Origin of the sequence: Halobacteriovorax sp. DA5, assembly GCF_002903145.1 — a bacterium.
Classification (GTDB): Bacteria; Bdellovibrionota; Bacteriovoracia; order Bacteriovoracales; family Bacteriovoracaceae; genus Halobacteriovorax_A.
In genome coordinates this window covers 57,672-173,014 of the sequence record NZ_PPDJ01000009.1, presented here as the reverse complement: position 1 = coordinate 173,014, position 115,343 = coordinate 57,672, and the positions used below count along the sequence as shown (strand labels likewise).

Annotated in this window: 112 protein-coding genes, 3 tRNA genes and 1 pseudogene (2 of these 116 cut by a window edge); 42 read left to right on the top strand and 74 right to left on the bottom strand. The window is 35.9% G+C overall.

The window, feature by feature from the left end; genetic code table 11:
* The 12 genes from C0Z22_RS13385 to C0Z22_RS13330 form a co-directional block, all read right to left on the bottom strand.
* Positions 1-348, bottom strand: partial view of a hypothetical protein gene (locus tag C0Z22_RS13385; protein ID WP_103218877.1) — the 5' portion only. The gene continues 42 nt to the left of window position 1, outside the view; 348 of the gene's 390 nt are visible here — the first part of the coding sequence; its start codon is at positions 346-348; the stop codon falls past the left edge of the window.
* A 127-nt stretch (positions 349-475) separates the two neighbouring features.
* Positions 476-1,315, bottom strand: coding sequence for a hypothetical protein (locus C0Z22_RS13380; protein WP_103218876.1), 840 nt, complete (start codon positions 1,313-1,315; stop codon positions 476-478).
* A complete protein-coding gene (locus tag C0Z22_RS13375; RefSeq protein ID WP_103218875.1) occupies positions 1,257-1,976 on the bottom strand; it encodes a LysM peptidoglycan-binding domain-containing protein in 720 nt (239 codons plus the stop codon). Before C0Z22_RS13375 ends, C0Z22_RS13380 begins: the two co-directional genes overlap by 59 nt.
* Before the next feature lie 48 nt (positions 1,977-2,024).
* Positions 2,025-3,074 carry a hypothetical protein gene (locus C0Z22_RS13370; RefSeq protein WP_103218874.1) on the bottom strand — a complete coding sequence of 350 codons (1,050 nt, stop codon included), beginning with the start codon at positions 3,072-3,074 and terminating at the stop codon, positions 2,025-2,027.
* A 1,112-nt stretch (positions 3,075-4,186) separates the two neighbouring features.
* A tRNA-Leu gene (locus C0Z22_RS13365) sits at positions 4,187-4,270 on the bottom strand.
* An 83-nt stretch (positions 4,271-4,353) separates the two neighbouring features.
* A complete protein-coding gene (locus tag C0Z22_RS13360; protein WP_103218873.1) occupies positions 4,354-6,405 on the bottom strand; it encodes a hypothetical protein in 2,052 nt (683 codons plus the stop codon).
* On the bottom strand, positions 6,406-7,236 hold the full coding sequence (locus C0Z22_RS13355; RefSeq protein ID WP_146037904.1) for a hypothetical protein: 831 nt from the start codon (positions 7,234-7,236) through the stop codon (positions 6,406-6,408).
* A gap of 108 nt (positions 7,237-7,344) precedes the next feature.
* Positions 7,345-8,217 (bottom strand): ABC transporter permease, encoded by an 873-nt coding sequence (locus C0Z22_RS13350; protein WP_103218871.1) that lies wholly within the window; start codon positions 8,215-8,217, stop codon positions 7,345-7,347.
* Positions 8,218-8,225: 8 nt separating this feature from the next.
* Positions 8,226-9,167: an ABC transporter permease gene (locus C0Z22_RS13345; protein ID WP_103218870.1), complete on the bottom strand. Its 942-nt coding sequence runs from the start codon at positions 9,165-9,167 to the stop codon at positions 8,226-8,228.
* Positions 9,168-9,282: 115 nt separating this feature from the next.
* On the bottom strand, positions 9,283-11,046 hold the full coding sequence (locus C0Z22_RS13340; RefSeq protein ID WP_103218869.1) for an ABC transporter substrate-binding protein: 1,764 nt from the start codon (positions 11,044-11,046) through the stop codon (positions 9,283-9,285).
* 106 nt (positions 11,047-11,152) lie between these two features.
* On the bottom strand, positions 11,153-11,662 hold the full coding sequence (locus C0Z22_RS13335; protein ID WP_146037903.1) for a hypothetical protein: 510 nt from the start codon (positions 11,660-11,662) through the stop codon (positions 11,153-11,155).
* 119 nt (positions 11,663-11,781) lie between these two features.
* Positions 11,782-13,647, bottom strand: coding sequence for a tetratricopeptide repeat protein (locus C0Z22_RS13330; protein WP_103218867.1), 1,866 nt, complete (start codon positions 13,645-13,647; stop codon positions 11,782-11,784).
* 491 nt (positions 13,648-14,138) lie between these two features.
* On the opposite strand from C0Z22_RS13330, the gene C0Z22_RS13325 reads away from it, so the two are divergent.
* From C0Z22_RS13325 to C0Z22_RS13300, 6 genes are read left to right on the top strand one after another with little or no spacing between them, the layout of a single operon-like run.
* Positions 14,139-14,528: a polyhydroxyalkanoate synthesis regulator DNA-binding domain-containing protein gene (locus C0Z22_RS13325; RefSeq protein ID WP_103218866.1), complete on the top strand. Its 390-nt coding sequence runs from the start codon at positions 14,139-14,141 to the stop codon at positions 14,526-14,528.
* Positions 14,529-14,573: 45 nt separating this feature from the next.
* Entirely contained in the window at positions 14,574-15,224 is a 651-nt protein-coding gene (locus C0Z22_RS13320) for an outer membrane beta-barrel protein (RefSeq protein WP_103218865.1), read from the top strand.
* The gene (locus C0Z22_RS13315) at positions 15,224-16,036 is read left to right on the top strand and encodes an ArsA-related P-loop ATPase (protein ID WP_103218864.1); all 813 of its coding nucleotides are present in this window, start codon (positions 15,224-15,226) and stop codon (positions 16,034-16,036) included. The genes C0Z22_RS13320 and C0Z22_RS13315 overlap by 1 nt, the downstream gene beginning before the upstream one ends.
* Positions 16,037-16,053: 17 nt before the next feature.
* Complete coding sequence (locus C0Z22_RS13310; RefSeq protein ID WP_103218863.1) at positions 16,054-17,055, top strand: ArsA-related P-loop ATPase; 1,002 nt, start codon at positions 16,054-16,056, stop codon at positions 17,053-17,055.
* Positions 17,052-18,434, top strand: a complete 1,383-nt coding sequence (locus C0Z22_RS13305) for a pyridoxal-phosphate dependent enzyme (protein WP_103218862.1) — start codon at positions 17,052-17,054, stop codon at positions 18,432-18,434. The genes C0Z22_RS13310 and C0Z22_RS13305 overlap by 4 nt, the downstream gene beginning before the upstream one ends.
* Positions 18,434-19,600 carry a PLP-dependent aspartate aminotransferase family protein gene (locus C0Z22_RS13300; protein WP_103218861.1) on the top strand — a complete coding sequence of 389 codons (1,167 nt, stop codon included), beginning with the start codon at positions 18,434-18,436 and terminating at the stop codon, positions 19,598-19,600. Before C0Z22_RS13305 ends, C0Z22_RS13300 begins: the two co-directional genes overlap by 1 nt.
* Here C0Z22_RS13300 and C0Z22_RS13295 read toward each other — a convergent pair.
* Positions 19,597-20,259, bottom strand: a complete 663-nt coding sequence (locus C0Z22_RS13295; RefSeq protein ID WP_103218860.1) for a hypothetical protein — start codon at positions 20,257-20,259, stop codon at positions 19,597-19,599. The two genes, C0Z22_RS13300 and C0Z22_RS13295, sit on opposite strands and share 4 nt — an antisense overlap.
* On the bottom strand, positions 20,240-21,310 hold the full coding sequence (locus C0Z22_RS13290) for a hypothetical protein (protein WP_103218859.1): 1,071 nt from the start codon (positions 21,308-21,310) through the stop codon (positions 20,240-20,242). Before C0Z22_RS13290 ends, C0Z22_RS13295 begins: the two co-directional genes overlap by 20 nt.
* Before the next feature lie 185 nt (positions 21,311-21,495).
* Here C0Z22_RS13290 and C0Z22_RS13285 point away from each other — a divergent pair, with 185 nt between their 5' ends.
* Complete coding sequence (locus C0Z22_RS13285) at positions 21,496-22,308, top strand: HD-GYP domain-containing protein (protein WP_103218858.1); 813 nt, start codon at positions 21,496-21,498, stop codon at positions 22,306-22,308.
* Here the strand turns inward: C0Z22_RS13285 and C0Z22_RS16140 are convergent.
* The 4 genes from C0Z22_RS16140 to C0Z22_RS13265 all read right to left on the bottom strand — a co-directional run bounded on the left by C0Z22_RS16140 (position 22,305) and on the right by C0Z22_RS13265 (position 28,267).
* Entirely contained in the window at positions 22,305-23,786 is a 1,482-nt protein-coding gene (locus tag C0Z22_RS16140) for a hypothetical protein (RefSeq protein ID WP_199177569.1), read from the bottom strand. The genes C0Z22_RS13285 and C0Z22_RS16140 overlap by 4 nt on opposite strands.
* A gap of 93 nt (positions 23,787-23,879) precedes the next feature.
* The gene (locus tag C0Z22_RS13275) at positions 23,880-24,770 is read right to left on the bottom strand and encodes a hypothetical protein (protein WP_103218857.1); all 891 of its coding nucleotides are present in this window, start codon (positions 24,768-24,770) and stop codon (positions 23,880-23,882) included.
* Entirely contained in the window at positions 24,767-25,594 is an 828-nt protein-coding gene (locus C0Z22_RS13270) for a DUF455 family protein (RefSeq protein ID WP_103218856.1), read from the bottom strand. The genes C0Z22_RS13275 and C0Z22_RS13270 overlap by 4 nt, the downstream gene beginning before the upstream one ends.
* 6 nt (positions 25,595-25,600) lie before the next feature.
* Complete coding sequence (locus C0Z22_RS13265; protein ID WP_103218855.1) at positions 25,601-28,267, bottom strand: helicase-related protein; 2,667 nt, start codon at positions 28,265-28,267, stop codon at positions 25,601-25,603.
* A 111-nt stretch (positions 28,268-28,378) separates the two neighbouring features.
* Here C0Z22_RS13265 and C0Z22_RS13260 point away from each other — a divergent pair, with 111 nt between their 5' ends.
* The 3 genes from C0Z22_RS13260 to C0Z22_RS13250 are packed head-to-tail and all read left to right on the top strand — an operon-like array spanning position 28,379 to position 31,693.
* Positions 28,379-29,365, top strand: coding sequence for a nitronate monooxygenase family protein (locus C0Z22_RS13260; RefSeq protein ID WP_199177568.1), 987 nt, complete (start codon positions 28,379-28,381; stop codon positions 29,363-29,365).
* 2 nt (positions 29,366-29,367) lie between these two features.
* Positions 29,368-30,615: an MFS transporter gene (locus C0Z22_RS13255; protein WP_103218854.1), complete on the top strand. Its 1,248-nt coding sequence runs from the start codon at positions 29,368-29,370 to the stop codon at positions 30,613-30,615.
* A 22-nt stretch (positions 30,616-30,637) separates the two neighbouring features.
* Positions 30,638-31,693: a saccharopine dehydrogenase gene (locus tag C0Z22_RS13250; RefSeq protein WP_103218853.1), complete on the top strand. Its 1,056-nt coding sequence runs from the start codon at positions 30,638-30,640 to the stop codon at positions 31,691-31,693.
* Between the two features lie 30 nt (positions 31,694-31,723).
* Here C0Z22_RS13250 and C0Z22_RS13245 read toward each other — a convergent pair whose 3' ends face one another.
* Genes C0Z22_RS13245 through C0Z22_RS13230 form a run of 4 tightly spaced genes read right to left on the bottom strand, consistent with a single transcriptional unit; the run spans position 31,724 to position 36,128 of the window.
* Positions 31,724-33,757, bottom strand: a complete 2,034-nt coding sequence (locus C0Z22_RS13245) for a M3 family metallopeptidase (RefSeq protein ID WP_103218852.1) — start codon at positions 33,755-33,757, stop codon at positions 31,724-31,726.
* 31 nt (positions 33,758-33,788) lie between these two features.
* Positions 33,789-35,006 (bottom strand): Npt1/Npt2 family nucleotide transporter, encoded by a 1,218-nt coding sequence (locus C0Z22_RS13240; RefSeq protein ID WP_103218851.1) that lies wholly within the window; start codon positions 35,004-35,006, stop codon positions 33,789-33,791.
* A complete protein-coding gene (locus tag C0Z22_RS13235; RefSeq protein ID WP_103218850.1) occupies positions 35,006-35,593 on the bottom strand; it encodes a hypothetical protein in 588 nt (195 codons plus the stop codon). The genes C0Z22_RS13240 and C0Z22_RS13235 overlap by 1 nt, the downstream gene beginning before the upstream one ends.
* The gene (locus C0Z22_RS13230; RefSeq protein WP_103218849.1) at positions 35,559-36,128 is read right to left on the bottom strand and encodes a metal-dependent transcriptional regulator; all 570 of its coding nucleotides are present in this window, start codon (positions 36,126-36,128) and stop codon (positions 35,559-35,561) included. The genes C0Z22_RS13235 and C0Z22_RS13230 overlap by 35 nt, the downstream gene beginning before the upstream one ends.
* A 274-nt stretch (positions 36,129-36,402) precedes the next feature.
* Between C0Z22_RS13230 and C0Z22_RS13225 the strand changes: the two genes are divergently transcribed.
* On the top strand, positions 36,403-38,112 hold the full coding sequence (locus C0Z22_RS13225) for a hypothetical protein (protein WP_146037902.1): 1,710 nt from the start codon (positions 36,403-36,405) through the stop codon (positions 38,110-38,112).
* A 16-nt stretch (positions 38,113-38,128) separates the two neighbouring features.
* The gene (locus C0Z22_RS13220; protein WP_103218847.1) at positions 38,129-38,515 is read left to right on the top strand and encodes a thiol-disulfide oxidoreductase DCC family protein; all 387 of its coding nucleotides are present in this window, start codon (positions 38,129-38,131) and stop codon (positions 38,513-38,515) included.
* A 12-nt stretch (positions 38,516-38,527) separates the two neighbouring features.
* On the opposite strand, the gene C0Z22_RS13215 is transcribed toward C0Z22_RS13220, so the two are convergent.
* The 3 genes from C0Z22_RS13215 to ahcY are packed head-to-tail and all read right to left on the bottom strand — an operon-like array spanning position 38,528 to position 41,004.
* The gene (locus C0Z22_RS13215) at positions 38,528-39,208 is read right to left on the bottom strand and encodes a hypothetical protein (RefSeq protein WP_146037901.1); all 681 of its coding nucleotides are present in this window, start codon (positions 39,206-39,208) and stop codon (positions 38,528-38,530) included.
* A gap of 4 nt (positions 39,209-39,212) precedes the next feature.
* A complete protein-coding gene (gene rpiB, locus C0Z22_RS13210; RefSeq protein WP_103218845.1) occupies positions 39,213-39,653 on the bottom strand; it encodes a ribose 5-phosphate isomerase B in 441 nt (146 codons plus the stop codon).
* Positions 39,654-39,708: 55 nt separating this feature from the next.
* On the bottom strand, positions 39,709-41,004 hold the full coding sequence (ahcY, locus tag C0Z22_RS13205) for an adenosylhomocysteinase (protein ID WP_103218844.1): 1,296 nt from the start codon (positions 41,002-41,004) through the stop codon (positions 39,709-39,711).
* A 183-nt stretch (positions 41,005-41,187) separates the two neighbouring features.
* Here ahcY and C0Z22_RS13200 point away from each other — a divergent pair, with 183 nt between their 5' ends.
* Entirely contained in the window at positions 41,188-42,423 is a 1,236-nt protein-coding gene (locus tag C0Z22_RS13200) for a class I SAM-dependent RNA methyltransferase (protein WP_103218843.1), read from the top strand.
* 2 nt (positions 42,424-42,425) lie between these two features.
* Here the strand turns inward: C0Z22_RS13200 and C0Z22_RS13195 are convergent, their stop codons facing one another.
* From C0Z22_RS13195 to C0Z22_RS13185, 3 genes are all read right to left on the bottom strand, one after another.
* Positions 42,426-43,229, bottom strand: coding sequence for a hypothetical protein (locus tag C0Z22_RS13195; protein ID WP_146037900.1), 804 nt, complete (start codon positions 43,227-43,229; stop codon positions 42,426-42,428).
* 39 nt (positions 43,230-43,268) lie between these two features.
* The gene (locus tag C0Z22_RS13190; RefSeq protein ID WP_103218841.1) at positions 43,269-44,993 is read right to left on the bottom strand and encodes an acyl-CoA dehydrogenase; all 1,725 of its coding nucleotides are present in this window, start codon (positions 44,991-44,993) and stop codon (positions 43,269-43,271) included.
* A gap of 167 nt (positions 44,994-45,160) precedes the next feature.
* Positions 45,161-45,916: a hypothetical protein gene (locus C0Z22_RS13185; RefSeq protein ID WP_103218840.1), complete on the bottom strand. Its 756-nt coding sequence runs from the start codon at positions 45,914-45,916 to the stop codon at positions 45,161-45,163.
* 202 nt (positions 45,917-46,118) lie between these two features.
* On the opposite strand from C0Z22_RS13185, the gene gpmI reads away from it, so the two are divergent.
* Genes gpmI through C0Z22_RS13170 form a run of 3 tightly spaced genes read left to right on the top strand, consistent with a single transcriptional unit; the run spans position 46,119 to position 50,246 of the window.
* Positions 46,119-47,642, top strand: coding sequence for a 2,3-bisphosphoglycerate-independent phosphoglycerate mutase (gene gpmI / locus C0Z22_RS13180; RefSeq protein ID WP_103218839.1), 1,524 nt, complete (start codon positions 46,119-46,121; stop codon positions 47,640-47,642).
* Between the two features lie 8 nt (positions 47,643-47,650).
* Positions 47,651-48,658 carry a 6-phosphofructokinase gene (gene pfkA / locus C0Z22_RS13175; protein ID WP_199177567.1) on the top strand — a complete coding sequence of 336 codons (1,008 nt, stop codon included), beginning with the start codon at positions 47,651-47,653 and terminating at the stop codon, positions 48,656-48,658.
* 16 nt (positions 48,659-48,674) lie between these two features.
* Positions 48,675-50,246, top strand: coding sequence for a glycosyltransferase family 39 protein (locus C0Z22_RS13170; protein ID WP_103218838.1), 1,572 nt, complete (start codon positions 48,675-48,677; stop codon positions 50,244-50,246).
* Here the strand turns inward: C0Z22_RS13170 and C0Z22_RS13165 are convergent.
* The 11 genes from C0Z22_RS13165 to C0Z22_RS13115 all read right to left on the bottom strand — a co-directional run bounded on the left by C0Z22_RS13165 (position 50,228) and on the right by C0Z22_RS13115 (position 59,592).
* Complete coding sequence (locus C0Z22_RS13165; protein ID WP_103218837.1) at positions 50,228-50,980, bottom strand: alpha/beta fold hydrolase; 753 nt, start codon at positions 50,978-50,980, stop codon at positions 50,228-50,230. The two genes, C0Z22_RS13170 and C0Z22_RS13165, sit on opposite strands and share 19 nt — an antisense overlap.
* A gap of 3 nt (positions 50,981-50,983) precedes the next feature.
* Positions 50,984-51,940, bottom strand: a complete 957-nt coding sequence (locus tag C0Z22_RS13160) for a DUF2817 domain-containing protein (RefSeq protein ID WP_103218836.1) — start codon at positions 51,938-51,940, stop codon at positions 50,984-50,986.
* Entirely contained in the window at positions 51,941-52,621 is a 681-nt protein-coding gene (locus C0Z22_RS13155; protein ID WP_103218835.1) for a hypothetical protein, read from the bottom strand.
* 53 nt (positions 52,622-52,674) lie between these two features.
* Positions 52,675-53,946, bottom strand: coding sequence for a Y-family DNA polymerase (locus C0Z22_RS13150; RefSeq protein ID WP_103218834.1), 1,272 nt, complete (start codon positions 53,944-53,946; stop codon positions 52,675-52,677).
* A 9-nt stretch (positions 53,947-53,955) separates the two neighbouring features.
* A complete protein-coding gene (locus C0Z22_RS13145; RefSeq protein ID WP_103218833.1) occupies positions 53,956-54,351 on the bottom strand; it encodes a LexA family transcriptional regulator in 396 nt (131 codons plus the stop codon).
* Between the two features lie 78 nt (positions 54,352-54,429).
* A complete protein-coding gene (locus C0Z22_RS13140; RefSeq protein ID WP_103218832.1) occupies positions 54,430-54,945 on the bottom strand; it encodes a hypothetical protein in 516 nt (171 codons plus the stop codon).
* A 46-nt stretch (positions 54,946-54,991) separates the two neighbouring features.
* Positions 54,992-55,477, bottom strand: a complete 486-nt coding sequence (locus C0Z22_RS13135) for a hypothetical protein (RefSeq protein ID WP_103218831.1) — start codon at positions 55,475-55,477, stop codon at positions 54,992-54,994.
* Positions 55,478-55,530: 53 nt separating this feature from the next.
* The gene (locus C0Z22_RS13130; protein WP_103218830.1) at positions 55,531-56,793 is read right to left on the bottom strand and encodes a Glu/Leu/Phe/Val dehydrogenase; all 1,263 of its coding nucleotides are present in this window, start codon (positions 56,791-56,793) and stop codon (positions 55,531-55,533) included.
* Between the two features lie 109 nt (positions 56,794-56,902).
* A complete protein-coding gene (locus C0Z22_RS13125; RefSeq protein ID WP_103218829.1) occupies positions 56,903-57,721 on the bottom strand; it encodes a hypothetical protein in 819 nt (272 codons plus the stop codon).
* Positions 57,722-57,826: 105 nt separating this feature from the next.
* The gene (locus tag C0Z22_RS13120; protein WP_103218828.1) at positions 57,827-58,708 is read right to left on the bottom strand and encodes a ParB/RepB/Spo0J family partition protein; all 882 of its coding nucleotides are present in this window, start codon (positions 58,706-58,708) and stop codon (positions 57,827-57,829) included.
* A gap of 107 nt (positions 58,709-58,815) precedes the next feature.
* Positions 58,816-59,592 carry a ParA family protein gene (locus tag C0Z22_RS13115; RefSeq protein WP_158246927.1) on the bottom strand — a complete coding sequence of 259 codons (777 nt, stop codon included), beginning with the start codon at positions 59,590-59,592 and terminating at the stop codon, positions 58,816-58,818.
* Between the two features lie 209 nt (positions 59,593-59,801).
* On the opposite strand from C0Z22_RS13115, the gene C0Z22_RS13110 reads away from it, so the two are divergent.
* From C0Z22_RS13110 to C0Z22_RS13095, 4 genes are all read left to right on the top strand, one after another.
* Positions 59,802-60,119 carry a rhodanese-like domain-containing protein gene (locus C0Z22_RS13110; RefSeq protein WP_103218826.1) on the top strand — a complete coding sequence of 106 codons (318 nt, stop codon included), beginning with the start codon at positions 59,802-59,804 and terminating at the stop codon, positions 60,117-60,119.
* 28 nt (positions 60,120-60,147) lie between these two features.
* A complete protein-coding gene (gene nadA, locus C0Z22_RS13105; protein WP_103218825.1) occupies positions 60,148-61,254 on the top strand; it encodes a quinolinate synthase NadA in 1,107 nt (368 codons plus the stop codon).
* 36 nt (positions 61,255-61,290) lie between these two features.
* A complete protein-coding gene (locus C0Z22_RS13100) occupies positions 61,291-62,439 on the top strand; it encodes a cysteine desulfurase family protein (RefSeq protein WP_103218824.1) in 1,149 nt (382 codons plus the stop codon).
* 90 nt (positions 62,440-62,529) lie between these two features.
* Complete coding sequence (locus C0Z22_RS13095; protein ID WP_103218823.1) at positions 62,530-63,501, top strand: hypothetical protein; 972 nt, start codon at positions 62,530-62,532, stop codon at positions 63,499-63,501.
* Here the strand turns inward: C0Z22_RS13095 and C0Z22_RS13090 are convergent.
* Together C0Z22_RS13090 and C0Z22_RS13085 are read right to left on the bottom strand one after the other, a co-directional pair.
* Positions 63,496-64,287, bottom strand: a complete 792-nt coding sequence (locus C0Z22_RS13090) for a hypothetical protein (protein ID WP_103218822.1) — start codon at positions 64,285-64,287, stop codon at positions 63,496-63,498. The two genes, C0Z22_RS13095 and C0Z22_RS13090, sit on opposite strands and share 6 nt — an antisense overlap.
* Entirely contained in the window at positions 64,287-65,456 is a 1,170-nt protein-coding gene (locus C0Z22_RS13085; RefSeq protein ID WP_103218821.1) for a hypothetical protein, read from the bottom strand. Before C0Z22_RS13085 ends, C0Z22_RS13090 begins: the two co-directional genes overlap by 1 nt.
* 81 nt (positions 65,457-65,537) lie before the next feature.
* Between C0Z22_RS13085 and C0Z22_RS13080 the strand changes: the two genes are divergently transcribed.
* Positions 65,538-67,736 carry a hypothetical protein gene (locus tag C0Z22_RS13080; protein ID WP_103218820.1) on the top strand — a complete coding sequence of 733 codons (2,199 nt, stop codon included), beginning with the start codon at positions 65,538-65,540 and terminating at the stop codon, positions 67,734-67,736.
* A gap of 14 nt (positions 67,737-67,750) precedes the next feature.
* Entirely contained in the window at positions 67,751-68,836 is a 1,086-nt protein-coding gene (locus tag C0Z22_RS13075; RefSeq protein ID WP_103218819.1) for an RluA family pseudouridine synthase, read from the top strand.
* Here C0Z22_RS13075 and C0Z22_RS13070 read toward each other — a convergent pair.
* Both C0Z22_RS13070 and C0Z22_RS13065 read right to left on the bottom strand, forming a co-directional pair.
* Complete coding sequence (locus tag C0Z22_RS13070) at positions 68,799-69,527, bottom strand: HAD family hydrolase (protein WP_103218818.1); 729 nt, start codon at positions 69,525-69,527, stop codon at positions 68,799-68,801. The two genes, C0Z22_RS13075 and C0Z22_RS13070, sit on opposite strands and share 38 nt — an antisense overlap.
* Positions 69,528-69,597: 70 nt before the next feature.
* Complete coding sequence (locus tag C0Z22_RS13065; protein WP_103218817.1) at positions 69,598-70,200, bottom strand: hypothetical protein; 603 nt, start codon at positions 70,198-70,200, stop codon at positions 69,598-69,600.
* 162 nt (positions 70,201-70,362) lie between these two features.
* Between C0Z22_RS13065 and C0Z22_RS13060 the strand changes: the two genes are divergently transcribed.
* Positions 70,363-70,438, top strand: a tRNA-His gene (locus tag C0Z22_RS13060).
* A gap of 194 nt (positions 70,439-70,632) precedes the next feature.
* Here C0Z22_RS13060 and C0Z22_RS13055 read toward each other — a convergent pair.
* Positions 70,633-72,168, bottom strand: coding sequence for a Fic family protein (locus tag C0Z22_RS13055; RefSeq protein ID WP_103218816.1), 1,536 nt, complete (start codon positions 72,166-72,168; stop codon positions 70,633-70,635).
* A gap of 579 nt (positions 72,169-72,747) precedes the next feature.
* Between C0Z22_RS13055 and C0Z22_RS13050 the strand changes: the two genes are divergently transcribed.
* The 5 genes and pseudogenes from C0Z22_RS13050 to C0Z22_RS16130 all read left to right on the top strand — a co-directional run bounded on the left by C0Z22_RS13050 (position 72,748) and on the right by C0Z22_RS16130 (position 75,832).
* Positions 72,748-73,239, top strand: coding sequence for a hypothetical protein (locus C0Z22_RS13050; RefSeq protein WP_103218815.1), 492 nt, complete (start codon positions 72,748-72,750; stop codon positions 73,237-73,239).
* A gap of 11 nt (positions 73,240-73,250) precedes the next feature.
* A pseudogene (locus C0Z22_RS13045) lies at positions 73,251-73,436 on the top strand (ion channel); the annotation flags it as partial.
* A 244-nt stretch (positions 73,437-73,680) separates the two neighbouring features.
* Positions 73,681-74,241, top strand: coding sequence for a hypothetical protein (locus C0Z22_RS13040; RefSeq protein WP_103218813.1), 561 nt, complete (start codon positions 73,681-73,683; stop codon positions 74,239-74,241).
* Between the two features lie 19 nt (positions 74,242-74,260).
* Positions 74,261-75,277 (top strand): flotillin family protein, encoded by a 1,017-nt coding sequence (locus tag C0Z22_RS16135; protein WP_199177566.1) that lies wholly within the window; start codon positions 74,261-74,263, stop codon positions 75,275-75,277.
* A 39-nt stretch (positions 75,278-75,316) separates the two neighbouring features.
* A complete protein-coding gene (locus C0Z22_RS16130; RefSeq protein ID WP_199177572.1) occupies positions 75,317-75,832 on the top strand; it encodes a flotillin domain-containing protein in 516 nt (171 codons plus the stop codon).
* 58 nt (positions 75,833-75,890) lie between these two features.
* On the opposite strand, the gene C0Z22_RS13030 is transcribed toward C0Z22_RS16130, so the two are convergent.
* From C0Z22_RS13030 to C0Z22_RS13020, 3 genes are all read right to left on the bottom strand, one after another.
* The gene (locus tag C0Z22_RS13030; protein ID WP_103218812.1) at positions 75,891-76,823 is read right to left on the bottom strand and encodes a hypothetical protein; all 933 of its coding nucleotides are present in this window, start codon (positions 76,821-76,823) and stop codon (positions 75,891-75,893) included.
* A gap of 206 nt (positions 76,824-77,029) precedes the next feature.
* Positions 77,030-78,379 carry a hypothetical protein gene (locus C0Z22_RS13025; protein WP_103218811.1) on the bottom strand — a complete coding sequence of 450 codons (1,350 nt, stop codon included), beginning with the start codon at positions 78,377-78,379 and terminating at the stop codon, positions 77,030-77,032.
* 3 nt (positions 78,380-78,382) lie between these two features.
* Positions 78,383-79,777, bottom strand: a complete 1,395-nt coding sequence (locus C0Z22_RS13020; RefSeq protein ID WP_103218810.1) for a hypothetical protein — start codon at positions 79,775-79,777, stop codon at positions 78,383-78,385.
* Between the two features lie 132 nt (positions 79,778-79,909).
* Here C0Z22_RS13020 and C0Z22_RS13015 point away from each other — a divergent pair, with 132 nt between their 5' ends.
* From C0Z22_RS13015 to C0Z22_RS13005, 3 genes are all read left to right on the top strand, one after another.
* On the top strand, positions 79,910-80,284 hold the full coding sequence (locus tag C0Z22_RS13015; protein WP_103218809.1) for a VOC family protein: 375 nt from the start codon (positions 79,910-79,912) through the stop codon (positions 80,282-80,284).
* A 245-nt stretch (positions 80,285-80,529) separates the two neighbouring features.
* Positions 80,530-81,282 carry a hypothetical protein gene (locus tag C0Z22_RS13010; protein WP_103218808.1) on the top strand — a complete coding sequence of 251 codons (753 nt, stop codon included), beginning with the start codon at positions 80,530-80,532 and terminating at the stop codon, positions 81,280-81,282.
* Between the two features lie 10 nt (positions 81,283-81,292).
* Positions 81,293-81,535, top strand: a complete 243-nt coding sequence (locus C0Z22_RS13005; protein WP_103218807.1) for a DUF6868 family protein — start codon at positions 81,293-81,295, stop codon at positions 81,533-81,535.
* A gap of 5 nt (positions 81,536-81,540) precedes the next feature.
* On the opposite strand, the gene C0Z22_RS13000 is transcribed toward C0Z22_RS13005, so the two are convergent.
* From C0Z22_RS13000 to C0Z22_RS12970, 7 genes are all read right to left on the bottom strand, one after another.
* Positions 81,541-82,284: a hypothetical protein gene (locus tag C0Z22_RS13000; RefSeq protein ID WP_103218806.1), complete on the bottom strand. Its 744-nt coding sequence runs from the start codon at positions 82,282-82,284 to the stop codon at positions 81,541-81,543.
* A 44-nt stretch (positions 82,285-82,328) separates the two neighbouring features.
* Positions 82,329-83,246: a spore coat protein U domain-containing protein gene (locus tag C0Z22_RS12995; protein ID WP_103218805.1), complete on the bottom strand. Its 918-nt coding sequence runs from the start codon at positions 83,244-83,246 to the stop codon at positions 82,329-82,331.
* A 1-nt stretch (position 83,247) separates the two neighbouring features.
* Positions 83,248-85,662 (bottom strand): fimbria/pilus outer membrane usher protein, encoded by a 2,415-nt coding sequence (locus C0Z22_RS12990; protein WP_103218804.1) that lies wholly within the window; start codon positions 85,660-85,662, stop codon positions 83,248-83,250.
* Positions 85,652-86,341, bottom strand: a complete 690-nt coding sequence (locus C0Z22_RS12985) for a fimbria/pilus periplasmic chaperone (RefSeq protein ID WP_103218803.1) — start codon at positions 86,339-86,341, stop codon at positions 85,652-85,654. Before C0Z22_RS12985 ends, C0Z22_RS12990 begins: the two co-directional genes overlap by 11 nt.
* 59 nt (positions 86,342-86,400) lie before the next feature.
* A complete protein-coding gene (locus C0Z22_RS12980) occupies positions 86,401-86,640 on the bottom strand; it encodes a hypothetical protein (RefSeq protein ID WP_103218802.1) in 240 nt (79 codons plus the stop codon).
* Between the two features lie 39 nt (positions 86,641-86,679).
* Positions 86,680-87,150: a fimbrial protein gene (locus tag C0Z22_RS12975; RefSeq protein ID WP_103218801.1), complete on the bottom strand. Its 471-nt coding sequence runs from the start codon at positions 87,148-87,150 to the stop codon at positions 86,680-86,682.
* Positions 87,151-87,391: 241 nt separating this feature from the next.
* Positions 87,392-87,589: a DUF1232 domain-containing protein gene (locus C0Z22_RS12970; RefSeq protein WP_103218800.1), complete on the bottom strand. Its 198-nt coding sequence runs from the start codon at positions 87,587-87,589 to the stop codon at positions 87,392-87,394.
* Positions 87,590-87,765: 176 nt separating this feature from the next.
* Between C0Z22_RS12970 and C0Z22_RS12965 the strand changes: the two genes are divergently transcribed.
* The 3 genes from C0Z22_RS12965 (at position 87,766) to C0Z22_RS12955 (ending at position 90,688) form a co-directional block, all read left to right on the top strand.
* Positions 87,766-89,355, top strand: a complete 1,590-nt coding sequence (locus C0Z22_RS12965; RefSeq protein ID WP_103218799.1) for a methyl-accepting chemotaxis protein — start codon at positions 87,766-87,768, stop codon at positions 89,353-89,355.
* 346 nt (positions 89,356-89,701) lie between these two features.
* Positions 89,702-90,046, top strand: coding sequence for a hypothetical protein (locus C0Z22_RS12960; protein ID WP_103218798.1), 345 nt, complete (start codon positions 89,702-89,704; stop codon positions 90,044-90,046).
* A gap of 72 nt (positions 90,047-90,118) precedes the next feature.
* The gene (locus tag C0Z22_RS12955; protein WP_103218797.1) at positions 90,119-90,688 is read left to right on the top strand and encodes a hypothetical protein; all 570 of its coding nucleotides are present in this window, start codon (positions 90,119-90,121) and stop codon (positions 90,686-90,688) included.
* Here C0Z22_RS12955 and C0Z22_RS12950 read toward each other — a convergent pair.
* Both C0Z22_RS12950 and C0Z22_RS12945 read right to left on the bottom strand, forming a co-directional pair.
* Entirely contained in the window at positions 90,670-91,275 is a 606-nt protein-coding gene (locus C0Z22_RS12950) for a hypothetical protein (RefSeq protein WP_103218796.1), read from the bottom strand. The genes C0Z22_RS12955 and C0Z22_RS12950 overlap by 19 nt on opposite strands.
* A complete protein-coding gene (locus C0Z22_RS12945; protein ID WP_103218795.1) occupies positions 91,265-92,059 on the bottom strand; it encodes a biosynthetic peptidoglycan transglycosylase in 795 nt (264 codons plus the stop codon). Before C0Z22_RS12945 ends, C0Z22_RS12950 begins: the two co-directional genes overlap by 11 nt.
* 205 nt (positions 92,060-92,264) lie before the next feature.
* Here C0Z22_RS12945 and C0Z22_RS12940 point away from each other — a divergent pair, with 205 nt between their 5' ends.
* The gene (locus tag C0Z22_RS12940; RefSeq protein ID WP_103218794.1) at positions 92,265-93,107 is read left to right on the top strand and encodes a hypothetical protein; all 843 of its coding nucleotides are present in this window, start codon (positions 92,265-92,267) and stop codon (positions 93,105-93,107) included.
* 16 nt (positions 93,108-93,123) lie between these two features.
* Here the strand turns inward: C0Z22_RS12940 and C0Z22_RS12935 are convergent, their stop codons facing one another.
* Genes C0Z22_RS12935 through dapF form a run of 4 tightly spaced genes read right to left on the bottom strand, consistent with a single transcriptional unit; the run spans position 93,124 to position 95,611 of the window.
* Positions 93,124-93,654 carry a TIGR00730 family Rossman fold protein gene (locus C0Z22_RS12935; RefSeq protein WP_103218793.1) on the bottom strand — a complete coding sequence of 177 codons (531 nt, stop codon included), beginning with the start codon at positions 93,652-93,654 and terminating at the stop codon, positions 93,124-93,126.
* A gap of 1 nt (position 93,655) precedes the next feature.
* Positions 93,656-94,441, bottom strand: coding sequence for a TlyA family RNA methyltransferase (locus tag C0Z22_RS12930; RefSeq protein WP_103218792.1), 786 nt, complete (start codon positions 94,439-94,441; stop codon positions 93,656-93,658).
* Positions 94,441-94,830 (bottom strand): hypothetical protein, encoded by a 390-nt coding sequence (locus C0Z22_RS12925; RefSeq protein ID WP_103218791.1) that lies wholly within the window; start codon positions 94,828-94,830, stop codon positions 94,441-94,443. Before C0Z22_RS12925 ends, C0Z22_RS12930 begins: the two co-directional genes overlap by 1 nt.
* A complete protein-coding gene (dapF, locus tag C0Z22_RS12920; protein ID WP_103218790.1) occupies positions 94,823-95,611 on the bottom strand; it encodes a diaminopimelate epimerase in 789 nt (262 codons plus the stop codon). The genes C0Z22_RS12925 and dapF overlap by 8 nt, the downstream gene beginning before the upstream one ends.
* Before the next feature lie 132 nt (positions 95,612-95,743).
* On the opposite strand from dapF, the gene C0Z22_RS12915 reads away from it, so the two are divergent.
* Positions 95,744-95,820, top strand: a tRNA-Ile gene (locus C0Z22_RS12915).
* A 193-nt stretch (positions 95,821-96,013) separates the two neighbouring features.
* Here the strand turns inward: C0Z22_RS12915 and C0Z22_RS12910 are convergent.
* The 5 genes from C0Z22_RS12910 to C0Z22_RS12885 form a co-directional block, all read right to left on the bottom strand.
* Positions 96,014-96,442, bottom strand: coding sequence for a GNAT family N-acetyltransferase (locus tag C0Z22_RS12910; protein WP_233189731.1), 429 nt, complete (start codon positions 96,440-96,442; stop codon positions 96,014-96,016).
* A gap of 1,264 nt (positions 96,443-97,706) precedes the next feature.
* On the bottom strand, positions 97,707-97,982 hold the full coding sequence (locus C0Z22_RS12905; protein ID WP_103218788.1) for a DUF4242 domain-containing protein: 276 nt from the start codon (positions 97,980-97,982) through the stop codon (positions 97,707-97,709).
* Between the two features lie 463 nt (positions 97,983-98,445).
* Positions 98,446-98,811, bottom strand: a complete 366-nt coding sequence (locus C0Z22_RS12895; protein WP_103218786.1) for a cupin domain-containing protein — start codon at positions 98,809-98,811, stop codon at positions 98,446-98,448.
* Positions 98,812-98,851: 40 nt separating this feature from the next.
* Positions 98,852-99,550 (bottom strand): CPBP family intramembrane glutamic endopeptidase, encoded by a 699-nt coding sequence (locus tag C0Z22_RS12890; RefSeq protein ID WP_103218785.1) that lies wholly within the window; start codon positions 99,548-99,550, stop codon positions 98,852-98,854.
* A 160-nt stretch (positions 99,551-99,710) separates the two neighbouring features.
* Positions 99,711-99,995, bottom strand: a complete 285-nt coding sequence (locus C0Z22_RS12885) for a hypothetical protein (RefSeq protein ID WP_103218784.1) — start codon at positions 99,993-99,995, stop codon at positions 99,711-99,713.
* A 175-nt stretch (positions 99,996-100,170) separates the two neighbouring features.
* Here C0Z22_RS12885 and C0Z22_RS12880 point away from each other — a divergent pair, with 175 nt between their 5' ends.
* Positions 100,171-101,763, top strand: a complete 1,593-nt coding sequence (locus tag C0Z22_RS12880) for a GMC oxidoreductase (RefSeq protein WP_103218783.1) — start codon at positions 100,171-100,173, stop codon at positions 101,761-101,763.
* A 25-nt stretch (positions 101,764-101,788) separates the two neighbouring features.
* On the opposite strand, the gene C0Z22_RS12875 is transcribed toward C0Z22_RS12880, so the two are convergent.
* Complete coding sequence (locus tag C0Z22_RS12875; RefSeq protein ID WP_103218782.1) at positions 101,789-103,333, bottom strand: carbon-nitrogen hydrolase family protein; 1,545 nt, start codon at positions 103,331-103,333, stop codon at positions 101,789-101,791.
* 124 nt (positions 103,334-103,457) lie between these two features.
* On the opposite strand from C0Z22_RS12875, the gene C0Z22_RS12870 reads away from it, so the two are divergent.
* Positions 103,458-104,060, top strand: a complete 603-nt coding sequence (locus C0Z22_RS12870) for a radical SAM protein (RefSeq protein WP_103218781.1) — start codon at positions 103,458-103,460, stop codon at positions 104,058-104,060.
* Here the strand turns inward: C0Z22_RS12870 and C0Z22_RS12865 are convergent.
* Both C0Z22_RS12865 and C0Z22_RS12860 read right to left on the bottom strand, forming a co-directional pair.
* Complete coding sequence (locus C0Z22_RS12865; protein WP_103218780.1) at positions 104,057-105,247, bottom strand: nucleotide sugar dehydrogenase; 1,191 nt, start codon at positions 105,245-105,247, stop codon at positions 104,057-104,059. The two genes, C0Z22_RS12870 and C0Z22_RS12865, sit on opposite strands and share 4 nt — an antisense overlap.
* A gap of 4 nt (positions 105,248-105,251) precedes the next feature.
* A complete protein-coding gene (locus C0Z22_RS12860) occupies positions 105,252-106,805 on the bottom strand; it encodes a tail fiber domain-containing protein (protein WP_103218994.1) in 1,554 nt (517 codons plus the stop codon).
* 117 nt (positions 106,806-106,922) lie between these two features.
* On the opposite strand from C0Z22_RS12860, the gene C0Z22_RS12855 reads away from it, so the two are divergent.
* The 4 genes from C0Z22_RS12855 to C0Z22_RS12840 are packed head-to-tail and all read left to right on the top strand — an operon-like array spanning position 106,923 to position 110,004.
* Complete coding sequence (locus tag C0Z22_RS12855) at positions 106,923-107,882, top strand: NAD(P)-dependent oxidoreductase (RefSeq protein WP_103218779.1); 960 nt, start codon at positions 106,923-106,925, stop codon at positions 107,880-107,882.
* A 19-nt stretch (positions 107,883-107,901) separates the two neighbouring features.
* On the top strand, positions 107,902-108,444 hold the full coding sequence (locus C0Z22_RS12850; RefSeq protein WP_158246925.1) for a polysaccharide deacetylase family protein: 543 nt from the start codon (positions 107,902-107,904) through the stop codon (positions 108,442-108,444).
* Complete coding sequence (locus C0Z22_RS12845; RefSeq protein ID WP_103218777.1) at positions 108,434-109,345, top strand: radical SAM protein; 912 nt, start codon at positions 108,434-108,436, stop codon at positions 109,343-109,345. The genes C0Z22_RS12850 and C0Z22_RS12845 overlap by 11 nt, the downstream gene beginning before the upstream one ends.
* Entirely contained in the window at positions 109,342-110,004 is a 663-nt protein-coding gene (locus C0Z22_RS12840; RefSeq protein WP_103218776.1) for a PIG-L deacetylase family protein, read from the top strand. The genes C0Z22_RS12845 and C0Z22_RS12840 overlap by 4 nt, the downstream gene beginning before the upstream one ends.
* Here C0Z22_RS12840 and C0Z22_RS12835 read toward each other — a convergent pair.
* The 6 genes in view from C0Z22_RS12835 to C0Z22_RS12810 are tightly spaced (at most 5 nt apart) and all read right to left on the bottom strand, a layout consistent with a single transcriptional unit that may run on beyond the window.
* The gene (locus C0Z22_RS12835; protein WP_103218775.1) at positions 109,997-111,070 is read right to left on the bottom strand and encodes a DegT/DnrJ/EryC1/StrS aminotransferase family protein; all 1,074 of its coding nucleotides are present in this window, start codon (positions 111,068-111,070) and stop codon (positions 109,997-109,999) included. The two genes, C0Z22_RS12840 and C0Z22_RS12835, sit on opposite strands and share 8 nt — an antisense overlap.
* Complete coding sequence (locus C0Z22_RS12830; RefSeq protein WP_103218774.1) at positions 111,070-111,747, bottom strand: hypothetical protein; 678 nt, start codon at positions 111,745-111,747, stop codon at positions 111,070-111,072. Before C0Z22_RS12830 ends, C0Z22_RS12835 begins: the two co-directional genes overlap by 1 nt.
* Positions 111,748-112,587: a hypothetical protein gene (locus C0Z22_RS12825; RefSeq protein WP_103218773.1), complete on the bottom strand. Its 840-nt coding sequence runs from the start codon at positions 112,585-112,587 to the stop codon at positions 111,748-111,750.
* Between the two features lie 5 nt (positions 112,588-112,592).
* Entirely contained in the window at positions 112,593-113,687 is a 1,095-nt protein-coding gene (locus tag C0Z22_RS12820; RefSeq protein WP_103218772.1) for a hypothetical protein, read from the bottom strand.
* The gene (locus tag C0Z22_RS12815; RefSeq protein WP_103218771.1) at positions 113,684-114,589 is read right to left on the bottom strand and encodes a radical SAM protein; all 906 of its coding nucleotides are present in this window, start codon (positions 114,587-114,589) and stop codon (positions 113,684-113,686) included. Before C0Z22_RS12815 ends, C0Z22_RS12820 begins: the two co-directional genes overlap by 4 nt.
* Positions 114,589-115,343, bottom strand: partial view of a radical SAM protein gene (locus C0Z22_RS12810; protein ID WP_103218770.1) — the 3' portion only. Its footprint extends 175 nt past the window's final position; only the last 755 of its 930 coding nucleotides appear in the window; its start codon lies off the right edge, out of view; the stop codon is at positions 114,589-114,591. The genes C0Z22_RS12815 and C0Z22_RS12810 overlap by 1 nt, the downstream gene beginning before the upstream one ends.

Genomic DNA, 115,343 nt, shown 5'->3' with positions numbered 1-115,343 from the left:
TTCAAAGTTCTTAAACCAAAGCCTAGCTGAGACTGTTTTTATAATCTCACCAGTTTTCACGTCCTCGATCCCAATAGCAAGATGTGCAATATCATCTGCTATATCGTAACACTCTTCTTTTGTCGTATTCTCAATAATGCGCTTTTCAGTCCACTCTTGAAATACTCTACTCATTTTTATTCTAATTGGTAGATTTTCACCAAAATTTCCCTGAACCATACAAGCAGTACTTAACGGAACTGGCATTGGCTCTGTTGATGAATCAGCGTCAGTTTGATCATTGGCAAAAATACTAAGACTCGCTAGAAGTGCAAATAGACAAAGACTTCCTTTTAACATTTTAGGCATAAATTCCCCCTCTCATAGAATTCAAATATTTCGATATGGGCAAACCTATCAATAACGAGGAGCCTCGACAAACCTACTTCATACAAATTGAGAAAGATTAAGAAAAACTTAACCGCAGTTAACTGTCTTAGAAGTCTGTCATTGGTGAAATGGGGAAAATAATTTCAGACATTTTTGAATACCTAGAGCTACCGCCCCAGTAATCAAGATATTTGTAGCGAAAATAATAACGGCCATCACGCGAACTATGCCAACAAAACTCTGATCGATCGGCCCAAATCTCACGTACCATTTTCTTCTTATCAATATCACGATAAATTTCTATAAAGTACTTCTTTGCAGTTGAGTAACTAGGAAGATCCACTTTGTAACAATTTCTTTTTGAAACAAATTTCATCACATAACTACTCATACTTTTTGGATTACTATTTTCTGGCGCAGTAAGAGAAAAACTTCTTTCACCAAATGATATCAATTGCCCATTTTCGATTTGAGAAACCTTAATGTTATAGATTCCGACAGTGTTTTGTTTAAAGACAAATTGTGAGTTCACAGTCTCTTCTTTTAACACCCTTTGGTTCTCTCTATTAAGAATTTCGATTACATATTTCACGGAGGCACTTGCTTTCTTCGTTGTGCTCCAAGTGAATGTTTCAATAATTAAATCTTTTTGTTGTTTTCGCTCTCCAGTAGTAATTTCAATTTTTTGAACTTCCAATATCTTCGGAATTATTACTGGCTCAACTTCTTCAACTTTTACTTTCTTTGCTACAACTGACTCAGAGGGTGGAGGTGATATACTTTGAACTGTTGTAACGATAACAGATTGCTTTGATTCTATTTCTTTATTTTGAAATATAAAGATCGTAAGAGCAATGAAAGTTCCAACGATCATTATGATAGAACTTCTATTGCTTAATAATTTTTTCAGAACTGATCTCTCTTCTTTTTGGATTTGAAAAATCATACTTCGCTCTTACTGCACGATATTCTTTCTTAACCGTTGCATAATCTTTGTAATATAAAGTGAAGCCTGGAAAAATTAAATCGTAATCATCAATGATCTCTTTATTATTATCCCAAATATTAATCCAGAATCGACTATTACCTTCGTAAACTCCTTGAGAAATTTTCCCAAGGGTATCATCCTTTTTTATAAGGTATGGCTCACCTTCTGGTCTTACATAATTTAAATTTTCAGGAATTCGAGGAACCTTAATTGTTTGCCCAACATACATATCTACTGATCCATTTAAATCCCTAATTTCTTTCCATTTACGAATATCTTTATAAAGATAAAATGCAACTTTCATGGCGGTATCAAACTCTTGAACTTCATATAGGTCATAACTCAGATCAGACGAAGCAGGAGTTCTTGATCCCTTCATTGAAATTTCTTTTTCAATAAGATTACTTTTAGGAATATCTTCATAGATTGTATCAGAGCGAAGAAGTTTAGTTTTTTCACTAACAGTACCTAGATTAAAAACTAGATCATCCTGAGTAAGGACAAGAGTATCATCCTCAATAGACGAATCCTCTTCAGAAACAAATTTGTAAACATCAATTGAACAAGATTGAAAAATAAGATTAATAAATAAAATTGAAATAAGATTGATTTTTTTCACATACACCTCAATACATATTGTCGGTATCAGTAAAAAAAAGTTTAAATTTTATAAAATATAACCAAAACCGAGACCAACCCTTAAAGTTGTAATATTAGAGGGCCCACTCATCCAATGATACTTAATCAAACTATGGGCGAAAAAGTTATTCCCGACGTTTTTAAACAGGTAAAAAAGAATCTTACTACCTGTAAAGCTTTGAGTATTTTCAGCATTTACTAAACTAGAGCTCCTCTCAGATGCTATAGACTGGGAATAACTCAATTTTGCAAAGAGCTTTTGACCAAATAAATTTACAGAGCGAGAAGCTCCAAACGTAGCATATAGGACTTGATTAGTATCAAAGCTTACAAGGTCATTCTTTTTCAGGTTTTCAAGATTGAATGTATTAAATTCTTCGTAATCAAGACCAGCATATAATGAAATAGCAGGTGAATTTAAACGATATGAAAAATAAAGATTTCCTCCAATCTCAGGATCTACATTTATCTTATCATTAGTATAATCATCTATTTCGGCCGTTGTTAGATATGAATAATAAATACTACCTGAAATATTAAAAGGTCTATCCTTTGGATAATAAGATGTACTAAGCCCTAAAGATACAGGTGAGTTCTGTAGAAAGCTCACATCAGCGTAAGCAGGATTATCTTGAGCAAACTTACCATATGAGGCCATATAGAACACAGAAGAGCGAAACGTTCTCTCGCCTAATTGCTCTTTAATCCTTTTCATGCTGTTTTGATCAATCCTCCCTGCTTTATTTAACTGGCGTTGATAAACAGAGAATTTATTATAATCCAATAACTCAACTGAAATATATAATTGCAGAACACTATCTTTTTTAAGCTTCGAAAAATCCACTTCATTAGCTTTCATCGTGCGCTGAACCATTGGGTGCTTTGCACTTACAACAGCATCATCAAGAATAAACCTTTTATAAATCTCAGAGAGTCTCTCACCACTAAAGTTTATTCGATAAGGAAACTTGATAAAATCGACTTTCTTATTTTTAAGTACTTCTTGAAAATCTATTGGCTCTGCACTGACAAAGTTGATGTAAAAGAATGCTAGTAATATGACTTTAATAATTTTCACTTTAATCCAATCGCTACGACAAAATATATTTAATTATAGCAAATGATTGATTTGAAGCAACCGCCTGCAAAAAATATGATTATCAAAGCAAGTAATACGACCAATCCATCTTACGAAGTTGAGAGCAAGATAAAAATAAATTTTAATTAAAGTTGAAAAAAGGCAAAAAAAAAGACCGCTAAAGCGATCTACCACCGCCTGCGGGAAAAGATGCCCAAAGGCATGTTTTCGTGCAGAGTGGAACCTAGGATCGTAGAAAAGAGTAATACGACCAATCCATCTTACGAAGTTGGGGGATTTAAAGTGAGTTAACAAGTTTGCATGGGACCCTCTTTCGCTCCCATCGTGGTCGCTCATCAGGGTTGCACGGCTTCAATTAGCCTATTGCTAATTGCCGCCTGCAAAAAAGGCAAAAAAAAAGACCGCGAAAGCGATCTACCACCGCCTGCGGGAAAAGATGCCCAAAGGCATGTTTTCGTGCAGAGTGGAACCTAGGATCGTAGAAAAGAGTAATACGACCAATCCATCTTACGAAGTTGGGGGATTTAAAGTGAGTTAACAAGTTTGCATGGGACCCTCTTTCGCTCCCATCGTGGTCGCTCATCAGGGTTGCACGGCTTCAATTAGCCTATTGCTAATTGCCGCCTGCAAAAAAGGCAAAAAAAAAGACCGCGAAAGCGATCTACCACCGCCTGCGGGAAAAGATGCCCAAAGGCATGTTTTCGTGCAGAGTGGAACCTAGGATCGTAGAAAAGAGTAATACGACCAATCCATCTTACGAAGTTGGGGGATTTAAAGTGAGTTAACAAGTTTGCATGGGACCCTCTTTCGCTCCCATCGTGGTCGCTCATCAGGGTTGCACGGCTTCAATTAGCCTATTGCTAATTGCCGCCTGCAAAAAAGGCAAAAAAAAAGACCGCGAAAGCGATCTACCACCGCCTGCGGGAAAAGATGCCCAAAGGCATGTTTTCGTGCAGAGTGGAACCTAGGATCGTAGAAAAGAGTAATACGACCAATCCATCTTACGAAGTTGAGAGCAAGATAAAAATAAATTTGAGTTAAAGTTAAAAAAAGGCAAAAAAAAAGACCGCGAAAGCGATCTACCAAAAAGATGGTGCCCAGAAGAGGACTTGAACCTCCACGCCAAAGGCACTAGATCCTAAGTCTAGCGTGTCTACCAATTTCACCATCTGGGCACAATTAAAAATTTTTCAAAAATTTCATTGGTAAGGCGTGAGAATATTTATAAGGGACTTCACTCAATATGGCAAGAAAAAAATTACGCTGCTGATTTATTTTTATTATTAAGCTTTCTCTCTAAGTCTTTAATTTTATTTGAAAGGATTTTGTTTTCCTGATTTATTTTATGATTATCTTTTTTAAGAGAAGAAATTTCTGTTTCCATCTTAGATTTAAGCTTATTTTGTTTATCCATTAGCTTTTCAAGATGGGCTATTTTCTTATTATTTGCACCACCAGCTGCAGCAGCTTTCTTAGCTTTCTCTAATGTTTGAATCTGAGACTGAGCAAACTTAAGTCTTTGCTTGTACATCTTGATCTCAATATTTGCATCTTTAAGTTTTGTCTCAAGATCTTCACCTGTACCAGAAGTATTAGAAGTGTCGCCTTTAAACTTGGCTAACTCTTTTTCTAAGTCTTCTACTTTTAAGATTTCTTCTTTAAGCTTTTGTTGTGCCAGACTAAGCTCTTGCTTATCTTCTGCGGCCGATAGGTTAGCTGCATCAACTTTCTGGCTCATGACCTCTATCGAGTCACCTTTTATTTCTAACTCTTTTGAAAGCTGTTTAACTTTCTCTTCAAGATCCTGAATTGCTCTTTGCTCACCCATTGCTCCAAGAGGAGATTGACCATCTTCTTCAACTAGCACGTCTTGAACTTCTAGAGCAGGAGTTTGCTTTGCCTTTTCTAACTCGGCTTGCATCTTATCGAATAAGTGGCTCATACGAGCAACTTTCTCTTTCATTGCATAGTATTCAGACTCTCTAATAAATTGCTCTACAGACTTTCCAGTCTTCTCTAATACTTCTTCAGCAATATTACCTTCAACACCGTCTTTTACAGTTTCAAAGTCTTCTTTAGGAACGTTATATGTTTCTTCAACATATCCTTGTACTGAATTTAAGTAATCATTATAAGTTTCAAGCTCTCTTTCATTTAAGATCTTATTTTTAACTTCTTCTTTTAAAGCATCGTTATCAATTGGCCAATTCTCTGCCTTAACAAGATCTTTTAAAGTTTGTCTATCAACCTTATTAAAAAAGTTCTCATTGAACTCTTCTCTACTTTGTTCATTAAAGCTGTTAGTCACAGTCAGTCTAATGGCTTCCTTTAGGCTCTCAGCTTTTTCCTTATTTAATACAGACTTTTTAATAAATTCAATTTCATCATCAACTAAGACCTTAAGCATTTCTTTATCTGGATATGCCTCTAGGTTATCTAGAAAGTCATCTTGAGAGACTTCTCTCTTTGAGAGAAAATCAACTATTCTCTTTAACTCTTTTAATGATGCCTTTTTTATAATTGGATCGTGATAATTGCTATGATCGACAATTCTCTCACTTGAATCTTTTACGAGCTCTTCACTAGAATTAGCTCTTGAAGAGTTTACTTCATAGTCGAAACGAGCAATATACGATTTCTTTTTTTGAAGCGAGAACCTTAGATCCATCTTCCCTTTTTTTCGATTAATTCTCAAACAAAGATAAGAGAAGTCACTAGAAATGAATCGATAAATTTCATTAATCAATTCATCATCAACAAAGATAGATGAAATCTTCATATTTATAAGAAGCTCTTCATCGCTAAAAAGCATCTCTAATTCAACAGGAGCGCATTGTCTCTTGAGAACAATAGCATTTAAAATTCCCTGTAAGCCAACAGAAAGTTTTTCAATATCAAATGAATTCTCATGGGCCTTGAGGTTTGCAAGGTCACAATAATAACCGACACTAAAACGAGAGAGAATTTTATATTGCTTAACTTTAGTAAACTGTGGGAATGTGCGATTTTTAGGGGTTTGTAGAACGCCGAAGTAGTTTTCAATTTCATTTAGAATAAATGAATTCTCAGTATAGACGGCGTCAGGAGTAAGACTTACCACACCAGATTTTATCTCTTCACTGATATAGACAACTCTTCCCATTGGGTTCGAATTCTTATAGCTAGTATCATTAACTATTATATTTCTCTTATCTGAAAGCTCTTCAATACTTTCAACTTGAGTAAAATTTAAGTCTTCACACATTAGCTCACTCAGCTTCTCAAAAAGCTCTTGATCGATAAATGTATAAACCTCAATTCTATTACTCACCTACGCGCTCCTCCCAATATCTTCTTGAGAGAAAATTTCATTGAAGTAGCGATAGTCTTTTACATTATCTAAGATTGATTTAAAAATGACTTCAATATCATTGGAGTCAAATTCTAGCTCTAAGGCGAACACCTGATCATGAACTTTATGCCATAGCTCACTAATATCATCATCTAAGTTATAATCGAGTTCAAAAAAGTCTCGACTTAGGCTCTTAAGATACTCAACATTACCGTATGACTCCTCTAAGCTTGCTAACTTATCCACAACATTTGTTCCATTACGGCAAACATAAGAGAAATAAGTCATTAGAATGGTATTGAAAACTTCTTTTAAAAAGTTGAAATCAAGATACCCCGAAATCAGGGCCAAATATACAACAGATGAAGAAATGACTTGTGCCTTTTTAAATGTAATAGCACTAGTTTTAATAAACTCCTCTTCAAGGTTAATATTGTCATGATTAAACTCGTAGAAAGTTTCATGACAAATAAAAACGAAGTCTAGTGTCGAAGACTTTTTCTCACCTTTTAAAATACGATAAAAGTCCACCAGAATAAGATTTCGATAACGAAGCTTCACTTCCTCTAATTGGGCCTTTTGAAGATCCATAAAGTGATCGACGACTTTTGAAACGCGCTCTTCATCAATGATTATTTTTTGAAAGAATTGATCATTTTGTTGCGAAAGTTTTTCAACTAACTCGAGATTAGCAAACTCTCCAGCACGGCCTATAAGAAGGCGCCTGCCACTTGGTCGTGACCAATACAACTCTCCTTTGAGTAGAGGATTGTTTTGAATTTGCTGGAAACTTAAGTTTATCTCTCTCATAATCCCGTAAGCTAATAAAATTAGGGCCTAACAATAGGCCCTCTTAACAATATTTATCGGAATGTTGAGTAAATAAATTAAGCTATTTTTTAATAGTCGAGCGTTTTCCTACGCTTTCCCTTTAAGCTTAGGATCTAGAGAGTCACGAAGAGCATCTCCAAGTAGATTTAATGCTAGAACTAGAACAAACATAGCTAGTGTAGCTGCAGAAAGTTGCCACCAAACACCACGTGCAAGTTCAAGTTTTGAGTCATCAATCATTGTTCCCCAAGAAGGCTGACCTTGTACTCCAAGACCTAAATAAGAAAGGATTACCTCAGATTTAATTGCCTGTTGGAATCTTAGTGAGAATTGAATGATAACAATGTGGAAGATATTTGGAAGAATATGCTTAAACATTCTTCTCATATTTCCTGCACCCAGAGCAGCTGCTGCCTGAACATACTCTCTTTCCTTGTGGCGTAGAACTTCACCACGAACAAGACGACATAGACCAACCCAAGAAGTTACCCCAAGAGCTAAGAATAGTGATGATGTCCCTTTTCCAAGTACCATCGTTACTGCAAAAAGAAGCATGATATAAGGAATTGAAGCTAGTGAAGTATAAAACCAAACAATGATTTCATCAACTTTACCACCAAAGTATCCGGCCATAAGCCCCAGAGTCACACCAATTACAGTTGAGATCATAGCTGTTGAGAAACCAATCCCAATCGCCATTTCTGCACCTTTAAGAGTTTTATATACTACAGAGCGACCAAAGATATCTGTTCCAAATAGTGCATCTGCACTTGGAGGCATATACGATGCTCCAATCTCTTTTGACCATTCACCTGCAATAACACCAAAGAATGTAAGTGCTGCAAGTATTACATATAATCCAATAACAACCATACTAAAGACTGCAGCTTTATCATTTTTAAGCTCCGTCCAAGCATGTCCCCATAGTGATTTTGATTCGCTTGATAAATTTGCTGACATGACAACTCCTACTTTAGCCTTACTCTTGGATCAACGATTGTATATAGAATATCTGTAATTACCGTAAAGATAATGTAGGCCATTGCCGAAAGAATCGTCATCGCCTTAATAACTGGGAAGTCATTATCAAATACAGCTTTTACAGTTAATCCACCTAGCCCTGGAATTGAGAAGAAACTCTCAAGTAATAGAGCACCTAAAATAAGGAAAGGGATTTGGATAACTACATATGTAATAATTGGAATTAAAGAGTTCTTTAATACGTGCTTTAGAAGAACAACTTTTTCACTTAGACCTTTCGCACGTGCAGTACGTACATAGTCTTGATAAATATCATCTAGAATAACTGTTCTAAAGTAACGAAGATCCGGACCAAGGTTTAAAACAACCATGATGATAACCGGAAGTATTACGTAAGGAATAAAGTATGGGAAACCATGCTCATAACCAGAAATTTCAAACCACCCTAACTCATAAGCAAAAAACTTCTGGAAGAAGAGGATATAAGCAAGAGATGGAATACTCATTAAACATACACAGATAATAACAAGTGTACGGTCAATTAGCTTTCCTCTAAAAAATGCTACGATGATCGCAAGTAAAATAGAGAAAACTGTCGAAATTAAAAACGCTGGAAAAGTTAGCGTTAGTGATGGAACTGCACCTTCTTTAATCATATCGATAATACTTTGCTTTGTTGCCCAAGAGCGACCAAAGTCAAAAGTAAAAGCTGACTTTACAATACCGATATATTGCTCAAGTAACGGACGATCAAGACCAAGCTCATGTCTAACTTCTGCAATTTGCTTTGCTGAAGCGTGCTTCCCAAGCAGTAACTGAGCAGGATCATATCCCGATAAGTTAAAGATAGCGAAAATAATTAAACAAACACCCAAAATAATTGGGATCGTATAAAGTAGTCTTCTTAAAATATATGACCAAGTATTCACAAAAACAGCTCCTTAGCTCGAACTTAACTAGCGTATCGCTTATTTAAAAAAGCAACCATTAAGATTGCTTCATTAAATAAGCGCTGAAGTAAACTCCAGCGCTAACATTTATCAATTATAATTTTGATTGCATGTCTTTTTTAATTTTTAAATCAACATCTAAGTACTGATCTTGACCAGCTTCAAAGTCTGTTGAAATGTAATTCTTTAACCAGCTGTGCTTAATTAAGTATGACTGACGGTGAACACCATATAGCCATGGAACTTCTTCAGCTGCCATTTTGTTAAGAGTTTCATAGATAGCAGTTCTCTCTGGAGAATCTTGCATAACTGAAGCCTTAGCAAATAGTTTGTTGAATTCAGCATTATCATAACCAGATCCGTTAGCACCTGGAGATTTATTTGGTCCATAAAGTAGTTGTAGGAAGTTTTCTGCATCTGGGTAATCTGCACCCCATGCGATTCCGTAAAGCATTACCTGACGAGCAGTAATTTTCTTTTGTAGCTCTGGCCAAGAGTTTTGAACAACTTTGATATTTACACCAATTTCTGCCATTTGCTTTTTGAAAAGCTCACCAATCTGTCTTGAAGTTGAAGTACTTGGACAGTCATAAGTAATTTCTGGAAGACCTTTACCTTCAGGGTAACCAGCTTTTGCTAGAAGTGCTTTTGCTTTTTCTAGGTCACGGTTACGGTAAGGGTTTACATAATCTGGCATGTAACCAGCAATCCCCGGAGGAACAACTGATTGTGCTGGAAGAGCTGTATCATTATAGAAAAGCTTATTAAACTCTTTTACATCGTAAGCAAGTGCAAGCGCTCTTCTTAGATCAACGTTATTGAATAGTTTAAGGTCGTGATTAAAAGCAGTATAAGTAACATCTAGTGATGGTGATACTGATAGATCAATACCTTTCTTAGCAAATTCTTCTCCAAGACCTTTACCTGGAGTAACAGCTGATTCAAAGTTATCTTTTGGGATACCAATATAATCAACACGTCCTTTAAGGAAGTTTAGCCATCTTGGTTGATCTTCTTTAATGATGTTTACTTCAATCTTTTCTACGAAAGGAACTGGCTTACCAGCATATGCAAGCATGTGTTTGAATTCATCACTTGCTTCAGATGGGAAAAGCTTCTTTCTGAAGTTAGGGTTTCTATCGTAAGTAAACTTCTTTGAAGATTGGCTAAACTCTTTCAGCATGAAAGGACCTGTACCAACTGGGTGGTTTAGGAATTCTTTCCCATAGTGATCAACAACTTCTTTTGCAACTACAAATGTAAATGGCATTGCAAGAGAGTATAGGAATTGTGGGAATTGCTTCTTAAGTTTGAACTGAAGAGTGTACTTGTCTAGAGTCTTTAGCCCCTCAACAACTTCTGTATAATCAACAGAATCTTTCTTAGAGTTCTTCTCACGCCACTCATCAAGACCAACAATCTTATCTTGAAGTAGCCACCAACCTAGACCTTGTAGTTTTGGGTCTGCAAGTCTCTTGATTGAATATACAAAGTCTTCTGCAACAAGCTCACGCCCTTTACCATCTTTGAAGGCAGCGTTGTCTTGAAATAAAACACCTTGTCTAATTTTAAAAGTATAAGTTAGACCATCTTCTGAAACTTCAGGAAGAGCTTCTGCAAGATTTGGTACAAGTGTGTATGGTCTCTTTAAGTAGTGGTACTCTAATAGACCTTCGTAAACACGACCAACTTCATTTGAAGAATACTTGTCGTTTGCATAAATTGGATCCATTCCCTTCACTTCTGAAGTAACGGCCAGGTGTAGAACTTTTTCACTAAGATCCACTTTTTTTGTACATGAAACTGTTAAAGCTAATAGCCCCATGATTAAAAATGAAACAAGATTCCTTGATTTCATAAACCATCCTTTGTTCAAAAAATTATTGCATAGAATAATACTAGAGTAATTTATACAAGAGATAAGATAAATTTACTAGAATTTATTAGGAAGCGTTGTTGCGCTGCTAGATAGATCCGCAGCTATCAACGATAAGGTCCAAGGCGAGGACTCTTTGCTTTTTATTTGTTTTTTTAGAGTTGTGAATTCCCTCTAAACGAATAAATTTATATTCGTTTTCTTGTAACTGAGAGAATGATGCGTTGAATTCATAATTGCCAATCATTGGCGTCTTATATTCAACAGTCCCATCACTGTAATGTTTAATATCACCTTCAAGACACCCTTTGTCACAATAATTGCTATCGATATTCTTTATCTCACTAAAGAAAAGTCGGTTTCTTAAGAGAAAGTCATTTAATATTTTAAGTGATGAATAACGCTTTGCCTTTACTAACTCTGTAGAAATTTTCTTATAGAGAGTTCCTGAAATATCAGCTGCTAACTCTTCACTTGCATCGAGTGGAAGAATTAAGGTTTCTTGTCCTTTGAATGGAACATCAATGGCAAGGCTAAATGTTTCTTTATTTAAAATGGCATTATAAGTGAAGCGCTCTTGATTCTTGCCAAACTTCAAACGGCCACGGCCTTTAAATTCTTGGCAAATACCACTCGTTAAAAGCTTATGGGCCTCAACTTTATTCGTTGAAGCTCCAGCCTTATCTGATAAATCTTTTGGATTTGTTGTACAAGATATTAACGTGAAGCCGGCAAACGCACAGAGTCCAGCTTTTCGATATAATTTAGAATTTCTTCGCGTTCGTTTACTTTCGTACAATTTTTAAGTGCCTCGACATAATATTGACGAGCCTTTTCTGGCTTCTTCAAAGAAGTATATATGAGCCCTAAGTGCTTTGCAATGACCACATCGTCACTTACTAAAGCAAAGGCTTTTTTAATTTCGCGGTAAGCTTTCTGATATTCTCCAGTTTTGTAATAGTACCAACCTAAAGAATCACGGATATATCCATCTTGAGGGTTAAGCTGAACAGCTCTCTTAATATAAGCATAGGCTTTATCCATATGAACACCTTGCTCCAGGTATGTATAACCTAAGAAGTTCAGAGCATGTGAGTTATTTGGATCACGCTTTAAGATATCTAACATAATCTTTTCGGCTTTTGTGAATGCCTTATCTTTTTCATATAAAGATGCAAGATAATAAGCATGTCCATCTGTATAGCTATCGTGCTCAATATGAGATTCCATTAAAGCGATAGCTCGGCTTAGATCTTTTCGATTTTCATAGTAACCTGCAAGAATTACTTCTAATTCAAAACGTAACTCTTTTGATGCTTTTGAACGTTCTTTTACAAATTCAACAAGACGCTTTTCTTGCGCAGGATCTTTTTGTGCATATGTATTCAAAATATTTGCGATCTGAATATTTGACTCATGAAAGAGTGAGCTATCTTCTTTAATTCTTGAAAAATATGTTACCGCAAGATCACCTTCGTTAGACTGCTGATAAAGACTTGCTAGGTAATAAAGAACTTTATCTGAATCTGGGATAACAGTTAGAATCTCTTTAAAGATTCCTTTTGCATCCTCAATCTTATTAGTCTCTGTATAAATAACTCCCAATCTAACCTTTAAATTTAAATTCTCAGGATCTAGAGCTAGTAACTTCTCTAAGTAAGGAACAACTTCTTTATACTCACCATCTGTAAAAAGTAGATTTACGTATTTTCCAAGTGCAGTGTAATTATTTGGATCGTATTTCAAAAACTTCTGATAAAGAACCTTTGCAGACTTAAAATCACCTTGTTGTTCGTAAATCATTCCAAGCAGAATAGTACTTTGCTGATTAGTTGGATCAAGCTTTAAAGAATTATTAAAATACTTTTTGGCCTTCTTATAATCAGATTTTTCAAAGTGGATTTTGCCAGTATGAAAGGCATAAATACTGCGATTTTCGCGATCTTTTTGTGAGCAATAACTTAGCGTTCCAACAGCTTTCTTGAATTTCTTTTCATCCACATAAGCTTTTGAAAGATAAATACAAGCTTCACTTAAAATTGGTCTCGTTTTATAGACTAGTTCACGATATAGCTTGATTGACTGCTTTGATTTTCCCAATGCACCATATACGCCAGCAAGTAAGAGTCTTGCCTTAATTTTAATATCTTTGTCCGCATGTTTAATAAGGTACTTTAGCTCCCTTTTTCCATCTTCTAACTGACTCGACTTAATAAGTTCAACCGCATATTTTTTTCTTAGATAAATATCTTTAGGTTTTAAATCAACAACGTGTTTTAAGATAAGTGATGCCGAAACAGAATCACCACTCAAAGAAGCGTCTGCAGCTTTTAAGAAAAGGTCACTTGCGACATAATTTACCGTAGCGTCGCCCTTCGTTTTTGCTTCTTCTACAATCTCGCTAAGAGACTGATCAACAAACTCTTGCGCTCGCTTCGCCTTTTCAAAATCAGAAATGGTATTTGAAAGCTGTGAATCTTCATTGATATTAGACTCATCTTCAACATTATTGGTCGTTGCACAACCAATGAGTGTTACTAGCGCTATCGTGTAGAGTGAATTTTGAATGAAATTTTTAAACATCTAATATCCTTGGCCTTACTGCCTCAGTCTCTCATCGACCTAAATAGATATTTCTTAAAGAAAATTAATCCTTAATTTCGTAGGGGCAACATTAGGTAGAACTTAAGTATCAATGACTTGCATTAGTTCGACCTAATGCACGATAAATAGCTGAAATCATGGCAAATAAATGGATTCTCTTTGAATTTAGATAAAATTAAGAAGCCTATCCCTTGACAGTTACTGTCATTGACTGTTACTTCTCTGATGCAAATTTCAAAACGCTTAGCAATAGACACAGCGGGAATCAATAAAATATATGAACACCAACCTGTCTTTTGTTCAAAGTTGAACTTATAAGTAATTAATTTTACTGAACATAGCTTAACGGTGAAATTTATACAAAAAGCTTAACTATTACAAAGCGTCGTGTTAATTATTAACTCGTTTTAGCTCAAGAGAATTCTAAAATTAAACTTGAGATATATTCGTAAACCAATAGGGGTAGTAGAATGAATGATGTAAGAATTATTAAAAGGTACCAAAACAGAAAACTTTATGACACACACCAAAGTTGCTATGTAACACTTGAAGAGATCGCTCAAATCATCAGAGAAGGTCACGAGATTCAAGTAATCGATAACAAAACTAAAAATGACATCACTTACATGACTCAAATCCAACTTCTTTTTGATCAAGAGAAAAAGTCAACTAAGCCAGGTGACGTTGAACTTCTTAAGAGAGTTATCCGTGGTGAAGAAGGTACTTTCACTGGATATATTAGAGGTCTAGAAGGTATTGAAGCTCCAGTTGTTGAAGAAGCACCAGCTCAAACTTTCAACTCTTTCAACAGCGCAGCAAACCTAAACTCTTCTGTTGAAACTACGACTACTTTAAACTAATATAAGGCAGTTATTACTGCATATATATTTAGTTTAGAGGGTGAAATGATTTTTCAAATTTCAAAATCTATATTAAGGCCTGCAGTTATTCTAGCAGGCCTTTTTATTTTTGGTGTTCAAACACAAGCACAAACAGTTAAGCAATTGACTTCTTCTAAGTCAGCAAAGAAGAATTCAGATGCGGCAGCAGCGGCAGCTCTTCTTAGTGGCCAAGAGCTTCACATTCACTCAGTTGGGATCGGAATTGGTCAAACACTTCTAATGAGTGATCTTAAAGATAACGGTGAAGATAAAATTACGGCTGAATTATTTTATAATTACAAGGCTTCTTACTCGTTTGATTTTTACGCCAACCTACATTATTCAAAACATGAATATGAGAATACTTATTCGAAGACTGCAGGACTTCTTTTTGGAGCGAAAGGAAAGCTATTTCATTATGATGCATTCCAACCATTCCTTGCAGCAGGTCTTGGTTTCTTTAGGCCACAAATAAAGACTGATTCGTATAAGTCAGATGCAAAGACAGTATTTGGTTATCAACTAGGTGCAGGTGCAGACTTTGATTTAAATAGAAAAATCACAGTTGGTGCTATGGCCACATTCAACGATCCGTTTGATGTAGATCAAGAGAATCGCTCAGATGTTGAGGGATACTACTTTAAAGTTCTACTTACGGTATTCTACAAATTCTAATGAAGTTTAAAGACTTATATATCGTCACGGGAAAAGGAGGCGTTGGAAAAAGCCTCACTTCCGTGGCGCTTACTAAGTCGATTTCTGAACTTAATCATAATAAGAATGTATATTATTTCTCATTTGAACAAAATGAGGACAAAGAGCTAATCAAATCACTTAATATCAAAACTGTTGAGCTAACTCACTTAAGCTCAGTTCAAGAATATATTGCTCGTAAACTAAATTCAAAAACAATTGCCAAGTGGATTGTTTCAACTTCATTCTTTAAGGCCTTATTTGATATGGTCCCAAGTTTTGGTCAACTGATCTTCCTTGGACACATTATTGACCTTGCAAAAGAAGAAGAAAATATTGTGATTGTTGATGCTCCAGCATCTGGTCACCTACTTTCAACAATACACTCTCCAAAGGTCTTTAAAGATATTTTTAAAATAGGACCGATTGCAAACGATATCGATAAGATGCATAACTTCTTAACGAATAAAGAACACACTCAATGCGTTGTTGTTAGTATTCCGACAGAGCTAGCGGTTGAAGAAGGTATTGAATTAAGAACTGAACTTACTAATGAGTATAGTATTTCAACAATCGAAATCCTCAATTGTGATTTAACTCTGAACAAATTCCCAGAAGATGACACGCCTGACTTTATAAAGGTAAAGATTGAGAATCAAAGACACTTACAAGATAAGTTTCAGGTAAAATATGATCTCCACTTTCCTCAGATCATTGCACAGACGCAAGAGCAACAGGTTGAGGAATTAAGTGATATGATCATTGAAAAGATGGATATCTTTAAAACAAAATAAAAAGTAGGCTGTGACGAGTGAAGGACTTTAAGAAAATTGAGATTTTTTGTGGAACAGGAGGAGTTGGAAAAACAACGATTTCTGCATCCCGCGCTTTTTCTTTAGCGGCAAGGAATAAGAAAGTTCTACTTATTACTATTGATCCAGCTAAACGCTTAAGACAACTCCTCAATCTCAAAGATCAGTCTGAGATAGTTGAGTTCAAAAACGAAGAAATCTCTTTCGACGTTCTTCTTCTTGACTGCAAATCTTCATTTGAAAAGATCTTAGGTGCAAAGGTTGATAATAAGATTTTAGAAAACTTAACGAGTTCACGCGGTGGACTTAATGAGATTCTTGCAGTCCTTGAAATTCAGTCTCAAATTAATCGCAATATCTATGATGCGATCGTAGTGGATACAGCACCAGGAAAGAACTTTTTAGACTTCCTTAATTCCTCAAAGAAGATCAATCGCTTCTTTAATAAGACATTTGCGGAAGCATTTAATTATATTACAAATCAAAATAAACCAGGGCGTTTTTTCAACCGCATTATCTCAACGGGGATTGAAAAGTTCCTTAGTTACCTTGAAAGTGTAACTGGACAAGGATTTATCAACGACTTCCTTGAGGCGATCTCAATTCTCTACGGTAATCGAGAGAAGTTTATCGATGGATTAAGTGTAGAAAAAACATTAAATGATCCTGCTCACTCGAGGTGGTATTTAGTAACTTCAGCAGAGCACATGAAAGAGGTCGAAACGAAGCAAATCTTTGACTCAATTCAAGCTCAAATGAACACCGAACGTTACCTCATTATCAATAAATCATGGTATAACAATCTCGCATCGTGGCAGCCTAAAACGACACAGATGCAAGAATTTAAAGAAACAATAATTAAACAAGAAGAAATAAAAACTTCCATTTCGAAGAAGTCCAATATCGAAACTCTTACGTTTCCAGATCTTGTGACTTTTGACCCGATAGAGCAACTAAGGGCCCTACAGGACAACTGGAAGAAAACGGAGAAAGAAGTATGATGAAAGGTGCTAAGGCAAACGTTGTTGAAGCAATTGGTAATACACCAATCGTAAAATTAAATAGTATTGGTAAAGATACAAATTGTGAATTCTACGTGAAGTTAGAATATATGAACCCGGGTGGGTCAACAAAAGATCGTATCGGTGCTTATATGCTTGATCGTGCAGTTGAAGAAGGTGTTCTAAAGCCAGGTGGAACAATTATTGAAGGAACATCTGGAAATACAGGTGTTGGACTTGCAATGTGGGCAGCAGTTCACGGTTACAAATGTATCTTCGTTCTAGCTGACAAACAATCAAAAGAGAAAATTGATAACCTAAGAGCTTTCGGTGCAAAAGTTGTTGTATGTCCAACAAATGTTGAGCCTGAAGATCCTCGTTCTTACTACTCTGTTTCTAAAAAACTTTCAGAAACAATTCCAAACTCATTTTATGTAAATCAATACGATAACCTACATAACAGAAATACTCACTATACATGGACTGCTCCAGAAATGTATGAGCAAACTCAAGGTGATTTTGATGTATTCATGGCAGCTGTAGGTACAGGTGGAACAATTTCTGGTTGTGGACGCTACTTCAAAGAGAAAATGGATAAAGTAGAAATCATTGGTGTTGACTGTGTTGGTTCAATTATCGCGGGTTACCACAAGACTGGTGAAATGGGTCAAGCACACTCATATGTTCTTGAGGGTGTTGGTGAAGACTTTATTCCTGAAAACTATGACTTTGACTTAATTGATGACTTTGAAGTTATTAACGATAAAGAATCATTTCTTATGACAAGAAGACTTCTTAAAGAAGAAGGAATTTATGCTGGTGGTTCAGCTGGTGCCGTAATTGAAGGTGCTTTAAAGTATGCAGCAAAACAAACTGAACCAAAGAAAATCCTTATCCTACTTCACGATTCAGGAAACCGTTATGCTTCAAAAATCTATAATGATGATTGGATGAGTGATGGTGGTTACCTTGATTCTTCTTTTAACGTTCAAATTTCAGAAGTACTTAACACTCTTGGAAAGAATGGAAATATCATCACTGTTGAAGACACAACAACAATTGGTGAAGCAATTACACTTATGGAAGAAAAGAATATTTCTCAGCTTCCTGTAGTTAATAAAGGTGGAGATATTCTAGGTCTTTGTACAGAGAAGAACCTAATTAAGCCTGTTATCATGGGCGAGTTCCAAAAAGACGACAATATCTCTCTTGCAATCTCTAATAACTACCGCGTAGTTGATTGTAACGAACTTCTTGAAACTGTAGCAGATGCACTTTTAAAGAAAGAAGTTGCTATCATTACTAAGAATGGAAAAGTTTCAGATGTACTTTCTGAAATCGACGTTCTTCAGTATATGTCTGAGAAAGGCTCAAAGTAATGAAAAAGGCCAAGCTTAAACAAGCGGCCAAAGCCTCGGTGTGTATTCACGCCGGGGCATATCCTGATAAAGAAACAGGTGCGGTTATTCCACCTATTTATCAAACTACGACCTATGCTCAATCTAGTCCTGGTGAGCACCAAGGTTACGAATACTCAAGATGTCACAATCCAACACGAACAAGACTTGAAGAAGCTCTAGCTGCACTTGAAAATTCAAAGTATGCATTGGCCACGTCAAGTGGGGTCTCAATAGAGATGCTTATTATGCATACGCTACCAGCAGGCTCGACAATTTTATGTGGAGATGATGTATATGGTGGCACTTACCGTCTCTTTACAACAGTCTTTAACTCAATTCACAATTTTATCTTTGTCGACACAACTGATGTAAATAAAGTTGAAGCTGCACTAAAAGAACACAAACCAAAGCTCTTGTGGGTAGAAACACCAACAAATCCACTCTTAAAAATATCCGATATTAAAAAAGTATCTAATTTAGCAAAGAAACATAAGGCCATAACAGTTGTCGATAATACTTTTATGAGTCCTTATTTTCAAAACCCTCTTGATTTAGGTGCTGATATTGTTATGCATTCAGTAACTAAATATATAAATGGCCACTCTGACGTTGTCGGAGGTGCTTGTATGCTTAACAATAAGAAACTCTATGAGAAATTGTGGACACTACAGAAATCACTAGGGCCAACACAATCCCCTTTTGACTCATGGCTAGTTCTTCGCGGTATAAAAACTCTTGCTATAAGAATGGAAGCTCATGCAAAGAATGCGATGAAAATTGCTAAGTATCTTGAGGGCCATCCTAAAGTCGAAAAGGTCATGTACCCAGGACTTAAGTCTCACCCACAACACTCAATTGCAAAGAAGCAAATGTCAGGCTTTGGCGGAATGATTACATTCTTTTTAAAAGGTGATATCAAGCAGTCGAAGAGATTTTTACAAAAAGTTGAAATGTTTTCACTAGCAGAAAGCCTTGGTGGAGTTGAAAGCCTTATTGAACATCCAGCTATTATGACTCATGCTTCTGTTCCAAAAAATGTTCGTGAAAGTATTGGTCTGACAGATAACCTGATTAGATTATCTGTCGGTATAGAAGATGCTAACGATCTTATTGCAGATTTAGAAACAGCATTTAAATCTGTTTAAAAAGTTCCTGGGCCAGCGCTTTCATCAATTTGAAAGTCACCAGATGATTCAATTGTAGGTTGCTCTTGGCCATTATCTTCTTTAACTTCAGTTTTTTCTACTACAGGTTTAAACTCTGATCTTTTTCTTTTTAAATCTTCTGGAATTCTAGCAATTGGCTTTCTAATCATTATGTAGTCATAGTTTCCATTGCGACTAAATACTGTATTAGCATTTAAGTATTCTTCTACTAGAAGTTTTGCACAGAAAACACGTCCATGATCATCATTAAGACTATTTTTTGCACCAGAAGCAAAGATGAGACCGTCATCTTCAATTATTTTTTTAATTGTCTTATATTCGTCACAGAATTCGTTTGAAGTTGCATGACACTCACCTTCTTTACGAAAGACATCTACTGAATTTGAAGTCGACTTAACGTGAATTGGATCGCGACAAATATCAATAAGCCAATTACGATTCATATACTTATATTGATTATGGGCGATCTCAATTTCGCACTCTTTCTTACTAATAGTTATAGTCTTATTCAAAAGACCAAATGGTGCTGATTTGTGTTTTACAGAAACATCAAATGAAGACTGAAAGCACTCAGTTCCAGTAAAGGCAATTGCCTGAGCTGTGATAAAGAAAACGATACTAGATTTTAGAAATTGCATTTTTATCTACCTCTACCATTAGGATGGTTTGATCATTTGGTAAAAAATCATCTTCATTATATCCCTTTTTACTTTGAAATGTTAATTCACTAATTAACTCAACTGGAGATGACCAGTTTTTCTTAATAAAAGAAATATACTCTTCGCCATTAACAATATGGTCGTTATTCTTGAAATATCCAGGCGATAGTAAAAGAACTCCCTTCCCCTTTTCTAATTGAACACTCTGCTTCTTAACTTCATATGAGTTTGGAAAGCTATATTCATTTGATGAAATTAGAATATCATTTTGAGAAAGAATCTCATGGGCACCAATATTAATACTCTCGAGAGTAAGATCAGCTAGTGTTAATTTAGCGACTAGAATAGATGCCTCTCCGAACTCCGAGAAATCCTCAGTACGCTCTTCAAGTTGGCCAAGAATCTTATCCATTGTAAGGCTGCCTTCAGCTTTCCATCCTTCAATCATCGTTAAGAAACTCCCAATGAGCATATATGATGTAGCGTGCAGGGAGATAATCCAAACATCACCACCTACTTTAAAAAAATCGAAGAATTCACCACCATTAGATGTTCCCGCACAAAAACGTGACGTAATCCCAACTCCTCGAATCTTTTCACTTCTAAAAGGGGCCATATTCTTATGCATTTCTCTAATGCTTTCAACTTGTCCAACAAGTCCTTCCATGACGCTATTCATTTTATAAAGCAGCTTTTTTTGAAGCTCCATTGCTTTTAGGCCTTCAATTGCATTCTTCATATTTAGTAAGTTCTCTTCAACTGATTTATCAGCAAAGAAAACACCTAGACACATTTCATTTTCAAGAATTGATTTATCAATCTGATCTCCATCATGAAAAACAATGATAAAGTACTCATCATTAGCAATATCATTTTGTGATTTTGTAAAGGCCACTTGACTTGCAGCTGATTCGTTATTTTCTTCTGAAACATCTTGATTAAAATCTGAAAGCTCTAGCAATTTTAGTAGATTATTGAGCTTATCTACGGCAATTTTGTCGATATTAGACTCGACGATACGAATACGCATAACTCTTCCTAAGTATTTAAAATTAAATAGTGATGACACGATTTTTTGGCATCTTGAAAATCCATTTTAGCATATTAAGCGACCAATATCATATAAATGAGCCGATTAAATTAAAGATTCCTTAAGAATGACCCGAAGAATTATTAGAATATGGGTATAACCCGACTGTAACACTAGGTCTTATAATGAAGAAGAGTAAAATCGTAAATTTGGGAGAGAGGCGTAAGAAAGCAAGTACTCGTAAAAGTACTGCGACAAAGAAGTCTCAATCCGCAGTCATCTCTGAAAAAACCGTTGTTAATTCAAGGGGTACAACTGATGATCCAACAAAAAGGCTAGAAGCTGAGAATAAAGCACTTAAGCTTGAGCAAAAGAAGATTTGCGAAATGGCCGCGAGAACAATTCTTCATGCACTAGATTGCAAAGACCACTACACTTACGGACATAGTACACGTGTTGCTTATTTTAGTTTAACACTTGGAAAAGAAATCGGACTTAATGAAGACGAATTATATGACTTAGAACTTTCTGCACTTTTCCACGACATTGGAAAAATTGGTGTACCAGATGAGGTTTTAAATAAGCCTTCAAGACTTACTGAAGACGAATTTCTTCAGATGAAAAGTCATCCAGAAAAATCATTTGAAATCCTCCAAGGATTTACTCATTTTGAAAAAGTCGCTACATTTGCAAAATATCACCATGAAAGATGGGATGGACGAGGATACCCTGAAGGACTTAAGGGTGAAGATATTCCATTATTCTCTAGAATTATTCTAATTGCAGATACTTTCGATGCAATGACTTCAACGCGTGTTTATCGTAAGGGACTAGACTACGAAGTTGCTTATGCTGAGCTTGAAGAATTCTCTGGATCACAATTTGACCCAGAGTTAGCACGAGCATTTGTAAGAGCGATGAAAAAAGAAGAAGCGAAACAAGAAAAAACGTTCACGCTTACAATCATCGACGGCCTCTTTAAGAAAGACGCCGCCTAATTACAATTTGGCGTTTCAGCAACAGTATTAATATAATACATCTGTAAAGTTCTACAGTCGTACTCTGATGCTAAAACCTTAGAGGTTGCACATTCGTTAGGTTTCCCTTCTTGTAGTGCCCATTTCATATTAGCTTCACACTTAAGATAGGCTTTGCGATCAACACATGCCCAGTGTTTTCCTTTACAATTATATACTAGACCTTGGCCAAACTCTGTATACTTAGGAGGCTCAACATACTCTAGCCTTTCAACAACCTCTTTCTTTTCCTCTTCCAACTTATCAACAATTTTATCAAGTTGATTATCAAGAGAATCTGACTTCACATCATCTTCATCTTTTTCTCCAAAGCTACCTGTAGTATCGACCTGCGTTTGAGGAACGACAATGGGCTCAGGATTAACTTCTGTATTCTTCTCTCCCACATCTAATACTGTCTCTTCAACTTTTTCCTCAACTTGAGGTTCAGTTATTGTTTCAACTGGTGCTACTGCAGGTTCTTCAACTTGCGGCTCAGGCTGTACCTGTGGCACAGGCTCTGGTTGAGGCGCTGGTTCAGGTTGAGTCTCTGGTTGAACAGAAGGCTGAGTATCAGCTTGTTGTGATTGAGCATTTTGAGTCTCTTGTACTTGTTGAGACTGTTCCGTCGTTTGCTCTTGAGCTTTCTTTGGCTTCTTCTTACGAGGCTTTTTCTGTCTCTTTACTGGTGGGACTTCCGGAACTTCATTGTCACTCTCATCTGTTAAAACAAATTGATCTATGGCAAGCAGAACAACTGCAGCAATTAAGACAAGCTTAATTAACTTACTCTTATCAGAGTCCTTTTTCTTATTTTCATCTTCATCTTCATCATCCTCGTCTTCGTCTTCATCTTCATCATCTTCGTCGGCATCATCATCTTCTTCATCGTTATCTTTTTTTGAAGACTTTTTCTTAAGCATTTTAGCCAGGAATGGAAGTTGCTTTTCTAAAAACGACTTTTCTTCTTCATCGTCTTCATCTTCATCCTCATCTTCGTCATCACGATCTTCTTCCTCATCTTCTTCCTCATCTTCATCAGAAGATTTTTTCTTAAAGAGCTTTGCTATTGACGGAAAGTTTTTGGATAGAAATGATTCCTCGTCGTCTTCATCTTCATCTTCATCATCTTCATCTTCATCATCTTCATCTTCGTCGTCATCTTCGTCGTCGTCATCATCATCTTCTTCATCCTCATCAACATTTTGAGGCTCAGACATAACGACTTCATCATCTGATCCAGACTCATACTCATCTTCTTCTAATTCAGTATCGGCCAACTCTTTTGCGCCAGGAATTTTAACATCTGTTGATGTTGCATCATCAAAATCCGAATCATCCTCATCCTCATCTTCATCAGATTCGAATTCATCTTCTTCAAATTCTTCAAGTAGCTCTTCGTCTTCCTCCGACTTTTTAAGCTTACCTTTCATCTTGTCAAAAAATCCCTTCTTGGCCACAAGTACTCCTAATCTAAACCAAAGAACTCTTCCATTTTACTGTATAATTGAAGATCTACGAAGGAATATTATCTATTTAGCATTCTTGCCCAACTACTTAAGTCGGTTATAGTAGCAAATATTTTTTACGAATGAAGGAGAAAGGATAAGTGAATCTTTATTCAAATACTGTTTATCACCAAAATGAAGAGTTCCCTCTCCAAGTATTTTAGTAACATTGAATATTACTTCACCCATCGTGCGACGATAATTTAATTCAACAAGGGGGCAAAGTTTTAACGTCCCCTCTTCATCTTCATAAATCATATTGTCGAATTGGATCTTAGAAATCTCTGAATTTGGTAGATTAGACTGAATTAAGTCTATCGTTGAATTTAGGTTGAACTTAACATCTAAATCAGAAAGAGATATTAAACGTCCACCTTTGAATTGACCTTTTGAATTCGTAAAATTTTCTACGATGTAATACTCTCTAGTTTTTAGATTATAGGTAACGCCAAAAGTTTTTTTTACATCAACATATTTAGACAATACACCAGGATAACTTACACGCGAAAGATCTTCTTTATTCTGGATTAACCTATTACCTATCCCTGAAAATGTTTGATCCGGCCGATAAAATTTAATCTCATTTAAAACCACATCATCTTTTGACCTAATGATCATATCCTCAAGAGGCCTATGCCAACTGGCAAGCCAACATTTTGAATTTAGAGTTTTTGCTAAATCAAAGTCAGTAAGATCTCCCCACCAATTTTGGTATTCTTTAAGATCATTCGTTATTTCCGATTTAATAAATCCTAGTTTCGATAAATGACTGAGATATTCAGCAGTATAGGCCAGTTTTGTACTTAATATATTTTCGCAGGAATCATTAACGAGAAAAAAAATATATTCTAATTCACTTAGGTATTTATCATTTTTTAGATTAGGATTATTGGCAGCGAGAGCAGCATCAAAGTCGAGATTAACACGATATTTCACTTCCATTCCTTGCGGTTTGTTACAATGAATTCGTCTTTAAAATTTTCAATACGAGAAATGAAGTCATTATCCATTCCTGTTCTCACACGCCCTTCTCTATCAAAGATCATTCCTTTTGCTCGGGCTGGAGATAAAAGATCCGGAAGAGACTGGACGTAAAATTCCCAAAGATTACTTTGATCACGCCATTTGTTTAGCCAATGAACTCCAAAACCAACATGTGAAATCTCATCTTCGTAAACTACATTAAGAATAGCTGCTGATTTCTTATCATCAACACCTTGAAAAATATCTCGATAAAACTTAGCAAAGTCTAAATTGGCCGCTTCAAATGTCAGGGCCATTACCGCAAAGTATTCTTCAAAGCTTGTAATCTTTTGCATCTGTCGCCAAAAGAAGTCATTTACGGGTAGATCGCCAAAGTCGATACCAAAGTCATTCATTCTCTTGCGATAGAGATTGAAATGTTTAATTTCGTCATCAATTGTTTGAAGTAAGCCTGAAGCAATTCTTTTATATTGAGATTTATCTTCGATAGGGATGTACATGAGTGCTGTCGCCATCATTTCAATGGCCAATAGTTCATGATTAGCAAAGAAGTGCAACGCCATGGCCTTCTTTTCATCCAAGTGAAAGCTTCCTCTTTTTGGAAACTTAATCTGCTCAGCAGAAAATGAGATCTTCCCCTCTCTAGATGGATGAAGATCTTTTATACCATCTTTAGTTTTAAAATAATTGAGATCCGTAACAACATCAGAAGTTGTTAACTTATCTTCAAGAAATGGAGATTCTAGCAATAACTTTGCGTATTCGTAAGTATTCATTAAACTCTAACGTTTAGGACTAGTATTTTTTCTCTTACGACTTACATTTCTTTTTCGACTCTGTCCAGGACGCCCATTTCCTTTGAAATTTCTTCCTGTAGACCCCTTAGAAGCTCCTTGCTTACTGCCAGGTTTACCTTTGAATCGCCCACCACCTGGTTTGCGACGGTTAGTCTTGCGTTTCTCAAAGCATTCTTCACAAATTGGAAAGCGTGAGTCTTCAGGTAACTTAACACTACAAGAAGAACATCTAGCAATAATCTTTTGTGAAAGAAGTTCATTTAGTTGGTCGATTGCAAGTTGCTTATTATTAAGAAGTTCAACTTCTGAATAAACGAAGTTCTTATTGTTGAAGTGCCTTGATAACCATTGATAAAGCTCAACACACTTGATTGATGTCTCTAGATAATCAATATCATTAGAGCCATATTCAATTGGCTCACATGGAATTCCTTCCATATTAACGTACTTATGAAGAATCCAGTTGTAGAATTGAACATGATCCATTAACCCAAGGTTTACTGGAGCACAAGCAAATCCGAAGATTTCAGCATCCGTAAGTATTCCATTCGAATCAGCGTCTTCTACCATTTCAGCAAGCTCAATCATCTCCTTCATATCTACGCAGTAGAAAGGAGCCTGGAAAGTCATCGTGTTAAACAGACGAAGAAATTCCGAAAGCTTAAGCTTTGGTAAGTTATTATCGATTAGGGCCTTATTAACCTGATTAAAGATATCAAGGTCAGGTCCAACCATACACTGATCACTTTGTTCAAGAGTCGCACTCAAGGCTTCATTGATTGACTCAATTCCATCTTCTACTTTCCTCAGACAAGTAACTGTTCCGCGTGGGAACCTTTGAAAACGTCCTGCTCGTCCACCAATTTGTTTAATCTCACTAATCGAAATATCATGTTGGTGACCATCAAAGAACTTAGAAAGTGTTGAGAACACTACCCTTTTAATTGGAAGGTTCATTCCCATTGCAATTGCATCAGTTGACACGATTACATCAGTTTCACCTTGATCAAACTTACGTGCTTGTTCACGACGAACTTCTGGAGAAAGCCTTCCATAAACAATCGAAACCTTATAACCTAAGCGTTCAAGATCTCTTTTATGTCTTAGAGCATTCTTTCTAGAAAATACAATAAGAGCGTCATTTTTTTGCATATCAGCTAAAACAATTGGATGTCTTTCTACTGATAACTCAGTCATACGAGTATATTCATTGATGATTAGTTCATCACCACATAGATCAACAATCACTTTTACAAGATCAAGTGCTGAAGCATCACCACAAAGGTGTACCTCATCGGCCATAATATTAACAAGTGCTCTTGTCCATGCCCAACCACGTGAAGGATCAGTGATCATTTGAATTTCATCAATTACACAACAATCGAAAACCTCTTGTAATCGTGCCATTTCAATTGTCGAAGAGTAATGTGTCGCACCCTCTCTCTCAATAACCTCTTCACCAGTAAGAAGTGTTGTTACAGCACCTTTTGCATTAAGTGTATCGTAAAGTTCTGCAGCTAGAAGTCTAAGAGGTGCTAGATAGCAACCTTTAGGAACTGTCGATAGCTTTTCAATTGCGTGATAAGTTTTCCCCGAGTTAGTCGGCCCCATATGATAGACAATCTTTCTCTTCATCTGTCTTGCTGAAGAGTGAACCCAGAATTCCCCAAGATACTCTTGAAGGATTGTCGAAGAAACGTCTTTCTTTTTTAAAATGATAATTGATTTAACAAATTTCTTAAATTCTCGTTCTAGATATCTTTCATTTCTCCAGTAGTGAGTTGAAAGAGAACGATAAAATTTATCATATTCCGCATTAGTAATAAGATCAGTACTAAGCTCATTGGCTTCTAGGTATTGATCGAATAGCATGCTTACATTTCGACGATGTAATGAAGCGAGCTCTGACGGATAAGCAAATTCCGATTTAAAGTATTGTTTAACCTGATTCTCTAAACGATTTAGAGAAGATCTTTTGATTGTATTTCTTAGTTTATAGAAATTCTTATCTAGTGTTTTTTGTAGATTAAAGACTAGATCTGAAACAACATGGATTCCATTATCAATCTCTTCTTTAATTTGTTCTTTAGTTGATTCAATCAACTCAACACAGCTTTCATAAACTGAGTCTCGTAATAGTGCTCTAAAATCATTAACACATTTAATACACTGACACTTAAGCTCACTGATTTTGTGTTTTGTTAAATCAATATCTGAGCGAATGAAAGTTTGCGTTGCCTCGTGATGATTTAATACTTTCTGTCCCCACTCATAAAATGTCTTTTCATGAAGTGAAAGAATATTTTGCGAGAGTCCACCATCTTGACCAAAGAAGATTGCTTCATTCTCAGGAATCATACAGTCGTCAATAAAAATAAGATCGAGGATATTATCTTGCTTGATTAATAAATTAAAATTAGTGAAGTCTTTGTTAAAGAAATAAACTAAAGATGGATTCTCATCAAAAATAGTCCATAATTTTGTTAACGTTGACTCTAAAAAGCCAAGAACGACGAGTGCATCTTCACTGGCCCTTACATAACTATCGTCATCGGAAAAATTATTGACCTTAATAATTGTTTTACGTTCTGTTTCTATGTTTTCTCGAATTGCTGAGAAGTCAGGTAGCTTATTTATTTCTTGTGAGCTCATTCTCTAAGAGTACGTTGAGGGAAGAAATTGTGCAAGTAATCTTAGGTGTTAAATACAAAAAAATGCATTATAATTGAGCTATAAAAATATATACAGAAAAATGGATTGCATATGATGAAAACATGGCTAACAGAAACTTTTAATATCAAATACCCAATTATTATGGCCCCAATGTTCCTTGTAACTAGTATCGATATGCTGGTTGAGGCTTCTAAGGCAGGTATTATGGGTTGTATCCCTGCTCTTAACTGGCGTACTCCAGAAGAGTTTGAAGAAGGACTAAAAGAATTAAAAGAAAGATGTGAAGGTCCTTTTGGAATCAATATCATTGTAAATCAGTCAAACATCCATATGCACAAGCAAATTGAGCTTTGCGCGCAGTATGCTCCAGACTTCATTATCACATCACTTGGAAATCCAAAAGAGGTTATCGAAAAGTGTCGTCCAAAAGGAACTAAGATAATTTGTGATGTCGTTGATCTTAAATATGCACAAAAAGTTCAAGACCAAGGAGCTGATGCAGTAATTGCAGTAAACTCTGGTGCCGGGGGACACGCGGGACCAACACCAGCAAGTATTCTCGTTCCACTACTTAAAAAGAACTTAAATATACCAGTTATTTCAGCTGGAGGTATTGCAACAGGATCGGGCCTCTTTAGTATAATGGCCCTAGGATGCGAAGGTGTTTCAATCGGTTCTCCTTTCATTGCGACGAAAGAATCAATCGTATCTGATGCTTATAAAGAAGCAGTTGTTCAATATGGTGCTAAAGATATTGTCATGTCGAATAAAATTTCAGGGACGCCTTGTACAGTTATCAACACTCCTTACGTGCAAAAGATTGGAACTGAACAAAATGTTATTGAAAAGGCCATGAGCAAAAATAAGAAGCTTAAAAAGTATGCGAAAATGCTTACTGGTTACAAAGGAATGAAAGCTGTTGAGAATGCAGCTTTTGGTGCCACATACAAAACAGTTTGGGTTGCCGGACCTTCAATTGAGTTCATTACAAAGATTGAAACTGTTAAAGAAATTGTTGATCGAATTGTTTCTGAATTTGAAACATCTGTTGACGAATTTTTAGCTAAAAGATCCTAATTATGTTCAAGCTTCCTAAGGTTTTACGCTATCAAAATTTTAGAAGGCTTTATATTGCAGGACTAACATCCGAGCTAGGCTCGTTTGTGTCAGAGACTGCACTAATGCTTTTAGTATTTGAATTATCAAATCATAACAAAAGTTATCTTGGTGCAGCTCGAGCAGTATTTCTCTTCTTTTTAACAATCGGAAATTTAATTGGTGGTGTTATTGGAGAAAAATACAATCGAAAGAATGTTCTCCTTTTCACAAATTACATTAGAATTCCAATAATTTTTACGATCATCTTCGCTAAGACTCCAGAAGTTGTCATCCTTTGCGATGGCCTCATTGCTCTCTTCACTGGAATGTATAATCCAACAAGACAAGCTATGGTTAACGACATTGTCCCTCAAAAAGACATGAATCGAGCGAATGCCCTATTCGGTTCTGCCTTTGCAGTACTTCACATGATTGGCCCATTTCTTGGTGCCACTATGTTTACGGCCTTTGGCGGAATCAAGGAAGTTATTGCTCTAGATTTCCTAACATATATTGTTGGTATTTATTTTATTATGAGCCTTACCTATAACCCTCCAAGACAGGAAGGAAATAGTGAAAACTTTCTCTCTGAAATAAAAAATGGAATTAAATATGCCAGAACGCAAAAGGAACTTTTTGCTGTCATTTCAAATGTCATCATCGAAGGACTTGTTCTTGGATTTATGTTTCCACTTATACTACCTTACCTAACGGAAACACTTGGAGCTACGAAACAAGACTATGGGATAGGGCTTGCTCTCTTTGGTCTAGGCGGACTATTTGGGGGATGGGCAAGCTCGACTATTCTAAAAGAGAAACCAGTTGGAAAGATTATTATTGCGGCCCTCTACATTGAACCACTTCTCATGGCGCTTTGGTTATATGCTGCTTCATATACAGCAACACTGGCAATTTTCTTTGTTTGGGGATTTGTTGTCTTTGTACGTATTACAAATCAACTAAATTATGTTTCATTAAAAGTAGAAACAAAATATCTTGCAAGAATTTTTGCCTTACTAGATTTAGGCTTTGTTGTTCCAAATATTTTAGGAGGGATTATCCTAACATTTATTGGAAATCAATTTGCAACTGAAGAGATTTTAATCGTCGTTTGTATCGCTTTCTGTGCTCTCATTTTTCCTCGAATGCTATTTTCTGATATGAAAGCACTATTTAACTTAAATAACGAAACTGTCGATAGGGATACATCAATACAAGATCAAATCTAATTTAAAGACAAGGTTATATAGTATGACAACAATATGGTTAAGAGATGAGGATAAAGCATTTGAAAAAAGAACTCCTCTAACACCAGAAAATGCAAAAAAGCTGATCGATGCCGGCTATAAAGTTATCGTTGAGAAATCACAGGATAGAATCTTTCCAATAGAAGAATATGAAAAGCTAGGTTGTGAAATTAAAGAAAGTCACGCATGGATAACAGATGCTCCAATAAGCGATGACGTCTTTATTCTAGGTTTAAAAGAATTGAAAGAAACGGATGAGTTTCCACTAAAGCACAATCATATCTACTTTGCCCATATCTATAAAGGTCAGCATGGAGCTGAGCAAGTTTTTGATCGCTACAGTAAAGGCGGTGGAACATTATTTGATCTTGAATTCTTGCTTAATGAAGACAATAGACGTGTTGCGGCCTTCGGTTACTGGGCCGGATATGTAGGAGCAGCACTTAGTGTTGAAAACTTTTTTTCAGACTCACCTGCACCTTTAAAACACTATTCCTCTAAAGAAGAGTGGCTTAAAATTATTAACAATAAAAGACAGGGTAAGCGCAACCCTTGTACTTTTATTATTGGCGCCCAAGGTCGTTGTGGAAGCGGAGCAAGAGAGCTACTTTCAGATCTTGAACTAGAGTCAATTAATTGGGACGTAGAAGAAACTAAAGTTGGTGGACCATTTGATGAAATCATTAACGCTGATATTTTCATCAACACAGTTCTTATGACAAAGAAGATTGCTCCTTTTCTTGATAAAGCGATTATGGAGAGGAATGAGAAGCTTTCACTTATTTGTGATGTTAGTTGTGATCCAAATAGTGATCTAAATCCAATCCCAGTTTATAATGTCCATACAACTTGGGATAAACCACTTCACCGTATAGAAAGTTCAATTGATCACGAGTGTAATATTATTGCAATTGATAACCTTCCTTCGGCCTTACCTAAAGAGAGTTCAATTGATTATTCAGATCAATTGATTCCTCACCTCTTAGAACTTAAGAATGCGAAGGATTACTATACTTGGTATCATGCTAAAGAAATTTTCGAAAATAAAAAAGGCTCCTAAAAAAGGAGCCTTTGCTTTATTCGTTAAGGGCTAGATAAGACCACCACGTCTAAGTAGTGCATCAACCTCTGGCTCACGTCCACGGAATCTCTTATAAAGATCCATTGGGTGCTCTGAACCACCTTTTTCAAGGATATTTTCTCTAAAGCGATCAGCAATCGTTGTGTTAAAGATCCCTTCTTCAAGGAATAATTCAAACGCATCTGCATCAAGAACTTCTGCCCATTTGTACGAGTAGTAACCTGCAGAATATCCACCAGCAAAGATGTGCCCAAATGATGTTGAAGTCATCACACCTGGAACTCTTGGAAGAAGATCAACATCTTGAGTTGCAAGTTTTTCAAATTCCTCAACACTTGTAATCGTTGATGGATCACCTGAGTGCCATGCCATATCAAGTAGTCCAAGGCTTAATTGACGAACAGTGTGACGTCCTTCTCCAAAGTTTGAACTATCTTTTAATTTTTGTACTAATTCCGCTGGAATTAACTCTCCAGTTTCATAGTGCTTAGCAAATAGATCAAGACATTCTTTTTCAAATGCCCAGTTTTCCATAATTTGAGATGGAAGCTCAACGAAGTCCCAGAATACGTTTGGACCAGAAAGCATACGGTACTGACACTTAGTTAAAATACCATGAAGCGCGTGACCAAATTCGTGGAATAGAGTTGTTACTTCATTAAATGTTAGAAGTGATGGCTTCGTTGTTGTTGGCTTTGTAAAGTTACATACGTTTGCAATGTGTGGACGTACATCTTCTCCATTTTGAACATATTGTTCTCTAAAGGCTGTCATCCATGCTCCACCACGCTTTGAAGCACGTGGGAAGTAGTCACCATAAAATAGAGAAATGAAGTTTCCATCACGATCAGTGATTTCATAAGTCATTACATCTTGGTGATACTTTGGAATATTAGAAACTTCTTTAAAGTTAAGCCCATAAAGTTTTGTTGCAACTTCAAAAACACCATTTAAAACATTTTCTAATTTAAAGTATGGCTTAAGCATTTCATCATCAATACTATATCTTTCTTTCTTAAGCTTCTCGTAATAGTACATATAGTCCCAAGAAGCGAAGTCTTCGATACCATCTTGTTCTTTTGCATAAGCTTTAATTTCATCCATATGCTCAATCGCTGCAGGCATTGCTTTATCTTTAAGCTGATTTAGAAGATCAAAAACGTTTTGTGCACTCATGGCCATACGCTCTTCAAGAATATAATCGGCGTGGCTTTTATATCCAAGAATTCCAGCTCTTTCATAACGAAGCTGTGCAATTCTTTTTACATTTTCTTGGTTATCAAGCTCGTCACCCTTGGCACATTTTGTACCAGAAGCGATTGTCATTTTCTTACGTAGCTCACGATTTTCTGAGTAAGTAATGAATGGACCAAAGCTTGGGTAATCAAGAGTAAATACCCATTTACCCTCATGACCTTTTTCAGTTGCTGTCATCGCAGCAGCTTCAATAAGTCCTTCAGGAAGACCAGCAAGATCTTCTTTATTATCAAGTATCATTTCAAACTTATTAGTTTCTTTTAAAAGGTTATCTGAGAACTCAAGTCCTAGTTTTGAAAGTTCTTCATCGATCTTTCTAACTTTGTTCTTATCTTCTTCACTTAATAAAGCACCGTTTCTAACGAAGCCCTTATAAATCTTTGAAAGAAGTGTCATTTGCTCAGCATTTAAGTCTTCATTTTCTTTGTTATCGAAAACAACTTTTACTTTTGCGAATAGATCAGCGTCAAGATTAACGTCATTTCCGTGAGCTGTTAAAAGAGGAGAGAATTCTTTTGCAATTTCATTCATCTCATCATCTGTGTTTGCAGACTTTAGGTTAAAGAAGATCATTGAAATATCTTCAATTGCACTCCCTGAATTTGCATACGGCTCAATGATATTTGCAAATGTAAGTTCTCCATCAAAGCTTTTAATCGCTTCGATTTCTTCTTTGTGCATTTTAATTGCTTCGCGAATTGCCGGCATGTAATGCTCATTCTTGATTGTATCAAATGGTCTTGCACCATGTGGATTTGTGAATTTTTCTAATAATGGATTAGACATATAAACTCCTAAATGAATTTTATTAAAGACATTACTCTGAACGAAACTTAATGGCCATAAAGGCCGCTAGAACTAGCCAAAGTAACACTGATATTATTAGCATATTTTGGGTAAAAGCCAAACTCGTAAACACTAAGAGTAGAGCTGAAATACCCATTTTTGACGCACGATACACAACCATATCCACGATATACTTGGCCCCGTACTTTTGTTCTTTACTCAAAGGGAAGTAAAGCATCTCCTTGGCGGCCGAAAAGATTGAATAATCAAGTCCTTTAAAGCCTACAAATAATATTGCTGTCCCCAGTAAACCCAAGTACTCCAATCGATCAAGTAAGATTAATACAAGATAAACAAATGGTATGAAAATATGTACAGTAGAAACTTTAAAGTATTTAAAAGCGATTGGAATAATAACAATTTGGACAATTAAGGATATCGTATTAATCGATGAATATATATTTCCAAGATATGCACCTTTTTCGTTAGCATCCTTAAATATCTCTAGACCTAGATTGAACTTATAATTTGCAAGATTAATCACCACTTGAGAAAGAATAATTAGGCCACAAATGAAGAACACATAGAGCTTCTTATCGGCAAGTGATGTTATTGGAGACTTTTCTTTAAGTGCTAAATATTGTTTTTGTGTAAGACTAAATATAACAATAACTAAAGACAAAACTAATAAACCACTTGAAGCCGCATAGTAAACCCCCACGCCCTTCATAAGTTTAGTAGTGAGAAGCCCTCCTAAAATTCCCCCTAAGGAGCCGAGAGCACCAAGTGGCCCATAGACAAGTTTGGCAACTTTGACGTCAATGACAGAATTTAAATAACCAAGTGATAAATGAACGACAAGAATAATATAGACTTCTTTCCAAACAGCGAAAACACCACTTCCAATATGATGACCACTACCATGAACAATTAAGGCTCCTCCCATTAGAACGAGTGAGACTGCCACAATAGAATTAAAAATTTTTGCTATTGAAAAATGCTTTTGAAGTTCATTAATGATACTGACACTAAATCCTAAGAACAACACAGAAGACAGCCAAATCCAAGGCGTACTCTTTGCTCCATAGCTTTGAATAAATAAAGCTGTTGAGCTAGAGCGAATCATTGGATATGAAAAAAACGCTATAAATAAAGTGAATGTTACTAAGAGAATATTTTTCTTCTCAGATGTTGAAAGACCAAAAAGACCCGCATTTATCTCTTTAACGGCCGTTATAATATTTTTCATTATTCAATCACCATAAGAGAATATTCTTTATTCTCAAGCTTTGTAAGTGAAGTTAAATCAACCCATTTACCCAAATTAAAAGTAAGTGAAGTTAGTTGATCTTTATTAGATTTACTTCTTAGATCAAGAAGGTACACACTACCTTTTTTTGAACAAGTAGCGTAATAGTGCTCACCACCAAAATCAATTTCAAAGCGATTCCCTTCGGAACTGATAATATCAGAAATTTGCTCATTAACTTTATCCTTAAGTTTTGTGACCTCTTTCAATCGAAATTTGCACATATCTTGGGTGTATAGGGATAAAGAGCTTTTCTCTAGCTGCTTAGGAAAATACTTATTCACAAGCTTACGAAATAATTCCTGACGGTAAGATTTAACTTCAAGATTTAAGCAATTCTTATGAGAATCAATTTTTATCTTTTCACCATCAATCACATATTTCATAAGATCCATACGAATCGTATGAATTGGTCGACTTCTGTTAAAGCAGTATTCAGTGGCGGATGCTGAAGATAGTTCTAAAATAAAAAGAACTAAAAGAACAAAGAATTTATGCGTCTTTTTCTTCTTGTAAGTACGTATCACCCTTTTGACCTTCCATGAATTCTTCAGCCGTCTTGTAGTCACAAAGACTTAAAGTTGTCTGAAAATTAAACCCTTTAGGAAGTTTACCACTTTTTGCAAGATCGTCACATGAGCAAGAAAGTGTCTTCATGAATTCAAAGAATTTTGTACTAGTTTCCTCACTTAAAAGGTGTTCGATCATGCATGAATCTTTTTCTGCAATCTCTTCTGAAACACCAACAAAGTCTTTAAGGAAATAATAAAGAAGTGTACGAGAAGTTAAAGTCTTGTGAACTTCATCGTGTCCGTTATCTGTTAAAAGAAGAAACTTTGTATCATCTTCTTCTTTTACAAGATTACGTTTTTTAAGATTATTAAGAGCTGTAGAAACAGAACCCTTTGTTAAACCTAAATCTTTGGCAATATCAGTAACTCGAGCATAACCTTTTTCTTCTTTTAGCTTATGAATTGCTAAAAGGTAGTGAACCATAGAGTGAGATAGCTCAGCTTCACGTGGTTTTTTGTCAGTTGTAGTATCTTTTGATGTATTGGCCATGATATTTCTCACTAATTAGGTTATGCCTTTAATCTAGCAATTTCAGGTATTTTTGGCAACCAAAGCTCAATCGAAGATGCCCCAAATAATGTGCATCACTTTTCTCACATTCCCAACTAAGGCAAGCACGTAACCTACTGATTTCACATATTTTTTCATGAGGCATATATTACAGACCTCCCGACTATCACCACAGCGTGTTAAAATCATAAAGAATCTAAATAATTGGGGTTAGCTAATGTTGAGGCCAAAATCAAAAATATTCACAACTCTCGTGGTGCTATTATTAGTAACGTGTTCATTTACGTCATATGGACAAGATTCTAATTACGAAGCGCCATCTGAAGCTGATGTAGCAGCTGGGAATGTCACAGACAGAGAAAAGTATACAATGGATAATTACACTCATGCAGGCTATCAGCAAAGAGAAGCCGACGAGAAGTGGGCCGAAGAATGTGGTAGCTCTCAAGAGTGTGAAAATATAAGAAAGGGTGGCGATGCAACTGACGGTGAGAAATTCATGGGAATGTCACCATCAATGTTTAAGGCCGTAGGTCAAGCCTACTCGATTATTATGCCGGCCATGTCACAAGCTGGTGGTGGCGGAAAATTTAACGAAATAGATGTTGTCACAAAGAAGGATGTTGCCTCTAAATATAAAGAGAAAGGAATCTCATTCAACGAAAATGGCAAGGCCGAAGCAATGGCCGACTCCAAAGCATCACCAGATGATGTAAAAGCTGCACAATCAGAACATGACAAAGCTAGAGAAGAAGAAGGTACTGATTACTGCCAATATATTCCTATGGGGGCTGAAGTTATTGCACGAGTTACTCAACAAAAGAGTGATGAGTTTGCACTAGCAACAGAGCCAGATGTTGAGAATGCTCAAAGCCAGGCCCTTTATAAACAGGCACGCTCTCACCGCGATCGTCAAAAGTCTGTTGATATTCAAAGAAAAGGATGGGGAGCGACGACAGTATGCTATGTTACCTCAATGGCCACAATGGGTGGATTCACAAGTGGTTGGAGTAACTGGGTTAAGCTTGGAGCTTCGACACTTATGACTAGTTACTATATGTGGGAACACAAAATGCACGGCGATGCTGCTGATAAATTAAATAATGTAGCTAATAAACTAAGTGGTAAAGGAAAGTGTAACCCTGTTTCAGATCGTGACTGTTACTGTAGCCAACCAGAGACAATGAATGACGTTAAGTACTGTTATCCGCAAATTAGACAAAGAACTGCTCAAAATAATAACTGGCAAGTTACTTGTGTTGATAATAATGTAAAAGAAGACCTGAACTGTACTTGTCGCCAAACAAATACATGTCTCGATTCTAGAATTTCTGCAAAGATCAATGGAATGCACATTCCAGGTGGCCTAGGAACTAGTCTTGATGATTTCTACAAAATGACAAATGGTATTTCGACTCCAGGAGATAGTTCAAACAACTTTAATGCTACTGCTGGAAAGATCTTTGCTATCGCTAATGACAAGCTTAAAGATGGACTTAGCAAGGTTACTCTTCCAGATAGCTACAAGAAAAAAGACCCGAAGATTGCTGAAGGACTTAGACAACTTGGTTTTGACGGAGCAGTAGCAAATGCGATGTCAGCAACACCAGAAACTAACGAAAGTAAGTCAGCAGAGGCAAAACTTAAATCTCGAGCTTCGGGACTAAGAGGAAAAGTAGGCAAGTATACTGCTTCTTATAAACCAAAAGATAATGGCCTTTACTTTAGAGGCGGAAGCGGTCTCGATAATAAAAAGAAGAAAAAGAAGACTGCGACTAATCCATATGCTCACCTACTTAAGAAGAAAGTGAAAGACAATGCTAATACAAGTGCAGAGATATTAGATTTCTCTCAAAGAGCACAAAAAAATGCAGGTATCACTAAAGATAAATCTAGTAATATTTTTGAGATCATATCAAGAAGATATCGTTACTCAGCAACTAAGAAATTAGGAGCACAATAAATAAAAGGTTGTTTTCATGGAAGAAAATTATAAATTACCACTTCTCATTTTCGATGATGAATGCCCACTATGTGTTAGGTTCAAGGACTCCCTTGCTCGCTTAGAAGACGCAAAATCAGTTAACTTTGTCAGTGTAAACGATGATAAACTCTATCAAGTACACCCTCAACTCAACAAAGAAGAGTGCCAAGAAGTAGTCCACTATATAACAAGTGATAGTAAGATTCTAAAAGGTGATGAAGTGATCACTCACCTAGCCAAACTCTATCCTCTTGTTAATAAATTTAGCTGGCTAATCGAAAGCAATATGGGACAAAAGGCAACAAGCTACTTTCACAAGACAACAAATGCATATAGAAGAATGCTTAAAAGAAAATGTCCAAGTTGCGTAAAGCACGCTTAGCTAATAGAAAGACTAGCGAACTAAACTTCGACGAGAAAACATACTGCGGTTAAATGGCTCTAATGTTAGGGCCGTTAAAACCCAAGTCAAACAAAACTCAGCAAATTGCACCTTATTCTCGCTTGGAATATAAAGTGTAATCACTAATAGAATCATAAAACTTAAAATATGAGTGGCCTTCGGTACCGGTAGAGCAAATTTATCGATGAATTGCTTGGCCTTCTCAACTTTACAATATGAAAAAGGAACAGCAAAAAGATAGATAAACAGGATTACTCTTAACGATAAGTTCCAAGACTCATGTGAAACTCCACGGGCAATAAGCCAATTTTGAAAGTTAGTTTCAAGAAGGACACTATTAATATCTCTAAACATCTCAGGTGAGTGCCAACCAAAAACACGTTGCCCCCAACTAACCTCTTCTAGTGCACAGATCACATAGAAGACACCTTGAGTACTTAACATAATAAGAAATTTACGATCTCTAAACTTTGCTAGAACTTTTCTGCGATAGAAGTAGCCAAATGAAATGAGACAAAGCCCTACGAAAGTAAACCACTCGAGTAGTCCATTTTGAGCACTTAGTACTTTATCAAAATAAGCTAAATCAGTTCTTGATATATATAAGCTATAAATACCAACAACTAAGATAACAAAGAATGAGATATATTCAGTCCATTTAACTTTAAACATAAGATTAATTTTCACCGAGGTCAGTGAACATGTCAATGCGGGTTTGATGTCTGCCGCCTTCAAACTCAGTCGCAAGCCATACTTTTGTCATGGCCAGAACTTCTTCACTTGATGAAATACGGCCACCAAAACAAATCACATTTGCATTATTATGCTCACGTGAAAGCCTAGCTAAATCGACACTGTGACAAAGGGCCGCTCGAATTCCTTTAAATTTATTAGCAACCATGCAAACACCAATACCAGATCCACAAAGAAGAATTCCTCTTCCCTCTTTCTGAACTGCTTTTGCCAAAGCAATAGCATATTCTGGATAGTGGCATGAGTCAGTTGAGTGAGTCCCTAGGTCCTCGACCTCATAACCTTCATCGATTAAGAATTTCTTAACTGCTTCCTTTTGTTCGAAAGCACCATGATCAGTAGCTAGAAAAATCTTTTTGCTCATAGTTTTACCTTAAATAAGAAAGCCTCCTTTCGGAGGCTTCATATATAGCAGTTGCTTAGTATCTGTAGTGTTCTGGCTTATATGGACCTTGAACTGGGATGTCTAGGTACTCAGCTTGCTCAGCAGTTAATGTATCGATTTCAACATTAATTCTTTCAAGGTGAAGCATAGCAACTTTTTCATCCAGGTGCTTTGGTAGCATATAAACTTTGTTCTCATACTTACCAGCATTGTCCCAAAGTTCCATTTGAGCAATTACTTGGTTACAGAATGAGTTAGACATTACGAATGATGGGTGACCAGTAGCACATCCAAGGTTAACTAGACGACCTTGAGCAAGAAGGATAATTCTTCTTCCATCTTTTGAAGTATACATATCTACCTGTGGCTTGATGTTATCTTCTTCGTAGTTATTGTGTAGGTGAGAAATTTCGATTTCTGAATCGAAGTGACCAATGTTACATACGATTGCACCGTCTCTCATCTTATCAAGGTGTGAAGCATTGATAACTTTTAGACAACCAGTAGTTGTTACGAAGATATCACCTTCAGAAGCTGCTTTATCCATTTTCATTACTTCGAAACCTTCCATTGCTGCTTGAAGAGCACAGATTGGATCGATTTCAGTAACGATAACTCTTGCTCCTAGACCTTTGAAAGACTGAGCAGAACCCTTACCAACATCACCGTAACCAACAACAACACAAGTTTTACCTGCGATCATTACGTCAGTTGCACGCTTGATACCGTCTACTAGAGACTCTCTACATCCGTAAAGGTTATCAAATTTAGACTTTGTTACAGAGTCATTGATGTTGATTGCTGGCATCTTAAGAGTACCTTTTCTAACTCTTTCATATAGTCTGTGAACACCAGTAGTTGTTTCTTCAGAAAGACCTTTGATTCCTTCGATTAATTCAGGATATTTGTCGTGAACCATATTTGTAAGGTCACCACCATCATCAAGGATCATGTTAAGAGCTGATCCATCTGCCCACTTAAGAGTTTGTTCGATACACCAGTCGAATTCCTCTTCGTTCATACCTTTCCAAGCAAAAACAGGAATTCCAGCAGCAGCGATTGCAGCAGCAGCTTGATCTTGAGTTGAATAAATATTACATGAAGACCATCTTACTTCAGCACCTAGCTCAACTAGAGTCTCAATAAGTACAGCTGTTTGAATAGTCATGTGAAGACAACCAGCGATTTTTGCACCTTTAAGTGGCTTTGCCGCTCCAAACTCTTTTCTTAGAGACATTAGTCCCGGCATTTCAGTTTCAGCGATCTTAATTTCTTTTCTTCCCCAGTCAGCTAGAGAGATGTCTGCTACTTTGTAATCTGTAAAGCTCATGTTTCCTCACTTTATGTATGAATAAATCTTTATATATTTATGTTCGAAACTATATCAGCATATGCTCCAAGTTTGAACCCTATACAAAGGAAATTAGCCTATTTTATTGAGGAAAATGAACGAATTTTTACCAACTTAAGCCTTTTTCTTTGACACATACCTAAATAAATCATAAATCGAGTCATGGAAAAATATCAGAAGTCGAACAAAGTCATTAATGACAAGAGTTTTTATTTTGCCTCTTGCCCAAGAGGTTGCGAACAATATCTAGTAAATGAGCTACGTGCTAACGGTATCGAGGCCAAGGCCGGCCGTGGTGGAGCTTCATTTAAGGCAAGAAATAAGGCCACAGTTGAATATATCTTCAACGCTAGAATTGCTTCTCGTGTCTTTAAAGAAGTTGGCTTCTTCTATATTCGCGACGAAAAACAAATCTATAAAAGAGCAAGTGAGCTTCCATGGGAAGACTATATTACTCCAGAGCAAACTTTTAAAATCAACACTCTTCTAGATGGTGAGAGTAAGGAGCTTTTTAGAAGTTCTATCTTCCTTTCACAAACTCTAAAAGATTCTCTTGTTGATTATATGAGAGATAAATTTAATAAGCGTCCAAATGTAGAGACAAATGAACCTAACGTTAGCTTTCTTCAACGTGTTGAAAAGGTTAAAGAAGGCTGTAAAGTAATTGTTTACGCTGACATGGTTGGAACTTCTCTTGATAAGCGTGGCTATCGTGAAAGCGGACACCGTGCGCCACTTCGTGAAAACTTAGCGGCTTCTCTTATTGCAGAAACAAAATGGGACTGCCAAGGTCCATTCTATGATCCAATGGCAGGTTCAGGAACAATTTTAATTGAAGCAATTTTCTACTTCTTGAAATTATCGCCAGCATTTTTAAGACTTAAACAAAATACGACTCCGTATTCTTTTACAGGTCAGCCGTGGTTTCATGATTCGAATCTAGTTGATTGGTACTTTGATAAAGTTCACGAGATCATGAAAGATTCACAGGAAAGAATAGATTCAATTCCAAATGATAAGTTCTATTGCAATGATGCTGATGTTGAAAACTTTAAACTCATGAGAACTCACCTTCTCAACTGTTTTGGCCGTGTTGATTTCGTAAACTTCAACTGCGAAAACTTCATTAATTCACAAGCACCTGCGGGATTTGAAAGAGGATTAATCCTATTTAACCCTCCTTATGGAGAGCGTATTCAAGCGATTGGTGGTCTTGATATTAACGACTTCTATTTCGAGATGGGTGAAACTCTTAAAAATAACTTCAAGGGTTCTACAGCATTTATTCTTACAGCTCACGGGCCACTAAGAAAAAATATTCGTTTAAAAACAAGTAAGAAAACAGAGTTTTTAAATGGCGACATTGAATGCCGCCTTTTAAAATATGAATTACTATAATCTTAGCTTTCTAAGAATTCTGTTAAATTCATCGCAAGCTTAGGTAAAGCGTATTTAAGAAGAGCATTCTTATTTACGACTTTATCTTTATGCTTCGTTGACTTTGAAAAGAAGTAACCACTAATTTCAGAATCTTTTAGAAAAAGAGTATGTCCCTTTCCTGCAAATTTTCTTAAAACATAATCTGAATCGAGAAGACAGATATCTCGAATCATAAAGTTACGAGCTAGATAAATGATAATAACGCTTGCTGAAAGATCACATAGAGACTTTCTAACTTTTACACCTTTTGGAGATGTTTGATCTCCCCAATGCACAACAACTTCAACTCTCTTATCACCAACGTAGAAATCAAAACCTCGTTGTGATGTCGACTTTTGTTGCATTAGACCGAAGATACATTTTGCGTACCACTCCCCCAACTGAACAGGAAGCTTCTTACCATTAAAAATAATTCGCTCATCGCGAAGAATATCATAAACCTTATTAACTGTTTCAATAGCGTCAAAGATTCTTTTGTTATCCGGTAAGTGAATAATTAGAACCTGCTTAGCATGAGACCTTTTCATCTTTCGAGAAAATTGTTTCTCATACCATTCAGAAAATTCTTTATCACCTACGAGCTCAAGTGAGTCGTATATAAATCCACGACTAAGTAAGCTTTCCTCATCAAAGCCTTCAACTTTCTTTTTCATGAAACTTAAAGGAGCATACTCTCCTTTCTTTTTCATGATATAAACATTGTCTTTATAGTAGTCTGTACTACCACGAGTCGCCTCATTAAATAGATCGACTCCTTTTTCCATTTCTTGCATCTCTCACATACCCTTGTGCTTAATCTTTAATTAAACATTAATCGAAGTTAAATCTTCCTCGAAGTTTAAAACACTATGTGCGAGTCCAATATTTCTCGTTAATTGGTACTGACAAAAAACTTTAAAATCATCGATTTTAGACTGATAATATTTCTTCTCTTCTTCACCTGTTGCCGTCTTTAATTCATTTTGAGCAATACAAGCATGCTCAAGAAGAAGCCATGAAACGACAAGGTTTCCACAATAACTTAAAAAATCTGTTGCGTGAGCTAGAACTGCGCTTTGATTCTTTGCCGCCATAAACGATCCGAATTTCTTCACAACTTCTTCACTCATCTCCATTGATTTTCCAATCATTGAAACTTCATGAGGGTACGCCTTGGCTTCTTCTCTATTCATTGTCGCTTGAATCTTCTTACCTACATTAAAGAATGTTTCGCCTTTATCCATAAGGATTTTTCTCATAACAAAGTCGATCGCCTGGATACCATTTGTACCTTCATAAATTGTAGCAATCTTTGTATCACGCATAAATTGCTCAATTCCATACTCAGTACAGTATCCGTAACCGCCGTGAACTTGAACACCTTCACTTGCGATATTTACACCCTCATCTGTACAAAATCCCTTACAGATCGGAGTAAATAATGCGATTTCTTTTTCAGCTTCATCATCACCTTTTTCAGCTTTATCAAAAAGGTTTGCTGTATAAAGAGAAAGAGCTCTCAGTCCACGTCCCGTAGACCTCATCTTAAGAAGCATTCTCTTAACATCTGGCATATTGATAATTTCGGTACCAAATTGAGAGCGCTCTCTTGCATATTGCTCAGTAAGCTCAAAGCAAAGATTTGATTGAGCTTCACCTTGAAGGCCACAAAGAAGCCTTGCCTCATTCATCATGATGAACATATTTGCCATTCCATCAAACTCATTCCCAATCAGTTCTCCAACACACTCACCATCTTGACCAAATGTTAATTCGCATGTTGCCTGTGCGTGAATCCCCATTTTATGTTCTAGCTTTGTGCACTTAACATTATTTGACTCACCAGTTTCAACGTTAAAGCGTGGAACAATAAAAAGGGAAAGTCCCTTCGTACCTTCTGGAGCACCAGGAGTTCTTGCTAGAACAAGGTGGATGTTATTTTCGTAAAGATCACTTTCTCCAGAAGAGATAAAAATCTTCACACCATTGATTGCGTATTTCCCGTTATCAAGAGGTTTTGCCGTCGTCTTTGCGTTCCCAACATCAGATCCAGCACCAGGCTCAGTAAGACACATTGTGCCTCCCCACTCTCCTGTCATCATCTTTGTCACAAATAGATCTTTCTGTTCTTGAGAACCAACCTTAAGAATTACATTCATGGCACCTTGAGACAGTCCGTAGTACATTGACCACGCAACATTTGAACCAATTGCCATTGAAGTACATGCAACTTTCATTGCGTGAGGAGCTGGCATTCCACCAACCTCTTCAGGATAACCAAGTGCATACCAACCATTCTCATAGAAGGCTTTATTTGCTTGGTGAAAAACTTCTGGAACAATAACTTTTCCATCAACGTGCTTTACGCCAATCTCATCACTAATTTGACGAGTTGGATAAATTTCATTTTCAACGAATTTATCGAATTGAGTTAGGATATCTTTTAATTCAGCTTCACCATATCCAAGCTCGCTTGCTTCGTCTTGAATTTTGCACGCTTTAAATAGATTGAAATTCACATCCATTAAATCTGTACGATACTTTGCCATATAATAGTCCTTTTTTAATACTAAAACAGTTCTATTATAAATGATGTTCAGATTTCATGCACGTGTAGACACAATTTAGCCGGAGTAAATTAGGTTAAATTTAATAAAAAAGCGCGAACAATGCCGCGCTTTTTAGTCAGGTATAAATTTAAAATCGTTTTTATTTATTAGTGAGCCGAAACTCCTACACTTGTTGCTCTTAAAACTGGTTGTAAAGCAAGTGGTGCATTCATATTAATAAGGGCCCTTTTTCCGTTAATTGTCACAATCCACTCCACTGCATATGTTTGTGCAACTTGAGTACAAAATTGTATCGATCCATTGTAGTAGCTTCTTACCCAATTATAGTCATTACACATTCCATCTTTATATGGAGCATATCCATAACCATAACGTTTAAAAAGTGTACCATTTGCATCAGACTCTTGTACTTTATTGGCCAAGAAAGTAGCTAATTGTGAAATAGTAGATCCAAATGCGCCATCAAGAGACTCATTACTACGTGCAATTCTTCCATCTCTATAGAGACCACGATATCCACCGACAGTATAGCCAGATGAAGACGAAGAAGATGATGAAGTACATATAGTTCCTAAACTCATTCCAAATACTTCAAAATCATCACAATTACCTGAATTATTTGATCCTGATAAATTATCAAAGCTAGAAATTGTATAAATAGGATATTCAGAATCGCCAATACTTCTATTTGCAAAATTATTATTAACAATTGCTTGAGATAATTCATCCGCAGTGCTTAAGCTATTTGGTAAGCCTCTTGCTGTATCAACATACTCACTAGCAGAGCCAGCAGCGTAATTTCCATAAGTGCTTCCATTTCCAGACCCACCGTCAGATCCACACCCGACAAGCGAAGCTAGAACAATAACTGAAAGTAATGTGTTCTTAAGGTTAAGTTTCATAGTATTCTCCAAAATTCTCTGTGTTTGCGTGTGTTTAAACTATTTGCCTATATATATACAAGTTGTGTGCCAAGTTTTAAGATGAGATTACAGTCCTTTACAAAGACCTAGTGTTTAAAAAATGAACACGATAGAGTATTTTGTCTAATATTTGGGTAGTATTAGAATAAGGATTGAATAAGCTTTTAACGGGAATCAATTTATGTCGATTAAAAATATTAGCCAAAAGGCCCTTCTTGTCATCCTAGATGGCTTTGGGATTAGTGAAAACACTGAAAAGAATGCGATTCGAGATGCAAAAACTCCGGTTTTGGATGAATTGTTTAAAAGTTATCCATTTACAACGATCCAAGCAGGTGGTGTTTTAGTAGGTCTTCCAAAAGGTGTTGTTGGAAATTCGGAAGTTGGCCATATGAACTTAGGTGCGGGACGTGCCATTCGCCAGGATTTAGTTCGTATTAATGAAGCAATTAAAAATCATACTTTTGGTGAACTTCCTAAACTGAAGGAACTCATTGAAGTAGCAAAGAAAAATAATAATCGCATTCACCTCATGGGACTTCTTTCGGACGGTGGAATTCACTCACATATTGAACACACAAAAGAAATCATCAAATGTCTTAAGAAAGAAGGTATTGAAGTTTTCTTACATGCTTTCATGGATGGTAGAGATACACCGCCAGCATGTGGTGAAATGTATTTAAAAGAGATCGTTGATTTTGAAGGATCACACTTTGCTTCAATGCAAGGCCGCTCAATTGGAATGGATCGTGATCGCCGTTGGGAAAAAATCAAATTAGCATATGATATGTTCCTAGGTCATGGTGATGTGACTGACTTATCACCTATTGAATATCTCAATAGTGAGTATGAAGCTGGTCGCACTGATGAGTTCGTATCGCCGACACTCTTTAATAAAGACTACGCTATTAAAGAAGGAGACTGCGTCTTCTTTACAAATTTTAGACCCGATCGCGCAATTCAGTTAACAATGGCATTTAACTATCCAGAGTTTACTGAGTTTGAAAGGCCATTCTTTCCAGCAATGTTTCTATGTATGACGCCATTTATTCCGGATGAAATGGAACTTCCAATTTTATTTGATAAAGAGAAGCTTCAAGGAACAATGACTGAGTACTTAAGTAGTATTGGAAAGAAACAATTAAAGATTGCTGAGACTGAAAAGTATGCACACGTAACATTCTTTTTTAATGGTGGAGAAAAGAAGCCTTTTCCAAATGAAGAACATTTTCTAATTCCTTCGCCAAAAGAAGTTTCAACTTATGATGAAAAGCCACAAATGAGTGCGCCAGAAGTAACAGAGAATTTAATTTCTAAAATAAGTGACTTTGATTTTAGTGTCGTAAACTTTGCAAACTCAGATATGGTTGGACACACGGGTAAATATGAAGCTGCAGTTCATGCTATTGAAACACTTGATGAGTGCGTAGGAAAACTAGTACAAAAATGTCTTGATGAAAATATAACTATTATTATCACTGCCGATCATGGCAATAGTGACCAAATGGTACATAAGGATGGAACACCACATACAGCTCATACAGGAGCACCGGTACCGTTTTGTGTTATCAATAGCGCATTAAAGGATAAAGCTTTTACTATAGCACCGGGGGATCATTCGCTAATGGATGTCTCACCTACTTGTCTTTATATTATGGGGATTGATCGTCCAGCAAGTTTTACTGGCCATCATATTTTTGAATAGGAAATTTTATGAGTGAAGTTGAAAAAGATGTAAAGTCGATTAAAACAATTGCTGTTCTTTGTAGCGGTGGCGATAGCCCTGGAATGAACTGTGCGATTAGAGCAGTCGTTCGTACTTGTATTGCAAATGATATTGAGATTTATGGAATTCGTCGTGGTTTTGCAGGTCTACTCGAAGGATCGCAACACAAAATGGATGCCGCAAGTGTTGGTAACATTCTTCAAAAAGGTGGAACAATTCTTCAAACTTCTCGTTGTCCTGAATTTATGCAACCAGAGATAAGAAGAGAAGCGGCACATATTCTTAAGAGAAAGAATATTGATGCCTTAATTGTTATTGGTGGTAATGGTTCATTTAATGGTGCTTGGGAGCTTCACAAGGAACACGGTGTTCCAGTAGTTGGAATTCCTGGAACAATTGATAATGATATTGAAGGAACTGATTATTCAATCGGTTTTGATACTGCCGTTCAAACTGCTATTGAGGCCGTGGATAAAATTCGTGACACTGCACACTCACACGATCGTACATTCATTGTTGAAGTAATGGGGCGAAAGTCTCCTGCTATCGCTCTTCACGTAGGACTTTGTACTGGAGCAGAAAATATTATCTTCCCTATTCAAGATGAAAGTAATGTTGATGTTGACACAATTGCGACAGATATTAAACGTGGACTTCAGCGTGGAAAAGGTTCTTCAATCATCATTGCTGCTGAAGGGGAAACTGAAGGTCTGTCTCACTACGTTCACAACAAACTTCTTGAAGATCACAAGATTGATTCACGTGTTTGTATCCTAGGACATATTCAACGCGGAGGAAACCCTACTGGTCGTGATCGCTTTATTGCAACCCAAATGGGACATCTTGCTGTTAAATCACTTCTTGAAGGAAAAACTGCAATTGTTACAGCAGAACAAAATGGTCAAATTGTTGTCGAAAACTTAGAGAAGTGTCTTGGCAAAAAATTTGAAGTTGAAGAGAAATACGTAGATATGGTTAAAACCTTATCAAAATAAAACGAAGTTTATAAATATGACAAAAGTTTCAGATAAGAATTTATTTATTATTTTTACATTCCTATTTTCAATTTTCTACTTTTGGGACATTGGAAATATTAGTGCCCCAAGACAAGGGACAGAATCATTATATGTGCAAATATCACAAGATATGTATGACACAAATAATATTATGACACCCCACTACCGCGGAGAGAGACATTGGTCAAAACCACCAGTTCATTTCTGGCTGCCGTTTCCTATTTATGTACTAATGGGAGAATCTTCTTTAACAGGTGCACGAGCGTCGATGGCATTTCTTACAATCGCTCTCGGTATCTTGACTGCAGTTTGGTTAAAAAGAAGATTTAATATTGAACCACTATTATCTCTGGCCTTCTTTTTAGGAGGTTATGGTGCTATTAAATTTGGTCGAACATTTATGATGGAAACATCTCTATCTCTTCTTCCATTTATTAGCTCACTCTTTCTTTTTGACTACTTAAAGACAAAGGCTAAAAAGTATTTTATTTGGGCGATTCTTTTTGGAGCGGTAGGAGCTCTAATCAAAGGCCCTGTTTCAATTGTTATGAGCTTTCTTGCAATGTCTCTTTATCAAGCTTTCTTATTCAAGAAAGAAAAGCGCTTTATTATTAAAGAGTGCTTTTTCTATTTTCTATCGATTACTATTTTGAGTTGTCTTTGGTACTTCATTAGTTATCTAAACTATGGTGAAGAGTTTTTCAATTACTTCTTCGTAAGAGAAAATGTAGGAAAATTTGATCAAAAGCCAATGCCAATGATTAAGGTATTCCAAGGACTCATTCTCTATTCTCTTCCATGGTTATTAATTCTTCCATTTGCTTGGAAGAAAGTAAGAGAAAACTTTAAGAACTTAAATAATGAAACATATTTTTTCTTTGCACATTTTTTATGTTTCTTTATCACATGGTTAATTCCATCTCAGAGATCACACCACTATGCAATTCCATCAATTCCATTCCTAATGGTTTTCATGCTCTTGCAAATCGATATTGAAACTATTCGAGAAAAGGCAAAAGGTATCCTTTTTATCTTCTTGCCAATTAATATCCTATTTTTGGCCATTGGATGCCTACTCCTTTATTTTTCTGATGGAGTAACGATCGTTGCCAATTTACTATTTGTTGCTCTAATTATTGTGACAAATATTTTCATTCTTAAAAGAAAGATGCTCATTGCTTTCAACACGATGGGACTATATTTAATTTTCTTATGGTCAGTTGTTGCATCTCAATTTTACATCTTACCTGTTCCACAAGCCGCTCAAGGTCTTTTCAAAGATAAAAATGTAGCACTAGTTGATCGTCGTTCTTACTTTTACGAGCAAACTCTTGAGATGAATGTTGAGCCAATTAGCTACGTAAATATCTCTTCATTTCTAGAGAAAGAAAACGCTGTGGTTATTACTGCAGAATCAAAGACTCCTTTAGAGTATCGTAAGAATTTAAGAATTTTAGCAAAATGGCAAAAATGGAAGAGAAGAGTTAAATGGCCACATATAAAAGCGGCCCTTAATGCACGCTCTTATGGGCCATTAAAAGAAGATGTTTATTTACTATCTAAGTAATGCTCTTCAATCTTTTTAATGATCCATTCAGGATCGTCTAGAGGTAAATCGTGTCCCGCTTGTTCATGTAGTTCAAGCGCGGCACCAAGCCTTTTAGAAATTTCAACACTGCATTTATAATTTGCAAGCTTATCTTGCTTGCCTGCAAGCAACAAGACATCCGTTTTCAATTTCTTAGGTAAACGGTAGTGTGATGCCGCAATTAACTGCCTTACAAAGTTAGCGCGATTAAGAGGTCTTTCCTCAAAATATGCAGCATATGCATCAAGTAAATCATCAGACAACTCTTTCATCTTAACAGTTAAAGATAAGGCCTTTTCTTCTCGTTCGCGGTGATTGTTATTAAAGGCCAGTTTTGAAAAGGTCGTTACTGCTTCAAGAGACATACGATGATAAATTTTCCCTGAGTCACTCGTTGAAGTGTTAAGAAGAACAGCATGTTCAAAGTCATCGCTATGTCGCTCACACCAATCAAGGGCCATCATTCCCCCCATTGAAATTCCGATAACACTCCACGGGCCATCATTTTCTTCTTTAAGTTTTAGCCAATCACTTCTCATATCTTCAACATAATCAGATATCTTTAATGGAGACTTCTCTTCATTCTTGCTACCAACACCCAAGTAATCAATTGCAAAGACATGATTTGTGCCTTTCATTTTTTTTACATAGTCAGGGAATTCATACCAATGTCGACTATCTCTTGCTAAACCCCTAAGAAGCAACCAATTCATAACTTACCTTTTCACCCATGCTTTAGAACTTCCAACAGCTCGAAAGAGAAATTTAATTAGCATAATATGTCTTCTCATCGTTCGATCATATCGATGAGACTTAAGAGGATTAAATAATCCTCCTCTTCTAAATATTTGTAATGGATTCTTTTTAACCCAAATCCAACTTCCCATCTCAAGAGTTAAAGGTAGATAGACTCCCTCTGGATTTTTTTCTAAATACTCATCATATAGATAATCCCAGGCATCACCTTGGATTGTATAACTTTCAGATGTCGGCTCTATTCGATAAATATGATGAGGATGGGTTTCATTTAATAAGTGCTCTAGGTTTTCCATTTCTGTTATATGCTTAAAAGGTGTAAGCGTTCTGGCATAAGGATACCAAAGTCGATCTCTTAGGCCAAAGCCAGAATGGAAGTCGACAGAGATAGCACGCTGAGATTCAAATATATGTTCTTTCACATAGTCTACTAGAGTTTGAAGTTCATGCTCCATTTGATCACTATTTCCCTGATACCATGGAAGCTTATCTGATAACCTATGTCCTGATAGTAGAAATTTTGTTTTCTCATGAGTTCGCGATGGTGAGTTTCTCATAAGATCAATATTGTTTGGATTAGAGCGGCGATGATGATACATGCCCCATGGATTGATAAGAGGAATCGATACGATTCTAAACTTCTCTAGGCTTCGTCTTAACTCTTCATCCCAAGATAGTTGTTTAAATAATGAAGAAAGATAAGTAACAACGACTTGTGTCCCTACTTTTTCTAGTCCGTGAATACCACCAAATAAACCTAGAACCGGAGCGCTTGGATCTGAGCTACCAATTTCAAAACTATGAATTGGATAGCTCTCACCTTCATGATTAATACGTGTAATTTCACGACAACGAATGAGTGGGTCTTCGATACAAGTTAATTCGCTTATGGCATTTAACTCATCGAAGTCTTTCATTTATGACCTCTGGAAAGTCTTGTCGTTATAAGGAAATAAGAAAATAACGAAGAACATTGCACACCCAACAAGTTCTACAACTTCTCCTTTTTTACCGTGATCAATTAAGCTTACTAGAATAAACATTAAAAGATAAAAAAGAGAGTGCATTAACTTTGGAACAGGAACTGCAAAGTCATCAACAAGATACTGAATAAAACCAATTGCTCTATAGAGAAATGGAAGAATTAATACATAAACACCAACAATAATTCCGACAATAAGACCAAAGATAATTTTATTAACTTTGAAATCACCGAATTTTAAGTTGTGGAGTGTAATATCATTTTGTGTATTGTATTGCTGAAAAAACTCAGGCGCAGTCACGTTGAAAATTCTTTGGCCCCACGCAATCTCTTCTCCAAATCCAAAAAAGAAAAGTGCTGCAAAACCAAGAAGCGCAAATGAGAATAATTTTGGCTTTGTACCTTTTAACTTAAAGTAGCGCCACAGACAGACAAATGAAACGAGTAGTAGATAGATGGCCTGTTGTATTTCTAAGAATCCATCTTCAACTGTGTAAACATCGCTAAACCATTGAGGATTCGCTTTCGCAAAATACATTCCAAAGAATACCATATGGGCGATTGATGTTAATATTACTGCTTCAAATATATTAATCTTGTCTTTAAATATGCTCATTTCGTCATTATAGTCACGTCATCAACTAATGGCAATATATGTCATCGCTGACACTACGAACATTTTGGCAATTCGCTCCAACCTGTGACATAGCGCAAAGAAATTTTCTCCCTTCGCATTTTCCATGCCTGATTATCGACCCCACAGGCCATTGACCTAACCATACCACTTCCCTCTCGTCGATTAATTTTATCAATGATTTCCATTAGCTTCACACTTCGCGGATCATCTAATTCTTCAAATAGGCTTTGTTGGATAATCTCTGAATCTGAAAAGTCTCCAAGCTTTACTCCGGCCTTTTTAAAACAAACCCCCATGCGAAAGAGATCATCAAGGGCCGCCCATGCATACTTGATAATTTTTCTGGTATCACTTGTTGGACCAAGAAGCTTAACTTTGTCTTTACCATAATATGGCGTTTGATCGATCTTATGTGGATCACTTAAACAAAAAACTTCAATAGTTGAACACAAGCTCTGCTGATTTCTCATTTTCTCACTGGCATTTGTTACATAATTGGCCACTGATTCTCGCAAGCTTTTTAGATCCACAACACTTGTACTAAAGCTTCGTGAACATAGAATTTCTTTCTTTTTAGGCTGAGCTTCTTCTAACTCAAAACAGGTAATTCCTCGTAACTCATCTTGAGTCATGCGACCTAGCTTAGTTAAAAGTCTTTGTATGACATGAGTATTTTTGAACTTCTTAAAATCATACGCCGTTTTAATTCCAATGCTTTTTAACTTTACGCTATTCTTCCTTCCAATTCCCCACACGTCTTCAATAGGAGTTCTCTGAAGTGCAATATCTTGCAACCTCTCTTCTAGAATACAGACGACTCCTTGCGCCTTTTGTGACTTCTTCCCAATATGATTGGCCACTTTTGCGAGAGTCTTTGTTGGAGCAATACCAATACTTACGGGAATCCCCGTCCATTGCAGCACAGTTTTTCGAATATGCTGACAGTACTCATTTAAATCTCCGCTAACACCAGTTAAATCAATAAAGGCTTCATCGACGGAGTAGATCTCTATTGATGGAGCGAAGGTAGCAAGAACATGCATTACCCGATCACTGATATTTGTATACAAAGAAAAATTAGAAGAAAAAACATGAACATCGTGTGACTCACAAAGCCTCCTTACTTTAAAGTACGGGTCCCCCATTTTTACTCCCAAGGCCTTAAGCTCTGGAGTTCGAGAGACAAAGCACCCATCATTATTTGATAAGACACCAACAGGTTTATTTCTTAACTCAGGTCGAAATAGTCTTTCACAAGAACAGAAGAAGGAATTACAATCCACCAGCGCATACACTTTCTCCATCGTAAAACCTCATAACTCTTTCATGTCACGGGCCACGGCCACAATTGGCCCCCACACCAAGAAGTCCATTTCTTCTGAAATGATAATGTCTCGATGCAGGGGATTGTGTGAGCGCAAAATGGACTTTCCATCTTGTCTAATGAATCTCTTGCACAAGAACTCTCCGTCCAGATAAACCACGGCAACTCGACCGCTCTTTACTTCTAAAGATCGATCGATAACCAGGACGTCACCGGGCATAATCAATGGTTCCATCGAGTCACCTTGTGCTTCAAAGAAAAATGTCGCAGAACGATTCTGTACAAAACGATCATCTAGAGATTGATAATTCTGTATGTGATCCTCGCTGATTCCAAAGAGTCCACAATTTGCAATCGGTAGTTTTGCTCTAATTTTCTTTTCCATGAAAGTTAGTATAACTTACGCACAACTTACGCACAAGAAAAAGAATTACTTTCCCACCTTAATAGTAATTACAGTAACTTACGATGCGTCGGGGAATTTAATAATCTCATCAAGGGGAATAAAGTACGTAAGTCCTCGAAGATCTTGGGTGTAGCTTGCAATCACTTTCAAGTTCATAGCATCCAATCTCTCTAAAAAAGCATGGGATGTTTCATCAAATCGAAAGGGCTCAATCTTTCCTCGTGTTGAGATTCTTCCTGCGCAAAGACAATCATTTAAGTTTTGAATGGGAAGAACCCCGGCCATTGACCAATAGAGAATCAAAAGTGGTAACTCAAGCCAGCGATAAAGTTCTTCTTTGGAACTTAAAGAGCCTAAAACCATATTGTCATCAATGCACAGAACATAGCGCTTTGGTGAGATTTTCAAGTTGTACTTCTTTGAGAGAAAAATAAACTTCTCTTTTATCGACTTTCCTTTTGTACCAAGACCAACAATTTCAAGTCCCGGAACTCCCTTTGAAGCATAACCATAAATTTCTGTTAAATGTCCCTTCCCCCCAAGAGGTAGAAGACCTAGCATTTGCTTGTGCATAATCCCTCCTATTACTAGGAGTGCAAGAGTCATGAATTTTTTTTAATTATAAATTACTAGAATTAGGGATCTTAGCTTTTGACTGATAAAAACATTTTAAATGAGGAGGATAAATTTCTAGAATCATCGCAGATGAAACTTCGAGAGAGTGAGCGAAGTCTCCCTTTAAACTTTGACAAGAGCCTTTTGCGTCCTTACAAAATTTTTCGTACTTATCTTTACATGTAAGTTCAAGAATAACAGTATCAGAGAAATGACAAGAGACCTTTCCATCAACAAGGTCAAAGCGAGCTTTTGTGTAATTTAGTTTTTTTGAAAACTTAGATTCACAAAATTTTGCAATCTCAAACTCTTTTCCCATGCAATCGATCTTCGTTGTCGAAGACTTACTCATTAACATTGCATCTTTTACACCAAAAAATTCACACACCTTTGCGTAGCTGAAAATCTTGCGATCAGCGCCAGTAACAAGTTCACTAGTAACACTAGCGAAAATGCAGAATGTAAAAAGAAGTGTTGCAATATATTTCATAATAAAAAAAAAGCGCGCCCATTAAGGACGCGCCTATGATTGTAATATAAATCTTAACCTGGGAAAAGACCTCTAAGTCTCATTGCTCTCTCTAGTCTTCTTAGAGCGGCAACGAAAGCAGCCTTTTTCATATCAATATCATATTTCTGGTGAGCTTCATAAACATTCTCGAAAGCATCTTTTAGGATGTCGTGAAGTTTTTTGTTGATCTCAGAAAGATCCCAGAAGAAGTTCTGAAGACCTTGTACCCACTCAAAGTAAGAAACGATAACACCACCAGCGTTACAAAGAATATCTGGAACTAGGAATGAACCATTCTTAGTTACGATATCAATCGCAGCTTTATTAAGTGGACCGTTTGCACCTTCTGCAATGATCTTAGCTTTAACATTGTGAGCATTCTTTTCAGTGATAACACCATCGATTGCTGCAGGGATTAAGATATCAACTTCAAGAGCGAAAAGTTCTTCGTTAGAAATTTTCTCTACTCCATCCATATCAGCAAGAAGGCGTCCACCTTTTGCCCAAGCAACAGCTTTTTCAATATCAAGGCCATTTGGATCATAAATAGCACCTGAAACATCAGATACAGCAACGATCTTTGCACCTTGTGCTTGAAGGTCTTCAGCAGCAGGAACAGCTACCTTACCAAAACCGTGAATTGCAACTGTTGTATTTGTATCAATTGTCATTCCAAGTTTCTTTGCAGCAAAGTTAACACAGAATGCAACACCTTTACCTGTAGCTTCACTACGACCTAGTGAACCACCAACAGTAATTGGCTTTCCTGTTACTACACCTGGAACAGTGTAACCTTTTAATTGAGAATATGTATCAAGCATCCACGCCATTGTTTGACCGTCAGTACCAATATCTGGTGCTGGAATATCAATCGTTGGACCGATAATCATGTTGATCTCAGTAGTGTATCTTCTAGTTAGAGACTGAAGCTCTTGACGAGAAAGTTTTGTTGGATCAACACAAATACCACCTTTTGCTCCACCTAGAGGCAGACCAACAAGGGCACATTTAAAAGTCATAAGCATAGCAAGACCAGCTGTTTCAGCTAAATCTACGCCTGGGTGAAAACGTACTCCACCTTTTCCAGGCCCAAGAGTCATATTGTGCTGAACTCTGAATCCTTGAAAAGTTTTAACAGTACCATCGTCAAGACGAATAGGAACTGCTACTTGAAGTGCTCTTTTTGGGTGTTTAAGTCTGTCGGCAACGTTTGGATCAAGTCCCATAATTGCTGCAGATTCTTCTAATTGCGCAATGGCATCCTGGTATAGTGGATTATCTAGAAGATTGCTCATTTTTTTAACTCCGTTATACGTAAAATAAGGACTAATTTACTCCTATTGTAACGGAAGCGCTAGCTTTTGCTTAGGGCAAAAGCTGACTTTTTTTGGCGAATTCGGTTAATTAGAAATTGAATGGTGCATGATAATTAATGCGCAGCACATGGTCAGCATTACTTCCCCCTACCATATCAATTGAAGACGCTCTTGCTCTCAAGTTATTTGTGATGGCCTGTTCAACATAGAATTCAACAGTCGTCCCTGCCGGATTGTAATCAACAGAGGCAATAGTACGGTTATCATTAAATTTCTTTTGTAGCTGCATTGTCACGCCATCAGATAAAGAAAGGTGTGTGTTTGCATCGATATAAGGATTGATAAACTTAATTGTTGCAAGACCTTTTAGAACCTTCGCTCTAAACTTCACTTTAAAATTTGGTAGAAGCTCAGCTTCAGAACTAGGTGAAAGAGTATCTTTCATATTTCCAACGGCTTCAAGAGTTGAGCCTTTCTTAGCAGATTTAACAGAGCCCGAAATTCTCTTATCAATATATCTTAGAAATTGCTTATTAAAGTAGCGCTTTCTCTCATCAAGAGTCGAAAGTCGATAGATCGTCGTCGTAGAAAGATCCCAATTTTTTACGTATTCATCGCGTTCTTGTAGCTGATGGTAGTGATTAGACATACGCTGAAGGACGCCGGCCTTATCGTAAACAAAGACGTAATCAAGAAATGTTTTATACTCTTCAGGCTTTGGCGTGTAGTCAACATCTGCATAGAAGCTTTGCGGAGTACGATCTTGAATCTTCACTCTAGGGTTGAAGTTTTTAAACAAAGTTAGGTCAGAAGCAACTGTCTGAATAGTAAACACTACCAGAGTTAGCTGTATAAACCTTGAACAGTGTGTATAAAATTTCTCTCTCTTGTTTGCCTTGTTTAGCATCGTAAGCCCCTCAAATTACATAAGTAATATGTTTAATTACTAATATAATTTGCAAGGACGATGCCAAAGGTGAACTAGTTAAACTAGCTCACCTAAAAGCAGCGATTACATATCTACGATATTTTGTGTTTCTTTAAGAAGTTGATTTAGAAGCGCTTGCGTGTCTTTATCAAGCTTCTTTGATTTAGCTTGAGATTTAAGCGTCTTGATGAATGCGTTAGCAGTAAGTCCCTTTGGAACTGTTGGAGTTTTCTTAACTTTACCAGCTTTTAGAACACCACCATCTTTAATGGCCTTCTTAAGCTCAGCTCTTTTAGTCAACTCACCTTTATAAAGCATCTTTGTAAGTTTAGTTTTAAGAACACCTTTTTCAAGAGCATCAAGTTCAAGAAGAACATACTTCTCAATATTAAATGCTTTTGCTGCTTCCTTAATTTTCTTGCCCATTTTAGCAATCATTAGTGAGCGGTGAACTTCAGACTTTGAGATACCAAGTGCAGCTTGGATCTTTCTTTCACTAGCTTTTGTCGCTTTTTGGTAATTAAGAATACCATCTGCTTTATCAATATAGTGAAGCGCTTCTCTTGAAGAGTTTTCAGAGAACTGAATTGCCATAAGCTCTTGTTCTGTCTTCTTATCAAGAATAAAACAAGGACACTTTTCTTTCTTAATAAGTGTCATGGCACGGTAGCGTCTTTCACCACAAATTAGAACTAGTCTGCCTAATTTATCTTTATGAAGAACAAGTGGTTGAATTAGACCGTTTTGCTTAATGTTTTCAGAAAGCTCTTTAAGAGAGCTATCATTAAACTTCGTTCTAACCTGTTCTTTAACTACGATTTCTTTTAAATAAACTTCATCAAGCTTAGCACCTTGAAGAAGGCGATCACCCGATAGTCTTTCAACTACTTTACTATCTAGACCTTCAGTTAGATCGATTGTCTTTCTTTGTCTTTTAGAAACTCTTGGAGCAAAGTCTTTTGCCATAAATTCCTCTTCCCTATGTTGAGACTGTTTTCCTTTAAAGAGGGCCAGTCACACACACATGGCCCCTTTAAAAGCGAAACACATCCGTGTGTCTCAAAAATTATAGATTATAGATTTAATGATTCCCAAAGTGCCGTGTAATCACCGTGACCACGAGACTTTTTCCCCATCTTACAGATAGGTCTTCTTAACGAAATTGATTCTTGCATTTGAACAAGATTTCTAATTGGTGGCGTAATATTGAAAGATTGAGCAAGTTCTTCAAGTCTCTGCCTTTCAATCTTTCTTCTAGTATTAACCATTGATGGAATAATTGAAAATTCAAGTGATGGATTTTCAGTTTCTTTAATAATTTCGAAAGTATCCATTAACTCTTCTAGACCATCAATTGAGTAGTCCTGTGCCTGAGTTGGGATAAGAATTCTATTTGAAGCAACTAGTGCCATAATAAGCTCATCTCCAAGCATTGGAGGAGTATCGATTACAACGTAATCAAACATTCCTTCAGGAACTTGCTCAAGTCTAAGTCTCATCAACCTTTCCTTACGACCTGCTTCTTTTCTAATCTCACCTTCTGAAAGGATGAGAAGTTTAGAAAGATTGGCCATATGACGGCTTGATGGAATAACTGTGATATTCTTATGAAATTTCCCCTTACCTTCTGATGGAACCATAACGTCTTCAATAGTAACGTCACCAATTAACCACTCAGGGATAAGAGTTCTGTGAATTTGTAAATTAAAAGTTGAACTTAGATTGGCCTGTGAATCTAGGTCAATAACAAGTACTTTGTTCCCTTTATTAGCTAAGTGTGTCGCTAATTGGTAGCACTGCATTGTTTTCCCAACACCACCCTTGTTATTTGCAACCGTAATAACTTCCATGTAAGCTCCCTCGGTCATCCCTTTGACCGTAATAAAAGACTATCTATATAAAATGTTAAGAAAACTATCACGCAACGTCAAATACCTGATAAAACATTTTTTTTAACTTAGCGCAACACGAACTGGAACCAATTTTAAGGATGTTCAGATGACAGCTCGTTTCAAATGTTCTATCTTCCAAAACGTCAATTATATAAGGAGATGACACAATGATTAACTTTATGGAAGTTGGTGAATTAAAAGATTTAATGGACAAGAATACAGACCTAGTTTTAGTTGATTGTCGCGAACAAGATGAGTGGGATGCTGGCCATATTGATGGTGCTATCTTTATTCCTCTTTCTGATTTTGCAAATCAATTTGGTAATCACCTAACTGACAAATCAAAGAAGATCGTTGTTCAATGCCGCAGTGGAAAGAGAAGCTTAACTGCTTGTCAATTTCTACTAGAAGAAGGATTTGAAGACCTTTACAACCTTGAAGGTGGAATTCTTGCTTGGGACGAAAGCGGTTACCCAATCAAATAATTAATCTTAAAATCGAGAAGGAAGAAAAATGTTAGATCTATTCGGTAAAGAAGAAGTTCACCGTCCGATAATTTCTCAAGAAGAGTTATCTGATGAAGAAGTACTAGTTGAGTTAAGAAAGATCAAAGAAGAACTTAAAGATCAAGTTGTGGTTCTTGGACATCACTATCAGCAAGACGACGTTATTGAATTTGCAGACTATAAAGGTGACTCACTAAAGCTAGCACAAGATGCAGCCGTTTTAGACAAGCCTTATATTATTTTCTGTGGTGTTCACTTCATGGCAGAAACAGCAGATATGCTAACGAATGAAGATCAACACGTAATCCTTCCCGATATGCAAGCTGGATGCTCGATGGCCGATATGGCAAATCGTGAAGAGATCGATAAAGCATGGGCATTCATGCAAAGATCAACTAATGATAAGATCATCCCAATTACTTATATCAACTGTGCAGCAACTCTTAAGTCATTTGTTGGCGAGAACGATGGAACAATTTGTACTTCATCAAATGCACACAATATTATCAAGTGGTCCTTTACTCAGGGACAAAAACTACTATTCTTCCCTGACCAACACTTAGGACGCAATACTTGTTTTGATCTAGGCATTCCACTAGAAGATATGGTTGTTTACAACCCAAATATGCTTAATGGTGGATTAACAGCAGAACAAATCGATAATGCAAAAGTAATTCTTTGGTACGGATTCTGCTCTGTTCACCAAGGCTTTACTGCAGCTCAAGTTGAACAAATTAAAAAAGATAAACCTGATACAACTGTTATCGTACACCCTGAGTGTAACTTTGATGTTGTACAAGCAGCTCATGACAATGGATCAACTGCTTACATCATTAATAAGATTAAAGATGCACCAGCTGGTTCTAAATTTGCCGTTGGAACAGAAATCAACTTGGTTAACAGACTAGCAAATGATTTTCCAGATAAAGAAATCACTTCCCTGTCACCTTACCAGTGTTTGTGTACAACAATGTATCGAGTAAGACCTCGTTGGCTACTTGCCAGCTTTAGAGCAATTAAGGAAAATAAACCTATAAATATAATTAAAGTAGATGAAAAAACAAAAGAGTACTCATTAAAAGCACTTAATAAGATGCTTGAGCTGAGTAAGTAATAGGTTTAATACACAAGATTAAGGAAGAGGGACAACATGCAAGAAATTTACGCGGATTACAATGGTAGTGCTCCAATTTGTAATGAAGTTAAGGAGTATATTATCAACCGACTTAACAAGGGGCCATTTGCTAATCCAAATGCTACTCACCACGTCGGCGCTCGCGTAAAAGTTGCAATGGAGAATGCTCGTTCAGTATGCGCAAAGCTTTTAGGTGCGCATATGAGCCAACTAGTTTTTAACTCAGGCTCAACTGAAGGTATCTCAACTGTTTTCCAATCTGTTTTGTTAAATAACCCAAAAAAGAAAATCATCATCTCAGGTATTGAGCATTCAGCGGTAAGCAATAATGCTCAATTCTATGCAGATAACTTTGGCTGTGAAGTATACACACTTCAAACGAAACCAAATGGTATCGCAGATATTGAAGACCTCATTAATCATATCGATGACAATACTGCTCTTGTTGCAGTAATGGCCGCTAATAATGAAACTGGTGTTATCCAGCCATATAACGACATTGCAAAAATCTGCCAAGAACAAGGCGTACCTTACCTTTGTGATACAACTCAATTTGTAGGTAAAACTTGTTTTAACTTTGAAGAGTCAGGTATTGATTATGCAGTGATCGCTGGACACAAAATTGGCGGAATGACAGGCTCTGGTATTCTCGTAGCTAAAGATCCTACAACTTTAAAGCCTCTTATCATTGGTGGTGGTCAAGAAAAAGGCCTACGTGGTGGAACACAAAACTACTTAGGTAACGAAACGCTAGCAGTAGCGCTTACATATTCAATGAATAACCTACAAAAACACGAAGCTATTAATAGCAAACGTGAAGAATTTGAAAAGAATATTAAAGCTAAGTTTCCACAAGTTGTTATCATTGGTGAAGAAGCTCCAAGACTTTCTTCAACAACATATCTTTCATATCCAGGTATCCACGGACAAGCAGTTCAAATGGAGCTTGAGTCGGAAGGTATTTATGTAACAACTTCATCAGCATGTTCTGACAATAATCCTCAGACATCTAAAGTTCTTAAGGCCATGGGAGTAGCTGACGATATTGGTCGCGGCGTAGTGAGAATTTCTTTAGGGCTATGTAACGATCCGGCCCTCTATGATAGAATTGAAAATGCACTTACAATTGCATATGAAAAACTATCTAAAATTAGAAGCTACTAGAACTTGAAAAAAAACAAATTACTAATACCTATATTGATACTTATCGGAGTTATCACTTCATGTAGTGATAACTCTCGAAAGTATAGTTATATGAAAGCCGACAAAAGCTTTCTCTCAAAAAAAGACTCAGACACAATCTACTTCGCTTACACTTCTAGTTTAAATTCAAAAGTTGAATCACACAGTGACGAACTTATTGTTTCTTCTAAAATTGAATTTGGTGGAGATGCACTACTTTATAAGTTCATTTCTGCATTAAAAGAAAAGCTTAGTAATCTTGTTCTGATTGATGGTGGACAGATTTTAGAAAAAGAGTATGACCTTGCTGGCGAGTTGATCCTAAATCAATTGGCCAATTTCAATTATGATGCGATTCTCTTATCTGATCATGAATTAATTAATTTCAAAAATAACCTTCTTCCTCGTGAGCTTCCATTTGTAAATTCTAATCTTATTTCACTAGATACAAATTCAGCATTTAATCAATATGGAAATCAAGAGTATATCGTTAAAGAAGTTGGTGGAATTAAGGTTGGAATTATTGGATTGACGCCATATAAGCCAAAGTTAAAAAAAGAAGATGGCCTAGAAGGGATCCTTTTTGATGATGTTGTTGCTCGTGTAATTGAAATCAAAAAGGCACTAAAGGGTAAAACTGACCTTAATATTGCACTTCTTCACTCACATACAGAGTGTAGCGATAAGATCGATTATAAATTTAAGAATTGTTCACTTGATAAGCAAGCAACAGAGACTATTCTTAAACGCTTACCCCCAGATACATTTGACTTAATTTTCACTGGTAATAGTTTTGAACCATATATGCAAGTATCGGGCTATCCAATTATTTCAAATATAGGTCATGGTGAATTTATCACTCTTGTAAGCTTTAACAAAAAGACAAAAGAAGTGAAGGCTGAACAAATTAGGGTATGTTCTCATTTTTATCAAGCCGTAGATAGCTGCTATATTGACCCAGAAGATATTGATAGTATCAAGAAAGTAAGAAAATCTCGTATTAAGCTAAAACCTGCTACAGTTTTTGGTAAAGAGATCTTATAAGCAAATAAGAATCCCCTCATCATTACAGAATGTACTAAGTCCAGGAGAGCAAAAACCTGCCGGAGATCCATTAAAACAAAGAGAAGGAAACTTCGTATCTAAAACCTTATAACCACGAGGGCAAGCTGGTTGATTCTTTGTTCCACACTTATCCTTTCCACAAAATTTACTGCCACCTTGTGCACAATTAAAGTCGACGACTTCGTAACTGCCTTCCTCACAAAGATCACACTTATACTTCACCACATCCTTACACTCGATATTCACACCGTGACAAAGAGTTCCACTTTTTAAAGTTTTAGATTTTAAATAATCCAAACCACCATTTACAAATACATTATCAAAATATGATTTCTTAAGTTGATTGTTAAACGGAGAAAACTTTTTAGAAACAGTATGATTTAGAAGAGGATAGTTTACACTCTCTCCATCAATTATAAGATTAAGCTTTATCTTATCCTGTACATGAAGATTCATCTTAAAATCACTAATTCCTTCTTTAGAAAGAATTGCATCATCATTAAAGCTACATTTCCCCGAGGATCTCTTAGTCACTCGGTACTCTCCTAGAGATTTATTAAATGGTGTTTTATAAAAGTAGCAATAGTCATTAAAGGTAAATAGAAGAAGCCATGTATTCTTCGGTTCATAAACCCCTTTACTTCCCTGATAGAGTTCATTCATTTGAAAGTTATTAGTAAAGGCCAACTCTTCTTCCAAAATGAAATTCTTTTGGTTGCAAGAAATGAAATTTAATAGAAGTAATAAACCCATTATAAACTTCATTATAGTGTCCTCATACAACGAAAAGCGATTTTATAATCTGATCCTATCTCGTTAGAAACAAAAGGATCAAAAGCAATATTATTAATGCCAAATCCCTCTCCATCCCAATATCCACGCATTCCGGTCTGATGAGCTTTTTGATGCCAACTAAAATAAAATGAAGCCAATTTTATATTTTCACTTGGATGAATAATATTTCTTAAGTATTCAAGTGGGCCGCCAAAAATTTCATAAACACCGGCCCATGAAACATTGTGACTATTTTTTTGGATATAATTCTGATCCAGACACTCACTAGAATAATCTTTTTTACAAAGTTTAATTCTTTCTTCTTTAGTTATTTCGTCAATATGAAATTCTTTCATGCGCTGAATTTTATTAATTAGAGTTTTGGTATTCTTTCTTTCCCATGGGTAAAAAGGCGCTCTTAAGTACTTTGTTGTCGTATCATTTAGATCTTCTGGATGAATTGATATAGCATCAAAGACACGGGCACTTAAAATTGATTTCCCTTGAAAAGAACAATAAGCATCCATCTCATCAATTGAAAGCCCGTAAGCATAAGAGTACTTATTTCTATCCTGTATTTTCTTTGCCGCTTCTTGAGCAACTTTATCTTTAGAGATCTTTGCCCAATTTAGAACTTCCCAGTTTTGCACATGGTATTTATCAACAAAAATATTGCGATTGAAGTTATCCCACGAAATAGTTACATCTCTTTTATTGGCCAAGAACGGATAATATCTTTGAGGAACATAGACTTCCTGACAACTGTCGACAAAGCTAAGTTTAAGTTCTTCATCAAAGCCATCGGCCTTAACTGTATAATCATAGTAGCGGTAGCTAGGCATCTGATGGTAGCTGTAGTTACCCTTCAGCCTAATTGGTACTAATTTCTTATTAATATGGACATTGACAAGCTTCTTTTCCAGTAAACAGGCCATATACTCTGGAAAACATTGGTAATACTGGTCATCTACATAGCTAAGCTTCTTACACATTCCCTCTTTATCGAGGTGTGCGTTCTCCCATTCAAACTTTAATGTTTTAACAATTTCGATAATTTCTTCATTTGAAAGCTTAGGGCCAGAGCTTTTCTTCGTGAAAAGCCAATACCCGAGCCCAACACTCAGAATAAGAATGGAAGTAAAGATTATTTTTTTAAACATTTCTCACTTATATGTAACACCCAATCAATGGTAAAATTATAACTAGAAATCCCCTATGTTAAAAGGTTTCAAAGGAAGATTATGGATTGGTTAGATAGTTTAAATGATTTAGAAGTTAACGGAAATGAGACAATGTCATTTTTTGACTACTACGAGCTCTTCAAAAAATTTCCAGACAGGGAATTAAGACCAACTTCGGCCTATCTTCAAGACATGGTGGACTATTTTGGACGCGATGATCATGGACACCTCAATGTTTTTCAAAAAGATGATCAAGATGCTCCTGCAGTTTTTGGTCAATATAAAATTGAAGAAAAAATAATTGAGCAGTTAAGAAATTTTGCTGAAGAAGGTTTCAATAATAAATTTATTTTACTAGTAGGGCCAAATGGTTCATCTAAGAGCTCACTTGTAAAACGCCTTATGAAAGGTGCTGAAGATTACTCTAAAACTGATGAAGGTGCTCTTTACACTTTTAGCTGGATATTCCCAATCAATACTGTCATTAAGGGAAACCTTGGGCTTAACCAAACTCATTCTTCGGTAAATTTAAATTCTTATGCTTTATTAGAAGATAAAGATATCTCAGCAATTCTCGCTTCGGAGCTTAAGGATCATCCACTTCTTCTCATTCCAAAAGAAGTAAGAAAAGATATTATTCACTCAGCTTTTAACGACCAACCAGAGAAATTAGAAGAAATTGAAAAATCGTACCTTGTGCGCGGTGATCTTTCGAAAAGAAATCGTATGATCTACGATGCACTCTTAAAAAACTACAAGGGTAAACACGAAGAAGTATTAAAACATATCCGTGTTGAGCGCTATACAGTTTCTCGTCGCTATTCTCGTAGTGCCGTTACAATTGAGCCTCAATTACATGTTGATGCAAAGATGCAACAGATTACAATGGATCAAAGACTTGCATCACTGCCACCTTCTCTACAATCACTGAACCTATTTCAAATGTCAGGTGAAACAATTCATGCAAATCGTGGAATCCTAGAATACTCAGATCTTTTAAAGAGACCACTTGATACTTTTAAGTATCTACTTATGACAATGGAATCTGGTTCAATTAATCTTGGTGGTATTCTAACTGAGCTTGATATTTTCTTTATTGGAACATCTAACGAAGTTCATTTAACAGCATTTAAACAACATCCAGATTTTAATTCATTTAAAGGACGTTTTACATTTATTCGCGTTCCTTACCTACTGGACTATAAGTGTGAGATGGATATTTATAAGAAGCAAATTGATAGCATTAAGGATCGTACTCGATTTGAACCTGGCTCACTTTCTGCCATTGCAAAATTCTCAGTTATGACGAGAATTCGCTCTTGTATGAGTAAACACTACGAAGACAACAAAAAATTATCTGCAATTGTGACAACTCTTAATCCACTTGAGAAATGCGCGCTTTACTCAAGTGACCGCCAACTTCCGGCCCACCTTAATGTTGAAGAAGCACAGCTTCTAAAACACAATATTGGAAAGGTTGAATCTGAGTTTGAATTCGATAATCTCTATGAAGGTAAGTTTGGTATATCTCCTCGTGATATCAAGAATATGATTTATCGCCTTGCGGACTTAAATAAAGATATTACTTTCATTGAAGTCCTTGAGTATTTCAGAAGAATTATCAACAAAAAGTCTGAGTATGACTTCTTAAACATGTCTGCCCATGGTGACTACCATAATCCAGAAAAGTTCATCCAACTTATAAATGAAGACTGTCTCGATCAATTTGATCGTCAGCTAAGAGGATGTCTTGGACTTGTCGATGATCGTTCATACGAAGAGTACCTAAAGAAGTATATTCAAAATATCAACGCACTTATTAAGGGTGAAAAGATAAAGAATGAAGTGACTGGAAAATATGAGGAAGGCGATGCTTACCAAATTAAAGAATTTGAAAACAATATTTCTTTAAAAGAAGACCCTTCAACTTTCCGTTCACACTTAATCTCTAAACTTGGGGCATGGTCGTTAGATAACCCAGGACAGAAAGTTGATTATATAAAGATCTTCCCTGAGGTTGTTGATCGTCTTAAAGAATCTTTTAGACAAGAGCAAGAGAAGGTCATTAAGAATATTTCTAAGAACTTAGTCTTCTTTGAAGCTGAAAAAAGTGGCAAGGATGTTCAAGGGCACATTCCTTTAAAGGAAGATATTAAGAAAGAAATTCAACAAATTATTGATAATCTTAATACAACTTATGGTTATTCACAGAACGGATCATTTGCGCTAATAAAGTATCTAATTAAAGAAAGATATTAGTACTTTATTAGATTATGGCCATTCTCAATAAGAAATTTACAACACAAGTATATGAAGTCACTTACTATGTTGAGGAAACTCAGCATGGTATGAGACTTGATCAATATATGCAAATCTATCTTGAGACTTGGTCACGTCAAGAAGTAAAGAAACGTATCAAGGCAGGCGATGTTCAAATCATTGGCCGCCCTGGAAAACATCGTCCTTCAACAACTCTCCACTACAAAGAAAGAATCTTCTTTAGAATCGAAAGAACAACTCAAGAAGATGAGTACTGGCGTGGTGAATTAATTGAGTTAGACGAGAAACCAGAGATTATCTTTGAAGACAAAGAGCTTATTGTTATGAATAAGCCTCCTTATATGGCCTGCCACCCTACTGGCCGCCACCTCTTCTACTGTGCAACTGTTATGTTTGAAGAGAAGTATGAAAAAACCATTCACTCTATTCACAGGCTTGATCGTGAAACATCAGGGGTTATGATGTTAGGAAAAGAGCCCCAGATAGCCAACTTAATGGGTGAAGAGTTTATCCACGATCGCGTAAAGAAGTGTTACTTCTTTATCGCCAAGGCAAATGAAGACTACAACGGCGAAATCGAGTTCTATTCAGATGAGCGACTTGGCGCTGGTGAAGAAGGTTTAAAGCGTGTCTATATCGACTCTTACCCTGTTGATTCCCATGAAGGTAAACACGCCTACACAGACTTTAAGGTTTTATTTAAGGAAGGCGACTATGTTATTGGCTTGGCCTTCCCTCAAACAGGACGCCAACATCAGATTAGAGTTCACGCTATGCTTAGAGGACTTCCACTAGTTGGCGATAAGCTCTACCTTGGCTCATTTGAAATGTTTCAAAGATTTAAGGACAATTTAGCGAGCCCAGAAGAATATGATCAAATGGAGCACAATCGCCACTGTCTTCATGCCATAGGACTCAAGCTTCACTATAAGGGTGAAGATCGCATGTATATTTCTTCACTGCCAAAAGATTTCATTCCACTTATTAGTGAGAGATTTACAACTCCTGTTGAAGAAATTGAATCGACTGTAAAAGATGCTGCTAGAGATTATTTTTCAGGTAGTTTAAAACCCCGCTAGGCCCTGCATTCTCGCTTCCTTCAAGAATTACGTGAGGCTTAACTGCAAGCTTATCGAGAACTGATTTAATATTTGAAACACCAATTGATGTTTTTACTTTATCAAACATTGATTGATCATTAAGGCTATCTCCAAAATAGATAGCATCTTCGGCCATATTTAAATTTGGATAGAACTTATTAAAGAGTACTTTCGTTGCATTTGCTTTTGAAAGATTTCCACACCAAAAGTTTAAGTGCACATTAGACGTTGAGTAGTTAATCCCCTCTTCATCCATAAGGTGGCAGATTTCATTTTTAAACTTCTCATCTTCAAGATCACAAAGCTCAATTGCACGATCAGCAACTCGTCCCAGAGAGTCACTTGTTAAATAAAGGTTAGGATATTTTTCTTTAAGCTTTATACAAAAGGCTTCAAGTTTTGCTAACTCACTTTCAGGAACAAGAAATTCATTTTGAATAAGTCCTGCTTTATCACGCCAGCTAATTGCTCCCCCACCTTCAGAGATAACAATTGGAAGTGAAGTAAAGTGAGTGATTAAAAAGTGTGCCCAAGAAATTGAGCGGCCAGTAACAATGACAAAAGGGACTTTCTTCTCATCTGCTAATTTTAAAATATCGAAAAGCTCACTACTCATTTCTGTGTGATGAGTAAGTGTTCCGTCGAAATCTGAGAGAATAATTTTTGTCATTGGATAGTCCTCTTAATTAAAAAGGCGGCACTAGGCCGCCTTCTTAGTTATATATAATTTCTGGAAGATATTATAGTGGAAACGATACACCAGCAAGGAATGCTGTGAATGAATCTTTAAGTCCAACTTGAACTTCCATTGTTCCATTAAGGTGTTTAAAACCTTCGATTGGAAGTTGTCCGTTGATACCAGTGTTAAGACTGATTGTTGTATCGTAAGTTTTAGTGTCACCATTTAGTGAAAGCCCTACTGGTAGTGAAGCATATGGATAAGCTTCTTTACCCCAGAAAGAGAATCCCTTAGTGATAGTTGGTGCCATCGAGATTTTTGTAATCCCTTGGTCAAACTCAGTTGAACGCTCTAAAATCCCTTTCACAGAAACTCTTGGTTGTTGCATATAATCTGGATAGATTTCATAGTCAGCACCAACAAATAGTCTTTGTGAACGCTCACCACCTGAGATACCAATCCCACCGTCTACGATTAATTTTTCATCTAGTTTTTGAGTGTAACGAACTTGCATCCCCATTCCGCCCTTATCAGACGTAATTCCAGTAAGTTCCGTTGCAATTTGCTTGCTTCCGCTAAGCATTGGCATCGTTGATTGACCAATCCCGTAAGCAAAAATTGAAGCTTGTGAAAGCATCATTAATGATAGAAATACCTTTTTCATATATCCTTCCTAGTTTTTTGGTAACTTCACTAATCATTTTAATGCCTTGGAGCATTTATATGCAAGATATTCCTAGGACGCTTCGCACAAACCTTACACATTATGCAATTAACTGTTGACTCATAAGGCCCAAGCATTTATAAATAATTCCACATTCTTATGGTGACCGTAGTTCAGTTGGTAGAGCGCCAGATTGTGATTCTGGTTGTCGTGGGTTCGAGCCCCATCGGTCACCCCATTAAAAAAAAGCCCCCGTATTCATACGGGGGCTTTTTTTATTTGTGGTTATAGATTGGGTTTTGTAGCCATGACAAAGTCGTGGGTGGCCCTCACGATGAGGGTCCCCCGCGAGGCCACGATGGCCGCAAAGCGGGGTCACTAACTCTGCATAACGCCCCCACACCTTCAAGTGTGAAGAGCCTGTAAAAGCCGCTAAACATCATTCCAATGTTCAAGCTCAAATTTTATAAATTCTGCAAATTTTGAAATGTCTTCTTTTGTAGAGGCTTGCTCTAGGGATTCCATATAGCGATCTCTATTACTTGTTCTAATGACTGTCCAATTATATCCACCAGAGATGAGCATTAAGTTCATGATAAATCTTCCCATTCTGCCATTACCGTCCATGTAAGGGTGAATATAGACAAAAACAAAATGACCTAAGACTGCTTTTACAAAAGAATTTTCTTCTTTCTCTAACAACTCGAATAATACTTCCATGCAATCTAAGACTGCTGAGCTAGGTGGGGGAACGTGTCTTGAATTAGTAATGTATACCGGAAGGTTTCGATAGCCGGCAACTTTTTCAGCAGGTAATAAGTTTGCTTTTACAAGTGGTGCAAATAATTGTCTATACCAAGACTGAAGATCATTAGATAGAATAAGTCCAGGGTCATCACCACTTAAAACTTTTACAACACTTTCAATTACTTCGTTAAAAGCATTCAAGTATCCCTTCGCGGCCATTGCATCTTTTTGTCTTCTATCTTCTTCAGAACTTTCAGGGTCCCATTCACCTGATTCAATTTTAGATATTAACTCTTCTGTAACTTGATAACCTTCAATCGATAAAGAGTGGTAGGCATCCTGCTTATATGTTTCTTTAATAATCCTTATTGTATTAGTCTTATCTTGCTTAAAGCCTGGAGTGCTCGGCATAATATCAACAACAACTTCTCTCATCATACTCCACATCAACCTGATTCTTCCTGCATATGGAGATGTAAGACGACTCTTCCCTAACTTTGGTCGATATGAATCAAATGGATTAACTTCCTTAATCATGTAACCTGCAACAGACATATCTTTTTGTACCTGCTCAGATTTATTCTCTTCACCTAAATACTTATAAGCACCAACAATACGCTCAGCAGATGCTATTGTTTCTAGCCTAAGTAGAACTCTAGAAACTTCAGCAACACTTAAGGAAGACATCTTTAGAACGATCTCAATATTTCGAGGATATTTTTGAAAATAACTTGCGGTTAACCGACACAAAGCTAAAGGCAGACTCATTCTAGATACACCATTAAATTTATCAATATCGTCTGGAAAATTTTTATCTGTTAATAGAAGCATCGAAGTCCCATGAGGAAGATCGATAGTTGTATTACTTGCCTTTTTCGTTAGCACAACAATTTGACTTGGAATACTCGTATCACCAGCATGTAAGCTTAATGATGATTCTGCCGACAAACAATAATTACCTTTACCAAAACGATCATCTAAATAGTGTCTAACAAATGCCCAAAAGCCACCAAACCAAGCTGTACTTCCCCCCCCTGAATCAGGAGAAGTTAACAAGTACCACCCTCTTATAATTTCAGTAAGAAAACCTGAATCAACTAGCCTTTCTCTATCTCTACGTTCCAGATTGGCCGATCTCACAACACAATCTCTCGCAGTCTCTTTAGCATTTCTAAGAGATTCAGCAAGAAGTTCATGTGGACGTTTACGAGTTTTGGCCATATACAAATCCTTATTTTTAATGAAATCAGTAGTTTATAAACTAATAACTACCTTATTATTTTACTAGAAGTTAGTGTAACAAACTACTAGAAATTAGTGTAAACATTGACTAGATTTTAGTGTTACATAAAATTAGAAGTTAGCGTATAACAATTCTAGAAGTTAATGTTTCTATTTACTAGAAGTTAGTGTCATTCATTATCAAAAATAGTTCAAAAAGTCAAAGATATATTTATAATAGGCTGAAATTATGGCCACACAAATACGTGTTCATGATCAAATACGTACTTTTGAAGTGTATTATTTACGTATATATGACTAGAAATTAATGTAAAATCGATGAAAAGTAGTGATCTTTTTAAGGCACAGACCCCCTAAGATTGCCTAGATTTTATAGATTATTATGTTGATATGTAGAAGTTTTAGGCTAGAAGATAGTGTAAACAATTAAAATATCAAGACTTAGACAGTAAAATTAGCAAATCTAATATCAGTTAAAATTTAGAAGAATTAAACGAGGCCCAGTGTGGCCAGATGTTAAAATCACATCATTGAAGAAAGTCTGGAGCATTCTCTTATATGAAAAGACACCTCTCTGATACTGCCGTAACCTTAATCGTTAGCTTCGCTTTGCTTTTTATCTATTCCATACAAGTGACTTACTTCGGTAAGAAGTATTATGAAATATATGTTTCAGAAGACACAGGATTTATTATTAGTGAGGCAATCATAATTAATAAGAAGGAGTTTTATAAAAAGAAAATTAAAAGTTTAAAAAAATCCATTTCGGAATTTAGAGAAGAAATAAAAGATAAGAAAATTGCGAGAGAGTTATTATTAAAATATAAAATTGCACTTGAAAAAGATGCCCCTGAAATCCTTGATAATCTTCCCTATCCCATTCCTAATGATATATTAGAGATTATGAAAAAGTGTATTGATAACGACTATATGATTCCTACTAATTTTGAAGAATTCAGTGACTTGATAAAAAAGGAGTTAAATGATTCAGCTGTACTCTTAAAAGAACTTTCTGGTGAATACAGTGAACTTTCAAAAGAAACCTTCTAAACTCTTCGGACTTTTTATATTTTAGTATCGTGACAGCAACAACGACAGGTTATGGAGATATCACTCCGTTAACATCTAATGTAAGAAATTTAGTAAAATACCAAATTCTTATTAGTATCATATTAATGGGCCTTATTGTTTCGGCAATGAGTAATCTCATGGGAATAATCATAAGAAGATCTACACGACGTAAGTAGTAATAAAAAATATTTTTAAATATTAGATTTAAAAATAAAGTCATATTCACATTTAAAATAAACAAACACTGCAAAAACATTGTACTAAAAATCAATCACTTATATTCACAACCTTTACTTGAATAAAAGAGACAAAACTTCATAAAGCACTTACTACAGGCACTCTAGACATTTTTACCCCCTAACTACTAATTCTTTTTTCCATATACTTAAAAATGAACAATATTTAATTTTTGGAGATTGGATGAAAGAGATATTTTCTCAAAACCCAGTTTATGCAGTCATGGCATTTGCGGGAACACTGCTATTTGTTTTAAAAATGCTTCTTCTTTTTGTAACGGGTGATGGAGACACGGACTTCGATGGTGACGTTGACATTGAACATACAGATGGTGGCGAAGCTTTCACTCTTGTTTCGACTCAATCAATACTTGCTTTCTTTATGGGCGCTGGGTGGATTGGACTTGCAGCAAAACAAGAATGGAAAATGTCAGATATGTATGGAGTAATTGCGGCCGGTGTTTTTGGTTTTGTGATGATGCTTTTCAGTTCTTTTATAACTTTTCAAATTAAAAAATTTAATAATATTCCAAAAGTAAATATCAAAGAAGCAATTGGAAGAACAGGACGTGCATATACAAATATACCTGCAAAAGGTGAAGGTATTGGCCAAGTTGAAATAACAATTGGAAATAAACAACAGATTCTACAAGCAAGTAGCAAGGGTGAAGCGATTAATGCATTTGAGAGCATCAAAGTTCACTATGTTGATGACTCAGGAAACTTAATCGTTAAGAAAGCATAATATTTAAGGGAGATTACTCATGCTATTTAGTACTTTCGGAATAATGGGAATAATTGTTGTTCCTGTTTTAATTCTGCTTTTTGCGGCAATCTTTTTATCAAAACAATATAAAAGATGTCCATCAAATCAAATCTTAGTTATCTACGGAAGTGTAGGTACAGGACAATCTGCAAAATGTATTCATGGAGGAGGTTCGTTTGTTATTCCTCTTTTACAAGATTATACATATCTATCACTTGAGCCGCTTACAATTGAAATCGATTTAAGAAGTGCACTTTCTAAAAAGAATATTAGAGTAAATGTTCCGTCAACATTTACAGTTGGTATTTCAACGACTTCAAACATCATGACGAATGCAGCAGAACGTCTTCTAGGTCTTTCGACGGGTGAGATATCAAATCAGGCCCAAGATATTATTCTAGGGCAAATGCGTCTTGTTATTGCAACTCTTGCTATTGAAGAGATCAACCAAGATAGAGAGAAATTCTTAGATCTAGTTAATAAGAACGTAAACCTTGAGCTTAATAAAATTGGTCTTGATGTAATTAACGTTAATATTAGAGATATTACAGATGAATCTGGATATATTGAAGCCATTGGTAAGAAAGCTGCCGCAGAAGCAATTAATAAAGCTAAAGTAGAAGTTGCTGAGCAAGATAAAGATGGTGCTATTGGTGAAGCAAACGCTAACAAAGAAAAAGAAGTTCAAGTCGCCAATCAAGTTGCAGAATCAGAAGCAGGACAAAAAGAAGCTGAGAGAAATAAGAGAATTCGTATCGCAAAATATGAAGCAGAAGGTGTTACTGGAGAAGCAGCAGCACTAAGAGAGCAGGAAGTTGCACAAGCAAAGCAAAGAGCGATTACAGAGCAAGGAAAGAAAGAAGCTTTAAAAGAGCAAAGAGTCTTCGTTGCAATCCAAGAAGCAGAGTCTGTAAAGGGTGAGAATGAGTCAAAAGCAAATATTGCAGAATACGATGCTACCCTAAAAGAAAAGCAAGCCGATGCGGCCAAGCGAGGGGAAGTTGCCCTGGCATAAGCGCAAAAGGCAGTTCTTGAAGCACAGAAGCTAGAAGAGATTGCGAGGCTTGAGAAAACAGAACTAGCACAAGAAGAAATTAATAAGAGAAAAGTTGAAATTACTGCAGAGGCAGAAGCAGAAAGACAAAGAAGAATTGCAAAAGGTGAAGCAGATGCAATTCTAGCGAAATATGAAGCTGAAGCACAAGGTATACAAAAAGTACTCGAGGCCAAGGCCCAAGGTTACAACAAGCTTGTTGAAATTGTTGGGGATGATAAGAGACTTGTCCCTACACTACTTATGGTTGAACAATTACCAGAAATTATTGCTCAGCAAGTTAAGGCCGTACAAGACCTTAAAATTGATAAGGTTACTGTATGGGACGGTGGCGGAAATAGTCACAATGGAAAGAGTGCAACGTCAAACTTTCTTAGTGGGCTAATCAATTCCCTACCTGCTGTGCACGATCTTGCAAAACAGGCCGGTGTTGAACTTCCTGAATTTCTTGGACAGCTAACACCACCAGAAAATAATGCCATTGATAGTGTCCCTCCAACAAGTCACAATCAATAAAATATGGGCCCTCTTAAATAAACGAAGAGGGCCATCTTTCAGATATTGATTCTTAAAATTAATTTATACAGACAAAATTCTCATAGCGCACAGGTTTGCGGCCATTAGATAAAGCAGTTTTATAAGAGCTTAGGTTTGAGTGATCAATTGTTCCCCAAACAAAATCTGTCTCATTAGTATTTTCAGCAACAAATTTTCTCTGAATTGCTTTAGCTAGTCCCTTACCTTTCCAATTCTTATCGATGAAAATCTCATGAAAATAGATACCATCATGGCCTAGAAACGCAGAACGTTCAGCAGCGATTAGACCAATTTGTTGTCCACCTAAGAAAACAAGTTGTAAAAGTCCTTGCTCCATTGAGCCTTCCATCGATTCATGAGAATTTGCCACTACTCTTTTAGAGAGCTCGGGAACCTCACGATTAAAATCCTCATACCCCTTCTTATACCAAGCGTGATAAGAGTCATCTCTAATGATCTTAAAGCTTAACTTTTCTTCATAAGGCCAAGCGTTAAGTTTTTTAATCTCTCGAGAAGAAGTGACCATGTGAGTTGCAGCAATCATATCAACATCTTCTAATTCCACCGATGAGTGGAAACAGATATAAAGAGGGTTAAACTTAGTAAACTGAGGTTTTACACTTTCGTATAATTCTAATGCCTCCTTAGTCGTTAAGCTAAAGTTGGCAAGAAGTTGAACAAACGGAATATCGATATTTCCACTCATGTGGTGAATCCCGTAGACTAGTTTCTTATAACTTTCTAGTTCTATGATTCTTTCAGTGTAATCTTCAACAAGAACTCCCGATACACAAAAGTGAGAATGCCTTGCCTGCATTACCTCGATAGAATTCAGCTCTTCAAATTCCTCTTCGATTTCAACGCTAATACTTCTAAGTGCTAATTCCTTAGCTATTTCTAATTCACTTAGATTAAAAGTATTTAATTGTGCCTGTGCAAATGAATACACGTCATTTTTATTTAAATTCATTTATTTACCCTTTGTAGAGTTTGATCATTTAAAGGGCATATTTGAAATCTATTTTTGTCTGACTCGCAGAGATAGATTCAAGGTCGCCCAACAGTTTTTCAATGAATTATTTTTCATACTGGCCTCCTTGATTGATGGATATTATTTAGTGATGCAGCAAAATAGAACGTTGTAGAATTAATGTCAATATTAATCTTTTTATAGAGTTACTTTGGTGTCAGAGGACAAAGAGCATCTAAAATTAAAGATGGCGACTTAGTAAACTCATCAAACCATTTACACTCAACTAACTCGCGGTAATGATTTAAAAGAAAAGTTTGTCCATTCAATCTTTTGTTACAAAGTAAAACAGAGTTCTCTTCTCCACTTTGTAAGTTGGCCAACTTGTCTTGTAAGCTCTTTAGTGCTTCTTCAGTTAAAACTTGATAGATCGTGGCCAGAGCAATTCCTGCACCATCTGTATCAAGATGATTAACGAATAACTTTTTCTCATTTCCACGTAGTGGCCAGTCCCTTAACATTTGATTACGACAGACTTCAAATCGCCCAACGATATCTGATTCATAAGCAATAGCGTCACTCATTAGTCTTGCTATTTCCATGTTTTGATAAAAGTTAAACCACTGAGCTCTATTTGGTTCAGAAGGAATCGGTTCCTTACTATTTCGAACAAGAAAGTCATAAAAAGATTTTTGAAAAACATCATTATAACCCCAAGGAGTATATTCCAAGGCCATATAAAGGCCAGCATCTGACGCTAGCATGGCAGACTTAATTCTTGTAATTAAGGATCTAAATTCCGCTATATCTCTAAGATTTTGAATAGGTATAGTTAAAGGATTCACTCCTCTAAATTCGGCATAAAGAACCGCTGCACGATTAGCAAGTTCTCTATTTAATTGTGCCCTTATCTTTGGTTCTGCAGTTGAATCAAATAAACGAATATAAGCTTCAAGGAGATTTGTGAAAACAGAATCATCACTATCTGCACTTCGATTAAATACAATAGTAAACCATGCTCCTGCGTATTTATTAAAAGAGTTCACATAACCACTTCCACATAATTCACTAAATTTAAAAAAATCACCATTTGTTATCAGTTGATTATAACGTGAATTAATATCAACATACTCAGTATCTCGCTCTCGTGCATATGTTGTTTTATGTATTGCAATCTGTATTGTATTTGTAATCTTTTGATCTTGGGCCCTAAGAATTTTATCAACATGACTACTGTAGATATTATTATAGTACTTACTAAAGAAAGGGTTATAGAGATTTGTACCAATAACCTTCTGATGAAAATCTAACTGAATATTAAATTGTTGTGTCCCTTTGAAGTCCTGTAGATCGAAACACGTATTTGATTGTTTAAACAATTTCCTTGAGAAACCATCTAATAATTTCAGATGTCCATTTAGCTGTGTAACGCGTGGGTCATCAATATACAAAGAAGAATGAAAATTCTCTTCATTAATTGTGTTTTGTAGAGGCAGGGCCACTGCTTTGGCCCCACCTAGGAAAATTATTAAAAGTATATAAGCTATATTTTTCATAAATTATGCATCATCAGGAATAATGACTCTTGCCAACTCTGGCATACAATAGTTATCTAAAAGAGGAGACACTGGCACCCCCGTTAATCTGGCATCGACACACGCAGAAATATTTCTAAAGTGTACCTGATCGATACCTTGTTCATGAATCGATTTAATACAAGCTAGCGCACCTGTTTCCGGTTCAGGAGTTGGTTCAGGCTGTCCATAATTAAATATATAATTTGCGATCAGATATTCTTCGACCTTTTCAGTAGAAAGAACAGCATCAAACGCTTCCAGTGAAATCTCAGAGCTCTGACTATTTGGTTGAGATAAGTTAGAGAAGAATGTATTCTCGGGTTCATATCCTCCACCAAAGTCATCATCAATATTTAAATATTCATCTTCAAGAATTCGGCGACAATTACTTGCCTTAAAGTATTGATCCACTTGTGCTCTATCAATTCGATCAAGCTCGCTTATAATTTCAGCATTGGCCTCTAGATTCTTTTTCTTTTCAAATAGTAATTTTTCTTCTTCATCTTCTAACTCTAAAAGATCTTGGAATTGAGTATTTTCAATCCAAGGAGCGACTTCCATTGTTGTAATACGGCCAGCATTTGGATCTTGCATCGTTTTTACAACATCACGTACTGAGTCTTTAAAGCTATCAATGTCTGTTGGAATAATATCTGCAAGTTCACCTTTACCAAGTCCGTATGCCCAGATATTAATCTCTAGTCTCTTGGTCTGTGTTTCCGTTCTAAACTCTGTTGAAATTGTTGTATCAGTTGAACCACCTGAGAAGAAACCACGCATCTTCGACTTAAGTTCGAGTTCAAAATTCACATCTCTTTCAACTGATGTTGTTCGATAACGTAGTAAACCTAGGAAGCTCGAGTGACGACCGATTGAGCGTACATAATAGGGACCACAAGAATCAAAGAAACCAACAACGTCCCCTTTAGTTAAAAGACTTGCGGCACTCTCACTTAAATCACTATTTCCTTCTGAAAGTGAATGATAGTAACTATCAACATCAATATCGGCAAAGATATAGTGATAGTGATATGTTGTATTACCCTCTACTTCTGAAAAAACATTTACATTATTTTTTAAGAATAGAAATTTAAAAGTATTCTTTGTTTCAAAAGAGCGTCTATACTGGGTCTCCCAATCTTGTTCAATTTCAATATATCGATATTTTAAATCATATGATGGCTGAGTCGTTTCAATTTTACCCAAACATGTACTTTGATAAGTATTGGTCGCTATCGAGTATCCTCGCCCTAAGACAGGTGAAATTCCTAAATCTTTTAAACGGTTGTCACGAATTACTCTCGATGAAGCAGAAACAGACGTTGCAACCGTAGAAAGTACGGCCAGGGCAACTGCCATTTTTGTTAACTTTTTCACATATCCTCCTATGATATTGTTCAGTCCCGATAAAAAATGTATCTTTAATAAAAGCCACAGGGCAAATCATGTCAATTTAAGCTGTGGTTAAAACAAGACAACAAAAACTAAATCTAAGAATAAGGAGTCACTATGAGTGTAAGCGCGATTGGAATTGCTTGTAAGAATATTGAAAAAACTATTCAATTTTACAACTTATTAAACTTTGATTTTGAAGAATATGGAAAGGGCCATTATGAGGCCACGCAAGAAAATGGACTACGAATCATGCTAGATTCATTCGATTTGCTTAAAGAGATTAATAACGATTGGAAAGAGCCTATAAATTCTGGAATCACTCTATGTTTTCAACAAACAACCCCTAGTGAAGTAGATAAGCTATTCCAACGTATCGTCGACGCTGGTTTTGAAATCGAAAAATCACCATGGGATGCTTTTTGGGGACAAAGATACGCTTCAGTTAGAGACCCAAATGGAAATCAAGTTGACCTCTTTGCTCAGATTTAAAACCTTACAAAAAAAAAGGCCCTCGCCAAATGCGAGGACCTCTTTTCTTGCCCACAGACAGAAGCTGCGAGCTGAGCAGTCCTCCCGAAGGATTCCTACCATCTTCATAATAGCATCAAAACAGGTTCATACATTTAATTTCATCTTAATTTTTCATAATGATAACTACGTAAAATCTAACCTATTGTTAAGTGGGTCCTGCTCTAATAAAATGGTTTTAGCTTAACTAGAGACTGGAGAAATAGATGTTAAAGTTTATCGTGCTTTTAAGCACCCTACTAATTACTTCATGTGCAACAAAAGTACATGGCCTAAGAAAGACGGCCGATTTCACATATACAAATGTTCAAGCAGAACGATTAACAATTGCAGGGATAGTCCATACTGGAGAGAACTGGGATTATAAGAAGCAAATAAGTACAGCAAATCAATTTCGTGTCGAATTACAAGAAAAAAGAAGAGACTTACTCGTTGATAATGCATCACCACTGATCAAAAAAATTGGTCGAGGACTCTATCGTGAGATACTACGTGAAATTGAAGAAGATGGAATTCTCAGTGAGAAATCCCTTACGATATTAGGACAAAATATAACGAAACGTCGCTACCTTGTCTTTGCCAGAATTGAAAGTGACATAATTGAAAATGATAGAACAGAATCAGCTATCACAAACGCAGAAGGAAAAGAAACCGGCGATCGTAGTTTAACAACGACGACAAGAAGAAGTATGGATATTAACTTCTCTATCTATGATATTAGAAATAAATACCTTGCCTGGAATGGTATTATAAAGAAATCAGATCGTAATGACTTAGAATACACAATTAGAAAAAGAGACGGTGTAGACAAGATCATTGATCTAGTCTCGGCCTTTTCATCTAAGAAAAACACTGAAAGTATGAATAAGAAATACCCATTCCCTAAAACACCAGTTGATCGTGATATCTTAGCCTATGCGTTTAGAGGCTTTGCCGAAAACTTACCAAGTAAGGACTAATGGAGATTTAATGAAGACAGAATTGATGACATCTTTCTTAGGTTATTGTGCAGTTATAAATATGGGTTTTTTATTACTTTCAACAGTAATGATTCTCATATTCAAAAAACAAGTAATTGAGATTCACGCTAGTATGTTTGGAATTAAAGAAAAGAAGTTCCCTAAGATGTATTTTAAATACCTAGCGAACTTCAAGTTACTTGTGATTGTGTTTAATATAACACCTTATCTCGTTTTTAAATTTATTCTATAGAGTCATTACTGTATGACTAATTCAATCTCATCAAGAGGGATTTGCACGACTTCAGTTTCGTCATGAACGCTTGTAAGTTCTGCAAATTTCCTATCAGCAGATAGAACAATTACACCATCTTCAACGTCACCATTAGTCAAACGAACCGATACAAACTCACCTTCAAATGTTTGTACTTCTTTTCTTGCAACATCAACTGGATCGATAGCAGAGAAGTGATAGATCTCTTCAAGTGGAATCTTATATTTTACACCTTGCTGATCTTGAAAACTAATTGTTACCCCATCTGTTTTGAAGTTATGACCTTTTATATCTTCAAACTCAATATTATTCAGGACACGCACCTGGATTTGATCAGAATTTGTTTTTCCAATTTCAGCAGCTAGAAGTAAACGATAAATTTCAACCGAGCTTAGTTCTTTGCCATTAATTGTTGAGATCTCATTATAAGAAACTAACTGATGGCTACCGTAACCTCTAATTTCAAAACCACTTCGAGTATAGCCTACAATCTTACCATTAACCTTGCGTGCATTTTCTTTTAGCACAAGATTAACCTTTGCAAATGGCTCAATTTTCTTAGGTCCTAAGAATGATCCAACAGCATCAAGACAGTTGTTGGCAACAGCTTCACTAGCGATGGTTCGTTTAGCTTGCCTAGAGTCTGCAATATAGTTTTCAGTAAAGTAAAAAGTAGTCGCACCAATTGCGAGTACGGCAACACCGTACTTTAGGTCTTTTATATTCATGGAGTTCTTATCGACAACTTGAGCAATTTACTTAAGTAATATTTTTACCAAGCTTTAACTGTGACTGTAATGACATCCTCATAATCACCAGTCGAAGCATTTGTTGGAACATTCCCTAATTTCACATAGATAGGATAGCTCTCAGCATTGATTGAAGTGGCATTATTACGCTGAAACATGAAGGTCTCTTGTCCAGCATTTGAAAGAGATGCGTAATTGTTTGGTCCCACCTTAACTTGATAAGGAACACTACTTGCTGCATTCTTTAACAGAGAGCCATTCTGTGAAGTCATATAAACACCGAAGCCTACATTTCCCTTCACATTCAGAGTTGCACTCTTTACATCCTGACTCGTTAAATTTCCAAAATTCATTATATATTGAGTAGAGTTAGGGTCATGAGGAGAACCCAAAGGAACTAAGCTTAGCTCAGCATATCTTGGAACAACTAACTGCAGATAAAAATACGCAGTCGTTTCATACTCAAGCTGGCCGTTGTTTTTAATACTATAGAAACTAATTTGAATATTATCGCCAAAGTAACCAGAGCCACTTGAAAAGACAGTATCGAGATCAACCTGCTTAATATAAAAATTCGACTGATAAGAGTTGTATCTCACTGGTAAATTAATCACACTATACTCACCAGCTTGAGTTGCATCCGACACATCTTTAAGAACTGTAGCCATATTACTGTCACTATATAAGTTATAAGGAATCGAATTATTAGAAGTCGATGCCATACGATTATAGTTCCCAGCTCCACCAGTACTATAGAAGGCCCTAATGACTTCACATTGAGCTGCGTTTCTAGAACGTGAAATTGTAATAGGGTGGGAAACAGCTTGAACGCTTGAAGATATTGTCCCAACAAAATTATTTACGCTAACATTTAAGTCGCATTTTGCCGCTAAAACTGATGAGACACAGAATGTAGCTACTAAAGCTTTAAACAATGTCATATTAATTCCCCTCTATCTCAATCGTACCAATATCAATGATCCCACGGGATTCTTGATTTATCGAAATATTTTTAACTTCCTTACCACTTATTTTAAGTAAACTTGTTTCATTATCAACACCATCCACAAAGAAGTAACCTTCTCGATCAGTGAAGAAGACCTTCTCCCCTAACTGACAGATCTCCAGTGAAACCGGTCTTCCATTACGTGTAATTTTCCCCTTAAGACTTAAAAGGCCATTGTCACTAATATTGATAAGATGTCCTGATTGATAAGTCGGATAAAGAACAAACTTTTCTTTCTCCAGTGTTGTTCCATAATCAAGAGCAGTTGGGTCTAATTGTACTTCACGGTATTGATATGGAACCATATCAGTTATTGCAAGCTCCCCAAAGAGCGGAGTTTGAGTGTCTGCATGAACTGATGTTGATTTAATAATGAGCTTTTGATCTTTTAAAGATTCTTTAGTTTTAAAGAGGGCAAAACTATTAGTATTAGAACGAGATTGAGCGTAAGCAAGGCCATTATCATACGCGAATAATGAAGTCGTCGATATCCCGAATCCTATCTGATTATAATCTTCACCATTCTTTTCATGAGCATAAGATGCCTTGAAAAAGTAATCGGCCATAGGCGTTGGCATACTAGCACTTAAATTTAAGCGACTATTAACTTCATCGTCATCTGCGGAAACTGTATATCTCGGCTTATATAGCTCATTACTATTATCTTTAGTGTAAGATATTCGACTTGATTTATTTTCAAAATCTCTAAACATTGAAACATAGCTATTATGAGAAGGAAAAGACCATGTTAAAAAAGCAGAAACAGAGTGATCAGTCGGATTATTTAAATCTTTTGTGCTAGCAGCATAAAGATTTATATTTAAGTTATTAATTGGATTAATATTCAACGAGGTACGGATGAAATTTCGAGAACCATTTCCAGAATCACGATATTCTTCATGGCCGGCTCCCAGATTTATCGAGCTATGAGAGAAAATAGGAAATGATAAATTAAGTTGATAGTTATTTTTAATCGAAGGCCCATTATAATCGGCCGTAGCCCTAAAGTCTCCACCGAAAACTTCATAACGCGCTGTAAATGATAGGTTTTCAAGCAAGTATCCTGCGATATCCTGAAATTGCCAAGTCAAAGAAGTTGCATAGCCACTTATATTAAAATTCTTATAATCAGAATAAGCATTCCCCAGAAAGAAGTTTCCAAACTCTGTAGCAATACCATTATAAAGACCAGTTAATTGAAATTTGTCATCTTTTTGATAATAGGCACCTGTTGAAAATAGGTCAGTAAAACCATATTGAACAAGGCCACTATAAAACTCATTATTATCGACATAACTACGGGTTTTTCCAGAATCATCAGACTTTCTTCCCACACTTAACGAATAATCAAACTCACCTCTTTTTAAAATCGATAGTGATGTTGGGATATTAAATTCTAATAACTGCTTAACACCACTTCCATCATCAATTTCTACACGTACATTATTAATGCCATTAACAAGTGGAAGATTTGATAAACGATAATTACCAGCAGGTAGGATTTCTTTTTTTACAAGAGTCCCGTTAACATAAGTACTAACATTAGATCGTCTAACAATTTGAAACTCTTTCTCTCCTTGCGTATAAGGTGTCTCATAAGGATTAATTGAAAACTGTTTCCTTAAATTAAAACCACCTATTGCTTTTGATTGCATAAAGCCTAAGCGGCCCGTTGTAGTATCCCCTAACCTCGTTCGAAGGCGTGAGGATTCAAAATCCTTTGTTAAACTAAAGTCTCTTCGCGTCCAATAAGGATCGCTACTATCTTCATCATCAACATAGAATCCATTCAACTGCAAAACATAGGTTTTTATATTTAAGAAGGAGTTAATATTCAAAGTTAGAGAATCACCACCAAGATACGAATCACCGAAGTTCTTATCAAGAAGATAATTAATCGAACCAGCAAATGGGGCAGCCTCAATAGTTTGACCAGCGTATTTAATTTTTGGGTTTTCTTCTAACGAATAGAAAACAGATTTTAGACTCTCTACAGGTATATCTAATACCACCTGTAATGCCTTAGAATCATAACTTAGAGTATAAGGAATTGTTGAAGTAGCAACCCACTTCTTAGAAGTGTCGACTAATTTATATTTTTCATCCTTAACGATGCCTCTAATCTTTTCATTTAGTATGACACTATCAATATACTTTAACTGGCTTCCTTGAAGTTTTACTGGAATATCCCCAAGAGATTTCCCATGAAGAATAAGTTCTAATTGTGCTTCATAATTAACTTCACCAAAGACACTACGAAATAGCTCAGTTTCAGACTGAGCATAAGCAGTTAAAGGACTCAATTGAGACAGGAATGCAACAAATAGAATTGGTCTATAATTACTTATCAAAAGACGCTCTTAACTCATATCCATTTTTTAGGTTAATTGTATTATTAAATTCAAAGTATCGTGTCGTATTGGCCAAAATATTTTGTCCATTAAGCTTTGAGAGCTCTTTAGCTGGGATCGATAACTTCTGATCACCTTTTACAAATTCAAACCTTACGTTCTTTAGGTATTGATGAGAATTTCCCTTATTAGCAATATAAACTCGAATCTTTTTTCCAACATTATAATGACTCGCTTCAAGTTTAGGTTTAAATTCCTTCTTCGTTACATATAGAACATTCATATACTTGAGCAGCATCTTAATACCACCACGATTCTTATTATTAGTACTTCCACGCTTTAAAGGGACTTGCTCAGCAACAATTCGATAAACTTTTTCAGAAGAGATATTCGTATCTCCCTTCCAATCCACACGAATAGTTTTTCGATCCCCTGGCGAGATTATAAGTTGAGGAGGGAAAACACTCACATCATTTGTCTTAGGAAGGGACTCGCTTCCGTCTTCTTTTTGTATTCGTTCAAAGACATTTACCGTTACAGGAATCATTTCAGATGACGTATTTTCGATTTGAAATTGAGTAGCCTTTTGCCCATTGCTTAGATCAATTGTTTGACTAGTAGGCCTGAAAGTAAAAGACATTAAAAGTGGGAAAAGTGCTAATAAAATAAGTAACTTCAAGCTTCCTCCATGACAGCTTAGACCCTATTTATTATACACAAATTTTAATTGAAGATGAATTAATGAAAGGAAATTTCAATCATTGGATGGCCATTCTTCTCAGACTTTTTAACATCATAAGAATTCTTATCAAGATTAGACTTAATAGCATCATTTGGCTCTTTAGTACCGACCTCATCAACGACTACAACAGACGCTGGAACTCTTCCTCTCAAGTGTAATTCTTTGGCCTCACTCGCGTAAACACTGAGTGAAAGAAGGGAGGTGACAAATAAAAAAGGCAGAGTAAAGTATTTCATCACTCTGCCTATCGGATATCTGACTAAAAAACTTAAGTATTAATTAGCTGCAATCGTTAAAGTAACTGTATCAGCGTATTCACCTTGAATAAGGTTTTGGTGATCGACACCAGTATAAGAAATTGCTAAATCCTTATCGACATTCACACTTGCCGCAGATGAGAATGTGAATACATCAGTAGTTGATAAATCAACAGCATTTCCGTCATAGCTTAATGCATAGTCGATTGACGATGAAGTAACTGAATTGTGAACTAGCTTTCCTTGGTTTGCTGAACTAAAAGAAACAGTATAACCACTATTTGAGTTTGAAACCTCATTTACAGTAGCAACTTTAGAGTCCACTTGAGTAGTGTCTAGAGGAAGAGCAGATGCAACGGCCTCTGGTGTAACACTAATTGACAATAGTGCAGGAACTTGCCCTTTTAAAACAAGAGTTCCAGTTGTTGCCGCGTAAGCAGTTGAAACCATAACGAGTGAAGAGATGAATAAACCTTTAACAATTTTCATAATTTGCTCCTATATATTAATTAGAGATTAACTCTTAAACATACTGAAATTACTGCAACAATCATGCCACCAGTAGTCACAAGATTTCGATTAGATACATCTCCATTATCTGCCTATAAATTAATCAAGTGTCATTTTTTGATCAATTTTAGGTACAAAAGTGTAAAGATCTTTGTCTAATTACAAAGATGTTCACATTATAATTTTACCTTTGATTTTGCTGATTAGGAAACTAAGAAAATTACTCTCTTTCTTTTTTGGCGCGAAGTATCTTTAAACAAGATAGAAACAGAATCACGGCACCCGCTTCATCGAGGTTACCAATATAGGGAATATTATCTGGAATTAATTCGATAATTCCAGCGGTCGGATTTAGAAGATAGATCCCAGAGACAACAAGGCCTATGAGAGGAAATATTTTAGTTGAAAGTAACTTCATTTATTTTCTCATCAAGATTAGTTTTGCTTAGATAAATTGTAACAAATTTCGTTTCAAACTTACAAAATTGTTAGCGAAACGAGCCTAAAAACTGATTAACATCACTAACAAATACATTTCTTTTACCGAAGTTATAGCAAGAATCTTTAGAAATTGTATAGAAACTCAGGAGAATTATGAAAGCGTTAATGAAAAGTCTAAGTTTAAACACGAAGATAATTCTGATGGCCCTCATACCATTTGTTATCTTCACTTCAATCTTTATTGCCTACTCTTATAGCTCAACAAAGTCTGCGCTATTACAGGAAAAGAAAAATCAAATTGAGGATGTGACTAAAACCGCTTATCACTTCCTTGAGTCGATGAACGAAAAAGTGGAAGCTGGTGAGTATACATTAAAGGAAGCTAAAGAGATCACAAAACATTACATTGCAAGTATTCGCTATGGACGTGATATGGATGACTATGTTTGGATCAATGACCTTGAGCCAAGAATGATCGTTCACCCAAGTGATGGCCTTAGAGGAAAAAGTGTTAAGACATTTGTCGACAAGGCAGGAAAACCTCTCTTTAATGACGTTGTTGCTCTTGTAAAAAAACAGGACAAAGGTTTTGTTAACTACATCTGGAATAGTAAAGCTGATAGTAATGTATTTGTTGAGAAGTACTCTTACGTTGAGTTATTCAAGCCATGGGGATGGGTACTTGGTACAGGTATCTATGTTGACGACGTTAATGATTATATTTTCAGCGTCTTTCTAAACCAAGCAATGTTCGGTTTTATCGGTCTTATTGTTATTGGTGCATTATTTGCTTTCGTTTTAAAAACAAGTGTATCAAATCCTCTCCTAACAATGGCAAATCAACTTAAAGAAACTTCACTACAAGTCGCTAACGGTTCCAAAGTAACATATAACACATCAACTCAATTATCTGCTGCAACTAATGAACAGGCTGCGTCTCTTCAAGAAACAGTTGCTTCAGTTGATGAAATATCTTCAATGATACGAAGAAATACTGAATTCGCTGAGGACTCTAAAAAGTCAGGTGAGCAGTCTGAGTACGAAGTACAAAACGGTAAACGCACTATCGATGAAATGCTTTACGCTATTGAGAATATTTCAAATAGCAACACAGATGCAATGAAGAAAATGGAAAGTAGTAATAACCAAGTTCAAGAGATCTTAAATATCATTAAAGAAATTGAAGATAAGACTAAAGTTATTAATGACATTGTTTTTCAAACGAAACTTCTTTCTTTCAATGCTTCTGTTGAAGCTGCTAGATCAGGTGAAAGTGGAAAAGGTTTTGCTGTTGTTGCAGAAGAGATCGGATCTCTTGCATCAATGTCTGGAGCTGCATCTGATGAAATCAAAGTATTAATTGATGAATCAATCAAGAATGTCGAAGCAATTGTTTCAGGCACAACTGCAATGGTAAATGAAGTTATTCAAAGCAGTTCAAAAACTGTTGATGCTGGAAGACAGAAGGCCGGCCAGTGTAAAGAAGTTCTCGATAAAATCGTTTTCAATGTACAGAACGTAAATGGAAAAATTACTGAGATCGCAAGTGCATGTAACGAACAAACACAAGGTGTAAATGAAATTACGAATGCAATCAGACTCATCGATGAAACAACAATTCAAAATAATAACTCTGCACAAGAAGCATCTCGCTCGGCCGCAATTCTAAAAGGCCAAGCAGATAATCTCGATGATATCGTCAAATTAGTTATCGACCTCGTCGGTGGCAATAAAGCTGCCTAACCATAAATAACCTTAGTGAGTAGGGCCAACGCCCTGCTCACCTCCCTTATTTCAATAATTTAAATTAAATCAAGCCTTGAAAGTTTCATTAGTCAAACTTTTATTTGACATCATCTACATTGCTGATATTATAGTTACAGATTTAGGATTTATATCGGTTAGATGATGTGTTTCAGTATACTTTTATTCACTTCTTCTTTCTTTTTTATAGCAATTCATTCTTATATTTCTTTTTGAACATTCCCAAAGACTTCATCTGACCGTATAAATTTCCTAATCTGATTCTTAACCAAATATCCCTGCCAATTTCTTTACTCTTCGTCTTTTAGCAAAGTAAAATATTTTTATGGAAAAAAAATTTGAAACATTATTTTATTTTATGAATGAAAATGTATCTGTTATTGAAGTAAAAAAGTTGGGATTAGCTGACGATGCTCCAAAGGCAGAAATCTATCACTGGTTCTTTATCTTGAATGAAGAGTTGTCTTTAGAGAAACTTAAGTTTGAATCTTCATTCGTAGATCACGTCAATGGTAATGAAATCAATGTGCGTACATTTGAGAATGCAGAGTTTCGTTTTGATGATAGCTTTGGTAAATTTCAAAACAAAGAAGGCGGCCACATTATCATGAAAGTTCCTAACAATATTCTTCCAAAACCGCTATCAGAGCTTATCTTAAACAACATATAAAGAACTTTTTCTCTCTTAAATAAATTTTAATAATACTTAACAATGAATTTATTATTTATTTAAGGGAGAGGTATGAAGGTTTTATTTCCGATTTTAATTTTATTTTTTCTAACTTCATGTGCTGCAAAGTATGGAATTGTTGCTGGTGCGCAAATGCCGACTTATGAAGAAAAGACAACTATCGACAATCTATTTTCTCCGGATGTCAGTCTTGGTCCGTATAAAACAGATGGTACGGGCTTTCATATTGGAATTTCAGAAGAAACGAATTGGCTGTTAACAAAAATTTCTTACTATCAAAACACTTATGACGAAGCCACGTATGAATTAGAATCAAGCACAATCAAAACAGACTTGAAAGAAAGCGGTTTAATGGCAACTACGGCCTTTAAGCTCTGGTGGTTTCAGCCTCTATTTGGATTCAAGTATGTTAATCGTGAATATAGTAATAATGATGTTTTAGAAGATGACTCTTACTTACTTTGGACTTTAGGAATGGATATTGAGATTCCATTGAGCAAACGCTTTTATATATATGGCGGTTATCACTATAGCTCAGGTTCTAATGTAAACTTCATCTACGATACCGACTTTACTGTTACAACAATGGTAATGGGATTACGTTATAATTTTTCGGAATAAACCTTCTTCCAAATTTCGAGTAGTTTAATTGGGATCGGTTCTTTTAATAGAGAAACTTTATATTGATCATATAAATATTTGTCTGCGAGATCTTCTGTTTTTTCAAATTGAAGATTTCGCTTTTCTTGAATATCTAAATCACTTTGACAGTTCCCACCATCCTCTTGATTCGCTTCACATGGATTAAATGCAATACATCCGTAAGGTTTATGATCAACACCTAGTCCACAACCAAAACTTGGATAAAAATAGAAAGGGCATGTATATGACTTTCTAAAAAACTCTCCAGGGCCTATTTGAATATACTTATCTAGGCGAAACTCTGAAATACAATCTTCAAGCCTTTTCTTAGTTTCATCATTAAGAAGATTCTTCTCTTCAAGAACGGCCATAGCCTCTAGAGCCTCAATTGAAGTCATTTGCATCGAATTTGCTTCATACGTACAACATCGGCCAGTACACTTAAGACAATCAAGACCAGAAGCTTCATTAGCAAACATTTGCTCGACAAGAAGTTCTCGACGCTTCTTTGCTGGCTTCAATGATGTATTTGAATATACTTGCTCCAAGGCACTTTTAAAGCTCAAAGAATTCCTCTTCTAGTATTTGCTTACTTCCACTTTCTTTAACAGTTACCTGCTCAAATGAAAGGGCTTCCTTTTGATAGGCTAACATCTCTTCTTCCGATATGGCCTTAGTAACTTTCATTTTTCGAAGGATTGAGTTAACTGTTGTCGTTGCATACTCAGTTAGCTTCTTGTCTCTAAACGATTGTGAATAAATTTTTGGATTAGGAAGTAACATTGCTAAAAAAGCAGATTCTTTTGGATTCAAATCAGCAGGGCGCTTTTTAAAATAGTACCAACTTGCGTCTTTTATTCCATACAAGCCTTTTCCAAATTCAATGACATTCAAATAGGTTTCAAGAATTCGATTCTTTGATAACTTTTCTTCTAAATACATTGTCGTAAAAAGTTCAAAGACTTTTCGTTCAAGACTTCTTTCACTCTTAGTATAAAGATTCTTTGCAAGCTGCTGAGAAATTGTACTTGCACCTCTCAACTTCTCACCTTTTAAGTGATCAGTAACAGCATGATAGATTTGTCTAAAGTCGACACCTTGGTGCTCATAAAATGACCAATCTTCACTAACAATGAAGGCATAGTAAACATGCTTCGGCATAGTATTGATATAGGCCCAATTGCGAGGTCTCTTACTTGTTACAAGATAAGACACATCTTCATTCTTTACAGTCGTTTTAACATAACCACTGGCCAGTCTATTAATGTTTAGAACGGGCACACGTGATAATACATAGCCTGCTAAGACAAATAGAAAGAGGATAAATAGGAACGTAATTTTCTTGAACATTTCTCGCACTTTAACACAAAAACTCGATTCTTGAATAGTCTATCAAAGTGAACAACTACTGTATCAATGAATGTAAATTTAACAACTTAGACTCAACTAAAGCGGCATTATTTACCCTTTTTTCTAAGAGCTCATCAAATTCTACGTAAAGCATGACTTTATCCCGATTTTGTTTCTAACCACACACAATCAAACGGAGTTGTTTATGTTGAAGAAGTCATGTCAAATGATAGCGGCATCCTATTGCCTAATTTTCACCAATATTTCCACGGCCTATGCCAATGATCTTAATGAGAAACCAGCATTTCCTATTGGAAAAATCAACCAACTGAATGCTAATTATACAAGTCCTAAAGGGACGGGAACAAGTAAAGAAATTTCAATTAAGGGCTTTGGAGACTTTATCAATCCAAATCTAGAAGTTGAAAACTATGGTGGAACATTAATCTTTTCTATTGATAACGAATCTTTTGAGTTAGACCTTTCATCACTTCAAATCAACGATGCCGAAAAAATTGGAATCTCAAATATTAATTACAATAACGGCGACACTAATATTGGATTGAACTTAAACCAAGTACAAGCTAGTGGAGAAGGATTTTCAACTCGTCTATCCGGAACAAGCTTAGAGTGTCAAAAGCAAAGCCGTGAAGGTAATGAATACGAGCAGCTTCTACAAAACTGTTTTAATTATCTTAGTCTAAATGTTGGTAGTGCTTTTTTTCAAAGTAGTGAGAGAAGTTTCTACAATCTAACAAATGAATATGAAACTCTTGGAAGTGCTGTCGAAATTGATGACTTAAAGCTTAATATTCGTGGTGGAAAGTTTGATGGCCACCTTAAAGGAAATGTTTCTAAAGGTGTAAAAGTTAAGTTTGAAGGACGTGCATCTTACGACCTAGGAAATAAAATTGTTAATATTAGAATTGATAAGGCAAAAGCTGGACTATTTAATGTTCGTCGTACAATTTTCAAAGAATTAGAAAGATTTGAAAATGATAAAATCGAAATCGACGAGCCAAATATTTATATTATTCTACAAGAATAAAATATATGAGAGGATCTTAATTGATCCTCTCCATTAATTCTTCATTTGAATTTAAAATCGTAATCAACTCAAAGTGCTCTTTCGAGATAAATCCCTCAGCAACTGAATTTTCAATATGTTTAATTAAATGATCAAAGTAGCCGTTTACATTAACTAAATAGATTGGCTTCTTGTGATATTGAAGCTGTGCCCATGTTGTAATTTCAAATAATTCATCAAGTGTTCCAAACCCACCAGGATAAGTCACGAAGACATCTGAAAGCTCATACATTCTTTCTTTACGAGTATGCATTGTATCCACTTCTATAAACTCAGTTAGACCTTGATGCCCTACTTCCCAATCAATAAGAGACTTTGGCATAACACCAATAACGTGTCCGTCTTTAGCCAGCATTGTATCTGCAATCTTTCCCATTACACCAATAGAGGCACCACCATAAACGAGGTAGTGGCCATTACCGACAAGCTTCTCACCTAAGTCCTTGGCATAATTTAGATACGTTTCACCCTTTCCACTTGATGATCCACAAAATACACATACTCTCATTTTATTCTCCAACTTCTTTATTCAAATCTTCTAGCGAAAGAAGAGATTTAGCGTTCTTCTTTAAATATAAAAAGTATTCTTGATTTCCACTCTTACGTCCTTTAATTACACAAGGCTTAAATCCAAGAATCCCAAGTCCCATGGCTTCACATTGAATCTTCATTTCTTCAACGGCCCTTAGAACATAACTATTATCTTTTACAATTCCCTTCTTACCAATACCATCTCTTCCAACTTCAAATTGAGGTTTAAAAAGAACGATCATTTCAGCATCGTCATTACTGATATCAACTAAATTTTTCCAAATCAAGTTCAGGGAAATAAATGAAAGGTCAACAACACAAAGATCAACAGCTTTGTCTAACTTATGAAGCTCCCTTATATTTGTTCCTTCGAGGTTTACCACTCTAGCATCACTAACAAGACTTGGTGCAAGTTGTCCATGCCCAACGTCAATGGCAAAGACTTTAGAGGCTCCATGATTTAGGCAAAATTGCGTAAAACCACCAGTGCTGGCACCAACATCTGCGACTAATTTATTCTCAATAATAACATCAAATGCTTCGAGGGCACCGGCAATTTTATGAAAGCCACGGCCAACTTCTTCGCTACTTTCATTAAGTTGAACGTCATCACTACTTGAAACTTTATATGATGTTTTAGTTACAACTTTACCCGCAACAGTGACTTTACCATCACCTATTACCTGTTGGGCACGACTGCGAGTAGCAACAAGGCCGAGCTCGACGAGTTTCTTATCTAATCTTTCAAAATTTTCTTCAGACATTAATGAACTACTGGTTTGATTTTAATTTTTGTTTTTTGACCAAGCTCAGGTTCACTGAAAACAACATCACCTTCAGTTCCTAAATTAAGACTCAGTTCAAAACTCTTTGAGAGCGTTTTGGAAAGAACTCTCCCTTCTATTCTAACCATAGCACCTGGGCCATAGATTTCACCGCTATCAACAAATTGACCACTTAAGAGAAGATCGATCTTACTCTTCATCACAAATCGACTCATCTTTTCTGGCTGAATATTTTCTATGAAGTGAAGTTCACTCATGAGAATCGTTTGCCCTTCGAAGTCCTTTTCATGAGTCATCACAACTTCCACAAAAATTGTGGCATATGTGTTTAGACATAGAAGGAGAAGTAATAAAAACTTTTTAATCATTAAATTCACCAGTATAGACAAGTTTTGTCTGGCCCCCTAAATAGATGAAGCCATCGACTCTTTTAACAAATAGTATACCACCATTTGTGAGAAATTCTATTTCGTCTCTATGTTCATATTCCTTATCCCACAGCATACATGCCGCTGCGACATTCCCCGTCCCACAAGCAAAGGTCTCGGCTTCGACCCCACGCTCATATGTTCGAATACGCCACTCACCTTCATCAATTTGATTAATGAAGTTAGCATTTGAGCCTCGAGGGAAATCTTCATCAAAGCGAATGCGTCTGCCAACAGAATCAACATCAACTTCTTGCGCGTCATAGACCATAAATACACTGTGTTCAACACCAGTATTAATATAGTACGAATCTTGAGCATCTTCATATTTGTTCGAGAGATCATATAGATCAGCGTCTTTAATGACGGCCATGTGAACCCAGATGACATCACCTTCAATACCTGAAGAGTAGAGCCCACTTCCCGTAGTAAATTTAAAGTCAGTATTCTTTGTTTGCGTCGTACGGCGATAGAAGTCAGTGATAGCACGAGTTGCGTTTCCACACATACTCTCTTCATTGCCATCAGCATTTAGGTAGCGCATATGAAAGTCATACTTGTCACTACTTTCCAGAAAAACCACTCCATCGGCACCGATACCAAAGCAGCGCTGACATAGTTGCTGCCATTTTTGTGTGTTGCCAACGTCTTGCTTCCCATCGCGATTATCAATGAGAATGAAGTCATTTCCATTAGAGCTATACTTACTAAACTTTGTCATGAGAGTATCATTTCATTGTTTTGCGTATTTGACTACTCCCGCCAATTACACATCGCACCACTGCCACATAGCAAAATTTTGTAGCCAGATTACCAAAACTTGGATAAATTTAAGTTTCAAAATTCCAATTGAGGGCCATTAGCTCAGTTGGTTAGAGCCCCCGGCTCATAACCGGGTGGTCGCAAGTTCAAGTCTTGCATGGCCCACCATGAAAAAAGCCTCGACTCTGTCGGGGCTTTTTTTATTTGTGCGATATTCAAGATTTTCAAGTTTTGATCATGGAACAAGTTGTTGAGGCGGCAAATGCCACGATGGCATTTGAAGCCGAGCATCGCTGACAAGCGAACACGAAGTGAGCGAGAGAGCATCCCTCTCACTCCACGAAACCTTTTCAAAGAATGATTAATTCATTATCAATTTATATAAATCAGTATCTAATATCTCACTCAGCTTCCCTTTAACTTGCATAGTGTGAGAACTTCTCCCTTCTGAAAAGCTAAAGCCAAGACGCTTAAATATCGTCATCATTTTTATATTTGAAACTTGCACATGACTATAGATATCACATTCCGGACCTTTACTTGTTAAGTATTTAAATCCTTCCTTTAGTAACTTTTTAAAAGCAAATGTCTTTCTGTATCTTGGGTATATCTGGATAGAAGAAAGTTCAAGATCATTAGAGTTATCCCAATGCTCACCAATTTCTAAATAACCAACAAAATTCTCACTCGTCCATATTGTGACAATAAATGTCGAGCCCCTATTTAAACCACTAATTCTCATATCCCATGGAAAATCACTATATTTTGAAGCCTTCATAATTGGCTCCATATTCAACTTATCTAAGCCTAAAATGAGATTTAATAATCGTTTATCCTCAAATACTTCTGTACCTACATATTTCTTTATCTGATAAATAAATACCTCTCATACTACATATTCTGCTACAAAAATATTTACTTCAAATTATTACAATTTCTTAAATTAACAATCTTAAATATCAATACTCTCAATTACTTATGTTAAACCATCTATTCTAAGTACTTGCATACAAAAAAGCCCCTGACTAACAGAGGCTAATTTCTATTGCTAATAGAGCCCTTACTCGGGGAAGGGATAGAAGAATTATAACACGAATAAAGTTTCAATAAAAAGTCCTTTCTCCTGCTCAACGACGAGCATCCATAGGGAGAAATCATGGAGGATTTTTTATTGCTACTAGAGTTAGTAATTTGCTTACTTAATCTATTGATTATACTGAGCAAGTTCTAATTCGGGGAAGGGCGAGAGATCGCCCTTCTTTTTATAGACGTTATAAATCTATATTCGAATTTATTTGAAATTTGAATTTAATTAATTACTTAGGGATTATGGACACATCGTTCATAAAGTGACATCAATGGCCCACCACAAAAAAAGCCTCGACTCTGTCGGGGCTTTTTTTTATTTTGGGTCAAGGGAGATCACCAGCGGTACGCGCCACCTTTTGAAGATTACAACGACTTACAAATTTAAAATGACTTTTTTAGCTTCTATTAATGGATTATTTAACATTTTATAAATATCGCTAATACAGCATGACATCAAACATAAAAACGAACTTATACTCCAATCAAATTTTGGGAAAAACAAAAATAATTAACTGCTAAAGAATTGAAATACTCAAAAGGTGGCGCGTACTGATCAGGGAAGGGCGAGAGATCACCCTTCTTTTTTTTTTATGGGCGCTATAATTCTATCTTAGATTTCAATAGAAAATTCAATATATTAAATAGCTTAGGGATTAAGGACACATAGTTCATAGTAACATCGATGTCCCACCACTAAAAAAGCTCAGGCGTTTACGTCTGGGCCTTTTTGTTTTGGGTCAAGCAAGGTCATTGAAACTAGTGACTCGCAAGTTGTTGAGGCGGTAAATGCCACGATGGCATTTGAAGCCGAGCATCGCTGACGAGCGAACACGAAGTGAGCGAGAGAGCATCCCTCTCACACCACGAAACCAATTCTAAAAATGAAGCCGAACAAATTCGAGTCTGCATGACTTAACAACAAAAAAAGCCTTCTATTAAGAAGGCCCTTATTTTAAAAAATAAATTTAAGACTCAGCTGTGGTGGGATCAATAATAGTTCCAACCTTAGCAATACTAGTAATAGGAAAATCACCCTTATGTGCGTGTTCCCTAATAAGATCTTCATTAGGAGCAATGTACTCACAATAGACCTTATCATTTGTTACATAGCTTTGTACCCACTGAATACTTGGTCCCATTTCCTCTAAAACATCACAAGATTTCTGAGAGAGACCTTGTAGATCCTGTTGCGATAATTTACCAGCACCAGGAAGCTCCCTTTCAATGATGTATTTTGGCATGATAACTCCTTAGTTTAGATTATGTACGATGACTCTACACCTAAAGTGTTAACCAACTATCAAAATTAATAGTAGAAAGTATAATAGTGTTTAAACCATTTAGATCAACAACACTGAGGAAAAGTTATTTTGAAAAAATACTAATTATTCTCAATTCTGATTTTTTATTGAAATTATTCACCCAAATTTCCCCTCTTCCATACATTAGCCCCGTTGACTTACAGAAAAAGGAATCTTGATCTTGTTTTAGAATTATTCTTTTAATTTTTTTATTAATAATAGAATCGTAATTTTGTATAAATTCACTTTTGCTTTTCACAACTTTTTTCTCAGATAGCCTCAGAGGATAGTTAATCATACTGGCAAGTTCTGTTTTTTTATCTTCTTTGATATGGCCGACCAACTTGTTGTGAAATTTTTTAAATAATTTTATAACTCTCTCCACGAATTAGTCTGTCTTTAGTTAATGGTGTGAATCTTCAGGTACCCAATAGGGTGCTGTAATAATCAAATAAATAAATTCGTCATTACCATCATTTATAAAGGCATGCTTTTCATTCGGTTTCGTATAGACCAAACTTCCGGCCTTAATATGATTTTCGACTCCATCAATAATTGCCCTTCCTGTACCGCTAATAACAAAGTATGACTCTTCTCTTTCTTTATGGTAATGCTCGTCTGATTTTGTACCTGCAGGAAGCTTTACAATTGCAACTGTATGGTGCTCGCTTGCACCTGTTGAGTCATGCCTTCCAACAAGTACGCTGAACATATCTCCACCTGGAAAAGTTTTAAAATTAACATCTTTTACTGAGTCGATAATTTTCATCTAATCTCCAATAATTTATAAGGTGGCGCGTATCTTTTTCTTAAACTTTTAGAATCGTATCTAAGACGATATCTGATACTTGATGTGATGACCAAGATGAAACTAAGTTAGATGTTCTGATATAAACATAGCTAAAAAAACAAGACCCTAAGAACACAAGACATTTAAACTCAAATGGATATTGAGTATGTGTACTAACCATAATCAATGATGGAATAACTATCGCAATCCATTTATTGCGAAATAGAGCTAGAGTAACACCAACAAGTAGGGCCCTATAACTTATTTCTTCATAATAATTAGAGAAAATATTCCCAAGAATACTTTGAGAGTTAATTAGAAATTGAAAATCATATCCGCGGATTAACCAATAAATAATAAAAAGCACAGATAAAGCAAGAGCACTTACTATACCATATAAGAGGGCCGCCTTTATATTAACTAAATACTTTGGGAGTCTTATTACGCCTAATTTGTAAGCAATAAAAATCATAACATATGAGCAAATCGCGCTAAATATTGATCCATAAATAAGTAAGTGACTAAAAAAAAGCTTTGGTTTTAAAACACCGTTTTTAATATAACCATAGAAAAGATTCATTAAAATATCTTTCCCATAGTACCAACTTACATAATAAATAGTTATGGCCATGATAAATATGGCCACTCTTTTTAATAGTTCGCAATCTTCATAGTATAATTTTTCATTTAAATTAGAATTCATAACCTCTACTTTCATTTATTCTCATATAATCGTCTATTTCACTGGTGCATATATCATTTTCAATATAATGACAGAATTAATAGAATTGAGGTCATAATTGGAATCATTACAGAATACTGTCTGAAAAACATACAAGTCTAACTAAACTATGAGGTACGCGCCATAAAAACGATGATTAGCTACAAGTAGGATCGATATCCACGTCGCAAATTCCGCACATCTCTTTCTTATCAGCATACTGTGTGTTTTCACAGTAGCCAGCATAGTCACCGTGGTCTAAGTGATCTTGAACTGCGTTCTTATTGATTGTGATTTCCTTGGCCTTATCTGGATTTCCAGGAGGCACGTGACAGATAATAATCTTGTTACCTTGCTTTGGGCATCTAAGAAGTGGTCTTCCTTTGGCGAAGATAGAAGACGTTGCCATGGCCAATACTAAGAATGTGATTGTTACTTTCATAATTCCTCCAAAATCTCCTTTATTATAACATCAAATAAGGAAGCTCCTGCTTTTGTTAAACCATTAAAAATACGAGAATTTTCAAGATTACTCTAATCAATAATTAATATTCAAACACTCAACATATTGAAATCCTTATGTATAATTATGAGTGATCGAAAGTTTTGAGGGATATATGCCAAATACAAAAATCAGAGAAAGTTACGACTATATTATTATTGGATCAGGTTTCGGCGGTTCGGTTTCAGCACTAAGACTTGCTGAAAAAGGATACAGCGTCTTAGTCGTTGAAAAAGGGAAAGACTTCTCTGATACAACGAAGTTTCCAAAAACTAATTGGAATCTTCCAAGGTGGATGTGGCTTCCTCAGTTGAAGTTCTTTGGTATCCAGCAATTGACCTTCTTTAAGCATATTTCAGTTCTAAGTGGCGTTGGTGTCGGTGGCGGATCTCTTGTCTACGCAAATACACTTCCAAAGCCTAAGTCACAATTCTTTAATCACGGCCCTTGGAAGAATTTGAATAATTGGGAAGAAGAACTATCACCTTACTACGATCTTGCATGGAAGATGCTTGGAGCAGAAAAGACAAGACACTATGGTGATGCAGATCATACGATGCTTGAGCTTGCTAAAAATATTGGACGTGAAGAATATTTTGATGCAACAAAAGTCTCCGTCTATTTTGGAGAAGAAGGTAAAGAAGGTGTTGAAGTAGCAGATCCATACTTTAATGGGAAAGGCCCAAGCCGCTCTGGCTGTATCTCATGCGGTGCCTGCATGACAGGTTGTCGTCATAATGCAAAGAATACTCTTGATAAGAATTACCTCTATCTTGCACGACAACTTGGAGTTGATATTCTTGCTGAAAATAAAGCAGTAAAAGTTTCACCTCTCGATGGTGCTAATGGAAAGACAGGTTACGAAGTTGTTTTAAAAGAATCGACAAAGTACTTTGGAAAAACAAGAAACCTAAAGGCCAATGGGGTTATCTTTAGTGCAGGTGTTCTAGGAACTATTAACTTACTACTTGATTTAAAAAAGACATCGCTTCCTAAATTATCACCAGCTCTCGGTGATACTATCAGAACAAATAATGAAGCGCTTATTCTCAATACGACCTACAGGAAAGATATTGATATGACCAAGGGAGTTGCTATTGGTTCAATTATCGACATTGATGAGCACTCTCATCTTGAGCCAACTCGTTACGGCAAGGGATCGGGATTCTGGCGTGTGCTTATGGTTCCAATGATCTCAGAGCCTAATTTCTTTTTAAGAATGATTAAGCTTGCGATAGAGCCATTAAGAGATCCTATTAAGTGGTTTAAAGTTTTAACAGTAAAAGATTTCGCAAAACAAACAAATATCCATCTATTTATGCAGCACCTTGATAGTACTCTAAAATTCACAAAGGGTATTTTTGGAATGAAGTCAGTTCTCTCAAAAGGAGAGGCCCCTACTGCGTTTATTAAAACAGCACATCAAATGGCCAAAGAGTACTGTAAAATCATTGATGGAAAGCCAATGGTTATGTTTACTGAAACCTTAACAGGGATTCCTTCGACGGCACATATTCTGGGAGGAGCATGTATGGGAGAAAGTGAAAAAGAAGGTGTTATCGACAAAGACAATAAAGTATTCAATTACGAAAATATGTATGTCTTTGACGGATCAATGATCTCAGCGAATCCTGGAGTTAATCCTTCATTATCGATTACTGCAATTACTGAATATGGAATGAGTAAAATACCAGCTAAGAGCAATTAAGATACTGGTGGCCACTTAAGGCCACCTACTTCCCATGCCAAACGACAGAATATAAATCATGTCTGCGATCTTTTAAATTTTTCACAGCTCCATTTTGTCTTGCTTCTAAAAGTGTATCAATTCTTAAGTCTGCAATTGCGACCATCTCAACATTTGGCGTTGTATCTGCAGCAATTCCATCTTTTGCAAAAGGAAAGTCACATGGAGTTAGAATACAACTTTGAGCGTATTGGATATCGACATTGTTTACACGAGGAAGGTTTCCAACATTTCCGGCCATGGCCACATAGATTTGATTTTCAATGGCACGGGCCTGACAACAAAACTTCACACGACAATAGGCTTGGCGGTTATCAGTTAAGAATGGAACAAAGAGAATGTTTATCCCTTGATTGGCGAGGTGTCTTGTGAGCTCTGGAAACTCACTATCGTAACAGATTAAAACACCAATCGGGCCACAGTCAGTATCAATAACCTTAACCTCATCTCCCCCTTCAATATTCCACCAATATTGTTCATCAGGCGTTGGGTGGATTTTTGCTTGTTCGTGAATCTGTCCATCACGAAGGCAAATATAGCTAATATTATGGACACGATCCCCAACTTTTGTTGGATGAGAACCAGCGATAATATTGACGTTATACTTTACAGCGAGGCGCTGAAAGAGCGCTTTTACATCTTCTGTGTAAGCAGTCATATGCTCAATTGCAACATTGGCCTCAACTTCTTCATTTTTGATTGAAAGCAGCTGCATCGTAAACAATTCTGGAAATAGAACGAAGTCAGCACGATAGTCTGCCGTTACATCAACATAGTATTCAACAAGATCTTCAAACTCCTTGAAGCTAGAAATACCTCGTTGTTGATACTGAACACTAACGACTCGAACTGAATTTTGCTGAACAGGGCGATCTTTCTTACTCTCTTGCGCTTGATATTCAGGGTTCTCCCAAATCAAGTGAACTCCATATCCCATCGACTCTTTATCAGTAGGAAGATATTTTTCAAGAACACCTAAAACTTCAAAACCATTTCGAAGTTGGAAGCCAAGAGTTGTATCTCTAATTTTTTTCTCTTTTACTTTTTCAATATAATCTACAACACTTTCAACTTGTTTGATACGTCGATGTAAACTTGGAATACGACCGACAAATACGATACCTTTTAATCGCTCATACTTAACAAGTCTTTTTCTAGCATTATATAATCTTTGACCTATTCGATGACCACGAATAGATGGGTCGACACAAGTTTCATAACCATAGAGATAATCACCATCTTCATCATGAGTCGAACCATATCCCCTTCCTGTAATACTGGCCCATGTGTGTTTTTTAAATACTGTTTTTTCAGGAAGTAGAATACTTGCCGAGTAACCAACAATTTTACCATTTAGTGTAGCAACAAAGTTTCCTTCTGGATAATTTGTAATCTGACCGCGAATCATTCCCTTTGTATAATCATCAGGAAACCCAGTATAAGAACGGGCCACTAAATCATGAATTCCATCAATATCTTTTAAATTAGAAAGCCTTACTTCAAGCTTCACATCTTTTGCTTTTATCGTCATTTCATCATCCTTGATAAATCTATTTTATCAATAAAATCGCTGCTTTCAAGGCTCACTTAAGTATTTAAAATCTTTAGAGAAAATAAAGCTTTTTTACAATTTTGGACCATGTTACAATTAACATATGACAGCAAAGCGTGATGAATTCACTATCATTACTACATTCAACTGCAATTGGGATTGTACTTACTGCATTATTGATACTCATGAGCGCAATAAAAAGAATCCAATTAGCAAGGAGATGCTGCTCGACAAAGTTTACTCTGTTACAGAAGGTGCACAAGTAAGCTTAAGCGGGGGTGAGCCAGGCCTTATCGATCCCAAAACAATGGAAAAGGTTTTTGATCATTTAGTAAAACTAAATTGTACTATTGATGTTTTTACAAATGGTCTTTTTATCAAAAGATACGGTGATAAGTATTTAAAACATATTGATGAAGTCCTTTATCACTGTGTTGAGTATCTAGATCACGAAATCGAATTTCCTGACTTAGATGAAGAACAAGTCACCTACGTAATTATTGTAACAAATGATAATCATCATCAAGTTGATGACTTCCTTGATCGCTATCCTCATATTTCATTCAAACTGGCCTGTAACTCGAAACATGGCCAAACCCTGAACCGTGGTGATGCCTTTAAGCTATTTATGAGAAATAAGCATAGAATTAGCGAAGATAGTTTTGAAACTCTCTTCCGCTATCACTGTGATTGTAACCTTATCTAATAATAGACCTTGATCGAACTACTTAACTCGTCTCTTAGAACTTGAGCAAAGTCTAAAATAGCACCGTTTTGATTAACAAGATTTAACCAGTCATTCGCAGTCATTTCGACAAATTCATTATGAGCAACGAGTGTTAGAACAAAATCAAAGCCGCTGTTTTTATCTTTTTCATGATCAAGATAAGGATCATAAGCTTCGACAACTCGATCACTTATATTCTTGAGTTCTTCATAGACTTGCATCGCTCTAGAATCTCTAAAGTCATTACAATTCTTTTTATACGTAAGACCTAGTACGAGAATTTTATCATTATTCTTAGTTAAGGAAATAACCCTACTTACAATAGACTCAACCATGGAATCATTTATACGACGTGAGTGAAGTATTATAGAATCTGAAGAGTTATCTAGGAACTTAGAAAGGTAGTGCGGATCAACACTAATACAGTGTCCACCGACAAGGCCCTTATTAACATTTGGGAAATTCCACTTTGTTCGTGCAAGCCTTAGGGCCTCATTGAAATCGATACCTTTGCTTATTGCACCAAGATAGAATTCATTCATCATGGCGATATTGATATCTCTAGACGTATTTTCTAGAAGCTTAGCAAATTCACTTGCAATGATGTCATAGCTTCTCTCAACTTGCTTAAATATCTTATTATAAATTCCAACAAGTTCTTCAAGCTTCTCACTAGACTCACAGGCTACAACCTTAACAATGTCTTCAAACGCTACAGTATTATCACTGGGACTAATTCTTTCAGGAGAAAAAGCAAAGTTCACATCATCCCTACCAAGATACTCTTTAAGCGCGTTTGTAGTACCAGGTACGACAGTTGATTCGATAACTATCGTATCTCCAGGGTTCAGGTAATCTCTAAGACCCTCTATGGCCTTAATAACAAGATCCTGGTTTGGTTGTTGATTAGAGTCTATAGGAGTTGGAACCGTAATTAGATAGAAATCAACGTCCTTTAAAGCAGATACATCAGAGCTGAAATCACAGCCACATTCAAGAATGTCATTTTTAGAGAATTGATTAGACGGATCGACACCTTCCTTTAGAAGGTTGATCTTTTCTTCATCAATATCATAGGCAATTGTTTCAAAGAATTGTGGGAATCTAACAGCTAAGTTGATTCCCACATATCCGACACCGATAATGGCGATTTTTGTCTTATTCATTTTTTTATTCTAAAGGTGCTATAGGAATAGAGCAAACCTCTTCATACTTATGTGCATCTTCACCATTACAAAGAGCATTCATTAGTAGATTTACTCTAAACTTGAGTTCATCGTTTTCACGCTTAAGCTCTTTAATGGCGGCAGTGTTTACTGCTGGCATTTTTGTATATTGTACATTCAGTAAACCAGTTTCAGGATCTCTCTCAACAACTTCAGGAAATACCTTTTCTAAATCTTGTGCGATATAACCAATATCTTTTCTTCCAGTATCCTTCCACACAAATGAAACACCTTTTACTCTTTCAAGTTTATCTAGTACCCCATCTAATACTGCTACATCATCTTTAACACTTTCGTCTGAAAGGAAGTTAATGTACGAACCGTCATATAAATTAATAACTCTAGTAGTGGTAATTGTCGAACTTGGATCACCTATATTCAAATTACCATATAAATTCAAATGCGCTACTTCTTGTGATTTACCAATTGTCACACTTGGTCCATATGGATTTAAATGTAAGCTTCCAGTAGATGTACCATTTGACACCTGAATCTCATTTTCATCAAAGGCCATAAAAGTTGAACCTGCTCCCATAACTTTAAGAGGCGCATTCGCAGGTGCTGTTGTTCCATTACTAATCTCTGAAGATCCTGCACCACCACCTACTTGGACACGGCCAAATGGGTTTAATTCAAGTGGACCACCATTCGTTTGTATAGAACTATCATCAACAGATAAGTATCGACTTGCACTTCCTAGTTTTACTCGTAAAGGAGCATTGGCGGCACCAGCATCACCAATTGCAGCAGAATCACTACTACCAATAGTTACAGCATTAGTAATTGAAGTATCTGGCGTAGTTTTAAGAGTTGTTAGCTTTACGTCTTTACAACCACCATCGACTCCATCAATTGTTCCACCTAGATTTCGACAAGCACTATCAAGGAACTCATCCGCTGTACTATAACAAGACTGTATTTGTCCTGCAGCATTTACAACGACCATCATGCTGATTCGCTTTGTAATATCGATACTACCAACAGAACTCTTCTTAATAACATCATCACTTGTTCCAACTGTTCCCTTTCTAAATGTGATGAGTAGTTGTGCTTCTAACTTTGTAAAAGGGACTGCTCCAACTGTATAATTTTGAAGAGAACCATAAGTACCTGTCTTAGGATCAAAGTATCTTCTTACCTGCATTGAATTAACGTTTACAGTATCTGGACCTGCACCTAATTCCTTACCTATTGTATAGATATTATCGTCATTTGCATCTTTAATCGCTGGTACATCTTGAGTAGTTGAATAATTAGGAGCATTACCGATATCTATTCCTTGTAACGTATTCTTACAGGCATCTCCATTAGATAAAATCCCCGTAATTCTTTGTGTTTCTTGCTGAACATTAAAGACTTGAGATGCACGCTTAGAAGTTCTGTTAATATTACTCATCATATTAACAACCGCAAGCGATAGTACACCGATAAGACCGGCCGCAACCATTACTTCAGCGAGAGTAAAACCAAATTGATTTGAGTTATTTTTCTTCTTCATTGAGACACCCCAGAAACATGCAATATGCTATAATTATAAGTGTAATTAAAATTTGATGCATTATTATTAACTAAATAATTTTACCAATAGATAAAATTACTGCAAGTGGCTGAATTTATGACCAGACGTAAAATGATAGTAAGTGGTGGCCTTGGCTTCCTTGGTAGCGAAATCGCCAAGAATTTCTTTCAAGAATTCGACATCACGATAATCGACAATTTATCGACAAACGTCCTTACAATAGACGATTTAGCACGTATATGTGGTGAAATCTCGTACAAAAATATGGACTTGGCCAATATGTCTGAAGAGGATAAAATCTGGCTTAATACTGAACTAAAAGACACCACAATTTTTTGTCACTTTGCTGCCGCTGTAGGAGTAAAAAAAATTGATCAATCACCCAGAGATGCAATCATTAATGAGAACAAGATAAATCACGATCTACTACAACTTTTGGCCAAATTCAAAACAAGGTTGATCTTTGCATCAAGTTCTGAGGTTTACGGTAACCAAGAGGATTGTAAAGAAGAGCAAAGTCTACAAATAGGCTCTCCCGATACACTTAGATGGGGATATGCCTGCAACAAGCTTATGACAGAGTTCTTAATCAAGAGTCACGAAATTCCACATATTATTTTAAGACTATTTAATGTAACAGGACCAGGACAATCACCTGAGTATGGCATGGTTATTCCTAAAATGGTTAGGGATGCTAAAAGAGATGGAAGAATACAAATATTTGGAGACGGAAAACAAACGAGGGCGTTTTGCCACGTTAAGGACCTTATCAGCGCAATGAAATATCTTATCAACGAAGATCGATTTGATAATCAGACAATTAATATTGGAAATGATAAAAATCGAGTCACGATCGAAGAATTAGCAACTCAAATCAAGCTAACATTAGATAAAAGTATAAAAATAGAAAAGATACCTTTTAACCATGAGTATAGTAAGAATTCAAAAGATATTTTGAAGAGATCTCCAAATATTGAAAAACTAAAAAGCTTCTATACTCCTAAAGTTACACTTCAAGAAATAATTAAAGACATAGTGCAAGGTTGTGATGAATAAATTGGATAAACCTATATTAATGATTCATGAAGTATATGAATGGATGCTTAACTTGGATCTTTCAGAATATATCATTACATTTGATGATGGTCTTTATTCTCAGTACAAATACTTAGAGCATTTCTTAAAATTTGACACACCAAAAATCTTTTTTATTTCTACAAATATAATTTCTCCAGAAGACGAAATTCAAAATAAAGAGACAATTCCATGTGCAAGGGCCCATGAGCTTTTCTTTAAGAATAAAGTAACAAATAATTATATGAAATGGAGCCAAATTAAAGAAATAGCAAATACAGTAAATTGCTATATAGGTGGCCACTCTCATAAACATAAAGATCTAAGAAAAAATATAACTTTAAAAGAACTACATAATCACTTAAAAAATGATACCGACACGATGATAAGTGAATTTGAGAAGAAAGGAATCCAAATCAAAGACTTTTGTTTTCCATATAATTACGAAGCGCCATTATATAAAGAAGTCTTAAAACAAAAAGGTATTACTAATATATACGGAAGCGGACGAATCGCAATTGAGGAACTCAAAAATGCAATATAACAATCAAGACATTATTGCTATTGGAGAAGGATCCCCTCTAAACATTAATTGGGAGATGGTATCTCATTGCCAATTTGATTGTAGTTATTGCTATTACAGACCTTTTACAAGTGACACTAATTATACAACATTAAGTAAAATCGTTTTAAAGAAACTCAAGGCAATAGAAGAAGACTTCATCATTAATTTAATTGGTGGTGAACCCACACTACACCCAAATTTCCTAGAAATAATTGAAGAATTAGTTAAGATTGAAAAATTAAGAGAAATTAGAATAGTTACAAATTTTGTAAAACCTGAGAATTTTTGGTCTAAAATACCTAAGAATAACAAAATCAAAATCACTGCAAGTTTTCACCCTGAATACCCAAACAAAGATTTTGTAAAAAAAGCGGATATTCTATCTGGCCAGTATAAAATTGATATTGCCTTTCTATTCACTAATAAAATAGATGAGTATAATCAATATAAGAATATATTTGATGATTTATACAGACTAGCTTCAGATAAAAAATTAACTTTAAATTGCATAAGACTACACAATGAGACACAACAACAAGTTTCCTATGAAGCATATCAAGAAGTAATCGAATCCTTTATAAAAGAATGTGAAGCCAAGATAACTCTACTAGAAAATAAAGAAACAACCTTAATAAAATTAAAAAACTCGATTCATCACCTTTCTAAATCAGATTTTTTAAATCATGGTTATAACAGACTTAAAGGTTGGAGGTGTGACATTAGGGCATTTATCATTCATTATGATGCTCAAGTATCCTATGCTTGTAAAAACACGAAAAAACACATTCTAACCTGTGACTTTAAAACGACAGCAATCACATGCCCTTTTGAAGTCTGCCAGTGTGATGATTATTGGAGTTTTGAAAAGGTAGCGCCATGAAAAACAAAGTATTAGTAGTAGTTGCCCATGCAGATGATGAAGTACTAGGTTGTGGAGCAACAATTAATAAACATATTAATTGTGGTGATGAAGTATTCATACTAGTTCTAACGGACAGTACTTCTGCACAAGGGAAAGATGTAGAAAACCGTCATCAAGAATTCCTAAAGGCCATGAATATCCTAGGAGTAGAAAGCTTTAAGAAGTTAGATTTTAAAGACAATCGCCTAGATGGCCATGAGCTCATCGACATAATACAGAAGATAGAATCTGTTAAAAAAGAATTTTGTCCCAATATTGTCTACACACACTCATCTAATGATTTGAATATTGATCATCAAATCACTAATAAAGCAGTATTAACTGCTTTTAGAGCACTACCAGAGAATTTAACCACCCATATTTTTTCTTTTGATATACCTTCAAGTATTGAATTTCAATCTTCGCAATATCAACAAACAAGAAAAAACTATTTTAATTCAATAGATAGTGAGGACTTGAAAATAAAGATTAAGGCCATGTGCGCTTACGAAAGTGAATTGCATGCCTTCCCTCATCCTCGTTCGATTGAAAATTTAGAAATTCTCGCAAAAACAGAAGGCACAAAGTGCGGGAAATTATTAGCTGAGTCCTTCTACATCGAGCGTATTATTAATTAGAATAAAATTTAGCTATAAGCTCCACGATGTAACTTATTTCATTATCTTCGAGAGTTTCGTAAAAAGGTAAACTTAAAGATGTAGAGTAATAGCTTTCAGCACCTGAAAACACTAACTCATCTTTTTTCCAATATGAATGTAAATGAAGAGGTTTAAAGTGAATAGATGTTTGGACTCCATTATCAGCCATATGAATTTGAAGCTCTTTTCTATTTTTAGCATGTATAACAAAAAGAGAGGAAATAATATTTTCACTATGATCTAAACAAGAGATTTGTGGAATATCCTTAAGAAGATTCTGATATCGAACAACTCTTGATTGTCGACGTTTTATTTTTTCATCAAGAGCATATATCTGATCTTTCAAAATAACTGCACTAAGATCAGTCATATTTGCTTTTCGGCCAAGACATTCAATATCATATTCTATCGGAGAAATACGCTTAATTCCATGCAAGCGAACCTTACGTAAATCTTCTAATTTACTTTCATCAGATAGAACAAAACCACCTCCATCAGGAGATGATAGTATTTTATTAGGATAGAAACTAAAGAATGCTGCATCAACAAAATGATCGAAACAATCTTTATAAATAAGTTGAGCTAAATCTTCAATAATATCAAATCCATAGCTTTGTTTTAATTCTTTAAGCTTCTCTCTGTCATAAAGATGCCCACCAATTGATACGGGAATAACACAATCAACTTTATGAGAATTTAATATCAATTTTAGAGACGCTATATCAATCATTCCTGTTTTTACATCTACATCACAGAAAATAACCTTATGCCCTAATCTACGAGGTACTTCTGCAGTAGCTGCGAATGTATTCACTGGAACAACGATATTGACCTTTGAATCAGGATAAAATGTATCTATTAAAATTTCAAAGGCTGAAGTAGCGCTACTTGTACAAGTAAAATTGGGAAAATTAAATGTTTCAGCTAATATATTCTCAACCTCGCTAACTTCACGTCCACCAGTCCAGTGACCTGATTCAATCACCCTTTTAATTTCCATTGGTAATGAGCTACTAGAATATGGACGAAAAAGAGGTATTTTCATTATTTATATAGAATTTTCTCTTGGGCTTCATACACAGGGTACTCTCGCGACAAGATATCCTTTAAGTCGTAGAATGGATTGAGATTTTTTTCAAAATAAAATATTGTATTTATATTATAATCGCAGATATACATAAAAATTGGTCGACGTTTTTGAATTTCAACATATTTTAGATCGACAATTTTAATTTCACCGCTGTCTAAATGCTTATACACTTTAGAATAGAGTTGATTATAGAAAGGGAAAAGCACATTTCGATCACTTCCCCATAAATTTCTTGTTAAGGTTACAACTGTTTCACAATCGCTTTTTTTAAGATCATCCATCTTGAACCAACCATCTTCTTCGCGATAATATTCAAAAACAAGAAAACTCTCAGATTCTTCTAGAAGCGTAGGTAGAATTGTTTTTTTATTCATTACTTTACGATATTTATTCAAGAGATCATCAAAAGTAAAATTCAGTTTACGATCGATATCTGGAGCATCAGTAACAAGATACTTAAGCGCCGGCTTAAAAACATATTTACGATTACCTACAGGTATAAAATAAAAGCTTTTACTCTTACCAAATCCTGTACCGACTGGTACATCGATATCAAATTCCTCTTTTAGCTTTTTTTGAGCTGCATAAAGAAATTCAATCTTTTTTTCTCGCATGATATGTTCAATATCCATTTAGATTTCCTTCATCCTTTTGAAGTAGGCAATACGCTCTCTAACTTTATCATACTTTGAGCTAGGATAAAGATGCTCATGCCAAAAGTAGATATTCTTCAATTTTTCTTTAGGGAAAGTAGAAATAGAAGCATATCCTTCACCTACTTGATAATACTGAATTGGAAAAACATCTAGTCGGCCTTCATTATAAGCCTTCTCTATTACATATTCTTCCAAGAAGTACTTCTCTACATTTTGACAATTTTTTTGCCAACGTTCATCACCATTAGTTTCATAAAGCTTCATAAGCTCTTCAAAGAAAAATTTATAAAATCCACTTTCGCGGCGAGAAATGATAAATCCAGTATCGAGAGGATTATCCCAATCTTCTCCGATAAAACGTTGGTCTTTCTTAGAAATATCATCGTACTGCCCTACAACAATCTTATTTTCATTGTAAACGACATCAAATAAATTTTGATCAATTGGTTTAATTAAATTCATATCGAGATCAATATGAATTAGAATATCTTCCTCTAATTCCTGTTCAAGAAGCATTCCACAAAAAGGAACATTCACAAAACCTGATTCAAAATGCTTTGTTTCTTCGTGATACTTTTCTATATAGGTAACATCTAGTTCCTTGAATTTCTCTTTAGTCTTTTGCGAAACAGTATTGTGAGTTGGGCAATAAGTATATATTGGAATATCCTTCAATTCACCAGCGTTAGTTCGCCAATTCTCAAAACAAAGAATCGCCTCATCTTCATAATGTCTTTGATTTTCAAAAGTAATCCCCTTCTCATCGTTAGTACTTTGGCCATTACTTTCAATCATTGTTATAAGTGCAATCTTCATATGTACTACTTTGTATAATCGATATATTCATCGTCTCTATTTATATCCAGGGTAGAGCAATGTATACCACCACCAAATATTTCACAATTCTCTAATCTAACAGGATGAGGTTTAAAACCATGCTTATCTAAAAGTTCAATGACATTTACAGCACTTTCACTTACTAAAACATTTTCTTCATCAACACTTACTATATTGATATCCATCCCACGTGTACTTGCAAGTTGAATATCGATATCCGTTTTACCGGATTCAATAACTGGCTCTGCCTTATAGTCATCAGGAAATAAACAATCCCAATTTTTAAATTTATCAGGCAAGAAATCTTTTATATTTCGATACTTAGGATTTACTAAAAATGTACCAGGCTTAAGGCAAACGAGAACACCATCAATATGATTATCCGCTACATTAACAATATGGAAATCACTCTCGGGAAAAAATGACTTCACCCACTCAAGTCCTAGATAGTGATTATAAGAATTAACATTCACAATGACATCTTTCCCAATACGTAGAAATTGTGCTCCATCAATGGCCATTGTATATTTAGAACGATCAAAATTTTCATAATCTCTTACTGAATCCCAAGGACTTAAATCCATAGTTTCTTCAATTAACTTATTGTGTGGTGAGCGAATCCATTTTCCACCGCGTCCCCCATCAAATAATCCGTTGTACACATTATACAAAAGGGTATTTTCAAAAAATCTATTTCTTACATAAGTTGGAGTTTCAATAATATAGTCACGATATACCAAAGATACATCACGTACATTACTGGCACTTGAAAGCTCTGTTTTATAATCAGGCGTTTTAATTGTTACGACCTGCCCCAATCGCTCAGGACGATATACTTCAATACCAAGTCTCTCAAAAGTGTTTGCCAAATCATCGAGCTGTTTGTTTCGTTTTAATAAAAGATCATGATTCACATAGTATTCTTGACCTGCATGTTCTAGCCTGTCATATACTGCATGTGTTAAATTTTCTCCGTAGAAGTGCTGGAAAGTAAAATCAGCGATACGCTTACTAATCTCAAGTTCTCGTCCAACAATTATAGAGTTTAACTTACCAAATGAGGTATTACTTTTAATCACGAAATATCCTTAATACTTTCTAAATCATCATATTCAAAATCATTCATATAAAAATCACAATTGAGTTTACACTGCGTGGTATTTCCTAGAGCTTGATAGCAGTTACAAAATTCTTTTGAAAATTTTATAAAATCAGAAAAAAACTCAAAAGTACTCTCATATGAATAGATATTTACTGGCTTTACTTCTGTACTTGCATAAATAAAAGAAACGCACGGATAACAACTTCCATCAGAGTTGATATAAATTCTTTTAAACCAGGGCACAACAGGCTTTGAATACTTCTTATCATAAAGAAAATCCATATTCCCTTTAACACTTCTCTTTCTTGGAGGCTTAATTTTTCTCGTAACTAATGTAGTATCTCTAAATAATAAATCCAGGCCAAATTTTTTATTTATTAATTCCGCAGTTTCAATTGCATATTCTTCGTTAAGTTCATGCCTAGAAAAAATTGGTTCAATATTTAAAAAGTTTTTTGTTTGTTCAATATTACTTAAAACTTTAGTAAATCTACTTCCACAACGTGTTAGTTCATGTATCTCTTGTCTTGGTCCGTCAATGGCAACCTGAAAGACCATGTTTTTATATTTTTTTAGTTTATCCACATCGAGACTGAGTAGGTTTTCCCCATTAGTTGCAATAAGGATATCTTGTGAGAAATTTTCCCCCAATGAAATGAGGATATTATTAATATCACTATGCTCTAATGGTTCACCATCATTACCACAGACAAAAACTTCTTTAGGGTTAAATTTTTTGATTATAGGCAGGACTTTTGAAAAATCGAGCTCTCTTCTATTTTTATGACCAGGATTAAGGCTTGGACAACCCTGGCACTGTAAATTACAGCTATTATTTAAACTAAGTTCTATGAATTCAACAAACTTATTATATTGCATTATAGAATCTCAAGCTCCCACATATCCATTAGTCGCTTGCAGTTCTTTTCACAAATTTGACAACATTCATATTCAAAATTCTGTATCTTTTTATAATCAAGATCCCACTTTTCTAAGCGACTTTCTTCAAGCCATACATAACATGGAAAGACTGTACCATGCTGATCAATATGAATACTTTTATTGTGAAATGAGCGACAATCGATATCATAATCTTTACTACCACTAACTTTCTCGCCCCATTTCTTCTTGGCCGAGTTTATAATGACATCATACTTTCTCTTAAGTTCAGGCGTAATGAGCATTTTATCGAGATTAAAAGGGTTCTTATATACCTCTGTTTCTCGGCGATACAGTGTTTGCGTCAAATTGATATTACTAAACTCATTTAAAAGTTCATCCATACTTCCATTTTCAAGATCTTCAGCATTGTAATCGAATAAGATATGTTGGATATAATCAATTCCATAGGGATTTGTTTCACGAAAGGCCTTCGCATTGGCCCTAATATTAGCAAGACTAGTATTAACTCGATAGATTTCGTGAAGCTCTTGTGTTGAACCACAAACTGTAAAGTAGACACTATCATCAGGACCTAATATCGTACCTAACTCGGCCCACCATTCAGGATTGTGAGTGTCACCATTTGTACATATTTCAATTGTGATATCTCTTTTTCTTAAATAACGACAAAGATCAAAAATAGAGCGATATAATGTTGGTTCAGAGAAAGCACCTACCAAATGTACATACT

Excerpts from the sequence above, each read along its gene's own strand:
- C0Z22_RS13120 (WP_103218828.1), bottom strand. The coding sequence starts at position 58,708 with ATGGCAAAAGACTTTGCTCCAAGAGTTTCTAAAAGACAAAGAAAGACA.
- C0Z22_RS12830 (WP_103218774.1), bottom strand. The coding sequence starts at position 111,747 with ATGGATATTGAACATATCATGCGAGAAAAAAAGATTGAATTTCTTTAT.
- C0Z22_RS12890 (WP_103218785.1), bottom strand. The coding sequence starts at position 99,550 with ATGAAAGTAGAGGTTATGAATTCTAATTTAAATGAAAAATTATACTAT.
- C0Z22_RS13380 (WP_103218876.1), bottom strand. The coding sequence starts at position 1,315 with ATGATTTTTCAAATCCAAAAAGAAGAGAGATCAGTTCTGAAAAAATTA.
- C0Z22_RS13075 (WP_103218819.1), top strand. The coding sequence starts at position 67,751 with ATGGCCATTCTCAATAAGAAATTTACAACACAAGTATATGAAGTCACT.
- C0Z22_RS13145 (WP_103218833.1), bottom strand. The coding sequence starts at position 54,351 with ATGGAAAAGAAAATTAGAGCAAAACTACCGATTGCAAATTGTGGACTC.
- C0Z22_RS13170 (WP_103218838.1), top strand. The coding sequence starts at position 48,675 with ATGACAAAAGTTTCAGATAAGAATTTATTTATTATTTTTACATTCCTA.
- C0Z22_RS13015 (WP_103218809.1), top strand. The coding sequence starts at position 79,910 with ATGAGTGTAAGCGCGATTGGAATTGCTTGTAAGAATATTGAAAAAACT.
- C0Z22_RS13125 (WP_103218829.1), bottom strand. The coding sequence starts at position 57,721 with ATGCTAAACAAGGCAAACAAGAGAGAGAAATTTTATACACACTGTTCA.
- C0Z22_RS13100 (WP_103218824.1), top strand. The coding sequence starts at position 61,291 with ATGCAAGAAATTTACGCGGATTACAATGGTAGTGCTCCAATTTGTAAT.
- C0Z22_RS12880 (WP_103218783.1), top strand. The coding sequence starts at position 100,171 with ATGCCAAATACAAAAATCAGAGAAAGTTACGACTATATTATTATTGGA.
- C0Z22_RS12895 (WP_103218786.1), bottom strand. The coding sequence starts at position 98,811 with ATGAAAATTATCGACTCAGTAAAAGATGTTAATTTTAAAACTTTTCCA.
- C0Z22_RS13285 (WP_103218858.1), top strand. The coding sequence starts at position 21,496 with ATGAAGAAGAGTAAAATCGTAAATTTGGGAGAGAGGCGTAAGAAAGCA.
- C0Z22_RS13270 (WP_103218856.1), bottom strand. The coding sequence starts at position 25,594 with ATGAATACTTACGAATACGCAAAGTTATTGCTAGAATCTCCATTTCTT.
- C0Z22_RS13055 (WP_103218816.1), bottom strand. The coding sequence starts at position 72,168 with ATGGCCAAAACTCGTAAACGTCCACATGAACTTCTTGCTGAATCTCTT.
- C0Z22_RS13340 (WP_103218869.1), bottom strand. The coding sequence starts at position 11,046 with ATGAAATCAAGGAATCTTGTTTCATTTTTAATCATGGGGCTATTAGCT.
- C0Z22_RS12955 (WP_103218797.1), top strand. The coding sequence starts at position 90,119 with ATGAAGGTTTTATTTCCGATTTTAATTTTATTTTTTCTAACTTCATGT.
- pfkA (WP_199177567.1), top strand. The coding sequence starts at position 47,651 with ATGAGTGAAGTTGAAAAAGATGTAAAGTCGATTAAAACAATTGCTGTT.
- C0Z22_RS12970 (WP_103218800.1), bottom strand. The coding sequence starts at position 87,589 with ATGAAGTTACTTTCAACTAAAATATTTCCTCTCATAGGCCTTGTTGTC.
- C0Z22_RS13325 (WP_103218866.1), top strand. The coding sequence starts at position 14,139 with ATGAATGATGTAAGAATTATTAAAAGGTACCAAAACAGAAAACTTTAT.
- C0Z22_RS13165 (WP_103218837.1), bottom strand. The coding sequence starts at position 50,980 with ATGAATTGGTTGCTTCTTAGGGGTTTAGCAAGAGATAGTCGACATTGG.
- C0Z22_RS12815 (WP_103218771.1), bottom strand. The coding sequence starts at position 114,589 with ATGCAATATAATAAGTTTGTTGAATTCATAGAACTTAGTTTAAATAAT.
- gpmI (WP_103218839.1), top strand. The coding sequence starts at position 46,119 with ATGTCGATTAAAAATATTAGCCAAAAGGCCCTTCTTGTCATCCTAGAT.
- C0Z22_RS12860 (WP_103218994.1), bottom strand. The coding sequence starts at position 106,805 with ATGAAGAAGAAAAATAACTCAAATCAATTTGGTTTTACTCTCGCTGAA.
- C0Z22_RS13330 (WP_103218867.1), bottom strand. The coding sequence starts at position 13,647 with ATGTTTAAAAATTTCATTCAAAATTCACTCTACACGATAGCGCTAGTA.
- C0Z22_RS13080 (WP_103218820.1), top strand. The coding sequence starts at position 65,538 with ATGGATTGGTTAGATAGTTTAAATGATTTAGAAGTTAACGGAAATGAG.
- nadA (WP_103218825.1), top strand. The coding sequence starts at position 60,148 with ATGTTAGATCTATTCGGTAAAGAAGAAGTTCACCGTCCGATAATTTCT.
- C0Z22_RS12945 (WP_103218795.1), bottom strand. The coding sequence starts at position 92,059 with ATGTTCAAGAAAATTACGTTCCTATTTATCCTCTTTCTATTTGTCTTA.
- C0Z22_RS12840 (WP_103218776.1), top strand. The coding sequence starts at position 109,342 with ATGAAAAACAAAGTATTAGTAGTAGTTGCCCATGCAGATGATGAAGTA.
- C0Z22_RS13005 (WP_103218807.1), top strand. The coding sequence starts at position 81,293 with ATGAAGACAGAATTGATGACATCTTTCTTAGGTTATTGTGCAGTTATA.
- C0Z22_RS13150 (WP_103218834.1), bottom strand. The coding sequence starts at position 53,946 with ATGGAGAAAGTGTATGCGCTGGTGGATTGTAATTCCTTCTTCTGTTCT.
- C0Z22_RS13095 (WP_103218823.1), top strand. The coding sequence starts at position 62,530 with ATGAAAGCCGACAAAAGCTTTCTCTCAAAAAAAGACTCAGACACAATC.
- C0Z22_RS13130 (WP_103218830.1), bottom strand. The coding sequence starts at position 56,793 with ATGAGCAATCTTCTAGATAATCCACTATACCAGGATGCCATTGCGCAA.
- C0Z22_RS13155 (WP_103218835.1), bottom strand. The coding sequence starts at position 52,621 with ATGAGCATATTTAAAGACAAGATTAATATATTTGAAGCAGTAATATTA.
- C0Z22_RS13220 (WP_103218847.1), top strand. The coding sequence starts at position 38,129 with ATGGAAGAAAATTATAAATTACCACTTCTCATTTTCGATGATGAATGC.
- C0Z22_RS13085 (WP_103218821.1), bottom strand. The coding sequence starts at position 65,456 with ATGTTTAAAAAAATAATCTTTACTTCCATTCTTATTCTGAGTGTTGGG.
- C0Z22_RS12850 (WP_158246925.1), top strand. The coding sequence starts at position 107,902 with ATGATTCATGAAGTATATGAATGGATGCTTAACTTGGATCTTTCAGAA.
- C0Z22_RS13090 (WP_103218822.1), bottom strand. The coding sequence starts at position 64,287 with ATGAAGTTTATAATGGGTTTATTACTTCTATTAAATTTCATTTCTTGC.
- C0Z22_RS13215 (WP_146037901.1), bottom strand. The coding sequence starts at position 39,208 with ATGTTTAAAGTTAAATGGACTGAATATATCTCATTCTTTGTTATCTTA.
- C0Z22_RS13355 (WP_146037904.1), bottom strand. The coding sequence starts at position 7,236 with ATGAGAGAGATAAACTTAAGTTTCCAGCAAATTCAAAACAATCCTCTA.
- C0Z22_RS12875 (WP_103218782.1), bottom strand. The coding sequence starts at position 103,333 with ATGACGATAAAAGCAAAAGATGTGAAGCTTGAAGTAAGGCTTTCTAAT.
- C0Z22_RS13050 (WP_103218815.1), top strand. The coding sequence starts at position 72,748 with ATGAAAAGACACCTCTCTGATACTGCCGTAACCTTAATCGTTAGCTTC.
- C0Z22_RS13140 (WP_103218832.1), bottom strand. The coding sequence starts at position 54,945 with ATGCACAAGCAAATGCTAGGTCTTCTACCTCTTGGGGGGAAGGGACAT.
- C0Z22_RS13320 (WP_103218865.1), top strand. The coding sequence starts at position 14,574 with ATGATTTTTCAAATTTCAAAATCTATATTAAGGCCTGCAGTTATTCTA.
- rpiB (WP_103218845.1), bottom strand. The coding sequence starts at position 39,653 with ATGAGCAAAAAGATTTTTCTAGCTACTGATCATGGTGCTTTCGAACAA.
- C0Z22_RS12885 (WP_103218784.1), bottom strand. The coding sequence starts at position 99,995 with ATGAAAGTAACAATCACATTCTTAGTATTGGCCATGGCAACGTCTTCT.
- C0Z22_RS12845 (WP_103218777.1), top strand. The coding sequence starts at position 108,434 with ATGCAATATAACAATCAAGACATTATTGCTATTGGAGAAGGATCCCCT.
- C0Z22_RS12855 (WP_103218779.1), top strand. The coding sequence starts at position 106,923 with ATGACCAGACGTAAAATGATAGTAAGTGGTGGCCTTGGCTTCCTTGGT.
- C0Z22_RS13110 (WP_103218826.1), top strand. The coding sequence starts at position 59,802 with ATGATTAACTTTATGGAAGTTGGTGAATTAAAAGATTTAATGGACAAG.
- C0Z22_RS13200 (WP_103218843.1), top strand. The coding sequence starts at position 41,188 with ATGGAAAAATATCAGAAGTCGAACAAAGTCATTAATGACAAGAGTTTT.
- C0Z22_RS12905 (WP_103218788.1), bottom strand. The coding sequence starts at position 97,982 with ATGCCAAAATACATCATTGAAAGGGAGCTTCCTGGTGCTGGTAAATTA.
- C0Z22_RS13350 (WP_103218871.1), bottom strand. The coding sequence starts at position 8,217 with ATGTCAGCAAATTTATCAAGCGAATCAAAATCACTATGGGGACATGCT.
- C0Z22_RS12975 (WP_103218801.1), bottom strand. The coding sequence starts at position 87,150 with ATGAAAATTGTTAAAGGTTTATTCATCTCTTCACTCGTTATGGTTTCA.
- C0Z22_RS12960 (WP_103218798.1), top strand. The coding sequence starts at position 89,702 with ATGGAAAAAAAATTTGAAACATTATTTTATTTTATGAATGAAAATGTA.
- C0Z22_RS13265 (WP_103218855.1), bottom strand. The coding sequence starts at position 28,267 with ATGAGCTCACAAGAAATAAATAAGCTACCTGACTTCTCAGCAATTCGA.
- C0Z22_RS13065 (WP_103218817.1), bottom strand. The coding sequence starts at position 70,200 with ATGAAAAAGGTATTTCTATCATTAATGATGCTTTCACAAGCTTCAATT.
- C0Z22_RS12925 (WP_103218791.1), bottom strand. The coding sequence starts at position 94,830 with ATGATTAAAAAGTTTTTATTACTTCTCCTTCTATGTCTAAACACATAT.
- C0Z22_RS12995 (WP_103218805.1), bottom strand. The coding sequence starts at position 83,246 with ATGACATTGTTTAAAGCTTTAGTAGCTACATTCTGTGTCTCATCAGTT.
- C0Z22_RS13185 (WP_103218840.1), bottom strand. The coding sequence starts at position 45,916 with ATGAAACTTAACCTTAAGAACACATTACTTTCAGTTATTGTTCTAGCT.
- C0Z22_RS13245 (WP_103218852.1), bottom strand. The coding sequence starts at position 33,757 with ATGTCTAATCCATTATTAGAAAAATTCACAAATCCACATGGTGCAAGA.
- C0Z22_RS13195 (WP_146037900.1), bottom strand. The coding sequence starts at position 43,229 with ATGGAAAAAGGAGTCGATCTATTTAATGAGGCGACTCGTGGTAGTACA.
- C0Z22_RS13300 (WP_103218861.1), top strand. The coding sequence starts at position 18,434 with ATGAAAAAGGCCAAGCTTAAACAAGCGGCCAAAGCCTCGGTGTGTATT.
- C0Z22_RS13000 (WP_103218806.1), bottom strand. The coding sequence starts at position 82,284 with ATGAATATAAAAGACCTAAAGTACGGTGTTGCCGTACTCGCAATTGGT.
- C0Z22_RS12930 (WP_103218792.1), bottom strand. The coding sequence starts at position 94,441 with ATGTCTGAAGAAAATTTTGAAAGATTAGATAAGAAACTCGTCGAGCTC.
- C0Z22_RS12870 (WP_103218781.1), top strand. The coding sequence starts at position 103,458 with ATGACAGCAAAGCGTGATGAATTCACTATCATTACTACATTCAACTGC.
- C0Z22_RS13290 (WP_103218859.1), bottom strand. The coding sequence starts at position 21,310 with ATGCGTATTCGTATCGTCGAGTCTAATATCGACAAAATTGCCGTAGAT.
- C0Z22_RS12940 (WP_103218794.1), top strand. The coding sequence starts at position 92,265 with ATGTTGAAGAAGTCATGTCAAATGATAGCGGCATCCTATTGCCTAATT.
- C0Z22_RS16135 (WP_199177566.1), top strand. The coding sequence starts at position 74,261 with ATGCTATTTAGTACTTTCGGAATAATGGGAATAATTGTTGTTCCTGTT.
- C0Z22_RS13025 (WP_103218811.1), bottom strand. The coding sequence starts at position 78,379 with ATGAAAAATATAGCTTATATACTTTTAATAATTTTCCTAGGTGGGGCC.
- C0Z22_RS13070 (WP_103218818.1), bottom strand. The coding sequence starts at position 69,527 with ATGACAAAAATTATTCTCTCAGATTTCGACGGAACACTTACTCATCAC.
- C0Z22_RS13190 (WP_103218841.1), bottom strand. The coding sequence starts at position 44,993 with ATGGCAAAGTATCGTACAGATTTAATGGATGTGAATTTCAATCTATTT.
- C0Z22_RS13240 (WP_103218851.1), bottom strand. The coding sequence starts at position 35,006 with ATGAAAAATATTATAACGGCCGTTAAAGAGATAAATGCGGGTCTTTTT.
- C0Z22_RS13230 (WP_103218849.1), bottom strand. The coding sequence starts at position 36,128 with ATGGCCAATACATCAAAAGATACTACAACTGACAAAAAACCACGTGAA.
- C0Z22_RS13260 (WP_199177568.1), top strand. The coding sequence starts at position 28,379 with ATGATGAAAACATGGCTAACAGAAACTTTTAATATCAAATACCCAATT.
- C0Z22_RS13030 (WP_103218812.1), bottom strand. The coding sequence starts at position 76,823 with ATGAATTTAAATAAAAATGACGTGTATTCATTTGCACAGGCACAATTA.
- C0Z22_RS13295 (WP_103218860.1), bottom strand. The coding sequence starts at position 20,259 with ATGCAATTTCTAAAATCTAGTATCGTTTTCTTTATCACAGCTCAGGCA.
- C0Z22_RS12980 (WP_103218802.1), bottom strand. The coding sequence starts at position 86,640 with ATGAAATACTTTACTCTGCCTTTTTTATTTGTCACCTCCCTTCTTTCA.
- C0Z22_RS13160 (WP_103218836.1), bottom strand. The coding sequence starts at position 51,940 with ATGAAAGACTTCGATGAGTTAAATGCCATAAGCGAATTAACTTGTATC.
- C0Z22_RS13315 (WP_103218864.1), top strand. The coding sequence starts at position 15,224 with ATGAAGTTTAAAGACTTATATATCGTCACGGGAAAAGGAGGCGTTGGA.
- dapF (WP_103218790.1), bottom strand. The coding sequence starts at position 95,611 with ATGACAAAGTTTAGTAAGTATAGCTCTAATGGAAATGACTTCATTCTC.
- C0Z22_RS12835 (WP_103218775.1), bottom strand. The coding sequence starts at position 111,070 with ATGAAAATACCTCTTTTTCGTCCATATTCTAGTAGCTCATTACCAATG.
- C0Z22_RS13255 (WP_103218854.1), top strand. The coding sequence starts at position 29,368 with ATGTTCAAGCTTCCTAAGGTTTTACGCTATCAAAATTTTAGAAGGCTT.
- C0Z22_RS12935 (WP_103218793.1), bottom strand. The coding sequence starts at position 93,654 with ATGAGAGTATGTGTATTTTGTGGATCATCAAGTGGAAAGGGTGAAACG.
- C0Z22_RS13040 (WP_103218813.1), top strand. The coding sequence starts at position 73,681 with ATGAAAGAGATATTTTCTCAAAACCCAGTTTATGCAGTCATGGCATTT.
- C0Z22_RS13115 (WP_158246927.1), bottom strand. The coding sequence starts at position 59,592 with ATGGAAGTTATTACGGTTGCAAATAACAAGGGTGGTGTTGGGAAAACA.
- C0Z22_RS12865 (WP_103218780.1), bottom strand. The coding sequence starts at position 105,247 with ATGAATAAGACAAAAATCGCCATTATCGGTGTCGGATATGTGGGAATC.
- C0Z22_RS12910 (WP_233189731.1), bottom strand. The coding sequence starts at position 96,442 with ATGGAGCCAATTATGAAGGCTTCAAAATATAGTGATTTTCCATGGGAT.
- C0Z22_RS13135 (WP_103218831.1), bottom strand. The coding sequence starts at position 55,477 with ATGAAATATATTGCAACACTTCTTTTTACATTCTGCATTTTCGCTAGT.
- ahcY (WP_103218844.1), bottom strand. The coding sequence starts at position 41,004 with ATGAGCTTTACAGATTACAAAGTAGCAGACATCTCTCTAGCTGACTGG.
- C0Z22_RS12965 (WP_103218799.1), top strand. The coding sequence starts at position 87,766 with ATGAAAGCGTTAATGAAAAGTCTAAGTTTAAACACGAAGATAATTCTG.
- C0Z22_RS13010 (WP_103218808.1), top strand. The coding sequence starts at position 80,530 with ATGTTAAAGTTTATCGTGCTTTTAAGCACCCTACTAATTACTTCATGT.
- C0Z22_RS12825 (WP_103218773.1), bottom strand. The coding sequence starts at position 112,587 with ATGAAGATTGCACTTATAACAATGATTGAAAGTAATGGCCAAAGTACT.
- C0Z22_RS13305 (WP_103218862.1), top strand. The coding sequence starts at position 17,052 with ATGATGAAAGGTGCTAAGGCAAACGTTGTTGAAGCAATTGGTAATACA.
- C0Z22_RS13250 (WP_103218853.1), top strand. The coding sequence starts at position 30,638 with ATGACAACAATATGGTTAAGAGATGAGGATAAAGCATTTGAAAAAAGA.